The organism is Novibacillus thermophilus, from assembly GCF_002005165.1.
Lineage (GTDB): Bacteria > Bacillota > Bacilli > Thermoactinomycetales > Novibacillaceae > Novibacillus > Novibacillus thermophilus.
On the sequence record NZ_CP019699.1, the window covers coordinates 922256 to 1037598 of the forward strand.

General features: G+C 51.9%; 119 protein-coding genes, 1 other RNA gene, 1 pseudogene and 3 other annotated features (2 of these 124 running past the window's edge). Of the genes and pseudogenes, 112 read left to right on the plus strand and 9 right to left on the minus strand.

Features of this window, described 5'->3' with window-relative positions:
- The 9 genes from ctaD to hemL form a co-directional block, all read left to right on the plus strand.
- Positions 1–982 carry the 3' portion of a cytochrome c oxidase subunit I gene (gene ctaD / locus B0W44_RS04520; protein ID WP_228441641.1) on the plus strand. The gene continues 830 nt to the left of window position 1, outside the view, so the window shows 982 of its 1812 coding nt (coding positions 831–1812); its start codon lies off the left edge, out of view; the stop codon is at positions 980–982.
- Positions 975–1616: a cytochrome (ubi)quinol oxidase subunit III gene (locus B0W44_RS04525; protein ID WP_077718963.1), complete on the plus strand. Its 642-nt coding sequence runs from the start codon at positions 975–977 to the stop codon at positions 1614–1616. The genes ctaD and B0W44_RS04525 overlap by 8 nt, the downstream gene beginning before the upstream one ends.
- 7 nt (positions 1617–1623) lie before the next feature.
- On the plus strand, positions 1624–1920 hold the full coding sequence (locus B0W44_RS04530) for a cytochrome C oxidase subunit IV family protein (RefSeq protein ID WP_077718964.1): 297 nt from the start codon (positions 1624–1626) through the stop codon (positions 1918–1920).
- A gap of 161 nt (positions 1921–2081) precedes the next feature.
- Entirely contained in the window at positions 2082–3419 is a 1338-nt protein-coding gene (hemA, locus tag B0W44_RS04535; RefSeq protein WP_077718965.1) for a glutamyl-tRNA reductase, read from the plus strand.
- Between the two features lie 16 nt (positions 3420–3435).
- Complete coding sequence (locus tag B0W44_RS04540) at positions 3436–4254, plus strand: cytochrome C assembly family protein (RefSeq protein ID WP_077718966.1); 819 nt, start codon at positions 3436–3438, stop codon at positions 4252–4254.
- 52 nt (positions 4255–4306) lie between these two features.
- Positions 4307–5227 (plus strand): hydroxymethylbilane synthase, encoded by a 921-nt coding sequence (hemC, locus tag B0W44_RS04545; RefSeq protein ID WP_077718967.1) that lies wholly within the window; start codon positions 4307–4309, stop codon positions 5225–5227.
- Positions 5228–5229: 2 nt separating this feature from the next.
- The gene (locus B0W44_RS04550; protein WP_169835422.1) at positions 5230–6024 is read left to right on the plus strand and encodes a uroporphyrinogen-III synthase; all 795 of its coding nucleotides are present in this window, start codon (positions 5230–5232) and stop codon (positions 6022–6024) included.
- A 113-nt stretch (positions 6025–6137) separates the two neighbouring features.
- Positions 6138–7103 carry a porphobilinogen synthase gene (gene hemB / locus B0W44_RS04555; protein WP_077718969.1) on the plus strand — a complete coding sequence of 322 codons (966 nt, stop codon included), beginning with the start codon at positions 6138–6140 and terminating at the stop codon, positions 7101–7103.
- A gap of 12 nt (positions 7104–7115) precedes the next feature.
- Complete coding sequence (hemL, locus tag B0W44_RS04560; RefSeq protein WP_077718970.1) at positions 7116–8408, plus strand: glutamate-1-semialdehyde 2,1-aminomutase; 1293 nt, start codon at positions 7116–7118, stop codon at positions 8406–8408.
- 76 nt (positions 8409–8484) lie between these two features.
- On the opposite strand, the gene B0W44_RS04565 is transcribed toward hemL, so the two are convergent.
- The gene (locus B0W44_RS04565; protein WP_077718971.1) at positions 8485–9609 is read right to left on the minus strand and encodes a mandelate racemase/muconate lactonizing enzyme family protein; all 1125 of its coding nucleotides are present in this window, start codon (positions 9607–9609) and stop codon (positions 8485–8487) included.
- A 213-nt stretch (positions 9610–9822) separates the two neighbouring features.
- Between B0W44_RS04565 and B0W44_RS04570 the strand changes: the two genes are divergently transcribed.
- The 55 genes from B0W44_RS04570 to B0W44_RS18870 all read left to right on the plus strand — a co-directional run bounded on the left by B0W44_RS04570 (position 9823) and on the right by B0W44_RS18870 (position 62345).
- Positions 9823–11568 (plus strand): sensor histidine kinase, encoded by a 1746-nt coding sequence (locus B0W44_RS04570; protein WP_077718972.1) that lies wholly within the window; start codon positions 9823–9825, stop codon positions 11566–11568.
- A 15-nt stretch (positions 11569–11583) separates the two neighbouring features.
- On the plus strand, positions 11584–12324 hold the full coding sequence (locus B0W44_RS04575) for a response regulator (RefSeq protein ID WP_077718973.1): 741 nt from the start codon (positions 11584–11586) through the stop codon (positions 12322–12324).
- A 42-nt stretch (positions 12325–12366) separates the two neighbouring features.
- Entirely contained in the window at positions 12367–13683 is a 1317-nt protein-coding gene (locus tag B0W44_RS04580) for a polysaccharide deacetylase family protein (RefSeq protein WP_077718974.1), read from the plus strand.
- Position 13684: 1 nt separating this feature from the next.
- Positions 13685–14914: a DegT/DnrJ/EryC1/StrS family aminotransferase gene (locus B0W44_RS04585; protein WP_077718975.1), complete on the plus strand. Its 1230-nt coding sequence runs from the start codon at positions 13685–13687 to the stop codon at positions 14912–14914.
- Positions 14915–14957: 43 nt separating this feature from the next.
- Positions 14958–15851, plus strand: a complete 894-nt coding sequence (locus B0W44_RS04590) for a Gfo/Idh/MocA family protein (RefSeq protein WP_077721257.1) — start codon at positions 14958–14960, stop codon at positions 15849–15851.
- A 94-nt stretch (positions 15852–15945) separates the two neighbouring features.
- Positions 15946–16743, plus strand: a complete 798-nt coding sequence (locus tag B0W44_RS04595) for a sugar phosphate isomerase/epimerase family protein (RefSeq protein WP_335582655.1) — start codon at positions 15946–15948, stop codon at positions 16741–16743.
- Positions 16743–17702: a Gfo/Idh/MocA family protein gene (locus tag B0W44_RS04600; RefSeq protein ID WP_077718977.1), complete on the plus strand. Its 960-nt coding sequence runs from the start codon at positions 16743–16745 to the stop codon at positions 17700–17702. Before B0W44_RS04595 ends, B0W44_RS04600 begins: the two co-directional genes overlap by 1 nt.
- Before the next feature lie 33 nt (positions 17703–17735).
- Entirely contained in the window at positions 17736–18563 is an 828-nt protein-coding gene (locus B0W44_RS04605) for a sugar phosphate isomerase/epimerase family protein (protein ID WP_077718978.1), read from the plus strand.
- A 47-nt stretch (positions 18564–18610) separates the two neighbouring features.
- Positions 18611–19855 (plus strand): ABC transporter substrate-binding protein, encoded by a 1245-nt coding sequence (locus tag B0W44_RS04610; protein ID WP_077718979.1) that lies wholly within the window; start codon positions 18611–18613, stop codon positions 19853–19855.
- 51 nt (positions 19856–19906) lie between these two features.
- Positions 19907–20845: a carbohydrate ABC transporter permease gene (locus B0W44_RS04615; protein ID WP_418304072.1), complete on the plus strand. Its 939-nt coding sequence runs from the start codon at positions 19907–19909 to the stop codon at positions 20843–20845.
- A gap of 81 nt (positions 20846–20926) precedes the next feature.
- A complete protein-coding gene (locus B0W44_RS04620) occupies positions 20927–21688 on the plus strand; it encodes a carbohydrate ABC transporter permease (protein WP_077721258.1) in 762 nt (253 codons plus the stop codon).
- A gap of 78 nt (positions 21689–21766) precedes the next feature.
- On the plus strand, positions 21767–22786 hold the full coding sequence (locus tag B0W44_RS04625; protein ID WP_228441508.1) for a Gfo/Idh/MocA family protein: 1020 nt from the start codon (positions 21767–21769) through the stop codon (positions 22784–22786).
- Position 22787: 1 nt separating this feature from the next.
- Positions 22788–23771, plus strand: a complete 984-nt coding sequence (locus tag B0W44_RS04630; protein ID WP_077718982.1) for a Gfo/Idh/MocA family protein — start codon at positions 22788–22790, stop codon at positions 23769–23771.
- A 102-nt stretch (positions 23772–23873) separates the two neighbouring features.
- On the plus strand, positions 23874–24890 hold the full coding sequence (locus B0W44_RS04635; RefSeq protein WP_077721259.1) for an NAD-dependent epimerase/dehydratase family protein: 1017 nt from the start codon (positions 23874–23876) through the stop codon (positions 24888–24890).
- Between the two features lie 2 nt (positions 24891–24892).
- The gene (locus B0W44_RS04640; RefSeq protein WP_228441511.1) at positions 24893–25963 is read left to right on the plus strand and encodes a dihydrodipicolinate synthase family protein; all 1071 of its coding nucleotides are present in this window, start codon (positions 24893–24895) and stop codon (positions 25961–25963) included.
- 25 nt (positions 25964–25988) lie between these two features.
- Entirely contained in the window at positions 25989–27332 is a 1344-nt protein-coding gene (locus B0W44_RS04645; RefSeq protein WP_077718984.1) for a helix-turn-helix domain-containing protein, read from the plus strand.
- Between the two features lie 88 nt (positions 27333–27420).
- Positions 27421–28644: a LysM peptidoglycan-binding domain-containing protein gene (locus tag B0W44_RS04650; RefSeq protein ID WP_077718985.1), complete on the plus strand. Its 1224-nt coding sequence runs from the start codon at positions 27421–27423 to the stop codon at positions 28642–28644.
- A 29-nt stretch (positions 28645–28673) separates the two neighbouring features.
- Positions 28674–29702: a phosphotransferase gene (locus B0W44_RS04655; RefSeq protein ID WP_077718986.1), complete on the plus strand. Its 1029-nt coding sequence runs from the start codon at positions 28674–28676 to the stop codon at positions 29700–29702.
- Between the two features lie 190 nt (positions 29703–29892).
- Positions 29893–30096 carry a cytochrome c oxidase subunit II gene (locus tag B0W44_RS04660; protein WP_149026928.1) on the plus strand — a complete coding sequence of 68 codons (204 nt, stop codon included), beginning with the start codon at positions 29893–29895 and terminating at the stop codon, positions 30094–30096.
- Positions 30097–30186: 90 nt separating this feature from the next.
- On the plus strand, positions 30187–31089 hold the full coding sequence (gene cyoE, locus B0W44_RS04665; protein ID WP_228441514.1) for a heme o synthase: 903 nt from the start codon (positions 30187–30189) through the stop codon (positions 31087–31089).
- Positions 31090–31264: 175 nt separating this feature from the next.
- On the plus strand, positions 31265–31435 hold the full coding sequence (locus tag B0W44_RS18020; RefSeq protein ID WP_169835423.1) for a hypothetical protein: 171 nt from the start codon (positions 31265–31267) through the stop codon (positions 31433–31435).
- Positions 31436–31674: 239 nt separating this feature from the next.
- Complete coding sequence (locus B0W44_RS04670; RefSeq protein ID WP_077718989.1) at positions 31675–32217, plus strand: helix-turn-helix domain-containing protein; 543 nt, start codon at positions 31675–31677, stop codon at positions 32215–32217.
- 47 nt (positions 32218–32264) lie between these two features.
- Entirely contained in the window at positions 32265–32537 is a 273-nt protein-coding gene (locus B0W44_RS04675) for a (2Fe-2S)-binding protein (RefSeq protein WP_077718990.1), read from the plus strand.
- Positions 32530–32931 (plus strand): (2Fe-2S)-binding protein, encoded by a 402-nt coding sequence (locus tag B0W44_RS04680; protein ID WP_077718991.1) that lies wholly within the window; start codon positions 32530–32532, stop codon positions 32929–32931. The genes B0W44_RS04675 and B0W44_RS04680 overlap by 8 nt, the downstream gene beginning before the upstream one ends.
- On the plus strand, positions 32924–34147 hold the full coding sequence (locus B0W44_RS04685) for an NAD(P)/FAD-dependent oxidoreductase (protein WP_077718992.1): 1224 nt from the start codon (positions 32924–32926) through the stop codon (positions 34145–34147). The genes B0W44_RS04680 and B0W44_RS04685 overlap by 8 nt, the downstream gene beginning before the upstream one ends.
- Before the next feature lie 72 nt (positions 34148–34219).
- Positions 34220–35395 (plus strand): NAD(P)/FAD-dependent oxidoreductase, encoded by a 1176-nt coding sequence (locus B0W44_RS04690; RefSeq protein WP_077718993.1) that lies wholly within the window; start codon positions 34220–34222, stop codon positions 35393–35395.
- 59 nt (positions 35396–35454) lie between these two features.
- Positions 35455–35681 (plus strand) — a binding site (T-box leader).
- A gap of 55 nt (positions 35682–35736) precedes the next feature.
- Positions 35737–38406 (plus strand): valine--tRNA ligase, encoded by a 2670-nt coding sequence (locus tag B0W44_RS04695; RefSeq protein WP_077718994.1) that lies wholly within the window; start codon positions 35737–35739, stop codon positions 38404–38406.
- Positions 38407–38422: 16 nt separating this feature from the next.
- On the plus strand, positions 38423–39745 hold the full coding sequence (locus B0W44_RS04700; protein WP_077718995.1) for a bifunctional folylpolyglutamate synthase/dihydrofolate synthase: 1323 nt from the start codon (positions 38423–38425) through the stop codon (positions 39743–39745).
- Positions 39742–41130 carry a UDP-N-acetylmuramate--L-alanine ligase gene (gene murC, locus B0W44_RS04705; RefSeq protein WP_077718996.1) on the plus strand — a complete coding sequence of 463 codons (1389 nt, stop codon included), beginning with the start codon at positions 39742–39744 and terminating at the stop codon, positions 41128–41130. Before B0W44_RS04700 ends, murC begins: the two co-directional genes overlap by 4 nt.
- Before the next feature lie 188 nt (positions 41131–41318).
- Positions 41319–42077: a prepilin peptidase gene (locus tag B0W44_RS04710; protein WP_077718997.1), complete on the plus strand. Its 759-nt coding sequence runs from the start codon at positions 41319–41321 to the stop codon at positions 42075–42077.
- Positions 42078–42097: 20 nt separating this feature from the next.
- Complete coding sequence (pilM, locus tag B0W44_RS04715; RefSeq protein WP_077718998.1) at positions 42098–43057, plus strand: type IV pilus biogenesis protein PilM; 960 nt, start codon at positions 42098–42100, stop codon at positions 43055–43057.
- Complete coding sequence (locus tag B0W44_RS04720) at positions 43054–43659, plus strand: hypothetical protein (protein WP_077718999.1); 606 nt, start codon at positions 43054–43056, stop codon at positions 43657–43659. The genes pilM and B0W44_RS04720 overlap by 4 nt, the downstream gene beginning before the upstream one ends.
- Positions 43649–43990 (plus strand): hypothetical protein, encoded by a 342-nt coding sequence (locus B0W44_RS04725; protein WP_077719000.1) that lies wholly within the window; start codon positions 43649–43651, stop codon positions 43988–43990. Before B0W44_RS04720 ends, B0W44_RS04725 begins: the two co-directional genes overlap by 11 nt.
- On the plus strand, positions 43939–44733 hold the full coding sequence (locus B0W44_RS04730) for a hypothetical protein (protein ID WP_149026929.1): 795 nt from the start codon (positions 43939–43941) through the stop codon (positions 44731–44733). Before B0W44_RS04725 ends, B0W44_RS04730 begins: the two co-directional genes overlap by 52 nt.
- Positions 44734–44801: 68 nt before the next feature.
- Positions 44802–45875 carry an SPOR domain-containing protein gene (locus tag B0W44_RS04735; RefSeq protein WP_077719002.1) on the plus strand — a complete coding sequence of 358 codons (1074 nt, stop codon included), beginning with the start codon at positions 44802–44804 and terminating at the stop codon, positions 45873–45875.
- A gap of 136 nt (positions 45876–46011) precedes the next feature.
- Positions 46012–47433, plus strand: coding sequence for an aspartate ammonia-lyase (gene aspA / locus B0W44_RS04740; protein ID WP_077719003.1), 1422 nt, complete (start codon positions 46012–46014; stop codon positions 47431–47433).
- 226 nt (positions 47434–47659) lie between these two features.
- The gene (radC, locus tag B0W44_RS04745) at positions 47660–48331 is read left to right on the plus strand and encodes a RadC family protein (protein WP_077721260.1); all 672 of its coding nucleotides are present in this window, start codon (positions 47660–47662) and stop codon (positions 48329–48331) included.
- 31 nt (positions 48332–48362) lie between these two features.
- Positions 48363–49397, plus strand: a complete 1035-nt coding sequence (locus B0W44_RS04750; RefSeq protein WP_077719004.1) for a rod shape-determining protein — start codon at positions 48363–48365, stop codon at positions 49395–49397.
- Between the two features lie 11 nt (positions 49398–49408).
- Entirely contained in the window at positions 49409–50311 is a 903-nt protein-coding gene (gene mreC / locus B0W44_RS04755) for a rod shape-determining protein MreC (RefSeq protein WP_077719005.1), read from the plus strand.
- Positions 50312–50830 carry a rod shape-determining protein MreD gene (gene mreD / locus B0W44_RS04760; RefSeq protein WP_077719006.1) on the plus strand — a complete coding sequence of 173 codons (519 nt, stop codon included), beginning with the start codon at positions 50312–50314 and terminating at the stop codon, positions 50828–50830.
- A gap of 84 nt (positions 50831–50914) precedes the next feature.
- Entirely contained in the window at positions 50915–51595 is a 681-nt protein-coding gene (gene minC / locus B0W44_RS04765) for a septum site-determining protein MinC (RefSeq protein WP_077719007.1), read from the plus strand.
- Between the two features lie 51 nt (positions 51596–51646).
- Complete coding sequence (minD, locus tag B0W44_RS04770) at positions 51647–52444, plus strand: septum site-determining protein MinD (RefSeq protein ID WP_077719008.1); 798 nt, start codon at positions 51647–51649, stop codon at positions 52442–52444.
- 50 nt (positions 52445–52494) lie between these two features.
- Positions 52495–53268 carry a M23 family metallopeptidase gene (locus B0W44_RS04775; RefSeq protein WP_077719009.1) on the plus strand — a complete coding sequence of 258 codons (774 nt, stop codon included), beginning with the start codon at positions 52495–52497 and terminating at the stop codon, positions 53266–53268.
- Entirely contained in the window at positions 53258–54136 is an 879-nt protein-coding gene (locus B0W44_RS04780) for a M50 family metallopeptidase (protein WP_149026930.1), read from the plus strand. Before B0W44_RS04775 ends, B0W44_RS04780 begins: the two co-directional genes overlap by 11 nt.
- 73 nt (positions 54137–54209) lie before the next feature.
- Positions 54210–54689 carry a flavin reductase family protein gene (locus tag B0W44_RS04785; RefSeq protein WP_077719011.1) on the plus strand — a complete coding sequence of 160 codons (480 nt, stop codon included), beginning with the start codon at positions 54210–54212 and terminating at the stop codon, positions 54687–54689.
- A gap of 114 nt (positions 54690–54803) precedes the next feature.
- Positions 54804–54876: a sequence feature (ribosomal protein L21 leader region), on the plus strand.
- Between the two features lie 16 nt (positions 54877–54892).
- Positions 54893–55204, plus strand: coding sequence for a 50S ribosomal protein L21 (gene rplU, locus B0W44_RS04790; protein WP_077719012.1), 312 nt, complete (start codon positions 54893–54895; stop codon positions 55202–55204).
- A 9-nt stretch (positions 55205–55213) separates the two neighbouring features.
- Positions 55214–55543 carry a ribosomal-processing cysteine protease Prp gene (locus tag B0W44_RS04795; RefSeq protein WP_077719013.1) on the plus strand — a complete coding sequence of 110 codons (330 nt, stop codon included), beginning with the start codon at positions 55214–55216 and terminating at the stop codon, positions 55541–55543.
- A gap of 39 nt (positions 55544–55582) precedes the next feature.
- The gene (gene rpmA, locus B0W44_RS04800) at positions 55583–55873 is read left to right on the plus strand and encodes a 50S ribosomal protein L27 (RefSeq protein WP_077719014.1); all 291 of its coding nucleotides are present in this window, start codon (positions 55583–55585) and stop codon (positions 55871–55873) included.
- A 97-nt stretch (positions 55874–55970) separates the two neighbouring features.
- The gene (locus B0W44_RS04805; RefSeq protein WP_169835424.1) at positions 55971–56687 is read left to right on the plus strand and encodes a Spo0B domain-containing protein; all 717 of its coding nucleotides are present in this window, start codon (positions 55971–55973) and stop codon (positions 56685–56687) included.
- A gap of 42 nt (positions 56688–56729) precedes the next feature.
- Complete coding sequence (gene obgE, locus B0W44_RS04810) at positions 56730–58007, plus strand: GTPase ObgE (protein WP_077721261.1); 1278 nt, start codon at positions 56730–56732, stop codon at positions 58005–58007.
- Positions 58008–58117: 110 nt separating this feature from the next.
- Positions 58118–58828 carry a DsbA family protein gene (locus B0W44_RS04815; protein ID WP_169835425.1) on the plus strand — a complete coding sequence of 237 codons (711 nt, stop codon included), beginning with the start codon at positions 58118–58120 and terminating at the stop codon, positions 58826–58828.
- Between the two features lie 201 nt (positions 58829–59029).
- Positions 59030–60130, plus strand: coding sequence for a tetratricopeptide repeat protein (locus B0W44_RS04820; RefSeq protein WP_077719017.1), 1101 nt, complete (start codon positions 59030–59032; stop codon positions 60128–60130).
- Positions 60131–60208: 78 nt separating this feature from the next.
- Positions 60209–60712, plus strand: a complete 504-nt coding sequence (locus B0W44_RS04825; RefSeq protein WP_149026931.1) for a hypothetical protein — start codon at positions 60209–60211, stop codon at positions 60710–60712.
- 168 nt (positions 60713–60880) lie between these two features.
- The gene (locus B0W44_RS04830) at positions 60881–62215 is read left to right on the plus strand and encodes a tetratricopeptide repeat protein (protein WP_077719019.1); all 1335 of its coding nucleotides are present in this window, start codon (positions 60881–60883) and stop codon (positions 62213–62215) included.
- A 4-nt stretch (positions 62216–62219) separates the two neighbouring features.
- A complete protein-coding gene (locus B0W44_RS18870) occupies positions 62220–62345 on the plus strand; it encodes a hypothetical protein (RefSeq protein ID WP_257788061.1) in 126 nt (41 codons plus the stop codon).
- A gap of 60 nt (positions 62346–62405) precedes the next feature.
- On the opposite strand, the gene B0W44_RS18025 is transcribed toward B0W44_RS18870, so the two are convergent.
- Positions 62406–62573 carry a hypothetical protein gene (locus B0W44_RS18025; RefSeq protein WP_169835426.1) on the minus strand — a complete coding sequence of 56 codons (168 nt, stop codon included), beginning with the start codon at positions 62571–62573 and terminating at the stop codon, positions 62406–62408.
- Between the two features lie 202 nt (positions 62574–62775).
- On the opposite strand from B0W44_RS18025, the gene B0W44_RS04835 reads away from it, so the two are divergent.
- The 17 genes from B0W44_RS04835 (at position 62776) to yajC (ending at position 76232) form a co-directional block, all read left to right on the plus strand.
- A complete protein-coding gene (locus tag B0W44_RS04835) occupies positions 62776–63225 on the plus strand; it encodes an ACT domain-containing protein (RefSeq protein ID WP_228441517.1) in 450 nt (149 codons plus the stop codon).
- 19 nt (positions 63226–63244) lie between these two features.
- Positions 63245–64543 carry a homoserine dehydrogenase gene (locus tag B0W44_RS04840; protein WP_077719021.1) on the plus strand — a complete coding sequence of 433 codons (1299 nt, stop codon included), beginning with the start codon at positions 63245–63247 and terminating at the stop codon, positions 64541–64543.
- A gap of 1 nt (position 64544) precedes the next feature.
- Positions 64545–65615: a threonine synthase gene (gene thrC, locus B0W44_RS04845; protein WP_077719022.1), complete on the plus strand. Its 1071-nt coding sequence runs from the start codon at positions 64545–64547 to the stop codon at positions 65613–65615.
- Positions 65608–66093 carry a GHMP family kinase ATP-binding protein gene (locus B0W44_RS17690; protein ID WP_149026932.1) on the plus strand — a complete coding sequence of 162 codons (486 nt, stop codon included), beginning with the start codon at positions 65608–65610 and terminating at the stop codon, positions 66091–66093. Before thrC ends, B0W44_RS17690 begins: the two co-directional genes overlap by 8 nt.
- Positions 66094–66107: 14 nt before the next feature.
- Positions 66108–66581 (plus strand): homoserine kinase, encoded by a 474-nt coding sequence (locus tag B0W44_RS17695; RefSeq protein ID WP_169835427.1) that lies wholly within the window; start codon positions 66108–66110, stop codon positions 66579–66581.
- Positions 66578–67456 (plus strand): prephenate dehydratase, encoded by an 879-nt coding sequence (gene pheA / locus B0W44_RS04855; protein ID WP_077719023.1) that lies wholly within the window; start codon positions 66578–66580, stop codon positions 67454–67456. The genes B0W44_RS17695 and pheA overlap by 4 nt, the downstream gene beginning before the upstream one ends.
- Positions 67457–67713: 257 nt before the next feature.
- Positions 67714–68616, plus strand: coding sequence for a branched-chain-amino-acid transaminase (gene ilvE / locus B0W44_RS04860; RefSeq protein WP_077719024.1), 903 nt, complete (start codon positions 67714–67716; stop codon positions 68614–68616).
- 113 nt (positions 68617–68729) lie between these two features.
- On the plus strand, positions 68730–69290 hold the full coding sequence (locus tag B0W44_RS19055; protein ID WP_077719025.1) for a LysM peptidoglycan-binding domain-containing protein: 561 nt from the start codon (positions 68730–68732) through the stop codon (positions 69288–69290).
- Between the two features lie 91 nt (positions 69291–69381).
- Positions 69382–70347 (plus strand): protein kinase family protein, encoded by a 966-nt coding sequence (locus tag B0W44_RS04870; RefSeq protein ID WP_169835428.1) that lies wholly within the window; start codon positions 69382–69384, stop codon positions 70345–70347.
- A 95-nt stretch (positions 70348–70442) separates the two neighbouring features.
- A complete protein-coding gene (locus B0W44_RS04875) occupies positions 70443–71192 on the plus strand; it encodes a YebC/PmpR family DNA-binding transcriptional regulator (RefSeq protein ID WP_077719027.1) in 750 nt (249 codons plus the stop codon).
- 14 nt (positions 71193–71206) lie between these two features.
- Positions 71207–71728 carry a crossover junction endodeoxyribonuclease RuvC gene (ruvC, locus tag B0W44_RS04880; RefSeq protein ID WP_077719028.1) on the plus strand — a complete coding sequence of 174 codons (522 nt, stop codon included), beginning with the start codon at positions 71207–71209 and terminating at the stop codon, positions 71726–71728.
- Positions 71725–72345, plus strand: a complete 621-nt coding sequence (ruvA, locus tag B0W44_RS04885) for a Holliday junction branch migration protein RuvA (RefSeq protein WP_077719029.1) — start codon at positions 71725–71727, stop codon at positions 72343–72345. The genes ruvC and ruvA overlap by 4 nt, the downstream gene beginning before the upstream one ends.
- Before the next feature lie 60 nt (positions 72346–72405).
- Positions 72406–73404: a Holliday junction branch migration DNA helicase RuvB gene (gene ruvB, locus B0W44_RS04890; protein ID WP_149027090.1), complete on the plus strand. Its 999-nt coding sequence runs from the start codon at positions 72406–72408 to the stop codon at positions 73402–73404.
- Positions 73401–73619, plus strand: coding sequence for a DUF2905 domain-containing protein (locus B0W44_RS04895; RefSeq protein ID WP_077719031.1), 219 nt, complete (start codon positions 73401–73403; stop codon positions 73617–73619). Before ruvB ends, B0W44_RS04895 begins: the two co-directional genes overlap by 4 nt.
- 72 nt (positions 73620–73691) lie before the next feature.
- A complete protein-coding gene (queA, locus tag B0W44_RS04900) occupies positions 73692–74720 on the plus strand; it encodes a tRNA preQ1(34) S-adenosylmethionine ribosyltransferase-isomerase QueA (protein ID WP_077719032.1) in 1029 nt (342 codons plus the stop codon).
- A gap of 73 nt (positions 74721–74793) precedes the next feature.
- The gene (gene tgt, locus B0W44_RS04905) at positions 74794–75927 is read left to right on the plus strand and encodes a tRNA guanosine(34) transglycosylase Tgt (RefSeq protein WP_077719033.1); all 1134 of its coding nucleotides are present in this window, start codon (positions 74794–74796) and stop codon (positions 75925–75927) included.
- Between the two features lie 29 nt (positions 75928–75956).
- Positions 75957–76232: a preprotein translocase subunit YajC gene (yajC, locus tag B0W44_RS04910; RefSeq protein ID WP_077719034.1), complete on the plus strand. Its 276-nt coding sequence runs from the start codon at positions 75957–75959 to the stop codon at positions 76230–76232.
- A 101-nt stretch (positions 76233–76333) separates the two neighbouring features.
- On the opposite strand, the gene B0W44_RS04915 is transcribed toward yajC, so the two are convergent.
- A complete protein-coding gene (locus B0W44_RS04915; protein ID WP_077719035.1) occupies positions 76334–77167 on the minus strand; it encodes a phosphatase PAP2 family protein in 834 nt (277 codons plus the stop codon).
- A 199-nt stretch (positions 77168–77366) separates the two neighbouring features.
- Positions 77367–77744 (minus strand): TIGR04086 family membrane protein, encoded by a 378-nt coding sequence (locus B0W44_RS04920; protein ID WP_169835429.1) that lies wholly within the window; start codon positions 77742–77744, stop codon positions 77367–77369.
- A gap of 128 nt (positions 77745–77872) precedes the next feature.
- Between B0W44_RS04920 and B0W44_RS04925 the strand changes: the two genes are divergently transcribed.
- Complete coding sequence (locus B0W44_RS04925; RefSeq protein ID WP_077719037.1) at positions 77873–78559, plus strand: DUF421 domain-containing protein; 687 nt, start codon at positions 77873–77875, stop codon at positions 78557–78559.
- A 4-nt stretch (positions 78560–78563) separates the two neighbouring features.
- Here the strand turns inward: B0W44_RS04925 and spoVB are convergent, their stop codons facing one another.
- A complete protein-coding gene (gene spoVB, locus B0W44_RS04930; protein ID WP_228441520.1) occupies positions 78564–80144 on the minus strand; it encodes a stage V sporulation protein B in 1581 nt (526 codons plus the stop codon).
- A 159-nt stretch (positions 80145–80303) separates the two neighbouring features.
- Here spoVB and B0W44_RS04935 point away from each other — a divergent pair, with 159 nt between their 5' ends.
- The 7 genes from B0W44_RS04935 to dtd all read left to right on the plus strand — a co-directional run bounded on the left by B0W44_RS04935 (position 80304) and on the right by dtd (position 88840).
- Positions 80304–80555 carry a post-transcriptional regulator gene (locus B0W44_RS04935; RefSeq protein WP_418304073.1) on the plus strand — a complete coding sequence of 84 codons (252 nt, stop codon included), beginning with the start codon at positions 80304–80306 and terminating at the stop codon, positions 80553–80555.
- Between the two features lie 88 nt (positions 80556–80643).
- Positions 80644–81882 carry a protein translocase subunit SecD gene (gene secD / locus B0W44_RS04940; RefSeq protein ID WP_077719039.1) on the plus strand — a complete coding sequence of 413 codons (1239 nt, stop codon included), beginning with the start codon at positions 80644–80646 and terminating at the stop codon, positions 81880–81882.
- On the plus strand, positions 81872–82786 hold the full coding sequence (gene secF, locus B0W44_RS04945) for a protein translocase subunit SecF (RefSeq protein WP_077719040.1): 915 nt from the start codon (positions 81872–81874) through the stop codon (positions 82784–82786). Before secD ends, secF begins: the two co-directional genes overlap by 11 nt.
- A 117-nt stretch (positions 82787–82903) precedes the next feature.
- Positions 82904–85315: a single-stranded-DNA-specific exonuclease RecJ gene (gene recJ, locus B0W44_RS04950; RefSeq protein ID WP_077719041.1), complete on the plus strand. Its 2412-nt coding sequence runs from the start codon at positions 82904–82906 to the stop codon at positions 85313–85315.
- The gene (locus B0W44_RS04955; protein ID WP_077719042.1) at positions 85254–85766 is read left to right on the plus strand and encodes an adenine phosphoribosyltransferase; all 513 of its coding nucleotides are present in this window, start codon (positions 85254–85256) and stop codon (positions 85764–85766) included. The genes recJ and B0W44_RS04955 overlap by 62 nt, the downstream gene beginning before the upstream one ends.
- Positions 85767–86167: 401 nt before the next feature.
- Positions 86168–88324, plus strand: a complete 2157-nt coding sequence (locus B0W44_RS04960; RefSeq protein ID WP_077719043.1) for a RelA/SpoT family protein — start codon at positions 86168–86170, stop codon at positions 88322–88324.
- A 72-nt stretch (positions 88325–88396) separates the two neighbouring features.
- Positions 88397–88840, plus strand: a complete 444-nt coding sequence (gene dtd, locus B0W44_RS04965; RefSeq protein ID WP_077719044.1) for a D-aminoacyl-tRNA deacylase — start codon at positions 88397–88399, stop codon at positions 88838–88840.
- A 4-nt stretch (positions 88841–88844) separates the two neighbouring features.
- Here dtd and B0W44_RS04970 read toward each other — a convergent pair whose 3' ends face one another.
- Positions 88845–89276 carry a DUF2621 family protein gene (locus tag B0W44_RS04970; RefSeq protein WP_077719045.1) on the minus strand — a complete coding sequence of 144 codons (432 nt, stop codon included), beginning with the start codon at positions 89274–89276 and terminating at the stop codon, positions 88845–88847.
- A 237-nt stretch (positions 89277–89513) separates the two neighbouring features.
- Here B0W44_RS04970 and B0W44_RS04975 point away from each other — a divergent pair, with 237 nt between their 5' ends.
- The 5 genes from B0W44_RS04975 (at position 89514) to B0W44_RS04995 (ending at position 93447) form a co-directional block, all read left to right on the plus strand.
- Positions 89514–89972, plus strand: coding sequence for a hypothetical protein (locus B0W44_RS04975; protein WP_077719046.1), 459 nt, complete (start codon positions 89514–89516; stop codon positions 89970–89972).
- Complete coding sequence (locus B0W44_RS04980; RefSeq protein ID WP_077719047.1) at positions 89969–90673, plus strand: PspA/IM30 family protein; 705 nt, start codon at positions 89969–89971, stop codon at positions 90671–90673. The genes B0W44_RS04975 and B0W44_RS04980 overlap by 4 nt, the downstream gene beginning before the upstream one ends.
- 91 nt (positions 90674–90764) lie before the next feature.
- A complete protein-coding gene (gene liaF / locus B0W44_RS04985) occupies positions 90765–91673 on the plus strand; it encodes a cell wall-active antibiotics response protein LiaF (protein ID WP_077719048.1) in 909 nt (302 codons plus the stop codon).
- Between the two features lie 11 nt (positions 91674–91684).
- A complete protein-coding gene (locus tag B0W44_RS04990) occupies positions 91685–92797 on the plus strand; it encodes a HAMP domain-containing sensor histidine kinase (protein WP_077719049.1) in 1113 nt (370 codons plus the stop codon).
- A gap of 2 nt (positions 92798–92799) precedes the next feature.
- A complete protein-coding gene (locus tag B0W44_RS04995; protein ID WP_077719050.1) occupies positions 92800–93447 on the plus strand; it encodes a response regulator in 648 nt (215 codons plus the stop codon).
- 65 nt (positions 93448–93512) lie between these two features.
- Here the strand turns inward: B0W44_RS04995 and B0W44_RS05000 are convergent, their stop codons facing one another.
- Together B0W44_RS05000 and B0W44_RS05005 are read right to left on the minus strand one after the other, a co-directional pair.
- Positions 93513–94226: an alpha/beta hydrolase gene (locus tag B0W44_RS05000; protein WP_077719051.1), complete on the minus strand. Its 714-nt coding sequence runs from the start codon at positions 94224–94226 to the stop codon at positions 93513–93515.
- A 206-nt stretch (positions 94227–94432) separates the two neighbouring features.
- A complete protein-coding gene (locus B0W44_RS05005; RefSeq protein ID WP_077719052.1) occupies positions 94433–95788 on the minus strand; it encodes an MATE family efflux transporter in 1356 nt (451 codons plus the stop codon).
- Positions 95789–95987: 199 nt separating this feature from the next.
- Positions 95988–96248: a binding site (T-box leader), on the plus strand.
- A 91-nt stretch (positions 96249–96339) separates the two neighbouring features.
- On the opposite strand from B0W44_RS05005, the pseudogene hisS reads away from it, so the two are divergent.
- The 13 genes and pseudogenes from hisS to B0W44_RS05070 all read left to right on the plus strand — a co-directional run bounded on the left by hisS (position 96340) and on the right by B0W44_RS05070 (position 109763).
- Positions 96340–97613 (plus strand): annotated as a pseudogene (hisS, locus tag B0W44_RS05010) (histidine--tRNA ligase).
- Positions 97614–99401 carry an aspartate--tRNA ligase gene (gene aspS, locus B0W44_RS05015; RefSeq protein ID WP_077719053.1) on the plus strand — a complete coding sequence of 596 codons (1788 nt, stop codon included), beginning with the start codon at positions 97614–97616 and terminating at the stop codon, positions 99399–99401.
- A 466-nt stretch (positions 99402–99867) separates the two neighbouring features.
- On the plus strand, positions 99868–100962 hold the full coding sequence (locus tag B0W44_RS05020) for a sensor histidine kinase (RefSeq protein ID WP_077719054.1): 1095 nt from the start codon (positions 99868–99870) through the stop codon (positions 100960–100962).
- Positions 100963–100966: 4 nt separating this feature from the next.
- Positions 100967–101608: a response regulator gene (locus tag B0W44_RS05025; RefSeq protein ID WP_077719055.1), complete on the plus strand. Its 642-nt coding sequence runs from the start codon at positions 100967–100969 to the stop codon at positions 101606–101608.
- A gap of 334 nt (positions 101609–101942) precedes the next feature.
- Complete coding sequence (locus B0W44_RS05030) at positions 101943–102872, plus strand: ABC transporter ATP-binding protein (RefSeq protein ID WP_077719056.1); 930 nt, start codon at positions 101943–101945, stop codon at positions 102870–102872.
- 11 nt (positions 102873–102883) lie between these two features.
- On the plus strand, positions 102884–104125 hold the full coding sequence (locus B0W44_RS05035) for an ABC transporter permease (protein WP_077719057.1): 1242 nt from the start codon (positions 102884–102886) through the stop codon (positions 104123–104125).
- Positions 104122–105207 (plus strand): ABC transporter permease, encoded by a 1086-nt coding sequence (locus B0W44_RS05040; protein WP_077719058.1) that lies wholly within the window; start codon positions 104122–104124, stop codon positions 105205–105207. Before B0W44_RS05035 ends, B0W44_RS05040 begins: the two co-directional genes overlap by 4 nt.
- A gap of 80 nt (positions 105208–105287) precedes the next feature.
- Positions 105288–105467, plus strand: a non-coding RNA gene (gene ssrS / locus B0W44_RS05045) — 6S RNA.
- Positions 105468–105530: 63 nt separating this feature from the next.
- Positions 105531–106109, plus strand: coding sequence for a 5' nucleotidase, NT5C type (locus B0W44_RS05050; protein WP_077719059.1), 579 nt, complete (start codon positions 105531–105533; stop codon positions 106107–106109).
- A gap of 117 nt (positions 106110–106226) precedes the next feature.
- Complete coding sequence (locus B0W44_RS05055) at positions 106227–107555, plus strand: AAA family ATPase (RefSeq protein WP_077719060.1); 1329 nt, start codon at positions 106227–106229, stop codon at positions 107553–107555.
- Positions 107556–107560: 5 nt separating this feature from the next.
- Positions 107561–108265, plus strand: coding sequence for a YczE/YyaS/YitT family protein (locus B0W44_RS05060; RefSeq protein WP_077719061.1), 705 nt, complete (start codon positions 107561–107563; stop codon positions 108263–108265).
- On the plus strand, positions 108198–108617 hold the full coding sequence (gene cymR / locus B0W44_RS05065; protein ID WP_077719062.1) for a cysteine metabolism transcriptional regulator CymR: 420 nt from the start codon (positions 108198–108200) through the stop codon (positions 108615–108617). The genes B0W44_RS05060 and cymR overlap by 68 nt, the downstream gene beginning before the upstream one ends.
- 12 nt (positions 108618–108629) lie before the next feature.
- Entirely contained in the window at positions 108630–109763 is a 1134-nt protein-coding gene (locus B0W44_RS05070) for a cysteine desulfurase family protein (protein WP_077719063.1), read from the plus strand.
- Between the two features lie 103 nt (positions 109764–109866).
- Here B0W44_RS05070 and B0W44_RS05075 read toward each other — a convergent pair whose 3' ends face one another.
- A complete protein-coding gene (locus B0W44_RS05075; protein ID WP_179947367.1) occupies positions 109867–111375 on the minus strand; it encodes a nicotinate phosphoribosyltransferase in 1509 nt (502 codons plus the stop codon).
- Positions 111376–111428: 53 nt separating this feature from the next.
- On the opposite strand from B0W44_RS05075, the gene recD2 reads away from it, so the two are divergent.
- From recD2 to B0W44_RS05100, 5 genes are all read left to right on the plus strand, one after another.
- Entirely contained in the window at positions 111429–113684 is a 2256-nt protein-coding gene (gene recD2, locus B0W44_RS05080) for an SF1B family DNA helicase RecD2 (protein WP_077719065.1), read from the plus strand.
- A 60-nt stretch (positions 113685–113744) separates the two neighbouring features.
- The gene (locus tag B0W44_RS05085) at positions 113745–114260 is read left to right on the plus strand and encodes a PRC-barrel domain-containing protein (protein ID WP_169835430.1); all 516 of its coding nucleotides are present in this window, start codon (positions 113745–113747) and stop codon (positions 114258–114260) included.
- 9 nt (positions 114261–114269) lie between these two features.
- Positions 114270–114467 (plus strand): hypothetical protein, encoded by a 198-nt coding sequence (locus B0W44_RS05090; RefSeq protein ID WP_077719067.1) that lies wholly within the window; start codon positions 114270–114272, stop codon positions 114465–114467.
- Positions 114468–114491: 24 nt separating this feature from the next.
- A complete protein-coding gene (locus B0W44_RS05095) occupies positions 114492–114677 on the plus strand; it encodes a hypothetical protein (protein WP_077719068.1) in 186 nt (61 codons plus the stop codon).
- A gap of 102 nt (positions 114678–114779) precedes the next feature.
- Positions 114780–115343 carry the 5' portion of an AI-2E family transporter gene (locus B0W44_RS05100; RefSeq protein ID WP_077719069.1) on the plus strand. The gene runs 498 nt beyond the window's last position, so only the first 564 of its 1062 coding nucleotides appear in the window; its start codon is at positions 114780–114782; the stop codon falls past the right edge of the window.

The following is a 115343-nucleotide window of genomic DNA, read 5'->3' on the forward strand; positions in this document are numbered from 1 at the left end:
CATGGTCTGGGTGCACCACATGTTTACCGACGGATTAGGGCCGCTCGTAAACGCCATTTTTTCCGTCAGCTCCATGTTGATTGCCATACCGACGGGAATCAAAATATTTAACTGGCTGTTTACGATGTGGGGCGGCAGAATTCAATTTACTACTGCGATGCTGTACGCCGTCGGCTTTATCCCGACCTTTGTCATGGGTGGGGTGACGGGGGTCATGGTGGCCACTGCGCCCGCCGACTATCAGTACCATGACAGCTACTTTGTGGTGGCCCACTTCCATTACGTCTTGATTGGCGGTACTGTATTCGCCATTATGGCCGCTCTGTACTACTGGTATCCGCGCATGTTTAACCGCATGTTGGATGAGCGGCTCGGTAAGTGGAATTTCTGGCTGACGTTTATCGGATTTCACATGATTTTCTTCCCGCAACACTTCCTGGGATTGATGGGCATGCCCCGGCGTGTGTTCACTTACCAGGAGGGAATGGGGCTCGAATTCTGGAACCTTGTCAGTACCATCGGGGCCTTTGTGTTTGCCGTAGGCGTGCTCATCTTGGTGTACAACATCGTGTTGACCGCACGCAAAGGGAAACCTGCGCCTCACGATCCGTGGGACGGCCGTACACTTGAGTGGGCACTGCCGAATCCGACACCTGTCTATAACTTCGCCCAGACTCCGTTGGTGAAAGGGCTCGATTCCTTCTGGTTAGAAAAACAGGCAGGGAAGTCCCAAGTGACGGCAGCCGAACCGATGGGACCGATTCATATGCCGTCCAACTCGTATTTGCCCATCTTACAGAGTGTGGTCTTCATGATCGCTGGCTTGGCAGCAATTTACCGCAGTTTTGGCGTGGCTTTACTGGCGATGGTCGTCTTCACTGGTATCTTCTTAGCCTATATATTGGAAGAGGACGAAGGCTACCACATCGATCCGCGCGATCCGGATTCCGGGAATGAAGGGGGAGAGGAAGCTCATGGCTAACAGCGCGCAACACTCTGAAGCCTCTCCAGCATGGCCGCTGGAGAGGTCGACGCTGCAAAACCGCAACCGAATTTTAGGCTTTTGGTTGTTCCTTTCCAGTGAGTGTATCATCTTTGCGTCTTTGATCGGCACTTACCTCGCGCTCCAAGGTTCGTATGGAGACGGCCCGGGTCCAAAAGAAGCGTTCGACCTCGTGTTCGTCTTCGTCATGACGTTCATTCTGCTCACGAGCAGTTTGACAGGCGTGTTGTCGACAGTAGGGATGCAGCGGGGCAACCTTCGCATGATGCACTTTTGGCTGTTTATGACGATCCTTCTGGGCACGATATTTTTGCTGATGCAGGTGTACGAGTTCGTTCACTACTACAGCATTGGTTTGACCTTCACCAGCAGCGCTTACGGATCTGCGTTTTACGCGCTCGTCGGCTTTCACGGCTTACACGTGGCGTTCGGTTTGTTCTGGTTAACCGCCTTGCAACTTCAATCGCTCAACAATTACGCCTTTACGCGGAAACCCGCCCTCACGAAACAAAATGCGTCTAAGTTGTATATTGCCGGTCTGTACTGGCACTTTATCGACGTCGTCTGGGTCTTGATTTTCACCATTGTCTATTTGATGGGAAAGGTGGTCTAAGAGGCGAATGGAAAAAACGGAAGGACACCATCAACCTGAGGCGAAAAATGTGGTGTGGTTTCACGTGTTCAATTGGGCAATCATGATCGTGATGACCGTTGTCGCGTTTGTCGCGGTTGGGATGGAGCTCATGTCGCCTGGGCCATTAATTAGCTTTATCGTGATACTTGCGGTTGTTCAGGCTTTTTTGCAAGTGTATATTTTCATGCACTTAAAACACGAAAAGGTGTCTACCAGTCTGTTTATATTTTGGGGTGCTGCCCTTGGATTCGTGTGCGTGTTCGGTATATGGTGGATGGTTTAACTTCAATCAACGGTCGAGAGAGGTACTGGAAAGTGTTCCGGTACCTCTTTCTTTATACAATCATAATTCGTTCACATTCTCGCGTATTCCTGACAGCACCGTGTGTTATAATGAGACGTGACGAGTAAAACGTCGGGTCGGTTTAGCTGGGGGTGAACGTGATGCACATTTTGACAATCGGTCTTAACCATAAATCAGCACCTGTATCTGTACGCGAACGATTCGCGATTTCCCCTTCATCGTTACCGCGGGCGTTGAAAACCTTGCGAAATACGAAAAGCATTTTGGAGTGCGCCATTTTGAGCACGTGCAACCGGATGGAGATATACGTCGTTTGTGACCAACTGCACACTGGACGCTACTATGTCAAGACATTTTTAGCCCAGTGGTTCAATATAGACACTGAAGAGTTTGTCGATCATCTGTACATGCTGGATGGCAATGAGGCCGTCGAGCACTTGTTTGAAGTGGCATGCGGCCTCGATTCCATGGTTCTGGGCGAAACCCAGATTTTGGGCCAAGTGCGAGAGGCGATGCAAACGGCCCAAGAAGCCGGTTCAACGGGTACGTTGTTGAACAGATTGTTCAGACAAGCTGTCACGGTTGGCAAGAAAGCGCAAAGCGAGACGGAGATCGGCCAAAATGCCGTATCTGTCAGTTATGCCGCAGTAGAACTCGGCAAAAAGATATTTGATGATTTTACGGGGAAAACGATGCTCATTCTCGGTGCCGGGAAGATGGGTGAACTGACGGCGAAACATTTGCAGTCGAACGGTGCGGACCGCGTCCTCGTCGTCAACCGGTCGAAAGAACGGGGAGAGGCGTTGGCGGAGCGCTTTTCAGGAGAGGCCTACTCCTTTCACCACTTAGAGCAAGCAGTGGAAAAGTCAGATGTCATCATCTCGTCAACGGGTTCAGAAGAGGCCGTGTTAACGAAGGAGCAAGTGGCCAGGGTGATGAAGAAAAGGCGGAACCGCCCGCTGTTTTTAATCGACATTGCCGTACCCCGAGACATCGACGCATCAGTTCACGACATCGAGAATGTGTTTCTGTACGACATTGACGATCTAGAAGGGATAGTGGCGTTTAACAAAGAAGAAAGGGCAAAGGAAGCGGAAAAAGTTCGGGAATTGATTTTAGCTGAAATGGACGAGTTCACTTCCTGGTTGCAAACACTCGGCGTTGTTCCGCTCATCTCGGCCCTGCGGGAGAAAGCGCTCAACGCTCAGGCTGAAGCGATGCAACGCATTGAGCGCAAGATTCCGGATTTAACAGAGCGGGAGCGGAAAATATTGAGTAAACAGACGAAGAGCATCGTGAACCAGTTGCTGCGCGATCCAATTATACAGATTAAGGAGTTGGCAGCGGAGCCGGGAGGTGAAGAGGCGTTAAAACTGTTTGAACGCCTGTTTGCACTGGAAGTAGAGGAAGAAGGCGAAGAAGAAGCGGGACAGGAAACGTACAGTCCGACGGTCGAACGGGTACCGGTCCGCACATGACGAAAGGTGAGGGCGTATGGGGGCGGAGCGTTACATTTACGGTGTGACGATCTATTTGTACGCGTTAAGTGTCTTGTTCTTTTTTTCGGACTTTTTACACGCGAGCAAGCGCAGGAACTGGATCGCAATGAGTCTTCTGATCGGAGTGTGGGCACTGCAGTCTACCTTTTTGTTCATCCGGTTTATGGAGCGCGATTTTGTTCCTGTTTTATCCATGTTTGACACGCTGATGTTTTACGCGTGGGTCATTGTAACGTTTTCAATTATAGTCAATGCCTTGTTCCGCATGCCGCTCTTTGTCTTCATTTCCAACGTCGCCGGGTTCGGGATGGTCGCCGCCAGCTTGTTTGTAACGCGTGACGCTTCAGCGGCCATAAGCCGCCAGCTGGTTTCAGAGTTGCTGTTTCTCCACGTTAGTCTGGCGCTTGTAGCGTACGCATTTTTCTTGTTCTCTTTTTTGTTATCGCTTTTGTATCTCACGCTTAACTACATGCTCAAAAAGAAGCGGTGGAACAAGCTGGTCTTGCGGGCTCCGAGCTTGAGTAGAATCGAGCCGCTAATTTACGGGTCGAGTGTCATCGGAGTACCGCTGTTGTTGTCTTCACTCATCCTAGGGATTATTTGGGCGCATCAACAGGCAGTCGCCGGATTCTGGCTGGACGTTAAAACGTGGACGTCATTTCTGGTCTTCTTCGTCTACGCCTATTACGTGTTTCGCCGAACTGTGTCTAATTGGAGCGGAAAGCCACTGGCCTTGTCGAATGCGATCGCCTTTTCAACGGTCATTCTAAATACGTTTATATCAAATTTTGGAATCTCGTTTCACCGTTGGTGAAGTCTTCGAGGATAGTATTAAGAATTTACAAAACAGCACTGGAGGCACATACATGAGGACAATTCGGATCGGGACGAGACAAAGTGCACTGGCCCTCACCCAGACGAAGTGGGTGATCAGGAAGCTGAAGGAACAGTTCCCCGAACTAACGGTGGAAACGAAGCCGATCGTGACGAAAGGGGATCGCATTGTAGAGGTCACGCTGTCAAAAATAGGCGGTAAAGGGCTTTTCGTGAAAGAAATTGAACAAGCTCTTCTGAATGGAGAAATTGATGTCGCTGTACACAGCATGAAGGACCTGCCGGGAGAAATGGCTGAGGGTTTGGCGTTAGCGGCTGTGACAAAGCGGGAAGACCCGCGGGACTGTTTGATATCCCGCGACGGTCAAACGCTCCGCGAATTGCCTGAGGGAGCCGTCGTCGGCACGAGCAGTCTCAGGCGGCAGGCGCAAGTACTGGCGTTTCGCCCAGACCTTAAGGTGAAACCCGTTCGTGGCAATATCGACACCCGGTTGCGAAAGATGCGCGAAGGGGCGTTCGATGCCATAGTGTTGGCTGGTGCAGGTCTGCGTCGCATGGGGTGGCAGCATCTCATTACAGAGTACTTGGGAACGGATGTGATGCTGCCGGCTGTCGGTCAAGGGGCTTTAGGAATTCAATGCCGACAGGACGATGACGAATTGTTTGCGTTACTCCAGACATTGAACGACTCTGTAACTTCCCGAGCCGTGACAGGAGAGAGGGCTTTTTTACACCGTCTGAACGGGAACTGTCAAGTCCCCATTGGAGCGTACGCAACCGTTGAGGGGGATAGCGTTTCGTTGACGGGATTGGTCGCTGATCCAAACGCTGAACAGGTGTATCGGCAGTCTTCAGTCGGAGATAATCCAGAACGTCTGGGCGTCCATTTGGCAGAACGCGTTTCGGAAATGGGAGCGGCGCGTATATTGGAGGCCCTTCGGAAGGAGGCTTAACATTGGGTGAAGACGACGCACGGCCCCTCTCGGGAAAGCGTGTACTCGTGACACGCGCCCAAGCGCAAAACAAGGATTTGTGCGAACGTATCAAGCAAATAGGTGGCGAACCGTATGAGTTTCCGACGATACGCATCTCACCGCCCGCCAGTTACCGAGAGCTGGATGAAGCCATCCGTCAGTTAAGCCGTTACACGTGGGTTATTTTTACGAGTGTCAACGGCGTGGACCACTTTTTCCGTCGCTTGAGTGTCGTGACCGGGGAAGACGCCCGCCAGTTAGTGCATACGTCCATTGCGGCAATTGGACCGAAAACGGCGAAAGCACTAACTGAAAAAGGATTGAAAGTCGATGTATTGCCCGGGGAATACCGGGCGGAAGCTCTGTTGTCAGAGTTGAAACAGCACGTCACAAAAGTAGACAAAATCTTATTACCCCGTGCCAGTGTTGCCCGCAACGTCCTTCCCGACGGCCTCCGTGCCATCGGTTGTGACGTGACAGTAGTTGACGCCTACCAAACGGAACCGGAGACAGAGAAAGCGTCAGAAGTCGTGAAACTGCTAGCGGAGCGGCAGATCGACATCATTACGTTTACAAGCCCTTCAACGGTGCGGCATTTTGTGTTGGCGCTGGATCAAACGGGAGAGCCGTGGCGAGACTGGATCACGGAAGCGCAGATAGTGTGCATCGGACCGATTACGGAGAGCGCGCTCAACGAACTGGGATTGGGATCGGCCGCAGTTGCTGCCGATTACACGGTTGAAGGGCTTGTGGAGGCGATCGAAACGTTAACCTGAAATCTAGCCGACGCCGTGGCTGAGCATTGTCGCTGTTCGTCAGAATCACCCTTTTGTGAAACGGGCGTATTTGGCACTTTCCCGACACTGTCATATTGATGAGGAGGAGAAGAATGGAGCGATTTGTACGTCACCGCCGGTTGCGGCGCAACGGGACGATCCGGCGTATGGTGCGAGAAACGGTTTTACAGACGGACGACCTCATTCTGCCCTTGTTTGTAGCAGAAGGAGAAGGCATCAAACGGGAAGTGCCGTCGATGCCGGGGGTTTACCAGTTGTCCCTCGATCATCTCGCGGAAGAACTTCACGAAATCAAACAGTTGGGAATCCCGTCGGTCATGTTTTTCGGCATTCCAGCGCATAAAGACGATGTGGGCAGTGAGGCGTACCGGGAGGACGGCATTGTCCAACAGGCAATTCGGTTGGCCAAGGAAACGGAACCGGAATTGTACGTCATGGCGGACACGTGCCTGTGTGAGTATACCGACCACGGCCACTGTGGTGTCATCCGGGATCACGATGTGGACAACGATGAATCGTTGAAGTTGCTCGTGAAAACCGCTGTCTCACAAGCGAAGGCCGGAGCGGACATGATCGCCCCTTCAAACATGATGGACGGATTTGTCGCTGCCATTCGCGAAGGATTGGATGAAGCCGGGTTCGAACACATTCCCATACTGTCCTACGCAGTCAAGTACGCTTCCGCTTTTTACGGCCCTTTTCGCGATGCAGCGGACTCCGCTCCCCAGTTTGGCGACCGGAAGACGTATCAAATGGACCCAGCCAACGCCCGGGAGGCCTTGCGGGAGGCCCGGTCGGACGTGGAGCAGGGAGCCGATCTTTTAATGGTGAAACCGGCGCTCAACTACATGGATATTATTCGCCAAGTTCGTGACGCGTTCGACCTCCCAATTGTAGCTTACAATGTGAGCGGTGAGTACGCGATGGTGAAAGCCGCTGCTCTCAACGGTTGGATCGACGAACAGCAGGTCGTGCTGGAACTTTTGACAGGACTGAAGCGGGCAGGAGCGGACATGATGTTGACGTACCACGCTAAAGATGTAGCCAAATGGTTGTAAGAGGTGATAAGTGTGTCTCTCGATTTTCCCCAATCTGCAGCTAATTTTGAAAAAGCTCAAAAAGTCATGCCAGGTGGTGTGAACAGTCCGGTGCGGGCCTACAAGGCAGTCGACATGACACCGATTGCCATCGAACGGGGTACAGGTTCCCGCGTATACGACATCGACGGTCACGAATATATTGATTACGTGTTGTCCTACGGTCCCCTCATCCTCGGGCACGCCCCTGAACCGGTCGTCGAGGCACTCAAAGCGGCAACCGAAAAAGGGACCAGTTTCGGGGCACCGACTGAACTGGAAACGAAGATGGCTGAACTCGTGACTAGTATCGTCCCTTCTTTAGAGACCGTGCGAATGGTGAACTCTGGGACCGAGGCGACGATGAGTGCGTTGCGCTTGGCGCGAGGGTACACCGGCCGAAGCAAAATATTGAAATTTGCAGGTTGTTACCACGGCCATGCCGACAGTCTATTGATTAAAGCCGGTTCAGGTGTGGCGACCCTCGGCCTCCCCGACAGCCCCGGCGTGCCTAAAAGTACTGCGGAACATACCGTGACGGTTCCTTACAACGACTTGGACAGTGTCCGGATCGCCTTTGAAAAATTCGGCGATGACATTGCGGCAGTCATTGTCGAACCTGTAGCGGGCAACATGGGGACAGTCCCGCCTCTTCCTGGATTTCTGGAAGGGTTGCGGGAAGTGACGACGGAGTTCGGGGCCTTGCTCATTTTCGACGAAGTGATGACGGGATTCCGCGTCAGTTACGGAGGAGCCCAAAGCTATTATCGTGTCACTCCCGACATTACAACCCTTGGCAAAGTGATCGGCGGCGGATTGCCGGTCGGGGCGTACGGCGGGAAGCGCGACATAGTGGAACAGGTAGCCCCTTCCGGTCCTATCTACCAGGCGGGAACACTGTCGGGGAATCCGCTGGCGATGACGGCCGGTTACACCACCTTGCGGGAATTGGGGAAACCGGGTGTGTATGACGATTTAATCAGCAAAACGAAGCGGTTGGCGGAAGGGTTTCGCGAAGCGGCGGAAGATGTGGGCGTCCCGTGTCAGGTCAATCAAGTCGGGACGATGCTGACGTGCTTCTTTACAGATGGGCCGGTGACGAATTACGAGGAAGCGTCCCAAGTGGACAAAAAACGCTTTGCCGCGTACTTCCGCCGCATGATTGAACAGGGAATTATGATTGCTCCGTCTCCGTTTGAGACGATGTTCATGTCTACGGCGCACACGGACTCCGACATTGAACAAACGGTTGCAGCCCATCGAAAGGCGTTAGAAAGTTTAAGGTAAGTCTCCGATGAAGGGAAAGGGGTTGTCCAGGTAGTCAGTGAAAGCTGATAGTCTGTGACAACCTCTTTTTTGACGTTTACAGTTGGGCACGATATTTCACAATTTTCTCTTCGTCAATTGTGCAACCGATTCCGACATCATTGGGAAAGTGGATACATCCGTCACGAATTGTGGTGCCGGAGTGAACCGCATCGTCAGCCAGAAAAAGAGGACCGTTCAAATCAACAGGGGTCGTAATGTTGAGGGCTCCGAATAAGTAGGCGCTGGCGGTGAGGCCGATGGTCGATTCAGTCAACCCGCCGCCGAGTAAATCCAGACCAGCTTCCCGGGCGATTAGACCACAAAGGCGGGCGTAATACAGGCCCCTCATTTTGGACGTTTTGATGACGATCGTATCTGCTGCTTCTGTACGGACGGCATTCACGACGTCCCGGGGGGACCACACACTTTCATCAAGGGCGATAGGGACGCCAGCTCGGGCTCTCAACCTTGCGTGGCCGAACAAATCGCCTGCAGGGAGGGGTTGCTCGAACACATCGACCCCGACAGCTTCCATGTTTTTTGCCAACTGAATCGCTTGACTCAGCGTGTAAGCCTGGTTGGCGTCCACTCGGAAAAAGAGATCAGGGGCCGCTTCTTTGACGGCTCTAATGACATCAATGTCCCTTTTTGGGGTTAACCCTACTTTGACATCTAACCCTTTGTAACCTTCTGCTTTCGCCTTTGACGCTAACTGAGCGGCTTCTTCTGGGTCGCTTGTACTAATTAAGTAAGACAGTTTAACAGGACCGGGGATAGCCTCTTGCCAGACTCCGGGCAACGGTTTGTTTTCGCTTCTGGCTGCTAGGTCGTGTAAAGCGAGATCAATGGCCGACTTGGCAATGGGCTGACCGATCGTCGTTCCGGATGCGATTTCTAGGTTCATCCTTTGGTGTAACGTTTTAAAACAGAGCGGACTTTTTCCTATGAGGGCAGGGCCTAAATACTTGCGGATCGTACTCGTAACACTCTCCAGTGTTTCATAGCTCCACCTGCGACTCGGTCGGGCCTCTCCCCACCCGACTGTTCCGTCATCTGCTGTTATTTTGACATAAACGTGAGTCGCACCGCTCTCTTTACTTCCAACCGAACCGCCGGAAATGGAAAAATTGCGCTTCATCGGGAAGATGAGCGGAAACACATCTATCCTTTGAATTTTCATCGTTGACCTCCAAATAAATCAACAGCTTTTATAATTCATATTACATTAGCTCTGTTGACGATTAAATGGCGATAAATCTGATCCACGACATATGCGGTTTCACGAAGCGGTGCGACAGGTGACAAAGAACACATTGCATTTTTTCGAAAAAACTTCTTTCAGAGGTGAAAATTGTTTTAAAATGAGTTTGTAGAGAACACATTTTTATGAAAAATGCTGAAGGCAGGAGTGTTTGTCGTGTTAAAGCTCCTTTCTCGGTTCAATACGATCAAGAATAAAATTTTGTTTAGCTATGTCCTTCTATTAATCATTCCTTTGTCTTTAGTTGCAATGGTGAATTATATTAAAAGCGCTAACATTTTAGAAGAAAAGGCGGTTGAACAGTTTGACACCGTATCTCAACTGGCCAATCAGCAGTTCGATCAATTTTTTATAGATATCGATAATCTTTCTAAAAACATTTTTCAAAGTTCTGTCGTTCAGAGACACTTGACGCAGCCTTTTGTTCCCTCAAATGAATATTATCGAGGCGAAGTTGAAATATCCGCTTTTCTAAAAAGGATTTGCGACCTAAAGCCGGATATTTCGAGCATCGTGATTTACGGGTCCAACAACCGGAATTACTACTATCACCCGAAAAGGCGCTGGAATTCGTCTTACGACGGTACTCAAGAGCAGTGGTATCAAGAGGCGGTAGCCAAGGACGGGGCGTGGGTGTTAAGCGGACCGAGAGAGGACAGACAGCTGTATAACAAATTTGATAAAAGACCTGAGCAGGTGGTGACGTTCAGCCGCGTCATTAAAAATTTGAAAACGCTGGACCCTATCGGGGTCCTTGCCATCAACGTCGAAATTGAAACCCTTGAACATTTAACGGGAGTGGATACTGGCGAGAACAACCTGGTCATTTTAGATAAAGAAGGAAAGCCTGTTGTGGCGAGTGAAGAGTTAAGCAAATGGGAGAACAGAGATGAGTTGTTGCAAGTGAGTACAGTGTCACCCGTGACGGGTTGGACCTCGACTTATTTTGCCGATAAAACCGAGCTGGTTAAAAAATCTAAACACATTCGCAACTTTATGATAGGCTTGACGGTTTTGCTCCTTGTCATGGCGCTTTTTCTGGCGAATTACATCTCTTCGGGAATTGTGAAACCGCTGTCCCGTTTAAAGTTAAAAATGAAAGATGTCGAAAAAGGAAACTTTAACAGCTGGCAAGCTGTACCTGTGAGTCAAAGGGATGAAGTGGGGGAGTTGACGCAAGGGTTTAATCACATGGTCGAACAGATCGAGGCGTTAGTAAACGAAATTCAAGAGCGTGAGCGGCAAAAAAGGGAGACAGAGTTAAGTGCGTTACAGGCGAGAATCAATCCCCATTTCATGTACAATACGTTGAACGGCATGCGGTGGATGGCCCTCATGGAGGGGAATCAACGCTTGGCGGAGTTGATCAGTTCGTTTGTCTACCTTTTAAAATTTAGCGCTAAAAACCAAGACAATTTGATTACGCTAGAACACGAGACCCGTCTGCTGAAGTACTACGTAGATTTGATGAAAATGCGGCATGAGCCGTTTGAATTTCGGATACGGATGGGCGAATGCATGAACGACCACAAGGTCGTGCCGTTTCTGTTGCAACCGATCGTAGAAAATGCCATTTTTCACGGTATCGCTCCGTTGAAGAGAAAAGGGAACATCGATGTCGATTTATACGTTCAGGACGGGATGAACGTCGCCGTCGTCCGCGATGACGGTGTCGGGATGGAGCAGAAACAAACTGAATCATTGCTGTCGGACGAGCAGAAAGACGGGCACGGCGAGCATTTTAACAAAATCGGTTTAAAAAATGTGTGTGACCGGTTGCGGTTGCAATTCGGTTCACCTGCTTCTTTAGATGTGACGAGCAAACCGGGCTGTGGTACAGAAGTTCGCGTCATCTGGCCAATTACTGTGAGAAAGTAGGAGGGGGATTACGAAGTGAACGTGTTGCTAGTGGAAGATGAGTTACTCGTGCGTTCTGGGATGAAGTCAATTGTCGACTGGGAATCGAACGGTTTTAAGTTGGTTGCCGATGTTTCACACGGAAAGGAAGCGTTAGCCGTTCTCGAGCAAGAGCACGTCGATATTGTCATAACAGATATCCGGATGCCGGTCATGGACGGGCTAGAACTGATTGAAACTATACGGGAAAAGGGAATCCCTTGTGAAATTGTTGTGTTAAGCAGTTACGACGACTTCCAATACGTGCGCCAAGCGATGAAATTCGGGGTTCGGGACTACATACACAAACCGATGTTGACCCCGGACGAAATGATTGAAACGTTAAAAAAGGTAGCAGACGAACTGATCAAACAGCAATCCCTTGAACAGTACCGCCAGCTCATCGTAGATGCAGCAGACGAGAGTCGCCAACTCGTATTAAAAAAAGTGGCACAAAAGGCGCTCCGTGGGCCGGTGGCGTTAGACCCTAAACTAGCGGAAATGTTAGATGGACATTATGTTGTAGACGGAACCTTTTTCCTTGGTTTGCTCTGCACTTGCGATCACCAGCGGATATGGGAGGGCCTGCAACCACTGAATGCGGAAGACGCTGTGAATCAATCGCTCCGCGCTGTCTGGAATGAAAAGACCCGCGATGAGATCTTGTTTTTTAGGCAAGTTGACAACTGGGTATTTTTTTACCGGTTGAACAATGTGATCGGTTCAACCGTTTTATAAACTACGCGGAGCAGCACTTTAAATTGGAGAGGAGAGGGGGAAATGCGACTGACGCCGGAAGGCCCGGCGCTTCAGCCCGTTTGGTATGAAGCCCCTTTTGAAAAAGGGTGGATCGACATTTGTGCGGTCGATGTGTTTAAAACGATGGTCTTCCTTCAGCAAGGTGATCAGCCTGTGCGTCACGACGGGGCCCCTGCGCCTGACGGCACCGCTCCCCTCGACGACGGTATTTTAAAAGCGGAAGACACGTTGCAGCAAGATTGGGAGTGGGATCGAAGGTTTACACCTTCTGGCGGTGCATACTTTGCGTTTCCTTACAGCGATCTGTGGCGGGAGGCGGTCGTGCGCTGCCTTGTAAAGTGGGCTTTGCGGCAGGGATATACTATTCCGGTTATAGGATACTGGCCTGCTGGTGTTAAGGCTGTTGCACACCTATCACACGACAGCGATTTAAACATCGATGCGTCAGCAGAGACGACGCTGGATCTGTTGAAACCGTTTGCGGTGAACTCTACCTGGTGCATGATGGAACCCGGATACAGCCCACATATTTATGAGCGAGTAAAAGAAGCCGGTCACGAACTGGCGCTTCATTACAATGCGCTGGAAGAGCAAAACGGAAAATGGGATAGAAGGGAATTCAGGCGCCAGTATCACTGGTTAAAAGAGGTGGCCGCATTAGATGGCGTAACGAGCAATAAAAATCACTACACTCGTTTTGAAGGGTGGGGAGAGCTATTCGCTTGGTGTGAAGAATGCGGCATCGAAGTGGACCAGACGAGGGGGCCGAGCAAAGGAGGGGACCGGGGGTTCGTCTTCGCTACGTGTCACCCGTACAAGCCGATCGCATGGCACGACGAAGAAAACCGCATTTACGACTTGTTGGAAATCGGATTTTTGACACAAGACCTCGACCTTTCAGATTACTGGGGGAAAAGTGACATTGTGTTTCCTTTACTTGATCAAGTGGAAAGGGTGGAAGGCGTCGCCCACTTTCTGTTTCACCAGGTGCACATTCACAACAGCGAGTCTGTGCGGAAAGCGCTAAAAACGCTGTTGGCGGAAGCAATTCAGCGTGGAATGCCTTGGTGGACGTCCCAGCAAATAAACCGGTGGGAAAGGGCGCGCCGCTCTGTTCGCATCGAAAAGGGGTCCATTTCAGCGGTCGAAGCTGAACTAGACGTTACTAGCGACACCGGGTTAAAAAGAGGCGTCATTCACATACCTTTAGAAGAGCGAGCGGAATACGGACAGGTGACGAGACGGTGGGGGGTTCCTTGTCTCAGCATCGTCACTGACATCGCACCTGGGACGACGTCTTTAAAAATGGAATTAAACCAAGGAGAGGGAGCCCGATAAAATGACAAAAACGACCGATCCTGCGTTAGCACTGCACGGGGGACCGAAAGTCAAGACAGAGCCGTTTTCCACAGGGAAGCGCTTTGGGCTGGAAGAAGCTAAACATCTGCTTGAAGCGTTGGAGCAGAATACACTTTTTTATCATTCTGGTGAAAAGGTTAAAACTTTTCTCGAAGAATTTAATCGCCTCTACGGTGTGCAATACAGTGTCGCGACCTCTTCCGGCACGGCAGCGATTCACGTCGCATTACTCGCTTGCGGGGTAAGTGTCGGAGACGAAGTGATCACGTCCCCGATCACCGATATGGGGACGATTGTGGGGATTTTGTATCAAAACGCCGTACCGGTTTTTGCCGATTTGGACCCGTATACGTACACTATGGACCCAAAATCGGTGAGGGAACGCATTACACCCCGTACTAAAGCAATCCTCTCGGTTCATCTGGCGGGCAACCCTTGCTCCATGGACGAGATTATGGCCATCGCCCGGGAACACAATGTAAAAGTCGTAGAAGACTGTGCACAAAGTTACTTATCTTATTACAAAGGAAGACTGGTCGGCACCATCGGGGACTACGGCTGTTTCAGCACGAATGACTTTAAGCACATCTCCACTGGCGACGGAGGAATCGTCACTGTCAATTCGGGTGAAGAAGATGACTACCACCGCGTTCACGCGTTTGCTGACAAAAACTATAGACGGTTTGGAGACAGCGTCAATCGGGATGTCGAGATGTTAGCGCCGAACTACCGCATGACGGAGTTACAAGGCGCGGTCGGTATCGCTCAATTGAAAAAACTGCCCTGGATTTGTAAAACGAGACAGGTGTACGGTGACCGCATTACGGAGGGGATTTCAGGTCTTACGGGTGTCTTCCCCCACAAAGTGACGGAAGGTGGCACGTGTTCCTACTGGTTTTACATGTTCCGGGTCATGTGCGACCGCGATCGGTTTTCAGACGCTTTGAATGCGGAAGGCATTCCGAGCTCTGCCGGTTACATCCCGCAAGTGGTGTACCGGTACAGTCTTTTTCAAAACCGCCAGGCGTACGAAAGGAGTCGCTTTCCCTTTGATTTAAGTAATGTTCGGTACGATTCCAACCTGTGCCCAAACGCCGAAGCCATTTTACAGACGGCTATCCGAATTCCGGTCAGCGAATTTTACTCCGAACGGGACATAGACGACATCATCCAAGCTGTACGTAAGGTCGCAAACCATTTGACTGCATAAGGTAGACGACAGTTGAGGAGGGTGTGCTTTTGTGGGACATGAGATGAAAATAGGCATGATCGGTTTGGATACGTCGCACGCACCGGCTTTTACCGAGTTGCTAAACGATCCCGGCCACCAATATCACGTTCCCGGGGGAAAGGTGATTGCCGCTTTCCCCGGAGGGTCACCGGATTTTGAATTGAGCTACTCCCGCGTTGACACGTATGCGAATCAACTTCGGGAACATTACGGTGTCACGATCGTCGATTCTCCCGAAGCGGTGGCAAAACAGTGCGACGCCATTTTGTTAGAATCTGTCGACGGGCGCGTTCACGTGGAACAGTTTAAGCGCATTGCACCTTATTGCAAACCAACGTTTATTGACAAACCGTTTGCCGTTTCTAGCGCTGATGCCGAAATGATCTTACGAGAAGCAGAGAAATACCGAGTCCCTGTGATGAGCTGCTCGGCGCTCAGGTATGCCGAAGGGTTTAGGGGGGCCCTCGATGACGAAGAGAGCGGTCCTGTTATTGGCGTAGACGCTTACGGCCCGATGGAGCTCCAACCGACCCAACCGGGGTTGTTTTGGTATGGCATTCACACAGTGGAAATGCTTTTTGCCGCCCTGGGAAGAGGGTGCCGACACGTGAGAGCGGAAGCGAACGATGACTTCGATGTCGTCGTCGGAGTCTGGTCAGACGGACGCTTGGGAACCGTGCGAGGAAACCGTCAAGGGAATCGAACGTTTGGCGCACTTCTTCATCGGAACGAGAGGACGCACTTCGTAGACGTGTACGCAGATGAAAAACCTTACTACGCCAGTTTGTTGGAGCATATAATGACAATGTTCAAGACGGGAGAAGCCCCCATACATCCAGAAGAAACTTTGGAAATCGTTCGTTTCATCGAAGCAGCGAATGAAAGTCGCAACAGTGGAAAGACGGTCCGCTTATAAACGCATGGCTTGTGTGCCTCAATTTTTACGATGAAGGGATGTTGATCACTTGCTTAAGGGAATCAACCAGTGGTGCTTTCCACAGGGCACTTCTTTGGAAGAAGTTTTTGAACACTCCAGTTCTGCCGGTTTCGACGTCGTTGAATTAAATCTCAACCCTGTCGGCGGAGTCGGGCTCACGATGGACACAACGGTGAAAGAAGCGGAGGCGATCGGGAAACTCGCTCTGAAATACGGTTTAAACCTCCAAAGTTTGTCGACAGGGTTGTTGTGGGAATCGCCCCTTTCAGATCCAGATCCTAATGTCCGGGAACAAGGGAGAAAAGTCGTGTTAAAGCAACTGGAATTGGCAGAAATACTCGGCATTGATACAGTTTTGGTCGTGCCAGGCGTTGTGAACGCAAACACGCCTTATGAGGTGTGTTACAAAAACAGTCAGGAAGAGATTCACAAACTGATTACAACAGCGGAACAGCGAAACGTCGTCATCGGGATCGAAAACGTGTGGAATAAATTTTTGCTTTCTCCTCTCGAGATGGCCGCGTACGTCGATCAGTTTGAGTCGGACTGTGTAGGCGTGTACTTCGACGTCGGAAATGTCCTCCCATTCGGTTATCCAGAACAGTGGATCCGCCTTTTAGGAGAGCGAATTCGAAAGGTACACGTGAAGGATTTCTGTACGAAGGTAGGGAACATAGACGGTTTTGTCCCTCTATTGGCCGGAGATGTCAATTGGAAAGCAGTGTATGCGGCGTTATGTGAGGTCGGTTACGATGGCGCACTTACCGCTGAGCTCAGTCCATACAAACAGGCGCCGTTTCAGCTCATTTACGACACGTCTCGGCATTTGGACATGATCATGAGACGTGCAAGTATAAGGGAGGAGCGGTAATCTTGCGAGTCGGGATGGTTGGAGCTGGCGGGATCGCCAGCACCCACTTGCACCATTTGAATCTCAACGAGCAAGTGGAACTCGTCGCCGTTTGCGACATAAATGAAGACGTATTGAGTGCGAAAGCGACAGAGTACGGTGCCGCACCGTACCGTGACGTGGAAAAAATGCTGGATAAGGAAAAATTAGATGTCCTGTTCGTCTGCGTACCTCCTTTTGCCCACGGCACCATCGAAGAAGAAGCGGCAGCGCGGGGGATTCATCTTTTTGTGGAGAAACCGGTCGGCTTGGACATGAACACTGTAAAGCAAAAAGCGAAGGCGATTGAAGCATCCGGTGTTTTGGCAGGTACCGGCTATTGTCTGCGGTACCTCGATACCGTTCAGAGATTGAAGGAATACATAATAGACAAAACGGTCGCCATGGTTCGCGGTTACTATTTAACAATGTTTGTTTCGACGCCGTGGTGGCGGGACATGTCCAAATCGGGCGGGCAGCTCGTCGAACAGGCGACACACATTGTCGACCTCATGCGCTACTTCGCAGGGGATGTGGAGAAGGTATCTGCGGACATGGCCCTGTGTGCCATGCACGATGTCGAAGGACTGAACATCCCCGATGTAGGGTCAGTGAACGTAGTGTTTACATCCGGTGCAATTGGACATATGGCGACGTCCTTCACCCAACCGGACCACCGTTCGGGTGTGGAAATTTTGGGACGGGACTTCCGCGCCGTGATAGATGGGACTACCCTCTCAATCGCAGAAGGGGACTGCACGACAACGTACAGAAGCAGTGTCGATTTTTACAAAGAACAGGACGATGCGTTTATCGAAGCCGTTAAAACGGGTAATCCGAGTTTAATACTGGCACCGTTCAAAGAAGCAGTGAAGACATTGCAAATAACTTTGGCTGCAAACGAATCCGCGAAAAGCGGGAGCAGTGTCTGGTTAAGATGACTCGCCAGCGAAAAAAGTTCGGGAGGGTTCACCTTGAAATTAGCCCTTAGCATGTGGAGTGTGCACCGCACGGTACAAGAAAGAGATTGGACTGTCATCGACTTTTTATCCTACTGTCGGGACGAAGGTGTCGAAGAAGTAGAATTGCTGGACGTCTTTTGGCATGACGTCGAGAGGGAGTTGCCGAGGGTGATTCAGTACGCCTCTGATTGCGGGATACGCATCGCGAGCTACGCAGTTGGAAACGATCTCGTGCAATTCGACAGAGGCGAGCGAAAGAAGGAGTTGAAAAAAGTACTAGACGGCATAAACATCGCTAGAAGGCTAGGTGTGCACATCGTTCGCGTCTTTGCCGGCGACGTAAAAAAAGGTTTGTCGTATGAGGAGGGCAGAGGGTGGATTATAGACGGATTGAAAAAAGCGACAAAAGTGGCTGAAGAACAAAACATAATGCTCTGTTTAGAAAACCACGGCCATTTTGCCGGAAAGAGCGAACAAGTGAAAGACATCGTCGAACAGGTCAATAGTAACGCGTTCCGTTTGACGTACGATGTCGGGAACTTTTTACTGGTGGATGAAAACCCTTTAGAAGCGCTTGACGCTTTACTGCCGTATGTAGAGCACGTACACGTAAAAGATTTTAAATTGCAAACCGGCGGGCGTTTCCGATCCTTGACCGGGAAAGTGTATGAGGGCGTCTCGGTCCATGAAGGCGATGTCAACGTGCCGGTTGTGCTAGAGCGGCTGAAGAACTGCGGGTACAAAGGGGCTATTGTGTTGGAATACGAAGGAGCTGGGAGCGAACTGGAGGGGATACAGAGGGGGTATCGCAACTTTGAAAAAATAGTCAGTCGACGATAGGTGAAAAGATAGTTTGTCTCACTCTCTGAAATGGAGGGAGAGTTTTGATGCGTAAACCGTTCATACTCCTTTTGATTTTAATCTCCTTACTCGTCGGGTGTGGCAGTGGACAAACGGACGGGGCAGTGGAGTTAGATGTAGCCTTGTGGGACCCTGATGTGAGTGAAGCAGTGGCAAAGTCAGTTCAGGCGTTTGAGGAGAAACACCCTGACGTCAATGTGAACGTCACCTACACGCCGTACAATGACTACTTCACGAGACTGCGCACGAGCTTGGCAGGCAAGAAAGGGCCTGACGTGTTTTGGATGAACGGGCCAAACTTTTATCAATATGCCTCTTTAGGGTTAATAAAAAATCTGCAACCTTTAATTGAACGCGACAATCTGGATACGAGTGTCTACACGCCTGCACTCAAAGAATTGTATGCTTACGACCAGAAATTGTATGGACTTCCATATTTTCAAGACGTCATCGGCTTGTTCTTCAACAAAAAACTGTTTGATGAGGCGGGCATTCCATACCCCGACGAAACTTGGACGTGGGAGACTGTTGAAGAGGTGGGGAGGAAGCTGACCGATAACAAGAACGGCATCTACGGGTACATCGCCCCGTATTCGAATCAGCAAGGATATTACAATTACATCCACCAAGCAGGCGGTTACGTCATCAATGAGGACAAAACTCTGTCAGGCTTTGATGCTCCAGAGGCGAAGTCTGCGTTCAAATGGATGAAAAGGATGATGGACGAAGGAATATCTCCAACGGCTAAAACGCAGATTGAATCAGGGATTAACCAAATATTCGGTTCAGGAAAAGCGGCAATGCTGCCACAGATTTCCGTGAACGCCCCCGTTTTGTATGACATGCTGGGAGAGGATTTAGGGGTCGCCCCTTTGCCAAAAGGGAAAGAGCGAGCAACGATCATTCACGGGCTCAGCTGGGTGATGAACAGCAATACAAAAAGTGAAAAGCTCGCATGGGAGCTGTTGAAAACATTGTCAAACGAACAGTCTGAACAGTGGCTGGCTGAAACAGGGTTTAGCATCCCGGCTTACAAAGGGACAGAGGAAGCTTGGATTAAATCCATTCCTTCTGTCGATTTGCAGGTGTTTATCGACAGTCTTGAATTCGGGGTCCCTTACCCCGTGTCTGAAAATACGACAAAATGGCAGGATGTTGAAAACGAAGAAATACAAAAAATGCTTTTAGGCCAAACGTCGATCGATGAAGCGACAGAGGCCGTGGCCGAGAAGATGAACGAAATTTTAGCTGATCAGAGTAAAGGGCCTTGACAAAACTGAATCGCTTGTAACCGTCTTACGGTTAGGAAGGGAGGGTGACAGGTGAAGCAACCAGTCTTTTCAACCACAGTACGCCAAAGGAAGCCTGTTGGGCATAGATCGAAGGCCAAAAGGAAAGAAGCGATGTGGGCTTATTTGTTCATAGCGCCTTTAGTGTGTGGGCTGGGCATTTTTTATATGGCGCCTGCCGTAACATCCTTTTATCTGTCCTTGACCGAGTGGGACGGATTGACCACTCCCCATTTCATCGGTGTGCAAAATTTCATTGACTTGATGCAAGACGGGACATTTTTGCGGTCCGTGTGGAATACGGTCCTTTTTACACTAGGAGCTGTACCTTGTTCCATTGCGCTGGCCACAGTCATCGCGGTGCTGCTGAACCAGAAGATTAAAGGAGCGGTCTTTTACCGCACGTTGTTTTTTATACCGGCCATTACGATGCCGATCGCAGTTGGGATGGTCTGGAAGTGGCTGTACAACTCGGACTTCGGTATGATCAACGTGGTCCTCGGTTTTTTGCGGCTCCCTCAACCTGAATGGATTTTTGACGAAAGAGTCGCACTCCTTTCCGTCATTGTCGTGCAAATCTGGATGACGGTAGGATACAATATTGTCATTTTACTTGCAGGCCTCCAAAGTATTTCTACTTCTTACTACGAAGCTGCCACACTGGATGGAGCAACTGATTTTCACAAGTTCTTGCATGTTACGCTGCCCTTGTTGACACCCAGTTTATTCTTCGTTTTAGTCACGTCGTTGATCAGCTCGTTGCAAGTGTTCGATTTGATCTTTGTCATGATCGGGGATAACTTTGCGCTGCTCGAGCCAACCCGGACAGTCGTGTACGGGGTGTGGGAGAGCGGATTTAAATACTTTGAGATGGGGTATGCTTCCGCACAAGCCTTAATTTTGTTCACCGTGATTCTCGTGCTCACCCTTTTTCAGTTCTATTTTCAGAAAAAGTGGGTTCATTATCAGTGATGGGAGAAAGGAGGGCAAGTGGTGTATCCGTCGACTAAAAAAGTTGCCATCCACTTGGTGCTCATAGTGGGATCGCTCGTCATGGTCGCCCCTTTTTTGTGGATGTTGTTCACGTCTTTCAAATCGTTTGCCGAATCGATGCAAGTGCCGCCGACGATTTTACCGAAAGTGTGGAGACTGGATAATTACGTCGAGGTCTTCGAGAAAGTCAACTTTTTGACCTATTACCTGAACACGATCTCGGTCACAGTGGGCCGAACAGTCGGTCAGCTCATCCTTTGTTCTTTAGCGGCTTTTGCTTTTGCAAGAATGTCGTTTCCGGGGAAAAATGTCATTTTCATCGCTTTGCTCTCAGTTTTGATGGTCCCTTCTCAAGTCGTGATGATCCCAAGCTTTGTCATTGTCAGGGAGTTGGGGTGGTTTGACACACTTTACGCGTTAATTGTACCGGGTATTTTCAGCGCATTTGGGACTTTTTTGCTGCGCCAATTTTTCATGTCGATCCCGAGAGAATTGGATGAAGCGGCTAAAATTGACGGATGTTCTTACTTTGGAATTTACTGGAGAGTTGTGCTCCCCTTGTCGAAGCCGGCGTTAGTCGCTCTCGCGATTTTTACAATTTTAAATGCGTGGAACGATTTTCTTTGGCCCCTCGTCGTTACAAGCTCGGATTCGATGAGGGTACTGTCGATCGGAATAGCGTCGTTCCAAGGGGAGTATGCGACGGAGTACCCGTTGCTGATGGCCGGGGCTTTGATGGCTTCCTTGCCGTTGATTCTCATTTTTATCTTTTTACAGCGGTACTTTATTGAAGGGATTACAATGACCGGGATGAAAGGGTGATGTCAAGAGAACGTCTTTAAATGCCTAAAAGAGAATGTGAGAAGGAAATGAGTGCGAAAAGACTTATAATTGAGGAGAATGAAGACTATGTTAAATGTGGCTGTTATCGGATTAGGAACGATGGGGAACGTGCACGTTGAGGCGTGGTCCCGTATTTCCGACGTTAATGTAGCTGCTGTGTCGGCACTGGACCGAGAAAAAACTGAAGCTGTGGCCTCTCGGTATGGTGCAAAACCGTATTCTCAACTGGAAGCACTCTTGGAACAGCCAGATATCGACCTCGTCGACATTTGTTTGCCGACTTATCTTCATAAACAGTTTGTGACCAAAGCAGCGGAAGCGGGCAAGCACATCATTTGTGAAAAGCCTCTCGGGCTGGACGTGAAGGAAGCTCGAGACATGATAGACATTTGCGAGCAAAACGGCGTTGAACTGTACGCGGCGCAAGTCGTCCGCTTTTTTCCCGAATATGTGAATGCCCGTGTACAGGTGAAAAAGGGCAAGATCGGAAACCCGGGGATCGTGCGCTTGTCGCGCGGAGGCCCATTTCCGCGGGCGTGGGAAAATTGGTATGCCGACGAAAAGAAGAGTGGCGGGCTCATTCTCGATATGATGATTCACGATTTCGATTGGCTCAGGTGGACATTCGGAGAAGTGGAGCGAGTCATGGCCCGTCGCGTTGTGCGTTCAGAGGGGACAAATCCGCTGCAGTACGTACTCGTGACACTGAGAACAGAAGACGGAGTGATAGCACACGTGGAAGGGACGTGGGCCCACCCTTCGTTTCGCACCTCGTTTGAAATTGCCGGGGACAAGGGGATGATCGTGCACGACAGCCGAGACAGCGCTCCCCTCTCCCTTCAGTTGCGCGCACATGAGGATAAAGGGGTGGATCCAGGTGTTGCAGTGCCGGAAAGCCCTCTTCACAAAGACCCCTACCAAAGGCAGTTAGAACATTTCTCGAGATGCCTTATGACCGGTGCCCGCCCAATCGTGACGGCGCATGACGCATTGAAAGCCGTTGAGATTTCACAGGCTGCGCTAAAATCTGCATCCTCCGGAAAACCGGTAGAAATTGTAAAATACGAGGTGAATTGACGTGAACATTGGCATGATCAGCTTTGCTCACATGCACGCGAACAGTTATGCGAAACATTTACACCGTCATCCTGAATCAGAGTTAACAGCGATTTGGGACGATGATCCTTCCAGGGGACAGCGAGCTTCAGACGCATTTGGCGCGCGTTACTACGACGACCTCGACCAGTTCTTACATTCTGATGTCGACGCCGTTTTGGTTTGTTCGGAGAACGCCAAGCACCGGGATCACGTCGTGAAAGCCTCTCAGGCAGGCAAACACGTCTTGTGTGAAAAGCCGATAGCGACAGAAATACGCGATGCGGAAGAGATGATCGACTCCTGCAGGGAGCACGGCGTTATTCTCCAAATCGCTTATCCCGTTCGCTTTGCTCCGTCTGTAGAGAGAGTGCGAGACATGGTTCAAAACGGTGAGTTAGGGGACATTTTAGCCATTAACGGAACGAACCACGGGCAGATGCCTGGAGGTTGGTTTGTTCAGAAGGAGATGTCCGGGGGAGGCGCAGCCACGGATCACATCGTTCACGTTATGGACCTTGTACGTTGGATGTTGAACGATGAAGTTAAAAGTGTGTATGCGGAAATGGATACGCGCTTTTACGACATCGATGTGGAAGATTGCGGGATTGTCTCGCTGGAGATGGAGTCTGGAACGATCGTCACCATTGACCCGAGCTGGTCACGGCCGAAGACGTTCCCGATGTGGGGAGACGTCAAAATGGAAATGATCGGGACAAAAGGAACGCTTTCAGTAGACGTGTTCAAGCAGTCTGTTCTTTATTTCAATGACCGAGATGGCAAGGTGCAACAGCTGCCATGGGCAGAAGATATGGACAGACGCTTGATAGACGACTTCTTGGACTGTATTAAACACAACCGAGCCCCTTCCATCACTGGAGAAGACGGGCTGCGCACATTAGAGGTCGTCAAAGCGGCGTATGAGTCCCATGAGTCAAAAAAAGTCGTGCAGCTGACGAGACGCTAAAAACTATCTATTTGAATTAAAGACAATTAATAGACTTGTCTGTAAAGGGAACGAACCGATAGAATATGAGGACACCATGATCGAAAGGAAGTTAACCGTTAAATGAGAACAGTCCGTGAATTGGAAAAGGTCTTGGCAGAGCCGTCAGATTCTTTGATGCGCGATATGGCAGCATTGGACGGTGATATTCTTATCCTCGGCGTCGGTGGCAAAATGGGCCCTAGTCTTGCACGGTTGGCGCGAAACGCTATTCAGCAGGCTGAGGTAGATAAAGAAGTGATAGGCGTTTCCCGCTTTTCATCCGGTAGATTGCGCGAAGAGCTTGAGGCAGACGGCATTAAGACAATGGCGGTCGATTTACTTGAAGAAGAGCAGTTGAAATCGCTTCCGGAAGTGAAAAACGTCATCTTTATGGCTGGCAACAAGTTTGGGACGACGGGAAACGAACACTTTAGTTGGGCCATGAACACCTACTTGCCAGGGCGGGTGGCTGAAAAATTTAGGAAATCCCGCATCGTCGCTTTTTCCACTGGAAATGTGTATCCGCTCACACCCCTTGCGCTAGGGGGAGCATCGGAAGATTACCCGCCGAACCCCGTTGGGGAGTACGCCCAGTCATGTTTGGGGCGGGAACGCGTTTTGGAGTACTTTTCACACAAGTACGGGACACCCGTCGTCCTTTTCCGGTTGAATTATGCCATTGACATGAGGTACGGAGTTCTTCTAGAAATTGCAAAAGCCGTTAAAGAACAGGAACCTATAGATCTCGCGATGGGGCATGTAAACGTCATTTGGCAAGGGGACGCAAACGAAATGGCGATTCGCGCATTCACGTGTTGTTCCAGTCCGCCACGCGTTTTAAACGTGACGGGACCGGAAACAGTGTCCGTTCGCTGGTTAGCTGAACGATTCGGAGAATTGTTCGACGTTACTCCACGATTTGTAAATGAAGAACAGGACACGGCCCTGTTAAGCAATGCATCCCGGTCGCACCAGTTGTTCGGATACCCGAGAGTCTCTCTGTTGCAGATGGTGGAGTGGACCGCTCAATGGGTAGAAGCAAACGGCTTGACCATAGACAAACCGACCCATTTTCAAGAGAGACAGGGGGCGTTTTAGCCGTGGCTGACCAAAAAACGTTACCCCCTTCCGTAAAAAGGGCGTTGCACGATGGCGTTGTCATTCCGGCACACCCCCTCGCCCTTACCGCTGCCCGAACGTTGGACGAGCGGAGGCAAAAAGCCCTCACGCGGTATTACATCGCTTCCGGAGCTGGCGGTATTGCCATAGGAGTGCATACGACCCAGTTCGAAATTCGAGACAAAGACGTCAATTTGTTTGAACCCGTACTGCGGTTAGCCGCTGAAACTGTGGAAGAGGCCGTGCTGGACCGACCGTTTGTCAAAGTTGCGGGCGTTTGTGGTCCGACAGCGCAAGCTGTATCAGAGGCACAGATCGCCGCTGATCTCGGCTACGATCTGGGGCTCGTCAGCTTAGGCGGATTAAGTGACTGGACAGATCGAGAACTGATTCAGCACGTTGAAAAAGTAGCCGACATTCTGCCTGTTTTTGGTTTTTACTTACAGCCTTCCGTTGGCGGTCGGAGGCTGAGTTACGACTTTTGGCGTGAACTTGCAGAAATGCCAAACGTCATGGCGATTAAGATCGCACCGTTTAACCGATACCAAACGTTAGATGTTGTGAGGGCCGTATGCCATTCGAGTCGCAGTGACGAGATCGCGCTGTACACAGGAAATGACGACAACATTGTGGCGGATCTCCTGACAACGTACCGTTTTTGCGTAGAAGGGAAAGTAGTCGAAAAGCGTATAGTCGGCGGTTTACTCGGTCACTGGGCGGTATGGACGAAAAAAGCAGTCGAACTACTGGAGGAAATCAAAACAGTTCGTGCCAAAAGGGAAACAGTACCAGCTGATCTCTTGACAAAAGGAGTGGAAATAACGGATGCCAATGCCGCTTTTTTTGACCCGTCCAACGATTTTGCAGGGTGCATCCCAGGGATACATGAGGTGTTGCGAAGGCAGGGCCTCCTAGAGGGAAGGTGGTGTCTAAACCCGAATGAAGAGCTGTCAGAGGGACAAAAAGAAGAGATTGACCGGGTTTACCGGGATTACCCCTATTTAAATGACGATGACTGGGTGATGGCACACCTTCAGGAGTGGTTGAAGTAGTCACTCATACGGAGGGGCGTTTGTCATGACGCGAAAAATGGGAATCGCCATCGGAGTGATCGGCCATGACGTTCTCGTACAAAAAATGGTTTCGGCGTTAAAGTTGTTCCCTAACTTTTATCCGATGGTGCGTGTGTACGAGAATGAACACGAAGTGCCGCCATTAGTTGAATCGCTAAAAGACGATGTAGAGGTGTTGTGTTTTTCAGGGTATCGCCCCTATAGGAGAGCAATGGACTGTTTGAATTTGCACATTCCAGCACATTATGTCCCACTGTCTGGGGCGGGGTTGTACAGTGCGTTATTCCGCTTACAAAAAAGGTCGAGTTTAGACAAACTGTCCATTGATTCCCTTTCAGAGGCAATCGTGAAGCAAGCGTTGCGCGAATTGGGGGAAGGCGATTCCGAACTGATTGGCTTTCCGGAATTACCTTCTAACACGTTGGAAGAAATTTTGCGTTTTCATCAAGAGCAATTTTTGGAAAAAAGGTGTACCGGTGTGTTAACCGGGGAGAAAGCAGTTGCAGATCGTCTGTCAGCTGCTGACGTACCGAACGAGTGGGTGATGCCGACGCAGCAGGATATTGTGGTGTCACTGGAACGGGCTCTTCTCTCCACGGAGTCGAGGCGGATGAAAGAGTCACAAATTGTCGTCGGGCTCATTCAAATTAACGATTTTAACCAGTTGGTCGAAAACACCTCTTCAGAACACGAAGTGCAAAAAATGAAACTCGACATTCACAGAGTGTTTCTCGATTACGTGAAGTCTCTGGAAGGGCATTTAACCAACCTCGGCGGAGGAGAGTATCTCTTCTTTACCACCCGTGGTATTTTTGAACGGGAGACGAGAGGGTATAAATATATTCCCCTGCTACAAGAAAGTGAAAAGTCGTTGGGCCTGTCCTTGCGTATTGGGATCGGGTTCGGCAGGTCGGCTAACGAGGCCGGTACGCACGCCAGGTTGGCCCTTCGCCAATCGAAGGAAGCCGGTGGCAATGTTTGTTACATCGTCAGAGAGGATAAATGCGTCATCGGACCGGTGGAAATGAAGCCCCCGCTTGTGTACGACTTATCCGTAACAGATAAAGAGCTGCTTTCAAAAGCGGAAAAGGCGGGGATGACGGCCACATACATGAGTAAACTGCTGGCTCAAGTGAACGCGCACGGCAAGGTGGAATATACAGCACAAGAACTGGCTCCTATTCTGGGTGTTACCGTTCGAAGCACACATCGGATCCTGTTGCAGTGGCTTGATGCGGGCGTGGTTGAGATCGTCGGGGTTGAGAAAGTCGCGACGAAAGGGAGGCCGCGGCAAATTTACCGCCTTTCTTTTCTTAACCGAAAGCATGCCGAAAGTGATGAGCGCTGACAGTTGCTACGATGCCAATTCAAGGTTCTAATCTCCCTTAAGAGCTCATATCTTGTAACGATTGATTGCTTTCTTGGGGGGATGAGCATTGACGGGCGACGAGCAATCCCAATTGCGGTTTGATATTTCTGAGAAAATAGCTTTTCAGAAGGGGCAACCGGGGATCGACACATTGCTGTCCCTGGATTTGACCCCGGAAGTTCGGATCGAAGACCTCGGAGCCAACGTGAAAATTGAAGGCGTCATCCGGTTGAGTGGAACGTATCTCGGCGAGTCTGAACGGTCTGAACCGTCAGCAGATGTGAGGGACTGGGACGAACAACTGGAAGCAGAAGAAATTGAGTATATTATCCCGCTGGAAATTACGCTGCCGTCAGAACGCATTGGGCAGCTTGAAGACATTACGGCCGAGATTCAGTCGTTTGACTACGACGTGTTGTCCTCACACGAATTAGGAATTGAAGCGGTTTTAGTCATTGACGGATTACAACTCGGAAGCAGCGCGGGACATACGATTGCCAGTTTCGGTAAAGAAGAGGAAGAGTCAGAAACCGCGTCCGAGGGAGGGGCCCATGACAAAGACGGTGAAGCCCGAGACGCAAAAGACGTGCCAGAAGCCCCTTTCGGACTGAGACCCCAGCCCCTTGAGCAGCACGGTCATGCATCAGGTGAAGATGTTGCACCAAAGGAGCAAAGTGACGGTGTAGAAAACGACGACCTCCGCGAACAGGAGGGTAAAGCCGAGGAAGCAGCCGATGGGGACAGTGCAGGGTCCGCATCTGAACCAGTCGTTGAAAGGAAAGAAGACCGTGAGCAGTTGACGGACAAAAGGGGCGACACTGAAGGAGAGGTGCCGCACCACGAAACTAAAATCCATTTTCGCAAAAAAGAAGAAGAAGACCATACACCTGATGCCGTTCCGCTCAACGAGTTGTTGCACGAATCACCCGACGCCCTTTCCCGGGATGTTGGAAATATGTCCGGAGGGGAAGGTGCACAAGAAACCAAAGGGACTGCCGAGACTGTCGAGGAATCGGGTGAAGCGACCGCTGCGGAGGAAACAGGTGACCTTCCTGGAGAACAAACAGACGATGAGAAGAAGTACGTCGGCATCGAGTGGATGAAGGAGAAGTTGGGCGGAGGAGAAGACCGCTTCCACCGCCTCAAAATTGTAATCGTACAAAAAGATGATACGTTGGAAGCTATTGCAGACCGCTACAATCTGTCGTCAGTAGAGCTCTTGCAAGTGAACAAATTGCAGACCGGGCAACTTGAAGAAGGGCAAATGATTTACATTCCCGTGCACGACTGACAGCGTGAAAGAGAAGGGGGCGAATAACCGTGGGTAGCGGTCCGCAGCCAGGTCAAGTGTTAGACCAGGCGCTCCGGATGTACGCATGGCATCTCCGGAAAGTCACAAAAGTACGTGGTGCGTTTCGAGTTCAGACTGAGGCGGACACATTTGCCCTGAAACCGGTCCGCGTGAAACGGCAGCGCTTATCCTTTTTGCAGAAGGTGAACACACACTTAGACGACCACAATTACACCCATGTTCTGCCGTGGCTGAAGGCGAAGAACGGTGAACGCTATTATGCCGACGAAACGGTGGCGTTCTATGCCACCCCGTGGTTCGGCGCAGAGTGGACGCCCAATGCTTCTCTCTCCGAAAAACGCATAATACAGTCGTTGGCCGATTTGCACCGGTTGACGGAAAACGCCGGCTTTGGAACAGGTGGTGCGGAACCCCAGTTTAAAGAAACCGTTAGACGATGGAACGATCAAAAAGAGCAGGTGGAGCATTATGCGGAGAAAGCGAGAAAGCGTACGTACCCTTCGCCGTTTGACACTGCTTTCTTGAATCACGTCGACGAGCTGGTGCACGCCGCATCGTTTGCCCTAAACGGATTAAAGAGATTGTCAGAATATGATGCGCGAAAACCGTTTCGCCGCGTGTTTTGTCACCGGCGCATCCACCGCCACAATCTGTTGGTCCTCGGGGACGACTGGAAGTGGATTGACTTTGATCACGGCGGATGGGACGTTCCCATGAAGGATTTGGCCCTTTTCTTTCAACGCTTTCCGCCAAAGGGCGAAACTCCGCCAGAGATCCTCGAGAGCTGGTTAAAGGCTTATGAGGCGACGCTTCCACTCAGCCCGCGCGAGAAGCAATGGTTCTGTATCTTTATCGCGTATCCGGACCGGGTCATCAAATGGCTGAACCGCTATTACGGTCACGACGGTTCTGTCAACGAGCTGTTTTACGTCCAAGAGCTGGAGCAGGAAATTCGCTGTTTTCAGCAGCTCAAACAGTTCGCGAAGCATGTTTGGCCGAAAAAACGGGAGAAAAGACAAAAGGTGTCCACGCCGTAAGCGCCCGCTCCAACTTCTGGAGCGGGCGCTTAACGTATAGAGAGTGTCATCTAATTGTCAGATTTCACCTTCCAGTCCGTCGTATCCGGACGTTATACTTAAAATTACCAGAGTTGCGGGTTTGTGTTTTCCGTGGACTTTTATTATGATGACAGTAGTGTTTCACGAAACATTATGGTCGGAGGCTGTTATGATAGCGTTTATTGTCCTTCTCGTGCTGACGAGTTCTGTTTTTTTATTTCTGTGGGTCTTGCACTTGACGTCGTTATGGCGCAAGCCGAGTGGAAAACGTGATGTGACGGCCGTCATTTGGACGGTTATACCGGGAGTTATACTGATCGGGCTGGGTATCATCGGTCCGTTTATCGTCCGCAATTTGCAAAACTTATCATAAATATTTTCTGCAGAAGGTGACGAATTTGGAACGGGACATGAGCTACAACTCGACGTCGGAATCGGCAGTGGAGCAGGAACAGGCCCCCCGGTGACAGAACCGTTGCACTGGCGCGACTTCATCACTGTCACAAAAACAGGTATCGTGAAATCGAATGTGCTCAGTGCAGCGGCCGCCTTTTGGTTGGCGGTACAGACAGTCGGCAGATCTGGAACCGACTTCTCAGGGCTATCCGGGTTTTTACTTTTTTTGTACACGTGTGTCGGAACAGCGCTCATCATAGCTTCGGGGTGTGTATTAAACAATTATTTAGACCGCGACTTGGACAAAAAGATGGAACGGACAAAACATCGTCCGTCGGTTCAACGCTTTGATTCCAGATTGTTGCTCGGTTACGGGATTGTGCTCGGGATTGCCGGTACACTGCTGTTGGTGACACTCGTCAATTTAATAACGGCTGTTTTAGGTCTCTTGGGCATCTTTTTCTACGTCATCGTCTACACCTTGTGGATGAAGCGGACGACCTCACTCAACACGGTTGTCGGCGGGCTATCTGGCGCCATTCCGCCGATGATGGGTTGGTGCGCGGTGACAGGCGGCTTGGATGCAGGCGCGGGCCTCCTGTTCGTCATCATGTTTTTGTGGCAACCGCCTCACTTTTTGGCATTGGCCATGCTTCGCTCGGAGGAGTACCGCGTTGCCGGCTTTAAGATGCTTACGTCCGAAAGCGGTGCGAAGGAAACTAAGTGGCAAATGTTGCTTTGGACGACGGCACTAGTTCCCGCCTCCCTACTCCTCTACTTACTGCCGTCCCTCGGTGACCTCTACTTAACCGTGATGACGATTTTGGGCGGCTTTTACGTCGCGTACGCGTTGCAAGGTGTGTACGGCAACGCCCCAAACGAGAAACAGTGGGCAGGCAAGATGTTTGGCTATTCACTCATTTACTTGGTCGTCATGTACGCGGTCATATTTGTTGACGCTGCTCTTTAGGACAGGTGTTTCGAACAAGCCTCTGAAGGTGTTGAATCCCTGGGATAGATAGATTCGGAACTGAATGCCCCCTTGAGTGGGGCTTTTTTTGTAACGTGTTTTACCAATACGAAATGAAACGGTGAAAAGCGGGATACACTACTGATACAACACGATTTGAAAGGCAGGGATGTCGATGGTTAAACCGCATCAAGAGCGGAAGCACAGAGGGACGAAGCGGAAGTGGCCGAAAATCGAAGACACAGAGTTCGGAAAAGAACGGCTAGTGTCTCAAGCTGTGCAACGCTCGTACAATCAAAGCGGTCTGGAAGACGAGCCTCTTTCGGAAGAAGATGAAACGCAGTAAACTTGAAAAACTTGAGCTTCGTTTGCGGGTTTGCGTCAAAGCGTAAAGCCCGCTTTTTTTACGAAAAAAAGGATTGTCCATGTCCCATTATTTTATTATAATAAAACTAAACAGGAATATTTTTAAAAAAATTAATAAAAAAGGGAAGGGAATTGACCGCTGAGGGGATTGTTTTCAGAAAATGAAGCATTGCAAACGACTGGGATCTCATTTGCTGAAGCTTTTCCAAAGGAAAGATCATGATGATGTTTAGCGGTACGAGAATTCGCGAACTGCGGAAGAGAAAAAAAATGTCGTTAACGGAGTTAGCGCAGAAGTCAGGGTTAAGTGCGGCGACAATCAGTCAGATTGAACGCGACAACGTCGATCCGACGCTGACCACGCTGTACAAAATCTGTAAGGCACTGGACATTACCCTTGTTTCCTTGATTTCTAATAACGGGACGCCTGAGAGAGTGGTAAGAAGAAATGACAGAAAAACGATGTTTCTGCCTAATTCTAAAGTAAAATACCAGCTGTTGACGCCGGGTGTGAAGGACAACCTGGAAATGCTCTTGATTGAACTCGAACCGAAACAGGAAGACCGTCAAGTGATCACACACACGGGAGAGGAGTGCGGGTTTGTCCTGCGGGGAAAGATGGTCGTCGTGTTAGACGATGAAGAATACGAACTGGAGGAAGGAGACAGTATTTATTTTGACAGTTCCATTCCCCACCGATTTATAAATCGCGGAGAAGAGAAGTGCGTGTCTATTTGGGCGATGACACCGCCTACCTTTTAACAGGGCTAGATTGTCATAATTGGACAGAAAGAAAGGGGACAGGCGCGATGGATAAACTGATGATTTGTCGATGTGAAGAAGTGACTCTTGCGGACATTCAAACAGCCGCCAGTCAGTACAAATGTTCAGCCCGGGAAATCAAACTGCGGACGAGGGCCGGAATGGGGTACTGCGGCGGACGGACTTGTCGATCGGCCGTTGACGCCATTCTGGAAGAAGTGACGGGAGAAAAGCCGGGGCACGATATTCCGCTGAAAGTGCAGCCTCCCGTGAGACCAGTCTCTCTATCCGTTTTGAGGAGTAGGTCGAGCGATGAGTAAGAATCGAATTGTAAACCACCCTATCCTGGGAAAACTGAAAGAAAGAAGAGTCGTCACTTTTACGTTTGACGGAAAGACGTATGAAGGTTATGAAGGGGAGACGATAGCTGCGGCTCTGTTGGCAAACGGTGTCCGGACGTTGCGGGTGCATGAGGAAAGTGGGACTCCGCGCGGTATTTATTGCAATATCGGGCACTGTTTTGAGTGCCGTGTGCGAGTCAATCAGTCGAACGGCGTACGTGCATGCCTAACGGAACTGGAGGACGGCATGGTCATCGAAAGCGGGAAGAGACAACCGGCGCCCTTGATATCAACGAAAAAAACAGGTGACTTGCCCCGAACTTACGCCGAATTCAAGAAAGAATACGGGGATGAGGGGGATCCGCATGTATGACGTCGTCATCATCGGAGCTGGCCCTGCCGGGCTGTCGGCCGCCATTGCGTGCCGCGAATGGAACATGGACGTTCTCGTGATCGATGAATTTCCTAAACCGGGCGGAAGGCTCCTCGGTCAACTTCACCAGGAGCCGAATGGCGAGTGGTGGAACGGAATCGAAGAGGCGAACACTCTCCTGGAAAGGACGAAATCCCTCAACACCGACATCCGGTGCGGTGTTTCAGCCTATCACATAGAGAAGCAAGACGGTGGTTTTGCGGTCCATACGTCTAGCGGCATTTTCAATGCGAAAACCCTTCTCATTGCGACAGGTGCAGCAGAAAAACCGACTCCAATCCCGGGCTGGACACTTCCGGGGGTCATGTCGATCGGTGCGGCGCAGGTGATGACGAACGTCCACCGTGTTCGTGTGGGACAAAGGGGGATCGTCGTCGGAGTCAACGTTTTGTCGGCGGCCATCGCACGTGAGCTGCAACTGGCCGGAATCGAACTCCTCGGCATGGTGCTTCCTGCTATAAATCCTGTGACATCCCGTCATGGCCATCCCAAAAAAGTCATGGAAGGCTTAGTACGCATCGCGCACTTGGCGCCTTCTCCCTTGATACGTTTGGGCAGCAAATGGGCAAAAGCGACTTGGGCGCAGAACTTGGCTGTCACACTGTATCCTAAGGGCGGAGTGAAATTGTGGGGAATGCCGGTCCACATTCGAAAAGCTGCCACTGAAATAAACGGCAAAACAGAAGTAGAATCGGTGACGATATGCGACATTTCCCCTGATGGAGAACGTGTGCCGGGAAGCGAGAAAACCGTCGACGTTGATTTTGTCTGTATTGCTGGCGGGCTTTACCCTCTCGCAGAGCTGGCAGCCGTCATCGGGTGTCCATTCCAGTACATCGAAGAACTCGGCGGCCACGTCCCCGTGCACAACGAAAAAATGGAGACGCCGGTAGCGGGGATGTATGTGGCAGGAAACATTACAGGGATCGAAAGTGCAAAAGTGGCCAGGGCACAGGGCACTGTGGCAGGTCTTTCCATCGTCAGGCGACTGTTGGGAAATGTTGCGGACTTAGGTTCTAAATTGGATGAAGCTGTACAAAATGTAAAAGACATTCGCGGACAAGCCACGATCCAATTCCATCCCGGGATTGATGAAGGGCGTGCCAAAATGAATAAAGCATTTCTACATTATGCAAACCGTAACGCAGATGTTTAAATCCGGGAAGCTAGACGCTGGAAGCACGGGCGCCGACATAAACGACGAAACGAAAGAGGGAGGGAATAAAAGATGACACGGGAAAGGCAGGCGGAAGTGGCCGTAATCGGAGGTGGCATCATCGGATGCGCCATTGCTTACTATGTTTCAAAATCCGGTATGGATTGCATGTTAATCGAAAAACACGATGTTGCCAGCGGAACATCCTCCCACTGTGACGGGAACGTGACGATCGTAGACAAAGATCCGGGATTTGACAGCCAAATGTCCTTAGTCAGCCAAAATCTAATGGTGGATCTGGCTAAAGAGCTTGACATGCCATTTGAATACCGTGCACTCGGCAGCATACTTGTGTGTGAAAATGACGCCGAAATGGAGGCTGCAGAGGAATGGGTCGACATCCAGAAAAAAGCCGGGTTGAAATTTAACCTGCTCGATCGCTCAGACATCCGTCAAGAATCGCCGTACTTTGCCGACGACATTCCGGGCGGATTGGAATGTGAGACGGACTCGCTGATCAATCCCTATTTGTTTTGCTACGCTTTGATTGACAAAGCCACACAATACGGCTTGAAAGTGCACACGTTTGCAGAAGTGACGTCCATATCCAAGAAAGAAGACTTTTGGATCGAAACGACAAAAGGCCCTTTTACGGCAAAGAAGGTCGTCAACGCGGCCGGGGTTTGGGCTCCGTTCATCGGCAAAATGCTCGATGTGGAGATTCCCATCGTGCCGCGGAAGGGACACATCATGGTCGGTGCGAGACAAAAGCCGGTCATGATGCGAAACGTGATGGAATTTGGCTACTTGATGAATAAATTTCAGCGCGAACGTATCGCCGATCCCGAAACGCTGGAACACGGAGTGGCCCTGGTGCTGGAACCGACGGAGAACCAGAACTTTTTGCTAGGGAGCAGTCGGCAATTTGTCGGTTTTGATGGAAGTGTAGACATGCGTGTTGTGAAGACAATGGCAAAAAGGGCTTTGCGGTTTTTCCCCAAAATGGACGATTTCAACATCATCCGGACGTATACCGGCTTCAGGCCGTGGACGAAAGACCATTTGCCCATCGTATCGGCCGTCGAAAAAGTGCCCGGATTTTACATTGCAGCGGGACATGAGGGTGACGGCATCAGTTTAGCTGTCGTGACTGGAAAGATAATCGAAGCATTAATTGGTGAACAGGATACGGTGATTCCCGTCGACCGGTTGAGGTACGATCGTTTTTATGAGACGGCACGGGCATAATTGATTTGACTTTTGTTTTTGGCGTCAGTATGATAGTAACATACATTGGAACGATGGTGAGACAAGCTTTGAAGGGGAGGAGTACACAGCGAAAGCTTTAAGAGAGGTTGGCGCGTGGGCTGAGACGCCGACTAAGCGGACACTGTGGAACGTCGTCCCGGAGCTGCCAACCTGAACGCCGCGGCGAGTAAGGTTGGCCGGTCGCAGGCCGTTATCCGATCGAGGGCACAAGTGTGCGACTTGTGAACGAAAGGTGGTACCGCGGAAACAGTCTTCCGTCCTTTATGGGATGGGAGACTTTATTTTTTGGGTGATCATGAGTATCGAAAAGGAGGATTCCGATGTCTGGAAAACAGGCGGAACGAATCGAGCGTACAAATTTGCCGAAAACGTACGACCCGAAAGTGACAGAAGACAAATGGTACAGTTACTGGTTAGAAAACGGGTTGTTTAAAGCGAAGGGAAAGAGCGAGAAAGGAAAGTTTTCCATCGTCATTCCTCCGCCGAACGTGACCGGCATGCTGCACATCGGCCACGCTCTGGACTTTACGCTGCAGGACATCTTGATCCGCTTTAAGCGCATGCAGGGGTACGACACCCTGTGGCTGCCGGGAACAGACCATGCCGGCATCGCCACACAGGCAAAGGTCGAAGCGAAGTTAAAGGAAGAAGGCTTTTCCCGTCACGACCTCGGTCGGGAAAAGTTCCTGGAGAAAACGTGGGAGTGGAAAGATCATTACGCCCGGATTATACGTGATCAGTGGCGGAAAATGGGCTTGTCCCTCGACTACTCCCGGGAGCGGTTCACGATGGACGAAGGACTGTCAAAAGCGGTGCGGGAGGTTTTCGTCCGTCTGTACGAAAAAGGGTTCATTTACCGCGGCCAGTACATCATCAACTGGGACCCCGAGACGCGCACGGCACTGTCTGACATTGAAGTCGAATACAAGGAAGTGACCGGCGCCCTCTACCACATGAAATACCCGCTCAAAGACGGCAGCGGGCACATTACTGTCGCCACAACCCGTCCGGAAACGATGTTAGGCGATACGGGGGTCGCCGTCCACCCTGAAGACGAGCGGTATCGCGACCTCGTCGGCAAGACTGTCGTTCTTCCGGTCGTCGGCCGGGAAATCCCGATTGTCGCCGATGACTACGTCGACCCGTCATTCGGCAGCGGTGCAGTCAAAATTACCCCGGCCCACGACCCGAACGATTTTGAAATCGGGAAACGTCACGGCTTGCCCCAAGTGCTCGTCATGGACGAATCGGGAACGATGAATGAAAATGCCGGACCGTACAAGGGGATGGACCGCTTCCAGTGCCGCAAACAGATCGTATCTGATCTGCAGGAAGAAGGCGTGTTGTTCCGCATCGAAGAGCACGTCCACTCGGTCGGGCACAGTCAGCGCTCTGGTGCTGTCGTTGAGCCGTATTTGTCCACGCAGTGGTTTGTGAAAATGCAGCCGTTGGCTGAACTCGCAGTCAAAAAACAGAAAAGCGGAGAAGGGGTCCGCTTTGTACCAGAGCGCTTTGAGAAAATCTACTTGCACTGGATCGAAAATGTACGCGACTGGTGCATTTCCCGCCAGCTCTGGTGGGGGCACCGCATTCCGGCGTGGTATTGTGACTCGTGCGGGGAGACGACCGTCTCCCGGGAAGATGTCACCCGCTGCGCTCACTGCGGCAGCGAACAGATTCAACAGGACGAGGACGTATTGGACACGTGGTTCAGTTCGGCCTTGTGGCCGTTCTCGACGATGGGGTGGCCGGAGGAGACGTCAGACTTGAAGCGCTACTTTCCGACAGACGTGCTCGTCACCGGGTACGACATTATCTACTTTTGGGTGGCGCGTATGATTTTTACCTCACTGGAGTTTACAGGTGACATTCCGTTTCGCGATGTCCTCATTCACGGCCTCGTGCGCGACGCAGAAGGGCGCAAGATGTCCAAGTCCCTCGGAAACGGCGTGGACCCGCTGGACGTCATCGACCGTTACGGCGCAGACGCCATGCGCTACATGCTCTCCACGGGCATTACTCCCGGGCAAGACTTGCGTTTTCACTGGGAGCGGGTAGAGATGGCCCGCAACTTCGCGAACAAGATTTGGAATGCGTCCCGCTTCACCTTGATGAACATAGAAGGCTTTTCGGCAGACGACGTTGATTTGTCCGGTCCGCTCAGTACAGCAGACAAGTGGATGTTGCACCGCCTTACGGAGACGGCACGGGAAGTGACGCGCCAGCTCGACCGGTACGAATTCGGGGAAGCCGGGCGCACCCTTTACACGTTTATATGGGATGAGTTTTGCGACTGGTACATTGAATTGGCAAAGCTCCCGCTGTACGGGGATGACCGGGACGCGAAGCGCACGACCCAGTCTGTTTTGACGTATGTGTTAGATCGCACTTTGCGCCTGTTGCACCCGTTTATGCCGTTTATAACGGAAGAGATTTGGCAACACTTGCCAACTAAAGGGATCAGTATTTCCGTGTCACAGTGGCCGGATGTCGACACCGGCTACCGATTCCCTGAAGCGGCGGAACAGATGGCGTTCATCATGGACATCATTCGCCATGTACGCAACATACGCGCCGAGGCTAACGTTCCTGCCAACAAGTCGGTGGAGCTCATCGTTCGCCCGGACGAGGCGCACGCGGCCGTTGTAAAACGCCACCAGTCGTACATCGAGCGGTTGGCGAAAACGGACAAACTGACGATTCAACAAGATGTCGAACGGCCGGAAAAAGCCATGACGGCTGTCGTGTCCGGGGCGGAACTGTTTCTCCCCCTCGCGGGCTTGATCGATGTCGATAAAGAGCTGGAACGGCTGCACAGCGAACTTGAGACACTGAATCGGGAAGTTGAGCGCGTGGAGAAAAAACTCGCCAACGAGGGGTTTGTCTCGAAAGCGCCGAAACACATCGTTGAGGCGGAGCGGCAAAAAGGCGCCGACTACCGTGAGAAGCGGGAGAAAGTTCTAAAGCGCATTGCCGAACTGTCAGGGTAAAGGGTCGGTCGTCAGTATGGAGAATCCATCAGTCCAAGCAGCTCTCGCCTGGTTAAAACGATTCGACCGGTTCCACATCCGCCCCGGCCTCGAACGGATGGAAGCGATGCTGGAAGCTCTCGGGCATCCAGAACGTGGGCTCTCTTTTCTGCACATTGCAGGAACGAATGGAAAAGGGTCCACCGGCGCTTTTTTGGCAGGAATGCTGCGGGAACTCGGGTTTTCCGTCGGCGTTTTTTCCTCGCCGGCCATTATGCATGAACTCGACCGCATTCAGTATAATGGAAGTAGGATCGGAGACGCGGAATTCGTCGCTTGCGCTGAACGACTGAAAAGAGCAGTCAGTGCACGACAAGACAGACCGACTGAATTTGAAGTCATCACCGCGTTAGCCCTCGTTTACTTTGAAAGGGTTCGTCCCGATTGGGTCATTTGGGAGGCTGGTTTAGGTGGGAGGTGGGACGCGACGAATGTCGTCGAACCCCACGTCGCCGTTGTGACGAATGTCGGGCATGACCATCTGGATGTGTTAGGAAACACCCTTTCAACAATCGCAGCAGAAAAAGCCGGGATTGTTAAAGCCGGTCACCCCGTCGTCACGGGGGCAGAAGGAGTGGCCGAGTCAGTTGTTAAAAAGCGCGCTGGACAACTGGATTGCCCGTATTACCAACTGGATTCCTGCGTTCGTACGGTCGCTCATGTCAAAAGAGAAGAAGGCTCTTCTTTTACCTATACGGGCTTGGAACGTACGCTGCACGATCTCACCATCACCCTCCCGGGAGAGCACCAAATCCGAAATGCGGCGTTGGCCCTTTTGGTGTTGGAAGTGTTGTCCCGACAGGGGTGCGTGACGTTAGATGACACCGCCATAAGACGTGGACTTCGCCGCACGAAATGGCCTGGAAGAATGGAATTAATTTCAAAGCATCCCCGCATTTTGCTCGATGCTGCTCACAATCCCGAGGCAGCGGCACGGCTCAAAGAGGCGTTGCCAGCGTATTTTACGTACCGCCGGTTGTGTGTGATTGCTGGGATTTTTGCGGATAAAGACGTGATGTCCGTTTTGAAGCCTTTTGGAGAACTGGCAGACTGCTTCATTTTAACGTCCGGCGACCATCCCCGCTACATGCCGGCTGATGCGTTGGCGAACGTGCTGGCGAACGAGTGCAGTTGTACCGTCAAGGCCGTGCCGACAGCGGAAGAAGCCGTACAAGAGGCGGTGAAGATGTGTGGAACGGATGATTTAATACTAGTGGCGGGGAGCCACGATTTGATGAGCACCGTGAGAAAGTACATCGTGTCGGATTTGAAAGCAAAGGTTGGTGATGATGGACGGTGAACACTCCAGAACACGTTCATTTTGTCGGGATCGGCGGCTACGGGATGAGTGCCATCGCCCGCGTCATGCTAGACATGGGATATAAGGTCAGCGGTTCTGACGTGGCACAAAAAGAGTTGACGGACCAACTGTCCGAGCGGGGAGCCACCGTTTACATCGGACATGAGGCAAACAACGTGAACGGAGCCGATCTCGTCGTATACTCAACTGGCGTCCCGGAAGACAATGTCGAACTGAAAGCCGCCGAAGACAAAAGAATCCCCCTGTTGCACCGCTCGCAAATGTTGGCGAGGCTGTTAAACGAACGCAAAGGGATCGCCGTATCAGGTGCACACGGCAAAACGACGACATCTTCGATGATCGCACAAGTGATGGAAGAGTGCGGTGTTGACCCGACATACGTCATAGGCGGCGAAGTGGTTGGGTTAGGGGGAAACGCCAAAGCGGGAAACAGTGAATACGTCGTGGCGGAAGCGGACGAAAGCGACGGTAGTTTTTTGGAGTACTTTCCGTATTTGGCCGTTGTGACCAACGTGGAGGCAGACCACCTGGAAAACTACGACGGTTCATTTGACAACTTAAAAGAAGCTTACAAACAGTTTTTAAGTCAAGTGCGCCCGGGAGGGGCGGCGGTCGTGTGCGGCGATGACCCGTACATTCAGGAACTGTTGCCCGGAATGCGTTCTGAAGTCGTCACGTACGGATTGGAGCGGGACAGAGATTTCGCGGCGACAGATATTCAAAACGCCAACGGAAGAACGGTTTTTACCGTTTGGGAAAAGGGAGGGCGTCAAGGGAACGTGACGTTGTCTTTCCCCGGGCGGCACAACGTGTACAACGCGCTGGCGACGATTGCCGTATGCCGTCACATCGGCCTTCCGTTTCAGGACATTGCCAAAGCTTTGCCCCATTTTAGCGGGACAAAGCGGCGGTTTCAGCTCGTCGGGGAAGTGGACGGCATCACCGTGATCGATGACTACGCCCACCACCCGACGGAAATTGAGACCACGATCGAAGCGGCGAACGCTTTAAACAAGCGGATCATCGCTGTCTTTCAGCCGCAGCGGTACTCGCGTACATATTTTTTGCTTGACGCGTTCAGCCGTGCTTTTGGCAGGGCAGATGAAGTGGTGATGACCGACATTTATTCCCCCGTTGGCGAAGCTCGAATCGAGGGTGTCAGCTCAGAGCGGCTCACACAGCTCATTCGGGAGAACAGCAACCCGAATGTCATCTTTTGCAAAACGAATGAAGATGTTCACCACTACTTGATGGAGCGTGTGAAACCGGGTGACCTCGTGCTGACGATGGGGGCGGGAGACATCTGGACGGTGGCCCACAAACTGGTTCAGACCCTTCACGCACGGTCTCTCAACCAACCTTAAATACAACATTGTGGCAACATGGCGGAGCACCACCAGCTCCGCCGCATTTTTTAGTCCAAACGCCTCTGTTAAACGGTGTTGTGTTCAGCTAGAATAGTGGTAAAGGAGAAATGGGACAACCCTACAGGAAGTCATTTTCCCTGTGCAATGTCTCACACGGCAAGTAAGAGTTCATTTGGAGAGACAACATGGATGCGTTTTCTTACGTTTTGTTTGGTTTGTTCGGACTTATCGTGGGAAGCTTTCTCAATGTCGTCGCATTGAGGGTGCCGGCAGGAGAGTCAGTTCTCATGCCACGGTCCCGATGTCCCGAGTGTAAAGAGACGCTCACCCCGCTTCAGTTAGTGCCGGTCGCTAGTTACTTGATTCTCCGCGGACGCTGCCGCTACTGCGGGACAAGCCTTCCCCTTTACTACCCGCTGACGGAAGCAGGGACAGCTGTCCTGTTCGTGCTGGCTTACGGGCGGTGGGGATGGTCCCTTGAATTGTTGGTCGCCTTGCCGCTGTTGTCAATTCTCGTCGTCATTACACATACCGATTTACGGCTGAAGCTCATTCCAGACAAAGTGACGATTCCCGGCATGGTCTACTTTTGTCTGTTGAGGTTGTTTGTCCGCTCCGACCCGTGGTGGGAATACGCATTAGGTTTTGTCGTCGCCGGCGGTCTGCTGATGCTTATCGCTGTTTTAAGTCGCGGCGGCATGGGGGGCGGCGACATCAAACTGATGGCTATGGCCGGGCTTGCCATCGGGTGGAAGTATGCACTCTTCGCCTTTATGATGGCCACGTTACTCGGCGGACTAGTCGGAATGGGGCTGCTCCTTTTAAAAAGAGCCGGGAGAAGAGACGCCATTGCTTTCGGTCCTTTTCTCGCCATCGGCATTGCAGCGTCCTATATGTGGGGAGACGTTTTATGGCATTGGTACTGGAATGAGGGCTTAATTTAAGGTAAAGGAGTCAAGGAGACGTGTGGCGTTCACGTTCCTTTTTAGGACTGGAACTGAAAGATGACGTGTTCAAAATAGTCGAATTAATGAAGAGCGGCCGCGGAGTCCGTTTGGAGCGTCTTGTATATGAACGGATTCCGAACGGTTTCATTTCGGAAGGTGTTGTTCTGGAACCGAAGCGAGTGAACGAGCTGCTCGGCGCAGCGGTCGCAGGTGAAGATTTTCAGACGCGCAAGGTACACATCTCTATAGACAGCCCCCACTTTCAGCTGATGACAAAAACATATCCCGCCATGAAAAAGAGACACTTGCGGCGGGTGATTGCATCAGACATCGCGGAAAAAATGGAGCTTTCGATTGAAGATCCGTGGTACGAAGTCATCAGTTTAGAGAAACCGGACAACCAGGATGAACACAGTGAATGGAAAGTCCTAATCGTCGTGACATCTGAAGCATTTGTCCGATCGTACGTTCAGTTGGTCCGTTCCAGCGGTCTTAAGCCGGTCGGAGTGGATTTGTCTCCTCTAGCCGTTCACCGCTGGCTCACATACAGTCGTCCTGCCGACGAGCTGGCAGAGAAGGTGCTCATTGTGAACTTGTCGTCCCGCGGTGCCCATGTGAGCGTCATCAAGGGGAATATTCTCACCGCATCACATTACGTCCCGCTTCCGGCTCTGTCTTTTTCATCAGGAACGGCGGACGTGAAAGCGGGCGTTCGCCAGTACGCGTCGCACCTTATGCGAAGCGTCGTGTCGACTGTTGGCAGGGATGATGCGATCGGCGAGTGGACGTTGACAGGCGAAGGCGTGCCCCTTGCCGACGTTCGGGATCGGTTACGCGAGGAAATGAACGTGCGGATCAGTGTCATTTCTGGTGAAGTTCCCGTCAGCGACTCGCTTCTTTACCGACCCATCGCCCAGTTAAAGCCCGGGCTCTGTTTGCCGATGGGACTGGCTTTGAAAGGACTGATACGTTCGTGAACATAAACTTAATGCCGCGGGAACCGCTTTTTGACCGGTTTTATCACGTGTGGCTCGCGTTGACGATTCTAAGCATCATCGCCTTTGCCGTTCTCTGTTACTACGTGTACGCGCTGGAAACGGAGACGGTTCAAGCGTTGCAGGAGCAAAATAGTGAAATGACCCGGACAAAAGAAGAGCTGTCTCAAGAATTGGCGGCATACCGGGAGCGGGAAGCGTTTTGGCAAGAGAACGAACCGTACTACGTCTACCGAGACGCTGTGGAGGCGCAAGGGGCAGTGTCACACGCGTGGGATGAGATCTTGTCCGCGATGGAAGAGGCGTTGCCTTCAGGCGGGCAACTGATTCAGGTAGAGGTCACCGAGCGTGTGGCACAAGGCCTTGCAGTCGTCCATTCGGTAGACGGCGCCGCGTCGTTTGTGCAGCGCATGCACGATGTGCTGCTCGTCGAAGATGTGGCACTGGAAGCAGTCAATGCTCCAGAGGAGTTTGCTCCGCTGCACGTTGAAGGAGAGCAGGCCAGCGTCATTCGGTTTCGCTTGACCGCGGCTAAACCAGAACAGTCTGATGCGGAAGACAGGAGACCAGAGGATGAAGCGTAAGTGGAAATGGGCTGAAATCAAAGCCAGAGTCAAGTGGAAGTCCCCCGCCGCGATGCTCACGTTGCTCTTTGCCGGTCTTGGCGTGGTCCTTCTCGTTTCAGGCCCCCACATTTGGGAACAGTGGCGACTGATTGAACAGCTCAAAGAGGAGCAGTCGGCACTGGAGATGTACATTGCCGACGGCCAAAAACGGTTGGACGAAGAAGAGCCACATCCGATGGAACCGCTGGATGAACACACATTAATCCGGTTGCAGGAGCAACTCCCCTCGAGGAAGATGTGCCGCGGTTCACCGCACAGCTGTCGGAGGCTGCCCGTCAGGCGGGTATGACGTTAAACGGCTTACATGTCGCCCGGAGCGAGGAACTGTTAAACAAAAAGGTGGCCCATCCAGGTTTACTTCCTGAAGGAGATGAGGATGCGAAGGAACCAGTGAGAGAGCAAGAGGAGGCACAAAAAGACGAGGCGCATGAGAAGGATAACGAAGCGAGCGAGGGAGAGAGGTCTGAGCTGTTACAGTTTAGCGCTGACTCATTTTCGAAGGAAGTGGATGCAACCGCCCGCACGGAAACAGGGGTAGAGCGTCTGTGGGCCGACGTCTATTTAGAAGGGTCTTATACCCATTTAGCCGACTTTTTTTCACGGCTGAAGCAGCAACCGCGGTTAACGGAAGTCGTCGCCTGGCGGTACGTGCTTCCCCGCGACGGTGTTCCCAGCAATATTCGGGTTCGGTTGAACGTCCTGTACTACGTGGACGACCGATTGACGGATTTGCCTTCCTTGCCGGAACTGGACATTCCGGAAGGCAGCGGTCAGCCGATTCGTGTCCTCCCCGAAGAGCCGCAAACGGAAGAGAAAGAAGACCACGAGTCCCGCAAAGGCGAGGACGGTCCGTTTTTCGTCCCTTACCCCTTTGTCCCGAATGAAGACGGCACCGGATTTGTCCCGTACCCGTGGGAGCCAGGAGAGGAATTCCCGGCGCTAGAACCGCCGCCGGATGACGGACTGCCGGCAGACATCGACGTGACAGAGGAGAAGGGAGCTCTGCCGGATTTTGCGCCAGGTGACAATTAAGTACAAGCAGTTCTAACGTCCCTGTCCGTGCATACACTGATACAAAGGTGGACAGGGAGTCGATTGAAGTGGATACACCGCGTGTTCATGTACGGGGAAAAAAAGATGCGTCAAAGGGGAAAGGACGTTCGGACACCCTCCACTGGGCTAGCCGAAGACAAAAGCCGCTCCCTTTAGAACGAGAGCCAATTCCCGAACGGGAACATAAACCAGAGGATTATTGGACGCCTTACTTACAGAAGCGAGGGCGCCCAATCAAGAAAAAAAAGCGCAGACCAAAACGGCGGGCGTCCTCTGCCAACGCCACAGCGCCCGTTAAAGACAACAAACAGTCGCTTTTAAAATTGATCGTCTCAGGAGGAAGTGCTGTTTTGGTCGGCACTCTGATGGGGCTCATCATTTTAAATGTGTTCGTGGAAGGGAGCGGATCGGATTTGCCCAATTCGATTGACACTCATACAGAAGGATCTGCACAGACAAGCGAAAGTACGGACGACGATGCGGCCGGAAGCGGCAGCGTGTTCCTTCCGGAAGTAAACCCAGTCTGGGTGCAAGGTGGAGTATACTCCAGCCAGGAAGGGGCGGACGAGCTGGCTGAGGCGCAACGCGAAAACGGTTTGGCTGCTGTTGTTCTGCCGATGGACGGGCAGTACCGGGTGTTTTTTGGTGTCGGTCTGTCAGAGGACGATGCGTCAGACATTGCGACGCAGTTGGAAGATGAGGGGTTGGACGTGTACTTGAAGGACGACTTATCCGTCCCGTCCGTCTCGCTCAGCGGAGTTTCCGCCCAACAAAGCCAGATGTTAAAACAGTTGGCAGAGGCCGGACAAAAGGCGGTGAACCGTTTGGCCGCGTTATCCACAGCGGGGGTGGGCGGCCAGGACATCAGCGGCAATTTAAGGCGTGACATGGAATCCATCGAGCGGTCACATCGGACGTTTCTTACTGCGTTCGGTAAAGTGGAGACAGCGTTACCTGACGAACAACGACAGGCGGTGCAGGTGATGGATCAATCTTTGGCACAAGCGGTGGAAGCAATTCAGCAGTATGATCGGGAGTCTTCTCTCCCGTATTTGTGGCAAGTTCAAGAAGGGATCATGCACTATTTGATGGCGTACCGGCAGTTGAGCGGCGTCGATTGACGAATTCACCATGCGACTTTCATAGAAAGTGGACAACTTTCGGACACTATGACAGTGCCCGGAAGTTTTTTATTTGCCTAACACACGGCGGAGTGGGATAATAGTTTTGCGATTTCAAGTAAAGGGGACATTCTACATGAAATACCGTAGGGAACGTGATCTTTTGGGGGAAAAACAAGTACCGGAAGATGCCTACTACGGCATTCAGACAGTGCGGGCGGTGGAAAACTTCCCGATCACGGGGTCCCCGCCGCACCCGGAACTCATTCGTGCGTTAGCGGTCGTGAAAAAAGCCGCTGCCCGGGCCAACGCCCGTGTCGGCACACTGCCGCAAGACATAGCGGACGCCATCATACAGGCGGCGGACGAAATTATACAAGGAAAAATGATGGAACAATTCGTGGTCGACGCCATTCAGGGCGGTGCCGGGACATCGATCAACATGAATGTGAATGAAGTGATTGCGAACCGGGCTATCGAACTCCTAGGCGGAGAGAAAGGCGACTACACGAAAGTGAGCCCGAACTCCCACGTTAACATGGCGCAGTCGACGAATGACGCTTTGCCGACGGCCATCCATATCGCAGTGCTCCGCTTAGCCGACGGATTGTGCCAGTCGCTGCAGAAGCTTCTTGAGGCGCTTCGGCAAAAAGAGAAGGAAATGGACGATGTGATTAAAATGGGGCGTACCCACTTACAAGATGCCGTTCCCATTCGCCTCGGACAAGAATTCGGGGCGTACGCGCGGGTGATCCAACGGGATTTGGCTCGCGTCCAAGAGTCTGTGAAGCACTTGTACGCTGTCAACATGGGAGCGACAGCTGTCGGAACCGGTTTGAACGCGTTGCCCGAATACATGGAGTACGTCACGCAATTTTTGGCAGAGGAGACAGGACTCCCTCTCAAGCAGACCGAACACCTGGTAGACGCCACACAGAACACAGACCGCTATACACAAGTGTCGGCCTCGTTAAAGATTTTGGCGATTAATCTGTCCAAGATAGCCAATGATTTGCGGCTGTTGTCTTCTGGGCCCCTCACGGGGTTAAATGAAATCAACCTCCCGGCGCGGCAGCCCGGGTCCTCCATTATGCCGGGCAAAGTCAACCCGGTGATCGCTGAAGTGGTCAACCAAATCTCTTTTCAAGTGATCGGGAACGACCATACGATTTCGCTCGCGTCGGAAGCAGGCCAGCTGGAACTAAATGTGATGGGGCCTGTACTCGTGTTCAACTTGCTCCAGTCCCTGACAATATTGCGCAACGGCATTCGCGTGTTTACCCATTACGCCATTGAAGGGATTACCGCCAATGTCGAACGATGTCGTGAGATGGTGGAAAACAGCGTCGGCATTATTACCGCCATCAACCCCCACGTCGGGTATGAAACAGCGTCGCACATCGCGAAGCTGGCGCTGTCCACCGGACAGTCGGTTCGAGAAATTTGTTTGGAATACGGTTATTTGACGGAAGAAGAATTGGATACGATCTTGGATGCGAAAGAAATGACCGAACCGGGAATTTCGGGTGAAAAATTGTTGTTCCGCGACCGCAAGTAATCTTGTCACGTCCTGTCTGCTCTGTTAAACTGAACGTTAGGCAATTAAGGCAAAAAATGTGTCTGTTTTTGACGAAGAAGAGAATTTAAAAACCGTTATCGTATGGGGAACACGATTCGGACGGAAAGACTCTCCGTGGGCAAACGGCCTTGATGTTTTCCGTCGGCGCGAGATTGGGAACGTGAGGGGGCACTGACGGTTGGCTGATCGTGAAACGAAGGGCGTCATGATTCGGGACGTTCCGCCAGACGAACGCCCGCGTGAACGTCTGATGCAGTACGGGGCAGCGGCGCTCTCTAACGCGGAGTTGCTAGCCATCCTACTGCGGACTGGAACGTCGTCTTTGTCAGCTGTTCATTTGGCGGAACGGATCTTGGCGCACACAGGCGGTCTAAAAGGACTGACGGACAGCACCATTGAGTCGTTAGTCGAACTGAAAGGCGTCGGTCCCGCAAAGGCGATTCAAATACTGGCCGGTGTCGAATTGGGGCGCCGCATCTCGCGGAGTTTGCCGGAAGAGCGTTTCACGGTGCGGTCACCGCAAGATGCCGCAGACTTGATGATGGACGAGCTGCAGCATTTGGCGCAGGAACATTTTGTATGCCTGTTTTTAAATACGAAAAATCAGGTCATCGGTAAAGACACCATCTTTATAGGCAGTTTGAACGCCTCCATCGTCCACCCTCGGGAAGTCTTTCGCAGGGCGATCCAACGTGCCAGTGCCGCTGTCATCTGTTTGCACAACCATCCGAGTGGTGACCCGTCCCCGAGCGCGGAAGACCGGAATGTGACGAAGCGATTGCAAGAAGCGGGAAAGCTGCTAGGAATTGACGTGTTGGATCACATTATTATCGGCGAACAGTCCTTTTACAGCATGAAAGAAAACGGACTGATGTAACATACGAGCAGATGAAGGGAGTAAACGTGAGATGTTTGGAGGATTTAGCCGGGACTTAGGGATCGACCTGGGAACTGCGAATACCCTTGTCTACGTCAAAGGAAAAGGGATTGTCGTGCGTGAGCCGTCAGTCGTCGCCATTGACACGGATTCAGGGAACATCAAAGCCGTGGGCGACGAAGCTAAAAAAATGATCGGGCGCACGCCCGGAAACATTGTCGCCGTCCGCCCGATGAAAGACGGGGTCATTGCAGATTACGACACGACGTGGACGATGATTAAATACTTTATCCGGCAGGCACAACGGCAGCGGCCGTTATTCAACCGCCTTCCGAATGTGATGGTTTGTGTTCCATCCGGTATTACCGGTGTTGAAAAACGGGCCGTCGAAGATGCGACCAAACAAGCGGGGGCCAGGAGTGCCCTCACCATCGAAGAGCCGTTTGCAGCCGCCATTGGAGCGGATTTGCCCGTGTGGGAACCGACTGGGAGCATGGTGGTGGACATTGGCGGGGGAACGACGGAAGTGGCCATCATTTCCCTCGGGGGAATTGTGACGAGCAAGTCGACTCGCGTGGCCGGCGACGACATGGACGATGCGATTATTCAACACATTAAAAGGACGTACAACCTCATGATCGGTGAACGGACCGCCGAGACGTTGAAAATTGAGATCGGTTCGGCAATGGCGCCGGAAAACGAAGAAGTGATGGACATTCGCGGTCGCGATTTAGTCACGGGGTTGCCAAAGACGATTCAAATATCGTCATCCGAAATCGCGGAAGCTTTGTCAGACACTGTCAATTCTATCATTGAGGCAGTCAAAATTTCTTTGGAAAAAACACCTCCGGAATTGGCAGCGGACATTATGGATCGAGGGATCGTACTCACAGGTGGAGGTGCTTTATTGCGGAACTTGGACACGCTGTTAAGCCACGAAACCGGCATGCCTGTACTCGTCGCAGAAAACGCTTTGGACAGTGTGGCACTCGGAACGGGGCGTGCACTCGAAAACATCCATTTGTTTAAATCACGTGGGTTGTCGTTGCGATCATCGCGGAAATAGGTGCTGTATTGATGTGGTTTCGGCTGTTCGGAAATCGGAGACTGTTAATTTTGTTGACTTCCCTCGTTCTGCTGATCATCGTCATGAGCATCACAGGGGGGGAACGGGAACAGTTATCTTGGCCAGAAAAGGTGTTCAAAAGCTCAGTGGCCAAAGTGCAGGCTCTGTTTTACAAGCCTGCCGGAATTGTAGCGGGATTTTTTGAGGACATTTCGCGAATCCGCTCTTTGCACGAGGAAAATACGATGCTCCGGCAAAAATTAGAAGACTACTTGAGATTGCAAAATGAGGTAGCCGAATTAAAGAAAAAGCAGAGCGAATTGGAAAAACTGGTTGATTACACTGAAGAGTGGAAAGAGGATTACGTCGTTGCTCAGGTCGTGGCCAGAAGCCCCGACCGTTTCAACGATGTCCTTGTGATCGACCGTGGTAGAGAGGATGGTATTCGCCCGAACATGCCGGTCATTACACCTGAAGGATTAATCGGCCGGATCGAAAGTGTGACCGACTCCATGGCCAACGTACAGCTCTTGACGAGTTCCCGCTCGGAGGGGATGCTGAATGCGCCGGCTATAGCGGCAGAGGTGAGGGAACGGGATGCATTTGGCATCATTGAAGGGTATGACCACGAGAAAGAAGCCCTCATACTGTCGATGATTGATTCAGATGTGGAGTTGAAAGAAGGGGATACGGTCGTCACCTATCACCAGTCCGAAATATATCCGCCGAACTTGCTCATCGGGACTGTGGAGGAAGTAGGAGCGGGTATTTACGGCTTGGACAAAATGGCCTTTGTGAAACCGACTGCGAGCTTTCACCGCCTGCAGTATGTCATGGTCGTACAGGACTCGGAAAAAATTGAAGTGCAAGAGCACTTAGACGAAACCGATCGGGATGAAAACGGAGGGGATTAGATGATGCAGCGCCTGTTGTTCATCTTGTTCCTTCTCTTTCTTTTTATGTTGGAAGGAACGGTCATGCAATTTTTGGTCCCTGATGTGTGGGGTGCCAATTGGACGGTTGTCCCTGCGTTTTCACTTGTGATGGTGGTCCTCATTTCATTTTACTTTCCCGGTCATCAAGGCATTGCGTACGGAAGTATCCTCGGTTTGATGCACGATCTCACCTTTGGGCACGTGATCGGCGCGTACTTGTTCAGTTTCACTTTGGCTGCGTACTTTACCGAGCAAATGGCCAAACAGTACCGCCGACACAGTGTGCTGGTCGTCGTCGCCACCTTGGTGGCACTCACCATGCAGCTGTTCGTCATTTACGGTTTGTACAGCCTGTTTGACATCACACAGATGGGATGGAATTGGATGGTGTACAGACTGTTGGTCCCCTCTCTCCTGTTTAATGTGCTGTTTACCATCGTGTTGTTGCGCCCGTTAAAGCGGTGGTTGGCCAAAATGGGGGCGAGTGTGGAAGAGTAGTGTAAGCAGTGAAATCCTCGTGAAAAAAGCAGGAATTGAGGAGATCGTGCCGAATTGCTTTTACATAAGGATGGAGTGACGTTCATGGAACGTGTGCAACACGCCGTCGTTTCCATCAAGGGAACGAAGGACGGGCTCGTGTTTTTCTTGGATGATCAGGTCGACTTTACTGAATTATTAGAAGCGTTAGAACGAAAATTGACGGACAAACAGGCCCGGCTGTTGAACGGGCCGGACATTTCGGTGCACATTCAGTTGGGGAAGCGAAGAGTCTCTGCTGCCGAAAAACAGGCGTTGCGGGCGATGTTGGCGAAGCGGCCGAATTTGATCATCACCTCTTTTGAATCGAGCGTTGACGTCGACGGTTGCACTGACGAACCGCTAAACTGTATGGAGAACGTATCGACGACTGTCCGCGCCGGACAAGTGTTGGAAGCGAAAGGCAGCTTGCTTTTGCTAGGGGATGTGAACCCTGGCGGGACCGTCCGATCCGGCGGTCACATTTTCGTCCTCGGTTCGCTGAGGGGGGTGGCCCACGCGGGCATACGTGGAAACAAGCGAGCGATCATCGCAGCGTCCCACATGTCTCCGACACAGCTTCGCATTGCCGACGCAATTAACCGGTCTCCGGATGGGACGGGGGATCACGGCTCGTTGATGGAATTTGCCTATTTGTCCGGAAAGCAGATCGCCATCGAACGGATGAACCGCTTATACCGCGTTCGTCCCGAACTGCAAGACAGAACGAACTGGCAACGCGTTTAACTAGGCGTATAGAATGTGGCACGCGTCTGTCCGTCACGAGGAGGGGGCGTTTTGGGAACCGCATTTGTGATCACATCAGGTAAAGGCGGTGTTGGAAAAACGACGACTTCGGCTAATGTCGGCACTGCCCTTGCCCTGTCTGGAAAAAAAGTATGTTTAGTAGACGCCGACATAGGGTTGAGAAATTTGGACGTCATGATGGGGCTAGAAAACCGCATTGTCTTTGATTTAGTAGATGTGGCCGAAGAAAAGTGTCAGATGGAACAAGCTCTCGTCAAAGACAAACGGTTCGAAGACCGCCTGTATTTGCTTCCTGCTTCACAAACGAAAGAGAAGTCGGCTGTCACCGCAGAGCAGTTTGCGGCCATGGTGCACAGCTTGAAAGCGGATTTTGACTACGTCGTCATCGACTGTCCTGCCGGCATTGAGCAAGGTTTTCGCAACGCGGTGGCAGGTGTAGACGAAGCGATCGTCGTCACGACTCCCGAAAACACGGCCGTGCGCGACGCAGATCGCGTGATCGGGCTGTTGGAGAAAGAAGGCCTTGACATGCCGAAGCTGATTATTAACCGCATCCGACCGCAGATGGTTAAAGAAGGTGACATGTTAGAAATAGACGAGATTGTGCAAGTGCTGGCCATTGATTTGCTCGGTGTGATTCCTGACGACGAACGCGTCATTAAAGGGTCGAACAAAGGAGAGCCGACGGTGATGGACCCCGACTCCCGTGCCGGGATCGCCTATCGCAATGTCGGGAGACGCATTTTGGGAGACGCTGTTCCTCTCATGCCGCTCTACGAAAAGGGCGGGTGGTTGGCGCGGGTGAAAAAATGGTTCGGGGTTACGTAAGCTCGTTCATATTTGGTCGTCCTTTCTCATACTTTGTACAAACCGTCTAAATGAGAGAGGATGAGCTGAACGTGAAGCAGGTTGACCGTCGCATTAAGAAAAGGCGTGACGAACGCATTCGTTCCCTCCAAAGCACCCACTCGCCGTGGCCTGCCGTCCCCCGCAGCTTATCCAGTGCGGAAGCTCGCAGTACGACGTCCCTTCGACCGGTGTCTTCGCGAGAACGCCGGCGTAAAAAGCGCGGCAAGTTGGGCGTACAAGTACTGATCGCGTTCTTACTGCTCACGTTTACGTACGTCGTTTTTCAATCCGAGTCCCCAACGGCGAAGCATGTACAAGCCTTTATAACTGAAGTCATGCAGCGCGATTACAACTTTCAGGGGGTGGCTCAGTGGATTGAAGCCCATCTAGGGAGCATGCCTGCCATCATTCCGACGTTTTCCAGAAATGATGCCACCCGGGAGAAAGGATTGCAGCCGACTGCGTGGGCTCTACCGGTTCAAGGTGAAGTCGTGGAACGTTACGGAGAAGGTCATCCGTATGTGACTTTCTCCACCTTGAACGGACAAGTGTCGGCGAGCGCCGAAGGACTGGTCGCTTTTGTCGGGGAGAGAGAGGGGTGGGGGACTTGTATCATCGTTCAACACGCCGGTGACATGGAAACGTGGTACGGTCCTTTGTCAGATGTCGCAGTGGAGCAGTCCGATTGGGTCCAAGGGGGCCAATTACTCGGGCAAGCGACCGCGTTAGAAGGAACGGTTCAGTTTGGCATGAAACGTGGAGGACACTTTGTCGACCCGCAAGACGTGATGCATGTTGATTGATTGGCCGTTTCGGTCTGTACGCTTTCGGGTCCACCCCTGCTTCTGGCTGGTCGTTGTGCCGACCGTTTGGAGTGGATACTTTCTAGAAGTTGTCACGTTGTTCGGTTTAATCCTCATACACGAATTAGGACACGTCAGTGTGGCACGCCATTTTGGGTGGCGCATGACGGAAATTGAATTGCTCCCTTTTGGGGGCGTGGCGAAAACAGATGAGTGGGGGACGGTCCCAGCGAAGGAAGAAATGCTGGTGGCCATTGCGGGACCGGCCTTCAATGGCATTGTGGTCGTTTTTGGAGCTGGGTGCTATCTGTTCGGTTGGTGGGATACAGAGTGGGCTCAGTTTTTTGTAACAGCCAATATGTGGTTGGCAGGGTTTAACTTGTTACCGATTATTCCGTTGGACGGCGGCCGCATTTTACAGGCTTTTTTGAGTTATCGCTTTCCTTTTCGGACGTGCATCACTTCTTCACATTTGATTAGTTTCACACTGTCCTTTGGAATGTTAGCGGTGAGCGTGATTCCATTCGCGTACGGAGGACCTCCGCTGTTCAATGTGGGGGTCATTGCCTGTTTTTTAATGATGTCCAACGCCTTCATGTGGTACCAGAAACACTATCAGTTCATGCGGTTTTTAATCCAACGGCAGGTTGACGACGTGCCGAAAGAAAGGCCGGTGTTTCCTTTGCTCGTCTCACATTGTGATACCGTTCAGTCGACTATTCGCCGCTGGAAAAAAGAAGCTTATCACGTCATGGTCGTCCGGGACGACAGCGGGAAAGTGCTTCGAGTGTTGCCGGAAGAGCGGTTACTGGACTATTTTTTAGCGACTCCTTCTCCCCGAGCGACGATAGGCGATCTCCTTGACTGAACAGGGCAACCGTTTTAAGCTTATGGTAGTCTCAAGGGGCCACAGCATACTTCAACACGTTCGGAGGATCGTAATGAAGACATCTTTCAGTTCGCTTGACTTCAGGCAGACGATGGGGAAGTTCGCCACCGGGGTGACGGTTGTGACGACACCTGATGGAGAAGGGGTGCACGGCATGACGGCCAATGCGTTCATGTCTGTTTCACTGGAGCCCCCACTCGTCCTCGTTTCAGTGTCTAAACGGGCCAATACCCATCGGAACATTAAAAAAGCTAACTGTTTTGGCGTTAATATACTACGTGACGATCAACGGGACCTTTCGGACCACTTCGCAGGAAGGCGGAATGCCGATTTAGAGCAGAAGATGCAATACTACTGGCATCACGACATACCGCTGTTGTCGGATTGTCTTGCGAACATCGCCTGCCGCTTGTGGGCGAGTTACGACGGTGGCGACCACACGCTGTACGTCGGAGAAGTCTTCGCCCTCAAACACAACGAGGCGAATCCGTTAATTTTCTTTGAGGGAAGTTATCGTACTTTAGAACAGTAGTATGTGTCACTGCGTTGGGACTGATCGACGTGCGCTAGCTTGAGAAGGCCATTGAAAGGTGAACGTGTGCACTTTTGCCTTGACCGGTGCATTTTGATTGTGATATTCTTTATGAGTATGCTTTAACCGCTCGGCGTCGGTTTTTTTTAAGCTTTAGCACCGAACGCTGGCGAGTCTGAGTGTAGAGGAGGTGCATCGACGAGATGTACGCTATTTTTGAAACAGGCGGCAAACAGTACAAAGTACAAGAGGGTGACACCCTTTTTGTGGAAAAGCTGCCGGCCTCTGAAGGGGAGACTGTGCAGTTTGACAAAGTGCTGTTGGTCAAAGACGGCGATGAGGTCAAAGTGGGCACTCCCGTCGTAGATGGAGCGAGTGTTCAGGCAACCGTCGATGAACATGGTCGAGGGAAAAAATTGACGGTATTCAAGTATAAACCGAAGAAGAACTACCACCGTAAACAGGGTCACCGTCAACCTTACACGAAGATCAAAATCGAAAAAATCGAGGCATAAAGGCCGACCATGGTTACCGTACAGGTTACACGCGATACAATTGGTCAGTGGATACGGCAAGTGTCTATATCCGGTCACGCCCTATACGACGATTACGGGAAAGACATTGTATGCGCCGCTGTATCGTCGGTCTCGATTAACATATTAAACGCAATCGAAACCCTCTTAGACGTTTCTCTGGAGATGGAAGAGGGTGAGGACAGCATCGTGGCACGCGTTCCCGACATGGAGGAGCCCAATCGCGCTGAACACGTTCAACTGTTAATGGAAACACTTGTGTATTCCCTGAACGCGATCGCAAAGGAGTACCCTTCCTTCGTTTCGGTGAGGGAGTCGTGAGACGACGCGACGACTTAGATGTGGAAAGGAGTGAGCACCGTGTTGAAGTTGAATTTGCAGTTTTTTGCCCAGAAAAAGGGTGTCGGATCCACGAAGAACGGACGCGACAGCATTTCCAAACGTTTAGGGGTTAAACGGGGTGATGGCCAGTTCGTATCCGCAGGCAGTATTATCGTGCGCCAGCGTGGAACGAAAATTTACCCCGGCGTGAATGTCGGTAAAGGCGGTGATGACACGCTGTTCGCGAAAGCGGAAGGTGTTGTCAAATTCGAAAGCTTTGGCCGCAACCGCAAAAGGGTGAGTGTATACCCGCGAAGCGTGGAAGCATAACGATCAAGACGACCCCGGTGCCTGCCGGGGTTTTTTTGTGAGATCAGTTCCTGTACAATAAAGACGGAGAAGACTTGAGTAGACGGGAATGGTGGCGATGGCAGAAAAGCTTAAAAAAGCTTTTCGTGCGTTTATTCCATACGTCCCGGCAGTCGTGTGTTTTGTGGCATCACTGTTCGGGGAAAAGGTGACGGCCGCTTTTCTTGTGACGACAGGCGTCGTATGCCTGACAGCGGTGGTTTGTGTACAGCAGCGCCGCGAGACACGCGATCAAGACGATTGGATCGCATGTCTTAACGTGAAGCGGCATGACTGGCTGAATCATATACAAGTGATAAAGGGATACTTGACTTTAAAGAAACATGACCGTTTACAGCCGTACTTAGAGCACATAATGTCGGAAATTGAGCAAGAGAGTAAGATCTGTCACCTCGGATACTCTCCTTTGTCTCGCTACTTACTCACACGCCAGTTGCTCAACGACAGCATTCTCCACGTACATATTGTCGAGGGTCTCAAAATCGCAAACGACGGGCAAGGGGAAAGACTGATGAAGACGATACAGGAAGTCGAATCCTTTGTGCGCAACGTATACGCGAAAATTCCTGAGCCGCAAGCAAAAATTGAGATGACACTGGCTCCGTTCGAGGGAGGCATCATGCTCTATATCGATTTTCCTGACCACTTCCGGCTCAGGAGAGCTTTAAGAGAAGCCGACTGGACTGGATTGCGCAACAAAGTGTCATCCCGTAACGGGGAAGTCTTCTTCCACAAAGGAGACCTTGCGGCGGCATGCAGTGTGCGCATCGTTTGACGTGACGCGTTGGAGAAGGCGATGAAAGTAGGTGAACTCTGGATGTTTGTCGATAAAGTAAAAGTATACGTAAAGGGAGGAGACGGGGGAAACGGAATAGTCGCGTTCCGTCGGGAAAAGTATGTCCCGAACGGCGGACCGGCGGGGGGTGACGGCGGCAGGGGCGGAGACGTCATCTTCGTCGTGGACGAAGGATTGAACACACTGATGGATTTGCGCTACCAACGTCACTATAAAGCTTCGCGGGGCGAACACGGGAGGAGCAAATCCCAGCACGGCAGAAACGCCGATCCGTTAAAAGTGAGAGTTCCCCCGGGAACAGTGTTGATCGACGACGAGACAGGTGACGTCATTGCCGATTTGACGGAGCACGGGGAAGAGGCTGTCGTTGCTAGAGGCGGACGAGGCGGGCGAGGGAATACCCGCTTCGCTACTGCGTCCAATCCAGCTCCGAGTATTTCAGAAAACGGAGAACCGGGGGAAGAGCGGTGGATCGTGTGTGAACTCAAAGTGTTGGCAGACGTTGGCCTGGTAGGATACCCGAGTGTCGGAAAGTCAACCCTTTTGTCGGTCGTATCCGCTGCAAAGCCGAAAGTCGCCGCTTACCACTTCACGACCTTGAGCCCTAATCTCGGCGTCGTTGACGTAGGCGACGGCCGCAGTTTTGTCATGGCCGACCTGCCGGGGCTCATTGAAGGCGCCCATCAGGGGGTCGGTTTAGGCCATCAATTTTTACAGCATATCGAACGCACCCGCTTGATCGTGCACGTGGTGGACATGGCCGGTTCCGAAGGGAGAAATCCGTTTCTCGACTGGCAAAAAATAAACGAAGAACTGAAACTTTACCAACACAACTTGTCCGACCGCCCGCAAGTGGTAGCTGCGAACAAAATGGATTTGCCTGGAGCTCAAGAGAACCTGCACGCGTTTAAGGAAAAAGTGGGAGACGCTGTCCCCGTCTACCCGATTTCGGCCGTTACCCGGAAAGGGGTTCAGGAACTGATGTATCAAGTGGCAGATCGGCTGGACCGCCTGCCGAAACGGTCGCTTAGTCAAAAAGGCCGTACAACGGAAGGCAAAGTTTTTCGCGTGCCAGAGGAGGAAGCGTTTCGCGTGCGGCGAGACAATGATGCGTATGTTGTAGAAGGGCCGCGGTTGGAAAAGTTAGTTAAAATGACGAATTTTGGCCACCGTGATTCGATTGAGCGCTTTGCCCGCACGATGAAGCGAATGGGAGTGGATGCTGCACTGAGGGAGAAGGGTGCACGAGACGGTGATACGGTCCGAATCGGCGATTTCGAATTTGAATTTGTCGAATAGAGGCTAGGTTTCCATGTTGCTTAGCGGCACTGGCACAAGTCGTGAAAAAGTTAGACTCCCCTCTCCATGTGCCGATGCCATCAGAGTAACCGAGTTGGAGGGAATGACTGTTGGCGCAAAAAAAGAAGTCAAATTACACTTTGGAAATCGTATTTGGCGGCTTGGTACTCGTCATCTTACTCGCGATCTTTGTCCCGTCGATCCTGGGCGGGTCGGATTCAGACGAATCGTCCCCGTCCATAGACGGGCCGAAGGAAGGGGTAGAGGTTCCGGTTGAAGAGCACGATCCTGTGCTGGGAGACGATGATGCACCCGTGACCGTTGTCGAATTTGTCGATTACCAGTGTCCATCGTGTAAAGTGAGCGCGGAACAAACCCTTCCCAAAATAAAAGAGAATTACGTCGAAAGCGGTGAAGTTCGCTACGTGTTGAAAGACTTCCCGCTGTCGTCTCACCCGAACGCTGTCCCGGCTGCCGTTGCCGTCCGCGCGGCGGGGGAACAGGGAATGTACTGGGAGATGCACGACCTCGTTTTTGAAAACCAAAGTGAATGGGCGGAGTTAAGTGACGATGAACTGAACGACAAGTTTCTGTCCTACGCGGAAGAGCTAGGGTTAGACACAGAACAGTTTGCAGAGGACATCGAAAAGGATCAGTTAACAGATCGCGTGATGGCCGGAAGAAAATTGGGGGAAGATTTAGGTGTTCGGTACACGCCGACAATGTTTGTGAACGGCAAGGTGTACGAGGATCCTGTAGGCCCAGATGAACTCGAGGACATTATAGAAGAAGCGAAACGAACAGCGGACAGTTTGAAATAACTTAAAATAAAAAGCAGTCAAGGGATAGACCGAGGAAACGTCTCTAATCCTCGGTCTATTATTTTTAGCGACGTTATTTTATAATTTTTTTGATTGGACTAAACTTTAGGAATATAGTACCATTGGGACAGCTTGCCACCTAAGTTAAACTAGAAATGAGTCATAACGTGTATAAATTTTAAGATAGGGGCGGTATTAGTCGTGATACGTGCGATTCCATTGGAGGGTGTGGTACATCAGTCGTATTTGAGGCGCTTGTGTGAAGAGATTGACAGAAATTTACGCGAGAACACGGATACGGGTGTATTCACTTTTTTGTACCGTTATTTTCAGACGTTATTGCAGCAGAGGCGGTTAGAGGAGCTTGAAGTGTTGATTGAAGCATTAGAATCGCATACGTTTACCGTTCATACCAACAGGGTACACGCATTCGTCAATTACGTGAAAGCGTATTTGCGAAAGTCACAAGGAAATTTAAAAGAATCTGCTCATTGGTTCAGGGAGACATTAGTGAAACACGACGAACTTCAGCAAATCGGGATGGAGAATGTTGAGGTGGACTGCTACAAAGAACTGGGAAATTTAGAGTTTCACCAAAAGCTGTACAAATGTGCAATAGATAAATATCAGTCTGCCATTAATCGTCTTCAGTTAAACGAAGACAGCCGTTATATGCTGGCGATCGTGATGTACAACATGGCGCTTTGCCAATATAAACTAAAAAATTATCACCAAACACTCGAATATTTAAACAAGGTCATTCCCCTAGCAAAAGATACGAGTAATTCTTACTTACTTTTGGACACTCTAATTTTGAAATCGGCTCTGCTGTCCGAACATTTCAGACATTACGCTGAGGCGAATAAAATACTTGATCAGGCTTACGAAATTGCCCAGCGAAATCAACATTCGTCTGTCATGAACATCATTTGGAACAACTGGGGACATAACTTTTTTCACCTTAAACAGTATGTACTCGCGGAACAGGCCTTACAGCATTCCATCAGGCTTAGCCACGAATCTAACGATCTGGAAGCCGAACTGCATTCCGGCTTGTTGTTAGCCGAAATATGGGTCGCTCAAGGAAGAGAAGCGGAGGCAAAACAACTTCTTAAGCGCGCCGTGGAAAATGCGTCCCATAATCGCCAGTACACGAAGGAGCTTCTCGACTGCCTAGAGCTGTTGGGACAATTGGAGACAGACGAGTCGCTGCGCCTCAAATACCTTGAAGATGCATACCAACTGGCCCTTAAATTAAAAAAACATCAAAAATCGACAAAGATTAAAAAAAATTTAACATAAATTAATAGAAAATAGAAGGAATTTGGATATTTTTGTCGAAACAGTAAAATACACTATCTTGAAAAGGAGTTGTTCCAGTTGGTAGTCACTCGGTCAAAATGGATGTTGTGGTTGGCAGGTATCGTGGTGTTGACGGCGGCACTGGTCGGTCTTCAAGCAAAGTATGGATCGGTGGGCTCTGAAACGGCGAAGATCATGGTTCCGGGTCCCCATGGAATTGAAAAGCCGAAAATATTGGTTCCGGGTCCCCATGGAATTGAAACGGCGAAGATCATGGTTCCGGGTCCCCACGGGATTGAAACGGCGAAGATCATGGTTCCGGGTCCCCATGGAATTGAAACGGCGAAGATCATGGTTCCGGGTCCCCACGGGATTGAAACGGCGAAGATCATGGTTCCGGGTCCCCACGGGATTGAAAAGCCGAAAATATTGGTTCCGGGTCCCCATGGAATTGAAAAGCCGAAAATATTGGTTCCGGGTCCCCACGGGATTGAAACGGCGAAGATCATGGTTCCGGGTCCCCACGGGATTGAAAAGCCGAAAATATTGGTTCCAGGTCCTCACGGGATTGAAAAGGCTTAACCGCTAGTCTGTTTTCTTGCGGATGATAACCTTAAAAAGAACTTTATTTTTACTAGTGATTGCGATAAAATTAAGAATAAGACAAGGAATATACAGGAAAAGGAAAAATTGTATCTTGTTGAGAATCGTGCTGGGGGACACTAACTGGAAATAGGAGGCCGTAACAAAATGTCGCTAGAGCAGATAGAGCTGGGGAACATCATCCGCAAGAAACGCAAATCGCTCGGTTTGACGCTGAACGATTTAGCGGGAGACAACATATCGGTTCCGACGATTAGTAACATAGAGCGCGGGGTCGTACACAATGTCAGTCAAGAGAAAATTGACTATTTGTTGGACAAGTTAGGTTTAGACGAGCAGGCCATTGAGCAAATGAAACAGTCTGATGTGGAAGAGCGGGAAGCGATCGAGTTTGAACTGTCCGTTATTCGTAACTTGATTGAAACCCGCGTGTTTGACATCGCCCGCGAACGGATTTTAGCCTTGGAAAAGCAGGATGTTATTCACCATCACGAGGGTTTGTCGGCGCAGTTACAACTGGCAAAAGGACATTTGTACCGCCGGCAAGATCAGTGGGATCGTGCGGCCCGCGCCTTTCGCAGAGTCATCCAAATGTCCAGAGAAGCGCAGTTAGATTCAAAAATGAATTTGGAAGCCGAGGCTTACTGTTATTTGGCCCAATGTGCGCTATATCACGATGAATATGAAAAGGCTTTAAGTTATGCCGATAAGGCGCTGAGCGCATTAAATAGAGAAGGGGATAAACCTTACCTGGAAGGCCGCATTTACTACGACAAAAGTGTCTTCCACTATTACCTGGAGGCGTACGCGCCCGCTTACGAATGCGTTCAAAAGGCGCGGGAAACCAGCCTAAAGGCGAAAGATATGCGTTTAGTCGCGTTGTCCTACAACTTAGAAGGGAATATTCTGAAGAAGCAAAAAATGTACAACCGAGCGACTTCCCTTTTTAAAAAGGCCGTAGACATTTGCACAACACACTTTCCCGACAGGGAACTCGCTAGTTTGCTCTTTCTGAATATGGGTGACAATTACTACAATATGAAAAATTACAAAGAAGCGTTGCGGAACTTTGAAGTCGCTCTTGACCTCGTGAAGGCCACCAAAGATAAAGGGATGCTAGGATTAGTCTACAGCTCCTTTGCCGAGGTGTACTTTGACCAGGGCGAGTATGAAAAAGCGGAGCATTTTGTAGACCAAGCGTTACCTTTGATCAAAAACAGGAATAACACCAAAACGATTTTGGAATATTTGCAATTTTTGTTGGTCAAAGCCAAACTCGAACTCCGTAAAGGAGACATTGATGCGTTTCTCTCCGTGTGCGAGGAAGGGATCCGCTTGGCACAAAAGAGCAAGAAATTTGACAAACAAAAGGAATTTCACTTTATTTTAGCTGAATATTACGATACAATTGGCAATAAAGAAAAATTTATACAGGAAACTGGTAACATGTACTTTGTCGAAAAGATGCGACAGGGAGGATGATGTCATGTTGAAAAAGTTAATTGTTTCCGCTGTGGTCGTTGCCCTTTTGACGTTACCGGTTACTGCCTTTGCGGCTGAAAGAGTGGTCGGCCACAGTTTTGCTCCTGGTCCAACTGTGAGTACTGAATAATTGGCGTTCCAGTGAAACGTCACTTTCCTAAACCGTTTGCCTGCTCGGCGAACGGTTTTTTTATACTAAATAGTGTTTGTGCCTTTCAGTGTCGGACAGTTTCTCTTTGTACAGGTCCAACAGCCGCAAATAGTCCCGGTAGACGAGCTGTTCAAAAAACATGAGGCGCCGTTCCATTTCCTCTAAACGCTTTTGCATGCGGATCAAATCGCTTTTGACATAAGACATCAAAGGTTTCTCCCCTTACATAGTAAAAAATGCCAGAGCTTAATTGCATTGTATGGCGTTGAGGGTCAATTTGCTTGTATTAACGGCCATTGATCAAAAAATGGTTCTCCGTGCAATTTAAAAAAAGACTTGCCAGGCAGCGTCAACAGGGCTTATAATGTCCACAGTGCAAAAACAACTGTCCCTTTCAGGAGGACGGAAAATGCCGGATGAAACATTTTTTTTAGTGCGTTCAGACATTTTGCCCGAGACGATGATGAAAGTAGTAGAAGCGAAGGAACTGCTCGAGACGAGACAAGTGGAGACGGTCGGTGAAGCCGTGAAACGCGTTGGGTTGAGCCGGAGCGCTTTCTACAAGTACAAGGACGGTATCCACCCTTTTAATGCCATGACGAAAGAAAAAATTGTAACAGTGTCCATGAATTTGGAACACCGGTCGGGGGTGTTGTCGAAAGTGCTCAGCTATGTGGCGCGCGTCGGCGGAAATGTGCTGACCATCAACCAGACGATTCCGTTGCAAGGACTAGCCAATGTGGCCATGTCAGTGGATACCGTGCAGATGGAACAGGGAATGACGCAGTTTCTAGAAGGGTTGCAGGAAGTGGACGGTGTAAGAAAGGCATTTGTCGTCGGAAGAAGTGAAACGTTGTAACGCGATAGGAGTGAGAGAGATGGACAAACAAACTGTTAAAGTTGGCTTAATGGGCCTTGGGACAGTGGGAACGGGTGTCGTGCGCCTGATTGAAGGCCACCAGGAAGATTTGAGGAAACAGACTGGCTGCAACATTGTCATCGAGAAAATACTCGTTCAGGACAAGGGGAAAGAACGCAACGTGTCTGTACCCCCTGAAAAGCTGACGGACAATCCGCGCGACATACTGCACCACAAGGACATCGACGTTGTCATCGAAGTCATAGGGGGGATTGAAGCAGCGCGGACGTATGTGACAGAGGCGCTTTTAAACGAGAAACACGTGGTGACGGCCAATAAGGATTTAATGGCGCTGCACGGGGTTGAGCTGTTGCACGTGGCGGAAGAACAAGGTTGTGATTTGTTATACGAGGCGAGTGTCGCCGGCGGCATTCCCATCATTCGCACACTTGTGGAAGGGTTCGCCTCGGATCGGATTACGAAAGTCGTCGGGATTGTGAACGGAACGACGAATTACATTTTAAGCAAAATGAGTCAGGAAGGCGCTACGTTTGCAGCGGTATTGAAAGAAGCCCAGCAACTCGGATATGCTGAAGCAGATCCGACAGCCGACGTCGCAGGCCTGGATGCTGCGCGCAAAATGGCGATTTTGGGGACGCTCGCCTTCCGCATGAACGTGTCGCTGGAAGATGTGGACGTTGCAGGCATATCAAGTGTGACACCGGAGGATATCGAGTACGCCAAACAGCTCGGTTACGAAATGAAGCTCGTCGGGATTGCAGAAGACGATGACGGCACGATTGACATCAGTGTGCAGCCGACGATGATCCCGCAAGAGCATCCGTTGGCTTCTGTGAACGGCGTCTTTAATGCCGTGTATGTATACGGGGAGGCCGTGGGAGAAACGATGTTTTACGGACCGGGTGCGGGGGAACTGCCGACTGCGACTGCTGTCGTGTCTGACCTCGTCAACGTCGTCAAAAACATGCGGTTAGGAGTAAACGGTCGGGGAACGGTAGCCCCGTACCGCGAGAAACGGGTAAAAACGGCGGAACAGCGCTATGCCAAATATTTTTTGCGCCTCCATGTTGCGGATCGCGCCGGAGTGTTGGCTAAAATTACACAGTTGTTTGCTGCCCATGACATCAGTTTGGAAAAAGTTCTGCAAGTGCCACACAACGGAGGACACGAAGCGGAGATCGTGATCGTGACACACAGTGCCAGTAAAGACGGATTTGAGCGCGTAGTAGAACAGATGCAGCAACTGGATGTCGTTCACGATGTTAAAAGCAGTTACAGAGTAGAAGGAAGTGATTAATGTGTGGCAAGGTTTGCTGAGGCATTACCGCTCTTATTTACCGCTGACAGATGACACACCGCTCATCACATTGCTGGAGGGAAATACGCCGCTCATTTACGCGGAGCGCCTGTCCGACATGTTGGAGGCAGAAGTGTACTTTAAATTCGAAGGGTTGAATCCGACAGGTTCCTTTAAAGACCGTGGCATGGTCATGGCAGTAGCGAAGGCAATGGAAGAAGGCAGCCGTACGATTATGTGTGCGTCCACGGGGAACACGTCGGCTTCCGCTGCAGCTTATGCAGCCCGTGCAGGCCTCCGCTGTATCGTATTGATTCCGAACAAAAAGATTGCGGTCGGCAAACTGGCGCAGGCCGTCATTTACGGGGCAGAGGTGATTGCCATCGACGGAAATTTTGATCAAGCGCTGAAGTTTGTGCGCGAGATCACGTCATCTTATCCCATCACCCTTGTCAATTCGGTCAATCCCTATCGAATTGAGGGACAGAAGACAGCGGCGTTTGAGGTGTGTGACGCTTTAGGAGAAGCTCCGGACATTTTGGCGATTCCTGTCGGCAATGCGGGAAATATTGCGGCCTACTGGAAAGGGTTTAAAGAGTACCGGGAACGGGGAAAGACGGACACGTTGCCGAAAATGTGGGGGTTTGAAGCGGAGGGAGCAGCCGCTATTACCAAAGGACAGGTTATCGAACATCCGGAAACGGTGGCGACTGCGATTCGCATCGGCAATCCAGCGAGCTGGGAGAAAGCAGCGGCGGCTGCGACGGAATCCGCGGGTTTCATCGGCATGGTGTCCGATGAGGACATATTGGAGGCGTACCGGTTCATGGCGGCTGAGGAAGGAGTATTCGCAGAACCGGCTTCTGCCGCATCGGTGGCTGGCGTGCTCAAGCAACACAGGGAAGGCAAATTGCAACCGGGAGATCGCGTCGTTTGCGTGATAACGGGAAACGGTCTGAAAGATCCAGATACGGCCATTGACGCCGTGAGTGTGACACCGAAGGTCGTTTCGGGGAATTTGTCTGAAGTGCTGCAAGCAATTGGTGTGGAAAGAGGGGACGTCGATGCGTGAACGAGTTGAAGTCGTCGCGCCAGCCAGTACGGCGAATTTAGGCCCCGGTTTTGATTCGATCGGGATGGCGTTGAACCTGTTTACGACTGTGCGCGTCGAACTGGCAGAAGAAACGCGTCTATTTTTCCACAGTGACTCGCTGGCCGGTTTGCCGACTGGCGATGATAATTTACTGTTGCAAGTGATGCAAAAATGTTTCGCCGAGCAGGGAAAAGAGCTGCCGCCCCTCCACGTGCACGTGTGGAGCGACATACCGTTGACGCGCGGACTGGGGAGTAGTGCCGCAGCGTTGGCTGCCGGCTTGGTGGCGTCGAATGCGCTTTTGGGCGAAGTGTACAGCTCGGAGGATTTAGTGCAGTTAGGGACTGCGTGGGAAGGTCACCCGGACAATATCGGCGCCAGCCTGTTAGGAGGGGTGGTCATTGGGTCGTGGGACGGTCAACACGCCTCAGTCGTGCGTGTAGAGTCCCCCCACTAGATGTTGTCGTGGCGGTGCCCCAGTTCGAACTGCCGACGAAACGCGCCCGCAGCGCTTTGCCGGAGAAGATCCCGTTTAAAGACGCCGTTCTCTCGAGCAGTAAAGCAAATGTGCTCACGGCCGCACTCATCACAGGACGCTGGGATTTACTCGACGCAGCGATGTGCGATTTACTGCACCAACCGTATCGCGCCCAGTTTATACCGGGGATGACTGACATTCTCAATACAGCGCGGGATCACGGCGCGTTAGGAATCGCTTTAAGTGGGGCCGGTCCGACCCTGTTGGCCTTTACGCGTGAAAAAACAAAACTGACGCGCTATTTGAAGGACGCTTTCACCCGTTACGGTGTTCCGGTGAGCATTCTCCACCTGAAACCGTGGGATACAGGGGCTGTGGTCCGATTGACAGAACCTCGACAAACGTGTACAGTGTTGAGAAAACGAGATAACCGCCCGATCACAACATCTGAAGGAGCTTCTTCATGAAACGAAAGGCAGCTTATTTAGGACCGAAAGGCACGTTTACGCAAGAGGCTGCACAATATTTGTTACCTGCCAGCCAATATGAGTTTATTCCGTTTAAGACCATTCCGGATTGCATCAATGCCGTCGACAATAAATCCGTCGATCTCGGCGTCGTGCCGGTTGAAAACACGATAGAAGGGTCCGTGAACCTCACCCTCGACTGGCTCGTGCACCAAGTGGACATCCCGATAACAGGAGAACTTGTATACCCGATCTCGCAACACTTGCTCGTACATCAGTCGCAACGGGATCTTCCGCTTAAAGCGTTCGAAAAAATTTTGTCACACCCCCAAGCGGTCGCCCAGTGTCAGTTGTTTTTGCGCGAAAACTTGCCGCAAGCAGAGATTGAGTATGCCAACAGTACGGCTGAAGCAGCTCAGGTGATCAGTGAGCATCCGACAAAACCGTGGATTGCCATCGGAAACAAGTTGGCAAAAGATATTTATGAATTGAGTTTGCGCGCCGAATCAATTGAAGACAACGGAAACAACTTTACGCGTTTTATTGTCATCGGGCAAGAGTTGAAAAATGGAAGCCGAGATGTCCCCTATAAAACGAGTGTGCTCGTCACACTCCCGGAAGATTTTCCCGGAGCCCTTCATCAGGTGTTAGCCGTGTTCGCCTGGAGGAAAATTAACTTGACGCGCATCGAATCGCGTCCAACGAAAAAAGGACTAGGGAGCTATCACTTCTTCATCGATATTGCCATGGACGCCGAGAACGTTTTAATGCAAGGGGCTTTAGCAGAAATAGAGGCGCTGGGCTGTGGCATTCGTCTACTCGGATCTTATCCGTGTTTTGCCTACACCCAAAAGGCAAACTCTGTCACCCGTTGACAATCGGGATATGCACTCGTATAATTAACATTAAATTGATTGTATACGGATTAGGTAAACTGTCAGGAGGGTGCCTAGGGTTCCGTTTTGGTTAAACAAAAGTCTGGTCCGAGCGGCACCGACATCGGATTCCGATGTACACCGTGAGGATAAAAACCTCCAGCGGCAGGTTCTGACGCCAGAATCTGAGTCGGAGGGATTTTTTTTATTGTACTATTTGACAGAACATTACGACGGATTAATCGGAGGTGCTAAATGTGGAAGAGCGGTGGGTTTACATGGACGGGGAGTTTGTTAAAAAGGAAGAGGCACGTATCTCGGTATTTGATCACGGATTTTTGTATGGAGACGGAATCTTCGAAGGCATTCGCGTATACAACGGCAATATCTTTCGCTTAAGAGAGCACTTGGTGCGGTTATACGAATCGGCGAAGTCTATCTTGCTCGAAATCCCCCACACACTGGAAGAGATGGAAAAGCTCGTCGTCGAGGCCGTGCGCAAAAATAAACTGCGCGACGCCTACATTCGACTAGTCGTGTCCCGCGGGGTCGGCGACTTAGGACTGGACCCGACGAAATGCCATAAACCGAGTGTCGTGATCATCGTGGATCAAGTCACACTGTATGCGAAAGAGCTGTATGAAAACGGTCTGGAAATTGTAACCGTCCCGACACGGAGAAACGTCCCCGACGCATTGAATCCTAAAATTAAATCACTCAACTACTTAAATAATGTGTTGGTCAAAATAGAAGCGAACCGCGCCGGGGTAGGGGAAGCGTTAATGGTGAACGCTGACGGCTATGTGGCGGAATGTTCAGGGGACAACATTTTTACAGTCAAGCGAGGCGTCGTCTACACACCTCCCACCTACTTAGGGGCTTTGGAAGGTATTACGCGCCAGGCGATCATCGATATTTGTGACCGAGTCGGCTATACGGTGAAAGAAGAGCCGTTTACTCGCCATGACGTGTACGTTTCGGACGAAGTGTTTTTAACGGGGACGGCTGCCGAGGTGATCGCAGTGGTGAACGTGGATGGCCGAACAATTGGCAGTGGAAAACCGGGTCCAGTCACGCAGCACCTCTTGTCCGAATTTCGGAAATTAGTCGAGGTCGAAGGCGTGAAGGCGTTCGAGTCGATGACCCGGTCGGTGGGTTAGTCGTCCCTTTTTTCTACAACCGCAACGCACTCGGGAGACTCCCGAGTTTTTTTGTGAGCAAATCGCCTAATCCCTGCATAGAATGGTAGTGACACTGTGTAGGGAGTGATGAGATGAGAATTCACATCGTTCGTCCCGGGGATACGTTGTGGAAACTGTCCCAGAGATATAACGTACCTTTGCAGAAGTTGTTAGACGCCAATCCGCAAATCCAGGATCCGAACCAATTGAAGGTGGGAGAAAAAGTCCGCATCCCGACCGGCGGGATTCCGGTGAAACCTCCGTCGAAACCAGAGAAGCCCATGCCGCCGGGTAGGCCAGACAGGGGGGAATATCCGAGCTCTGAAAGGGGATGGGAAAGCGGAGGACATCGAGAGAGGTGGCCGACCATGCCGAGTACGCCCGGGACTCCTTACGGCGGAATGTACGGATGCTGGCCTTACGCCCCTTGGATGGGACCTCCTGGAATCCCCCACTATGCACCGGGGGCGTGTTTTCCGGAACCGTATTCCTGGATGGGATGCCAACAGCCCATGACGACCTATCCGATGCACGGGCCGTATTCGGCTCCCGGTGTAGGGATGTACGATCCGAGATATGATCAGCCGCCGTACGGAGCATCGCCGTACGTACAGGACGGCGTTGATTCCGATGAAAGCAGCAGTTCCGTCTGATACACCCCTGGTCGTCATTTCGCTTTTAAGTTCCCTGTCTGAGGCAGGGACTTTTTGTGCTTTGCACATTTTTGCGCTTTGCCCCATACCTATGTTACCAAACGTAATACGATTGGGCGGGGACACGATGCGCGTCGATTTAAAGGCTATAGAACCATTTTTAAATGAGCCTGTCGTCCAGACAGGACTGAAAAACGGTTTTTTACTCTTGAAGACACCGAGTGCCAGGTGGCTGGCCAAGCCCGTTGACCATACTGCAAAAATGTTTTGGTGGCAGCGGGCCGATCGGCTTATCCGGAAAAAGGGATTTCGGTCCATGCCGGATTTCTTTGTTTGGCAGGACAGATGGTTGGTGATGCGTTACATTCCCGGGAGAACGGCACGATACAGAAATGTGTGGGATCTGCGTCAAAGCGCCGTGTTGTTGGCGCGCTTTCACCGGAAGGCAATAGCAGTGGAGACGCCTCCCGACTTTGATGTCAGGCGTACACTCGCTGACCGCCTCGTCAACCGGTTTGAACAGTATGAGAAAGTGTGTCGCCAGCTGTCAGCTTTTCCCCAGTTTGCATTTGCTAGCGAAGATTTTCGTCGACACGGAGAACGGGCGTTAAACCGAATTGACAGGACAGCGCTCAGAAGAGTCGTCTCTTCTGGCGTAGAGGAGGGGACGGTGGCCCATCGTGATCTGGCCAGCCACAACATATTAATTGGGGTAACAGGAAAACCGTGGTTGATTGATTTTGAGACTGCTGATCTCGATGCCCAACTGGGCGATTTGTGGCAACTGGCGAGCCGAGCCCTTGTGGAATGGCATTGGAATCCACACGTATTCGCCTTCATTTTGCGCACATACGAAGCGATTCGCCCCCTTTCGACAGATGAGAAGCGGCTACTGTCACAGTTGTTCTTGTTTCCGAACGATTTCTACCGGGAAGCATTAGGGTTAATTAAGCACAGGCAGGGGTTTGACGAGCAGAAAGTCATCCCGTACTTACAGATGCTGGTCCGCGACGAAAGAAAGTGGAACGCGTTCCTGTCGTGGCTCGGAGTTGCCTAGTACTGACGCAACCGGTTATGATAAGATGGTAAAGAAATGGCCGAAAGAGACAGAGACCTTCGCCATTCAACACGCGATTTGAGGAGGAACTCGTCATGGCCGGACATTCTAAGTGGAAAAACATCCAACACCGTAAAAATCGGCAGGACGTCGCACGGGGTAAAATATTTACGAAACTGTCGCGGGAAATTTACGTCGCCGCCCGTCAGGGCGGAGGTGATCCCGATACGAACCAGCGGTTGAGATTGGCCATCCAAAAGGCAAAGTCGGCCAACATGCCGAATGACAATATTGAACGCACACTTAAAAAAGCACTGGGCGAGACGGAAGGTGACCATTACGAGGAAATCACTTACGAAGGTTACGGTCCTGCCGGGGTCGCCGTATTGGTAGAAGTACTCACGGACAACCGAAACCGGGCGGCGGCAGACATACGCCACATCTTTTCTAAGCAGGGAGGCAATTTAGGGGAAGCTGGCTGTGTCGCTTGGATGTTTGAGCGCAAGGGCGTGCTCACAGTTGACCGAGAAAAGACCGATTTGGACGAAGACAGTGTGATGATGAGCGCCTTAGATGCAGGCGCAGAAGATTTTGAATCCTCCAGTGACTCTTTTGACATTACGACGTCAGTGGAAGACTTTGAAACTGTCAAGGAAGCGTTGGAGAACGAGGGGGTGTCGTTCACTGCGGCCGACATTACGATGGTGCCGCAAAACACGGTCCCGTTGGCCGGGGAGGACGCCAAGCGCATGCTCAAGTTAATGGAAGCCTTAGAAGACAACGACGATGTGCAAAATGTGTACGCCAACTTCGATATCGACGATTCGCAGTTGGAAAACTATTAAGGAGAGAGTGGCCTTTGCGCATTATGGGAATCGATCCGGGGATTGCCATTGTCGGCTTTGGCATCGTGGATCACGAGGGGAGCCGGTTAAAAGCGGTACATTACGGCAGTATACAGACTAAAGCAGAACTGTCGACACCGCAACGGTTAAAGCACATATACGACCAGTGTACGGAATTGATACACACGTACAAACCGACCGTTGTCGCAGTGGAAAAACTGTTTTTCAACCGGAACGTGACAACGGCTTTTACTGTTGGACAAGCCCGAGGCGTCATCGTGCTCGCGGCGGCGGAGGCCGGTGTGGAGATGACCGAGTACACACCGCTCCAAGTAAAACAAGCGGTTGTCGGTTACGGCCAAGCGGAAAAACACCAGATCCAGCAAATGGTCAAAATGCTACTCGCACTTCCGGAAACTCCAAAACCTGACGATGTCGCCGATGCCCTCGGCGTCGCCATTTGCGAGGCCCATTCGTCAAAATTGGCGCGGCAGGTGCATTCCGCCGACGGGCGAAACGGGGGGCGAGTCACGTGATCGACTTCATTGACGGCGAAATTGTGTACATCACTCCCGCTGCTGTGGTGGTGAAAGCTGGAGGGATTGGGTATCGCGTAATCAGTGCCAATCCTTATGCGTTTGGCAGCGAAGGGGAAAAGGCGCGCATTTTCACCTATCAATACATACGCGAAGATGTAATGGCACTGTACGGGTTCAAAACGAAACAAGAGCGCGAATTGTTCTGTCAGCTGTTGGACGTTTCAGGGATCGGTCCCAAAGGCGCCCTGGCCATCATCGGATCCGGTCAGCCGGCGGAAGTCGTCCAAGCTATCTATGAGGAAAACATCCGGTTTCTGACGCGTTTGCCCGGCATCGGAAAAAAGACAGCCCAGCGGATCATTTTAGATTTAAAAGATAAGTTGGAATTGGACGTCTGGTTAAAGGACGCGATTGATACGGGCCGTCCAATCGAGCCCCAATGGGCGGCAAAAGGAGACCCAGGGCCGGCAGGTGAAGCGATTGAAGCCCTCATCCACCTCGGATATAATGAGAAAGAGGCAAAACGCGCTGTGGCAGAGGCTCTACAGGCTTCCAGTGCACAAGACGTGCCGGTGGACGTACTGATTAGGAAGGCATTGAAGACATTTTTGTAATTCGACATGTGGGGACAGGTGTCGTTTTCAAAGTTACGACCTCAGATTGAGGTGACAATGTTGAAAGAGCGAATGATTACGACGCAGTTGACAACAGAAGACGAACAGGTAGAGGCGAGTCTTCGCCCGCGGTATTTGAACGAGTACATCGGACAATCTCACACGAAGGAAACATTACACATTTTTATCGAGGCGGCGAAACAGCGGAAGGAAGCGTTGGACCACGTGCTGCTGTACGGACCGCCCGGCCTGGGAAAAACGACGTTGTCCGCCATTATTGCCAACGAACTGGGTGTCAATCTGCAGACGACATCCGGACCGGCCATCGAGCGGCCTGGCGATTTGGCAGCCATTTTGACCAACTTGCAACAGGGGGATGTGCTGTTCATTGATGAAATACACCGCTTGCACCGGAGTGTGGAAGAGGTGTTGTATCCGGCGATGGAAGACTTCGCCCTGGACATCGTGATCGGCAAAGGTCCGAGTGCCCGATCGGTCCGTCTCGACTTGCCGCCGTTTACGCTTGTCGGCGCCACGACACGGGCGGGTGCTCTCTCTTCTCCGCTTCGTGATCGGTTTGGCGTCGTCTGTCGGCTGGACTACTACTCGGTTGACGACCTGACAAAAATCGTTTACCGCTCGGCGGAAATTTTGGGTGTTGAAATTCACGGAAACGGCGCTGAAGAAATTGCCCTCCGATCCCGCGGAACCCCCCGGGTCGTCATCCGTCTCTTAAAACGCGTGCGTGACTACGTACAAGTAAAAGGGGACGGGATTATAACGGAGGAGATGGCCAAGGAAGCGTTAGAAATTCTCCAAGTGGACAAACTAGGGCTAGACCAGGTCGATCATAAACTGCTCATGTCCATCATGGAGAAATTTCAAGGAGGCCCTGTCGGACTGGACACCATTGCCGCGATGATTGGGGAAGAGTCGCAAACGGTCGAAGATGTGTACGAGCCGTATTTGTTACAGATCGGGTTCTTGCAAAGGACGCCCCGCGGTCGCGTCGTGACTGCCAACTGTTACAAACACTTCGGATTGGAGATGCCGTCATGAACGAAATTACGAAACTGTTAATAGGAGCCGGAGTGTTGCTCATCATGGTCGGGTTGCTCTGGCAGGTCGGCGGAAAGTTTTTAAATCTCGGCCGTCTGCCAGGGGACATTGTAGTGGAGAAGGAGAACTTCCGCTTCTACTTTCCGATTGTCACCTGTATCGTCATCAGCGTCGTGCTCTCCCTTATTTTAGGGTTGTTCCGCTTTTTCCGCTGATTGAAAAAAAGACGTCTCCGCGTTTGGGGATGTGGTATTTTTGCACGTAGAGAGAAAGGATGCTTTGATGGAGTGGACGTCTCACAATTTGATTTTGATCTTCCTGAACGGCTGATTGCCCAAACGCCACTCGCCGAACGGTCTGAGTCTCGCCTCCTCGTTCTCAGACGGGAGGACGGCTCCATCCGACACAGGCGTTTTCAGGACATTGTGGAATTTCTCCAGCCGGGTGATGTCCTCGTCCTAAATGACAGCAAAGTCATTCCAGCCCGCTTAATCGGGAGCAAAGCGGACACAGGGGCCAAAATAGAGCTGTTGCTTTTAAAACAGTTGCAGGGTGACCGGTGGGAGACGCTGGTGAAACCGGCTAAGCGGATCAAGGCGGGGACAAAAGTCGTCTTCGGCCAGGGAGAATTGGTGGCAGTGGCCGAAGAAGAGGGAGAAGCCCCGGGAGGGCGCATCTTTCGCTTAGAATATGATGGTGTGCTGATGGAGTTGCTCAATCGTTTGGGACAAATGCCGCTCCCACCGTACATCAAGAAACAACTGGACGACCCGGACCGATATCAGACCGTGTACGCGCGCCACCCTGGCTCAGCGGCAGCGCCTACGGCTGGGCTCCATTTTACGCCAGAGCTGTTGAACCGAATCGAACAAAGAGGCGTGAACATCGCCGCGATTACGTTACACGTCGGATTAGGCACTTTTCGCCCAGTCACGGCCGATCGAGTAGAGGATCACCGCATGCACGCCGAGTATTACGACGTGAGCCGCGAGGCGGCTGAAGCGGTCAACAAGGCGAAAGCGAACGGAAGGCGGGTGGTGGCCGTCGGCACGACGTCTTGTCGGACGTTGGAGTCGATTGCCGACGACGAGGGTACGGTTTATGCAAGAAGCGGATGGACGGACATCTTTATCTACCCCGGTTACACCTTTCGTGCTGTTGACGCCCTCATCACCAACTTTCACCTCCCAAAATCCACGTTGGTCATGCTCGTCAGCGCCTTTGCCGGGCGAGAGCTGACGATGAAAAGCTACCGGGAAGCAGTTCGGGAGGAGTACCGTTTTTTCAGTTTCGGCGACGCGATGCTCATCATTTAACTCCCGTCTTGTCCGGTTTTATTCACGCGCTTTATAAGGTATAATGGGTAAAGTTAGGTAGGAGGCAGTGTGTTTGGCCATACGATACGAGTTACTGAAGACGTGTCACCAGACCGGGGCCCGCTTGGGGCGCTTACATACACCTCACGGCATTGTGGAGACACCTGCGTTTATGCCGGTCGGCACACTCGCAACGGTTAAAGCGATGAGCCCGGAAGAACTGGAAGAAATGGACGCTCAGATCATTTTGAGCAATACGTACCACCTGTTTTTGCGTCCGGGCCATGAAGTCGTCGCGGCAGCAGGCGGACTGCACCGCTTTATGCACTGGAACCGCCCCATTTTGACGGACAGCGGCGGCTTTCAAGTGTTCAGTCTCAGCAAGTTGCGTCACATTACGGAAGACGGGGTCACCTTTCGTTCCCACATCAGCGGTGAACCGCTGTTCATCGGGCCGGAAAAAGCGATGGAGATACAAAACGCCCTCGGCAGTGACATCATCATGGCGTTTGACGAGTGTGCACCGTACCCGGCTGAACGGGAGTACGTCGAAACGTCCCTTGAACGGACAACCCGTTGGGCGGAACGATGCCTGAAGGCCCACAAGCGTCCGGACGAACAAGCGCTGTTCGGGATCGTCCAAGGTGGCGTGTACCGGGATTTGCGCGAACGGAGTGCGAGAAGTCTGACAGCCCTCGACTTTCCCGGCTATGCCATCGGAGGGTTGTCCGTCGGAGAGCCGAAAGAGATCATGTACGATGTCTTGGAATATACGGTTCCCCTTCTGCCAGATACGAAACCTCGTTACTTGATGGGAGTCGGTTCACCTGATGCCCTTGTAGAAGGAGCCGTACGTGGCATCGACATGTTTGACTGTGTCCTTCCGACACGTATTGCCCGCAACGGGACGACGATGACGAGCCGGGGGCGGCTCGTCGTCCGGAACGCGAAGTACGCGCGGGATTTCAGTCCGTTGGACCCGGCGTGTGACTGTTACACGTGCCGCAACTACACGAGAGCCTACATCCGTCACTTAATCAAGTCAGACGAGATTTTGGGATTGCGGTTAACGACTTACCACAACTTGTACTTCTTGTTGCGGCTCATGGAAAACGTACGCCAAGCGATACGGGAAGACCGGTTACGGAACTTTCGGGATGAGTTTTTTGCCCAATATTACGGGCAAAATTCACATAAACCTTTTTAGCTGATGTTTAAAAGGAGGGACTGTACATAATGGAACCAAACTTATTGACTAGTTTGTTGCCGCTCATTTTGATATTTGCCATCTTTTATTTTTTGCTGATCCGTCCGCAGCAAAAACGGCAAAAAGAACGCAACGCCATGCTGCAAGCGTTGAAAAAAGGTGACAAAGTGATCACGATCGGCGGCATTCACGGCACGATTGTCGATCTCACCGAAGAGAGAGTGACGCTCAAAGTGTCGGACACGACGAAAATGGTGTTTGAGCGTAACGCCGTCAACGCCGTCAAAGGTGAAGACAGTGAATAATCACACTGTTTGAAGACAAAGGAGGCGCCTCGAGCGGGGCGCCTTTTTGCTGCACGGAGAACTGCCGAAAGGAGGGGGACGTACGAACTTTACCGGTTTTACTAGAGGCGGGAAGGTGGTTTGTCGTGCACCCAGAATGCTTTAATGTGACTTCCGACTGAGGTTAAGGTGAGATGTCTGGCCAATTTGACAGAGATGAGGGCGAGGAGTGTACCGGCAACGGCGTCTAAAAACCAGTGAATGCCGAGGTAGAAGATGGAAAACACGATAATCCCCGCACATACCGACACGATTTGGCCGAATAGGCGGCTTTTGGAACGGACGGCGATGAGCGCCAACGTCACAGACATGGACGTGTGCAAACTGGGAAAGCAGTTGTCCAAACCGGACATGGCGCGGTATTCCTGCTCAAATGACGGATAAATGTGAGGAATCAAAAATTCCACATCGGGATGGTACACCCACGTTTCGTACACCGGAACGAACAAGAAAAAGGGGATGGCGATAAAGTAATTCAGCATGATGGCGTACAAGAGCGTGTACAGCGCGTGACAATCGCGCTGTTGAAAATAGACGAAGAGGGAGGAGACGAGCAGACTCGTGAACACGATAATGTAAAAAAATGTTAAAACTGCCGTGACAAGGGGTGACTCAAAGGAGTGCTGAATGAAGGGGATGAACGCTCCCTCCAGCCGGTAAACGTAAGGTGTAAAATCGAGTGGCCAATGCAGCACTTGTTCAAGCTTTAGCTCCAATTTGTTCAGCAGCAACACGGCTAAAGCGGCCAAAACGTGAAAGAGCAGGAGGCGATCGTGTCTGAGTGCCGAAAGAAAGCGGAACAAGGTGTTGAGCGGATTGTGATGTGTCGCCCACAAAACGATGAGAAAAGTCACGGCGATGGTCGTCAGTGTGATGGTCGTCATCGATTGAAACATGCTGGCCCTCTTTCCAACAAAGCAATAATCCCCATTCCATTATAGCGGAAATGGACGTGATCCGTAAAAAAAGAGCTGACAAACCACAAGATTTTTGGCCTTCTTTTGTCAGCTCGCAAATGCAGACGCTTTCAGAAGTCTCAGAGAGCCGCCCCCGTTCCCCATACGTGTATGTGGCCTGTCCCCGCAACGGGGAACACTACGCCGACGTTCGCATGCTCACCCCCAACATTCCTCCCAGTGCGGCAATTGCAATAGCCCCGGCGAAGTGCAAGAGATTGAACCAGTCGAACGAAGTGTCAAAGGCGAGGATGCCGATGAGAAACACGATGACGGCGTAAAGACCGCCGGTTACGGCACCGAAATACCACCCTTTGCGACCGCTCTTGCGGCCGGCGATCCATCCGCCGACGAAAAGTGCCAAACTGTTGATCGTGTAACTGAAGTAGTTAAAGTGTTGCTCTTGGACATCGGTGTAATTGAGAATAAATGCTGTAATCAGCGCGCCGATGACGACGAGTAGCCAAACGGTGAGGAGTCCGGCGAGTAACGGGGAGCGCAGGAGAAATCTGTCCATGGACACCACCTCCATCAATTTGGTACATCCTATGAGCCTGTTCACCCGTTTAGCACTCGAATTTGAAGCATATTTAAAACGGCAGTGCGGACACTAAACTGTGGAACTTGAGAGAAGGACGGATAGGCATGGAACTGATGACGATCACGTTGCGGACCATTTTTATTTATTTTTTTGTTTTGTTGATTATGCGCCTCATGGGAAAACGGGAAATAGGGAAACTTTCGGTCTTTGACCTCGTCGTGTCATTCATGATCGCGGAGTTGGCTGCAATCTCCATCGAAGATACGAACGTCACCTTTCTAAGAGGCATGGTCCCTGTCATCGTTCTGATGCTCTTGCAAGTTTCCATGTCATTTTTGTCGTTAAAAAGTAGCAAAATACGCAAAGTGATTGAGGGAACCCCCAGTTATTTAATTAAAAACGGCGAGATCCAAGAACAAGAGATGGCGAAACACCGCTACAACATAGCCGATTTACTGCTTCAGCTGCGCGAAAAAAACGTAGAGAAAGTGACCGACGTGGAACATGCGATTTTGGAGACGTCCGGAAAACTGAGCGTCATTCTGAAAGAAGGTAAACAACCCGTGACGAAAGAGGAGGCAGGGGTGGAATTGAGAGGTCAGCATCACCTGCCCGTTCCGCTCATCATCGACGGCAAAGTGCAAGACAAACGGTTGGAAGAAATCGGACAGACGCGCTTCTGGCTGAAAAACGAGGTCCAAAAACAGGGGTATAAAGATTTTAAAGACATTTTTTTCGCCTTGTACGATGTTTCAAACGGAGAACTGCACATTGACCGGAAGCAGTCGTGAACGGTTAATAGCGCTTTGGAAGCAGGAGAGCGAGGTATTTCCCGACAACTGGAATGTGTATGACGTCATCTTGAACGAGGAGACGCAAAAACAACACACATCCACAGTAGACGCCTCCGCTAATGAGCAGGGTCAAGGGGACCGTCCACCATATGCTGTTGCCTTCAAACCAGACGGCCATCGAGAAGTAACAGATCCACCCGGTGATCAGCATCGCGAGGAGAACTTTGGCAATTTCCCGAATATCGAAGGTGAAACTGACGAGGCGGGTGATCGAAACCATGTGGAGCAGGGTGACAATGACAATTCCCGTATTCATGGCGATCACGACACCGTCGATCCCGAGGGCCGGTTGCGAGCCGAGGATAAAGATGAGTCCGGATTTGACGACCGAGCCGATGATCGAGTTGCGCATCGCATCCTTTGCCCGGTCCAGGCCTTGCAGTACGGCGGCGAAAGGCCCTTGTAAGTACCACAGCAACGTAAAGGGGGCCATCAACTGCATGAGGCGTCCGGCTTCGGCATTGCCGTATATGAGCACACACAGCGGCTCCGCCATCACGGTCATCACAGCGGCTGCAGGTGCTCCGACGATAAGCGAAAGGCGAAAAGACTGCTTGAGCCTCCAGTACACGGCCCTGTCGTTGTTCACCGCAGCCGCTTCCGATATGGCAGGGACGAGGGAGACAGAAAGGGCGTGAGTGAGAAAGCTGGGAAAGTACACCAGGGGGATGACCATTCCAGCTAATTGGCCGTACAGTGACGTGGCCACACCAGTGGCGATCCCGGCTAGGGCCAGGCTTTGCGCCACGAGAATCGGCTCAAAGGCGTACGTCACGTGACCGACGAGGCGGCTTGCCGTGACCGGCATCGAGATGCGAAACAGTCCTCGCACCGTTTGAGCGAGAGGCAAATTTCGGACGAAAGCGGGCGGATGGCGAAAGAGGGGGCGGGATGGATCTTTTTTAAAATGGTAAAGCATGAGGCAAAGCCCTGCGAACTCGCCGACCACCATCCCAATCATTCCCCCGGCCGCTGCAAATTCCACACCGTACGGCATGAGCAGTGAGGCGAAAAACAGAACAGTGAAAATGCGGACGACTTGCTCGATGACGCTGGCGGCGGAAGAGGGGAACATGTTTTGCCTTCCTTGAAAATACCCGCGAAAGATGTGCGCTGCGGCCACGATGGGGATGGTCGGGGCTATCCCCATCAAGGCGTAAATAGCGCGCTGATCGGTCAAGGCGTAGCGGGCGATGAGGGGAGCGCTCACGACCATGAACGTCACTAAAACGAAGCTCGTAATCAGCACAATGCCCATCGATACGAGCAAGATCGAACGAATGCGACTTTCGTCGTGCAAGGCTTCCGCTTCGGACACGTGCTTGGAGATGGCCACGTTCAACCCTAGTGTGGCGAGAGTGATGACTAACGTCAAAATCGGGAACGCCATTTGGAACAAACCAATGCCCTCGTCGCCGATTAAGCGGGTCAAAGAGATCCGGTAGATAAATCCGAGCACCTTGTTAATCAGTCCGGAGACGACGAGTATGAGTGTCCCTTGCATAAACGTCTGCTTGCTCACAGATGAGGCCCTTCCTTCCTGAACGCACGTCGGTAATACAAGCCTATGCAGCCGTGGGACAGGTTGATGACTGAATTTTTCCGTGACGGAAAGGAGGAGTTTTTTTGGGTTGCGTCGAATGTCTATACTTGACAACGTGTGTGAAGGCAGGGAAATTTCGTGCACAAAGAGAGATGGTCGTTAAAGGAGATGGGACCGGAGATTGAGCAGTTGTGTGCCGACAAGGCGGACGAGTTCGCGCTGTACGGGTATGAGCATGTGACGAGCCGGGAGATTTGGCTGTGTGTGTCTGAATCATACAAAGAGACACTGCCTCCCCTTCACCGCTTGGTAAACGACATTCTATCGCTGAAAGTGACGACGTTCATGAACTGGATGACCGCCAATGCGTATAAAGGAATCGACCTGTAACAGGTCGATTTTTCGTGCCGACAAAATTGACATGCCTGATCCGACTTGCGATAATGGGCATGTTGGATAGAGGAGGGAACGGCTGCAGATGATCAGATGGAGCAGGATTTTGGTGTTTGTCATCCTGGTGGCGGCCGTATTCGCCACGATCGCCTGGACGGCAGAAGATGTCGTCAACAACATTACACTCGGGCTAGATTTACAAGGCGGCTTTGAAGTGCTGTACGAAGCGAAACCGTTAAACGAGGGACAGCAGATTACCCAGGAAACGTTGGCGGCAGCCGCGGCTGCCGTTCGGCAACGGATCGACGTGCTAGGGGTTGAGGAGCCGAACGTGGCCATCGAAGGGGAAAACCGCATTCGCGTACAGCTAGCCGGTGTAGAAGACCAAGACGAAGCGCGGCGCATTTTGGGGACGCCGGCACACTTGACGTTTCGCCTCAACCACGAAGAAGTGTTGTTAACAGGGGAAGACCTAAAGGAGAACGGAGCGAGCGTACAATTCGATCCAGACACGAACGAGCCGGTTGTCGCTTTGAAGTTGAAAGACGCAGAGAAATTCGCCGCCATTACCCGCGATCACATGGGGGAGATTTTAGCGATTTACTTGGACGAAGAGGTGGTGAGCGCCCCCAGCATCAACGCCGTCATTCCGAACGGTGAAGCTGTGATTCAAGGGAATATGTCGGTAGACGAGGCCCAGGAACTGGCGGATTTGCTGAACGCCGGGGCTCTTCCGGTCAATCTGGAAGAGATTCAGTCGTTTTCCATCGCGGCCAGTCTCGGAGAGTTATCTTTAATTCAAAGTTTAAAAGCAGGTGTGTACGGGTCGCTCATCGTCCTGCTGTTCATGATCGGCTACTACCGGGTGCCCGGCATGATTGCCGCCATATCGCTCGTAGCGTACGCGTATCTCGTCTTGTTGACGTTCTCCTTACTCAACGTCACGCTGACGCTGGCGGGAATCGCGGCGTTTATTCTGGGCATCGGAATGGCCGTTGATGCGAACATCCTGATGTACGAGCGGATCAAGGAAGAAATTCGCAGCGGGAAGACGATCCCGTCTTCGGTGAAAGCGGGTTCTCGGCGCTCGTTCCTCACGATATTCGACGCAAACATTACGACGGTTGTGGCGGCGGCAGTGCTGTTCTACTTCGGGACGGCCAACATTAAAGGTTTTGCCGTCTCCCTCATCGTCAGCATCCTCGTCAGTTTCTTGACAGCGGTAGCCGGCTCGCGGTTGCTGATGAATCTACTGCTGAAATCCCGCGTCTTGAAGAACCCGAGTTGGTTCGGGGTGAAAGGGGAGGAAATCGGTGAACTATAAATTCGATTTTGTCGGCAAACGAAAACTGTTTTTTCTCGTTTCCGGCGTGTTCCTGTTGGCTGGAATCCTTTCGCTCCTCATCGCGGGGTTGAATTTAGGCATCGACTTCGTCAGCGGCACCCGGTTGGACATTCAGATCGATGAACCGTTCACAGTGGAACAAGCGCGGGACATACTGGAACAGCAAGGCATTGAGGACGCCCAGATTCGCGTCGGCGGTAATGACGACAATTTTGCCATTGTGAACGTCCCCATGACGTTAAATAACGAGCAAGTGATTGACATTCGCGAAGCGTTTCAAGCGGAGTACGGCGAACAGGTAGACTTGCAAGAGCAGGTCGTCTCTCCCGTCATCGGGCGGGAACTGGCCCGGAACGCCGTCATTGCGCTCCTTTTAGCGTCCCTAGGCATCATTATTTACGTCGCGGTGCGTTTTGAATACCGCTTTGCGGTAGCGGCCATACTCACCCTCTTCCACGACGCGTTGTTTACCGTCGGGATGTTTTCCATTTTACAAATCGAAGTGGACCTTACGTTTATTGCGGCCGTTCTGACGATTGTCGGTTATTCGGTCAACGACACGATCGTCATCTTTGACCGCATCCGCGAACACTTGAAGGTTGCCAAAATTAAAGAGTTCCAAGACTTGAAAGACGTCGTGAACGTGAGCATTCAGGAAACGTTAGTGCGCTCCATCAACACTGGGATCACAGTCCTCTTTACGGCGGCAGTCCTGTTTCTGTTCGGCGGTGAGACGATCGCCCACTTTTCACTGGCCCTTTTGTTCGGTTTGACCATCGGCATGTACTCTTCCATTTTTATCGCCAGCCCACTGTGGGCGACGTGGAAGTGGGCATCGGTTCAACGGGAGAAAAAACGCGCCGCTGCGGCAGGAAACTCTTGAAAAGCGTTAAAGTGGTCAACCTCGGGATTTTCCCGAGGTTTTTTAACGGTGCCGGAAGTTGCCCTGGTTTTAGGAACTTCGCTATAATAATGTCGTTGGGAGAGAGGGAGTTTATACGTGTACCACCCTAAAACGAGATGGATACAGTCGCAAATAGACGAACAGCGCGTAGAGGAACTGGTGCGGGAAGCGGGCATTCACCCGATGATTGCGCGCATTTTAGTGCTGCGCGGCTTGAACAGTCAAGAACAAGTGGCCCGCTTTCTCCGTGTGTCCACCGATGACTTTCACGATCCCTACCACTTGCATGGGATGGGGAAAGCGGTGACACGCATTCGCCGAGCGCTGGAAGACAAGGAGAAGATTTGGATATACGGCGATTACGACGCCGACGGTGTCAGCAGTACGAGTGTCATGATCGAGACGTTCCGCCTTCTCGGACAGGAGGTCGATTACTACATACCGAATCGCTTTACAGAAGGATACGGCCTGAACCGACAGGCCGTGGAATTAGCGGCAAAACGCGGAGTGTCCCTCATCATCACGGTCGATACTGGCATTACGGCGGTAGAGGAGACGGAACTGGCCCGAACCCTCGGCGTGGACTTGATCATCACCGACCACCACGAACCGCCGCCCGTTTTGCCTGATGCCCTGGCAGTCGTCAATCCGAAGCAACCGGACTGCCATTACCCGCACGACACGTTAGCGGGTGTAGGCGTTGCGTTTAAGCTGGCCCACGCGTTACTCGGACGCCTGCCACATGAACTGTTACAGCTCGCGGCACTCGGAACGATTGCCGATCTCGTCCCGCTCGTCGGGGAAAACCGCATCATCGCCGCGCTCGGCTTGAAACAGATGAACGAACGTCGACACGTGGGGCTGAATGCGTTGTTAGACGTGGCCGGGCTTGCCGATCGCCAAGTGACGGCCGGTCACATCGGATTTGCCATCGGCCCGCGCATAAATGCCAGTGGCCGCCTGGACACCGCCAACCCGGCCGTCGAACTCCTCACCAGCCGCGATCCCGAACGTGCGCGCACGTTGGCCCAGCAGCTAGACAAACTGAATCTCGAACGGCAAAAACTGGTCGACGCGATTACTGCTGAAGCCATTTCTGCAGTCATGGCCGATGAAGGGGAGCACCGCTACGCTGTCGTCGTCGCCAGTGCCGGATGGAACGTCGGGGTGCTCGGTATTGTCGCCTCGCGGTTGGTGGAACGGTTTTACCGTCCGGCTGTCGTCCTCAGTGTCGACGCAGCGACCGGTGAAGCGAAGGGCTCGGCCAGGAGCATTGACGGTTTTAATCTGTATAGAGCGCTGTCTGAATTGAAACAGTGGCTGATCCATTTCGGCGGCCATGAGATGGCGGCCGGCTTGACCGTCGCAGCCCGCGATGTGGCACAATTCCGCAAAGAGCTGAACGCCATCGCTTCCACCTGGCTAACAGATGACGATTACATTCCGGCTACACGTGTCGATGTAACGTGCTCTGTCGAAGACGTGAAGATGGATTGGGTGGAACAGCTGCCTTTGCTGGAGCCTTTCGGGGTCGGAAACAGGACGCCGCTGTTCCGCGTGACAGGCGGGAAACTGCAGGAGTTGCGACAAATCGGGAGAGACCGCCATCACTTGAAACTCTCATTGGCAAAGGGAGCGGCCAAACTGTCCGCGGTCGCCTTCCAGATGGGAGAAGCAGCGGGAGAGATTGCGCCTGGCGTAAACTTGGAGGCCGTCGGCGAACTGCAGACGAACGAATGGAATGGAAATCGGACAGTACAATTGCTCGTGAAAGACCTCTCGGTTCCCCACTTGCAAGTGTTTGACTGGCGCGGCAAAACCGTGAGCGATGAGATGTGGCGGCGTTTGGAACAGCGTGAAGTGTTGTTCGTCTGTTTCGACGAACAAAACGTGAGCTGGTTGCACCGACACGTTTCGCCAGAGGCAGCGTCTGTCCAGTGTGTTCAAGGCGTTGACCGCGTCGCCGTTAAATCCGGTGTCCGCCACCTCATTTTTGTCGACTTTCCTTTCGATGTGGCGTGTTACCACCATCTCATCCAATCTGTTCCGGACTTGGAGCGGGTCTACTTCTTGGGACATGCGGACGAAGCAGCGTACATGGTCCCCAAGCGTCACGAGTTCAAACGCCTGTACGCTCTTTTACACCGATACAAAAAGGTGCAAAACGAACACGCGTTGATCCAGCCGTCTCGCTTGTCGCCGAGGGCTGTCTCGTTCATGCTCGAGGTGTTTCACGAGCTCGGTTTTATTGAGCGTTCCGGCGATGAGATCCGCTTGAAACCGAATCCGGTGAGACGGGCGTTAGAAACCTCTACAGCTTTTCAAAACCGAAAAAAGCGGGAGGCCGTGTATCAAAAATTTTACTATGCCACATCCCGCGAGTTGTGGGAAGACATTGTGAAGGTGAGACACGGGGAACCGAATTCCTTTTCAGGAGGAGACACACATGAACTTAAAAGAAAAGATTCGCATCATCGAGAACTTTCCTCAACCGGGGGTGCGTTTTAAAGACATTACGACCTTGCTCAAGGACGGGGAGGCCTACCAAGAAGCCATTAACCGCATGGTGGAACGTTTGCGACACATGGAGATCGACCTTATTGCGGGGCCTGAAGCGCGGGGCTTTGTCGTCGGGGCTCCTCTCGCTTACGCTCTTGGGATCGGGTTTGTCCCCGTCCGCAAATCGGGTAAGCTCCCAGCTGACGTCGTGGAAACGACGTACAATTTAGAATACGGAGAGAGCGCCCTCGCCATTCACCGGGACGCCATTCAGCCGGGGCAGCGCGTTCTCGTGGCGGACGACTTGCTGGCCACGGGAGGGACGATTTCCGCTGCGATCGATTTGGTCAAACAACTGGGCGGAGAAGTCGTCGGGACGGCGTTTTTCATCGAGTTGACGTATCTGAACGGACGGGATAAGCTGCCCGATTGCCCCGTGTTTACATTGGTACAGTATTAATGCCCAATGTCCCCAACGCGTCCTGTTAAATGGTGCCGTTGCCGGTCGCGGTTGCTGATGTAGAATCGTCTCCCTTGTGTCGGGCAAGTTGTTGTCAAACATACTTCTTATCGGGAAGCCGGCCAAAAATAGTTGACCGTATGACTGTTCGCGCGTGTTACGCACCCCTGATAACGACACCGGAGGAACATTTCTCTCGAATTGGAAAGCTGCTTGACTTTCCCCAGCGAATATAGTTTTCGCCCCGTTGCAAGCTGTACATTCATGCGATTAAAGGCGTGTCAACGGCGTTCAGACAGGGTGCCGCCGTCTGCCGTTTGTCTTAGATATCCCTTTACTTTCCGCGGGTTATCCGTAATAATAAACGTTATAACCCTATGTGCAGCATCAGGTGACGTGACATGGTAACGATCGAACGCTTGTTGGAACGAGCAGACGGATATCTGTCTGAGAGCGATTTGTCCAAAATCGAAGAGGCCTACCACTTTGCCAAACGCGCTCACAGTGGACAAATGCGCAAATCGGGCGAGCCGTACATTTACCATCCCCTTGCCGTGGCCGACATCTTAATCGAACTGGAACTTGACGTGACGACGATAATGGCGGCCATCTTGCACGACGTCGTGGAAGACACCGATGTCACCCTGCAAGAAATCGAAGAGACGTTCGGGGAAACGGTAGCGCGACTAGTGGACGGGGTGACCAAGCTAGGCCGCATCAAATACAAATCGAGGGAAGAACAGCAAGCGGAAAACCACCGCAAGATGATCGTCGCCATGGCAGAGGACGTGCGCGTCATTTTGATCAAGTTGGCCGACAGGCTGCACAACATGCGGACGTTAAAACATTTGCCCGAGGAGAAACAGCGGCGGATTGCCAATGAAACGTTGGAAATCTTCTCACCGCTGGCCCATCGCCTCGGGATTTCTGCGATTAAATGGGAATTGGAAGACATTGCATTGCGCTACAACAACCCGCACCAGTACTACCGCATCGTCAACCTGATGAAGAAAAAACGGGCAGAGCGGGAAAAGTACTTGGACGCCGTCATCGACCATTTGCGCAAACGGCTCGAGGACATGGACATTGAGGCGGACATATCGGGCCGGCCTAAGCACATTTACAGCATTTATCGCAAAATGACGCTGCAAAACAAGCAGTTCAACGAAATATACGATCTCCTGGCCGTTCGCGTCATCGTCGACAGCATTAAGGACTGTTACGCTGTCCTCGGCATTATTCACACGTTGTGGAAGCCGATGCCCGGGCGGTTTAAAGATTACATCGCCATGCCGAAGCCGAACATGTACCAGTCGTTGCACACGACGGTCATCGGTCCGAATGGAGAACCGCTGGAAGTGCAAATTCGCACGTGGGAGATGCACCGCACCGCCGAATACGGGGTGGCGGCGCACTGGCTGTACAAAGAAGGCAAGCAAAAACAGCCGCTGTCGTTCGAAGATCGATTGAGCTGGTTCCGGCAAATTTTGGAGTGGCAGCAGGATGCCACTGATGCCCAAGAATTTATGGAATCGCTGAAGATGGACCTCTTTTCCGATGCGGTGTTCGTATTTACCCCGAAAGGCGATGTGATCGAACTTCCCGCCAACTCCGTGCCCCTCGACTTCGCGTACCGCATTCACACAGAAGTCGGAAACCGTTGTATCGGGGCGAAAGTGAACGGGAAAATTGTCCCCCTCGACCACAAATTGAAGACGGGTGACATTGTGGAGATCCTCACGTCCAAACACAGTTACGGCCCCAGCCAGGATTGGCTGAAAATTGCCCAGTCGTCAAACGCGCGCAGTAAAATCCGCAACTGGTTTAAAAAAGAACGGCGGGAAGAAAATGTGTTAAAGGGACAAGAGGCCGTAGAGCGGGAAATCAAGAAACAAGGATACGATGTGGAAAGCGTCTTGACGGAAGAAGGCATCCATGAGGTCGCCCGCAAGTTTAACTTTAGCGGAGAAGAAGACATGATGGCCGCCGTCGGGTACGGGGGCATTACAGCGGCGCAAATCGTGACGCGCCTGACGGAAAAATTCCGCAAAGATGAACCGTCAGTCAAAGCGCTGCCTGATGTGAAGGACGCTCCTAAACAGGAGAAGACAAAGCTGGCCCAAGGGGTGCGCGTGAAAGGCGTCGACAATTTGTTAGTCCGCTTCTCCCGTTGCTGCAACCCTGTCCCCGGTGACGAGATTGTCGGCTTTGTCACGCGAGGGCGGGGGGTCTCCATCCACCGCACCAATTGCCCGAACATCCAGAAAGAGGAAGAAGAGCGCCTCATCGATGTGGAATGGGAAGGGACACCCGACCAGTCATTTAATGTCGATTTAGAAATTACGGGGATGGACCGACGCGGATTTGTCAACGAAGTGTTACAAGTCATCACGGAGACGAAGACGAACATGACGGCTGTTTCCGGCCGGGTCAAGAAAAACCGCTTGGCTGTCATCGACGTCTCCATTTCCGTACGCAATTTGGAACACCTGCATTTCATCGTTGAACGGTTAAAACGGCTTGACGATATATACAGCGTGCAGCGGATCATGCAGTAACCGTCGCTGCAATCTATGCGATTCATTTTAAAACGGGACGACCAATGAATTTTTAACTTAAGGAGGCTTTTGATGCGAGTTGTCGTACAACGCACCGGACCGGCGCAAGTGACAGTTGGTGAAGAAGTGATCGGCAAAATTTCACACGGCCTCGTCTGTCTGGTGGGCTTTACAGACGGTGACGGGGAAGAGGACGTATCTTACGTGGCGGACAAAATTGTAAACTTGCGCATTTTCAGCGACGACGCAGGGAAAATGAACCGGTCGCTGCTCGAAGTCGGCGGCGAAATTCTCAGCATTTCCCAGTTCACCGTTTACGGGGATTGTCGGAAAGGACGGCGCCCCAGCTTTACAAAGGCGGCACGGCCGGAGAAGGCAGAAGTGCTTTACGACACTTTTAACGACAAACTGCGCGCTTACGGTGTGACGGTCGAGACGGGCCGTTTCGGAGCAGATATGAAAGTCTCCCTCGTCAACGACGGCCCGGTGACGTTCATTGTCGAGAACAAAACGTGACGGACTATTTCTTCAACAAAGACTGATAGGGCGCAAGGTCAATTTGTTTTCGTTTTAAATACTTTACGAGGTAGCGGTGATCCCGTTTGGGCGTCGCTTCGATGTAACCCCGGATGATGATGTCACGGGACATTTCACTGGCCTTTTCTCGAAGGGCAATCTCTCCGATTTTAGCCGCGATCGTGTGCCGGGCGGTATCTCGAAATGCCTTTGGCACTGGGCGAACGAGGTCGTCTAACAGCTCTTTCGTCTCGTCCGTCCACAAATGTTGTGTTTTCTCCACGTAGTAGTCTTGCCAGTCAAGGGTGGACTTGCCGTCTTGCTTCGGCATGCTTTTTAAAAATTTGCGGAACATGAAGTATCCGCCGATGGACATGAACACGACCATAAAGATCATCCACAACACGATGAAAACCCCAAAAGAGGTTGACATTATCCTTCACCTCATCTGTTCTTTCCCTTCTTCATTATAACACCATCCCGTTGGCATGAGGCATGGAAATGCCCGGACATTCGAGTAGGGCTTGTGACGAAGGAGACATTGCACATGATAGTGCAGTGTCTCCTTTTTTCTCCGTCTAAAGTCTGAGATCAAAATCAACCTGCGGCCAGTTAAGGGAACGAGGTGTGGCGTTTAAGATAAAGACAAGAACAGAGCAAAAGGAGGTTGAGTATGGCTGAGCGTTCCGGGTCCTACACACTGGGCATCGTGCTCGTCATAGTCGGTGGATTGATGCTGTTGGGACAACTCGGCATCAACGTCGGCTGGATTATCGCCCTCGTCATCGCCGGATACCTTGTGTACAAAGGATGGGGGTTGTACAAACACGCTGAAAGCAGCGGCAAGCGGGGATTAGGGATTTGCCTGATCGTCGTTGGGTTACTCTGGATGACAGGCTTGCTGCCGATCATTATCGGTTTAGTCGTGGCGGCCATCGTCATGTATTTCGGTTGGAACTTACTGAAGAGCAAACCGCAGGCAACCGTTGCGACAGACCCTCCTCTCTACGACGATAGCCGTGAATTGCGGCATCGAGATCCGATGGCAAAAAGTGATCGGCGAACCGACCACTTAGATGAATGGGAACGAGAAGTGAAAAACCGCTTAAACGCGAAGGAGGAAACAGAATGAGCATCTTCAAGCGAGTGCGTGACATTACGGTAGCGAGTATCAATGAGATTTTAGATAAGGTAGAAGATCCGGTGGCGATGCTGAATCAGTACTTGCGCGACATGGAAAGTGAAATACAGAAAGCGGAAGTGGCCGTCGCTCGCCAGGACGCGTTGGAGAAAAAGTGGAAAGGGTTAGTGGAAGAGATGGAGGACCGGGCGAAAAAGCGTGACCGTCAGGCCAGGTTGGCAGTCGACGTAGGAGACGACCGGGTCGCCAGACAGGCACTGGCTGACAAAGAGTACTGCCAGGTGAAAATCGGAGAATACCAGGCCCAGTATGAAACAGCTAAAGAGCAAAAGCGATCACTCAGCGAACAGTTGCAAGAGTTAAAAGACAAATATTACGAATTGCGGAGTAAAAAGTACGCCCTCGTCGCCCGGGCCAATGTCGCCAGTGCCAAAAAACAGATGAACGTCGCCATTTCCTCTATTGACACTGACAGTGCGGCGAGGGGGTTTGCGCGAATCGAGGAGCGGGTGATGATGATGGAGACCGACGCCGCTGCCAGTGAACGTATGAAATCTCACTACTCAGGCGATTGGCCTGACGAGAAACGGGCGTGGAGCGATCAGGTGGAAGAGGAATTGGCCAAGTTGAAAGCCGCGAGACAAACGGCAGCGGATAAGGCAGAAACTGAAGGGACCTCTTCGTTGAGCTGACATTCACGCTTGTGGTATAGTGGAGCTAGCCATAGCTTGGCGAACCGGGCTATGGCTGTTTTTCCTTTTGAAGTTGGAGGAGGCACCATCCGTGAACCATTCCCGCGTATCGACATATGTGCTGGGCGCCATTCTCATTGTGATCGGGTTCGGTATTTTATTTAATAATCTCAATCTATTCTACTTTGATGTCGGCAGTTTAATCGTTCCGGCGGTTTTGACATTGATCGGGGTTAAACTGCTCGATCGCGGCAAGCGGACGGCGGGCGGGGTTGTGCTCGGAATCGGAGTTCTCATGTTGCTCGGAGCGTTCGGGATCAACGTCGGGAATTTGATCGGGTTGGCTTTTTCAGTGGCGGTCATCTATTTTGGCTACCGCATGATCCGTTCCAAAAAGAAAGAATTGGCTGTGCCGCCGGTGTTTGAACGAGGGGACGTAAATGGTGCTTCCCGCGAAGGGCGTGGCACGTCCAATGGAATGCGGCAAGAACCGCATCGGGAAGAAGGCGAAGCTGCTGAAGGTTTCACGGAAGATGAAATGTCCCGCGACAGAGAAATGCCCGATGGCGAGAAGAATACGTCGTACCGGGCGGAACAGGAAGCGTCCGGTCGATCCTACCGGAACGAGGCGCCGAAGGTGAAACATTCCCTCATCGGCAACCTATACTTGTCCGCGCCCCGCTGGGAGTTGACGGACATGAACATCTGGCACGGATTTGGCGACGTCAAAATTGACCTCTCCCGCGCCCTCATTCACGAGACAGAAACAGTTGTCATCATTAACGGGTGGATTGGGGACATTGACATTTATGTGCCGTACGATCTGGAAATTGCGTTGACTGCTCATGTCAACATCGGCGATGTGGACATTTTCGGCAATAAAGAAGGCGGGATTAACCGAAATGTGTCTATCGAGACGCCTCACTACCGCAGTGCCTCCAAACGTGTGCGCTTCGTCGTAAGCTTACTCATCGGCGACGTTGACGTGATGTATGTGTAGGAGGTTCCCGGATGCTGCAAAAGAAACTAACCAACATTCAATGGCAATTTGTACGGCAGTCGCTGTGGGTGAGTGTCACGGTGGTCACATTGGGGGCCGCTCTCGTCTTTTCCCTCTGGAGTTACACGGTCGGTCTGGAACCGTTGCAAACCTGGTTGAAGCATCGTTGGGAGTGGCGTATTCCAGCCTTCCCCGGCTGGGGGTTTGTCGTGATCATGATGGCCGTCCTTTGGTTGACAGCTGGTGCCATCGGAGTGGCAACGGGGTATGTATTCGGCAACTTGTTTAAAAAACGGCTGGAAATTTTGCTGCAGTCGACGATGATGTTGGAGCGCGGTGATCTGACAACCCGCATTCCCAATTTAGGGGACGACGAGATCGGCGAACTCGGCAACCGATTAAATGACATGACTGCACGCTTCCAGAAGCAGGTCGCTTCCTTGCAACGGCTGTCGACGCACAATGCGGAATTGACCGAACAGGTGAAACAGGCGGCAATACTTGAGGAGCGACACCGCCTCGCCCGGGAGTTGCACGACGCTGTCAGCCAGCAGTTGTTCGCCATTTCCATGTCTATGGCCGCCTTGAAACGCATGCTCACGCATCGTCCCGAAAAAGCTGAACAACAGGTGGAACTGGTGGAAGAGATGGCGGCGGCCGCACAATCGGAAATGCGGGCGCTGCTGCTTCATTTGCGTCCGGCACACCTCGAAGGGAAAAGTTTGAAACACGGCGTGGAAGAACTGTTGCGGGAACTTCAAGACAAGCATGCGTTGGACTTTAAGTGGTCCATCGGGGATTTGCCTGATTTGCCGAAAGGGATTGAAGACCACCTGTTCCGCATTTTGCAGGAGGCCCTGTCCAATGCGCTGCGCCATTCGAAAGCTGAGCAAGTGGAGGTTACACTGTCTGTGATTCGCCAAAACGTGCGACTGAAAGTGACGGACAACGGGGTCGGGTTTACAGCCGATGACGAACAGAAGACGTCTTCTTACGGCATGGCCCTCATGCGGGAACGGGTGGCAGAAATTGGAGGCGTGCTCAGCGTGTCCTCTGCACCTGGTCAAGGGACGATGATCGAGGTGACGGTACCGCTGGTGACAAAAGGAAGGGATGGGATGTAACGATGGAAGATGTCATCAAAGTGCTGCTCGTAGATGATCACGAGATGGTGCGGATGGGACTGGCGGCGTTTTTGTCCACGGAGAAAGGGATCGAAGTTGTCGGCGAGGCGTCCAACGGGCAAGAAGGTGTGGAGCTGGCGGAAAAGACGAAACCCGATGTCATTTTGATGGATCTGGTCATGGAGGGCATGGACGGAATTGAGGCGACGAAAGAAGTGCTAAAAGTCCATCCAGACGGCAAAGTGATCGTACTGACCAGTTTCCACGACGACGAAAAAGTGTACCCGGCTGTGGAGGCTGGAGCCTTCAGTTACTTGCTCAAAACGGCGAGGGCGTCCGAAATTGCACAAGCCGTCCGCCAGGCTTACCGCGGCCAGTCTGTATTTGAAGCCCAAGTGGCAGGGAAACTGATGTCACGGTATCGGGGAGACAGCCACAGACACAAACTGCCCCACGAACAGTGCACGGAGCGGGAGCTGGAAGTGTTGCGCCTCATCGGAGAGGGGCGCTCGAACCAGGAAATTGCCGATGAGCTGTACATCGGAATCAAAACGGTGAAAACCCACGTCAGCAACATTTTGAGCAAGCTCGGGGTAGAAGATCGCACGCAAGCGGCTATTTACGCCCACCGCCACGGACTGTGTCGGTAGGGGTCTTTCCACGTCCTGTTGAACGCGTCACAGGAAGCTACACATCCACTTGAATGGTTCCCCTCTTAGTCTATTGAGTACGTCTGTTCCAGCCACTGGCGAATGTCTTTCTTTGCTACATCCGGAAGGTCGGAGTGCGTGCAATCTAACAGTTTCACAGTACGAGGCCCTTGTGCCATCTCAGCCAGTTTTTTCACTTCTTGTGCGGGAATGATATAGTCTTTCGTCCCCCCGATGACGAGGGAGGGCACGGTTACGTTTTTCATGTGCGGCAACAACTCGCTCTTAATCCGGGTTAAAAAGTCTTTTCCATCCAGATCCTCTACGTAAAGGGCGCCCCATTCAAGTGTGCTGGTCACGATTTTGTCTTCAAAGCGGGCAGCAGGATTGGCTCCCATCCCAAGGGCGACGAGGCCGATTGCTTCATCCATCTCCGTGGCGGCTCCCACTGCCGCCGCAGCGCCCATACTGTGTCCCAACAGGACGATGTTGTCCCGCTTGGTACAGCGTCTGGCGAGTTTCAGTGATTCGATCAGTTGCACAGGGTGATCGAGTGAGCCTCGGCTTCCCCCCATCTTGTGTCCGGGAAAATCGACGTTGACGACTTCGTAACCAAAGTAACACAAGTAAGAGGCGAGACCGTCTAAATGGTGTTTGGAAACACTGAACCCGTGTCCCATTAAAACGGTCAAGCCTCGGTCTCTACTCGCATCCGGCGTGTAGACGAGGGAATTGATCGTGAAGTGAGCATTGGACTGTTCGACACGTTGAATGTGCATGGCAGATCCTTTCTTCTTTAAATCTGCTTTTATTGTAACACAAGGGAGAAAGAATCATCATGAACGCCCTCAGCTGTCTTCCATTCAACATGCGGTGTGTCGGCTCTCCGCGAACACAGTTGGAAGTTGTCGGACATTGGTCATCGGCAGGTGTGCTCGCCGGAAATGGAGTGTGGCTTGGTTTTCACCGATGCTTTCCTGAAAAACTACAACTGGGAGGGCTCTTCTTCATCAAAAATTTTTACGTCCCGCCATTTTCCGAAGAAGTAGTACAGTGTGGCCACGATGCTGCTCATGACGAAACTGACTCCGATGCCGATGGCGATGCCGTCCGGGCCCAACCACCCGGAAAAGAGGGTGACGAGGGGAAAACGCAGCACCCAGAACGAGATGAAGTTCAGCGCAAGAACTTGGAACATGGCTCCACTCGCGCGGACGACACCGTTTAACACAAAATTAATTCCGAGGAAAGGGTAGAAAAAGGCAACAGCTTTAAGGTAGTCGGCTCCGAAAGAGACGGTTGCCTCGTCGTCGACAAACAAGTGAATGAGTATCCCTGAAACAAAAAAAACAAAAGTGCTAATGGCCACTGAAACGCCTAAAATGAGTCCCACCCCGTTTTTGGCCACATCGGCGACCCGCTTCCATTTGTCCGCGCCGATGTTTTGGCCGGCCATGCTCGTCACCGCCGATCCTAACGCCATCGGGGCGATCATGATCAAGCTGCCGATGCGTTCGGCTGCACCAAATCCGGCCAGCACGTCTTCCCCAAACCGAGCGACGACACCGACGATGGCCATGTTGCCGCCCGAGATGACCGTCATTTGCAACCCGGACGGAATGCCCAACCGGAACAACACTTTTAAATAGCGCCACTGGGGCAAGTGCGGCACGGTGTAAGGAACACCGGCTTTTTGGATGGAGTAAGACAACCCGTAGCCGAATGCCAATCCTTGGGCGAGCACTGTCGCCAACGCCGCTCCGACAATGTCTAACCGAAAGCCTGCGATTAGGACGGGATCCAATACCGAATTGAGGAGGACGGCCAGGGCGACAAACCGAATCGGGGTTTTGCTGTCGCCGAGAGCTCTCAACACGGTACTGACGAAGTTGTACCCGAATAAGAACGGGATACCTACGAAATTGAGGCGCAAATAGGTGAGGGCTAACGGATGTACATTGTCGGGAGCTCCTAAGAAGTGTAACAGCGGTCCCGCCAGCACATAGCCGGCGATGCCGAGTGCAACGGACAAAATCCCGAGAACGAAGGCGAATGCGTTGAGCGATTCCTTTAAACCGTCCTCATCTCCCGCTCCTCTGTGCTGGGACAAGACGGTGAGCGTCGCGCCGTTAATGCCGATCATTAAAGACAGCACTGTGAAGATGACCGGACCTGCGAGAGCTACGGCGGCAAGAGCCTGGGCACCGAGTAGATTCCCCACCCAGAGACTGTCGATAAATTGGTAAGACGTCTGCAAGACATTCGTCAGCAAGAGGGGAATGGAAAACAGCACCATCTTTTTGGGGATGCTCCCCGTTGTAAAATCAAAGGCCTTTGCCATTGAGTTCACCTCATGAGAAGTTGTACGCCGGTCTCATCCGCACATAGATCTATTATAACGTTCCCCATTCGCTTTGTATGCGAAATTTTCCACCGCAGGAAAGAGGATGTCGCATTTCCGAAACAAAGACTCAAGGAAAGACGGGATATTGACAAACGGGGCGACCTTCTTGTAGAATATGGGACAATTAAAGAGCGAAAACGTTCCTGTGACGGGAAGGAGTAGCTGTGTTCCACCTAGACAGAGAAAGGGTGCCGTCGGCTGGAAGCCCCTGCTAAAGTGCCACAGTGAAGACATCCCCGAGGACTGTTGCTGAACGCCAGGTGTGTGAGCCTGTCAGTAGGCAACGGCGTGGGACCGCACGTTATCCGGTGTAAAGAGGGAGGCGCCAAGACGTCTCCAAGCAGGGTGGCACCACGGGTGGATGAAACTAGCGTTTAACCAATCTCTCGTCCCTGACAGACGGTCAGTGGCGGGAGATTTTCATTTTTAAAGGTGACGTGACCATTCTGTCAACTGTGTTTGACGGTTAGTAAAGGAGGAAGCGAACAGTGAAGTACAAGGCGCCGCGCGGTACGGCGGATATCCTTCCAGGGGAAGTGGAAAAGTGGCAGTTTCTCGAATCCAAAATGAGGGACGTGTGCCGGGTATTCAACTACCGGGAAGTGAGGACGCCCATGTTCGAACATATCGAACTGTTCCAACGGGGTGTTGGCGAGACGACGGACATCGTCGAAAAGGAGATGTACGCGTTTCAAGACCGGGGTGGCCGGGAGATCGCCTTGAGACCGGAAATGACGGCGGCTGCGGTGCGTGCTTTCGTAGAGCACAAATTTGACAAACAGCCGCAGCCGACAAAATGGTACTACATCGGGCCCATGTTTCGGTACGAGCGGCCGCAGGCGGGGAGGGAACGCCAGTTTACCCAGTTCGGAGTGGAGCTGTTCGGCACACACGACCCGGCCGCTGATGCCGAAGTGATTTCCCTCGCCCTGGAGACAGCCCGGGCAGTAGGGTTGACACAATTGAAGACAGAAATTAACAGTATCGGCTGTTCGGCGTGCCGTCCGCTTTACCGCGAGAAACTGATCGCCTATTTTACGCCGCACAAGGACCAGCTGTGTAAGGACTGCCAATCCCGCCTGGAGCGCAATCCGCTCCGCATCCTCGACTGCAAGCGGGAAAGCTGTCAAGCGGTTGCCCAAGATGCGCCGTCCATTTTGGATGTGTTGTGCGACAACTGTGACCCCCACTTTCAGGCCGTACGCCAGTTGCTTGAAGCGACGGGCATTGACTACGTCGTCAACGACCGACTGGTGCGGGGACTTGACTATTACACCCAAACGGCCTTTGAAATCAAAAGTGACACCCTCGGGCCCAGTCGACAATTTTTGCCGGGGGGAGGTACAACGACCTTGTGCGGGAGATCGGTGGAGCCGATTTACCTGGAATCGGGTTTGCCAGCGGTATCGAGCGGATCCTCTTGGCACTGGAGAAGGAAGGCGTCCAACTGCCGGTGGATGACGGCATCGACTGTTTCATCGTCGCACTCGGCGAACAGGCCAAAGTGAAAGCGAGCGGACTGGTGCACAGCCTGCGGCGAGCGGGCTGCTCCGCCGACCGCGATTATATGAACCGGAAGGTCAAAGGACAAATGAAAGCAGCGGACCGACTGAAAGCCCGTTTTGCCGTCGTAATCGGCGACGACGAGTTGGCGCGTTCCGCGGTGCAGGTGAAGGACTTGTCCAGCGGAGAGCAAGAAGAAGTCGACATGAATCAGCTCGTCGACTACATTCGTTCTAGGATCAGGCAGGAGGGAGTTTAAATGGCGTATTTACACAGAACACACTGTTGCGGGGAACTTCGCACGGAACAGGTCGGTGAGCGGGTGCGGTTAAACGGGTGGGTGCACAACCGCAGAGACTTGGGAGGGGTCATCTTCCTCGATGTGCGCGACCGATCCGGGATTGTCCAAGTTGTGTGCAACCCGGAATTCTCCGAAGAAGCAGCCGACCTGGCCGACAAGCTTAGAAATGAGTACGTCGTCGCCATCGAAGGGGAGGTGGTGGAGCGCGATCCGGATACGGTCAACCCGAACCTCCCGACGGGAAAGATCGAAGTGCGGGCGACGACAATCCAACTGTTGAGCCGCGCGAAGACACCGCCGTTTTCCATCAACCAGCCGAATGCGGATGTAGATGAAACGGTGCGTCTAAAGTACCGTTACCTCGACTTAAGGCGCGACGCTATGCAACGCACGTTTAAAATTCGGCACAAAGCGACTCAAGTGATCCGCCGCTTTCTCGACGCCCATGGCTATTTGGAACTGGAAACGCCCATGTTGACGCGGAGCACGCCGGAAGGAGCGCGGGATTACCTCGTGCCGAGTCGAATCCACGAAGGGGCGTTTTACGCGCTGCCCCAGTCGCCGCAACTGTTCAAGCAGCTGCTGATGGTGTCGGGGTTCGAACGGTATTACCAAATAGTACGTTGTTTTCGCGACGAGGATTTGCGCGCCGACCGGCAGCCGGAGTTCACCCAGCTGGATATCGAAACGTCCTTTCTTCCGCCGGAGGCGCTGCAGTCTGAGATGGAAGAGATGATATCTGACATTTTCCGCGAGACGATAGGGTATCATGTGCCCACGCCTTTCCCGCGGTTGACGTACCAAGAGGCGATGGACCGCTACGGTACCGACAAACCGGACTTGCGGTTCGGGTTGGAACTGTGTGACGTGACTCATATTGTGAAAGACAGCCAGTTTAAAGTGTTTGCCGGCGCCGTGCAGTCGGGCGGACAGGTGAAGGGGATAAACGCCAAAGGGTGTGCCGATTTCAGCCGGAAAGACATCGACGTTTTGACCGACTACTTAAAGCCTTACGGCGCCAAAGGGCTCGCCTGGATCGCCGTGAAAGACAGCGGGATGACAGGTCCGATCGTCAAGTTTTTCTCAGAAGAAGAGCGGCGCCGGCTGGCGGATGCGTTGGAGGCGGAGACGGGAGATCTCTTACTGTTTGTCGCAGACCAGGCGGACGTCGTCGCCGAATCACTGGGTCAGCTCAGGCTCAAACTCGCCCGTGACCTCGACCTCATTCCAGAAGATACGTACGCTTTCGCCTGGATCACGGATTTTCCGCTCTTTACGTACGATGAGGAAGAAGGGCGTTACCAGGCGGTGCACCATCCGTTTACGCTGCCAGTTGAAGAAGACATCGAGAAACTGACGACTGACCCCGCCAGTGTGCGGGCACAGGCTTACGACATGGTGTGCAACGGTTACGAGATCGGCGGCGGCAGCATGCGCATCTACCAGCGCGACGTGCAGGAAAAAATGTTCGCGGCCCTCGGGTTTACAGAGGAAGAGGCGAAAAGGCGATTCGGGTTTTTGTTAGAAGCGTTCGAGTACGGTACACCGCCCCACGGCGGCATCGCCTTCGGCCTGGACCGGATCGTGATGTTGCTGGCGAAGCGCCACAATTTGCGGGACGTGATCGCCTTTCCGAAGACCCAGAGTGCCAGCTGTCTCATGACGGAGGCCCCGGGGCCGGTGGACGACAAACAGCTCGAAGAACTGCACATTTCGGTCGTGCCTTCGACTCCGTTCGACGACTGACACAAAAAGACCAGGTGTACGCTGGTCTTCTTTTTAAAGGTACCCCCTCTCTGGGATGTACATCGTGTGACGTTGTGCAGGAGGGACATGCCTTAAGACAACTTCAGAAAAGGTAGCCGTTCGAGGTCACTGCCTTTGAAGCGGATGCTTCACTCTGCTGTTTCGGCGGGGATCTCGTATGTTCAGGGATGCTGTTTTCCATTGTCTTAAGCCATGCCCTTCACCTGCAACGCATGACGCTACATGTGCTGGTACCATACGTGTGGCAAGATGTATTTTCAGAGTAGAAAGCAAGAGGGACGTTATCGCAACAACATCGCGTCCGATCGCGATAGGGAAAGTCAGCAACTATGGGCGAATCAGGTAGATCTAACAGAAGTGGAGAAGTGGCGGTCGTCAAATAGGATTTTGACCAAGCATTTGGAAACGACGTATCTGTTGATGCGACGGGATAGGATGAGGAAGCATGTCGGTGCGCTATGCGGTGACGATTCTGGTCGTATGGCTGCTGTCAGCAGAACACCCCCCTCTGTTGCACGACCCGGTCTTCTGGGGAGTAACGGGCGTACTGTTTTTAGGGGTGACATCTGAACACCTTTGGTGGCGTCCGTTTTGGCTGTATTTTCTGTTAACGGCAGTTGTTTGCGCCTTTGCCACGTACGCGGAACCGATGTTGATCGTGTGGCTCTTGCCGCTAAGTTTTATTTTTTTCTACAGCCGGAACGAGCAGGCCAGCGGAAGGGGAATTGCGGCCTTAGGGCTCATCTCCAGTCTCGGAGTCGTCGTAAGTCACGACGTGTGGACGATGCGCCTGTTCGTGTGTGCTTATCTGATCTTTACAGTATGGTGTCTTTTCCACTATTACCGATCACAACACCTACTTCGTGAGAAAGACAGAGGAATCGACGAATTGGCGTATGAGTACAGAAAACTGAAACGACAACTCTCGCTGGAAGAAGAAGCGTTGAAGCAGGCGGAACGGGTGCGAATTGCCCGCAACGTGCACGATTCCGTCGGACATCGGCTCACCGGCCTCATTATGCAACTGCAAATGTTGGAAATGCAGGCGGACCACAATGCGTCCCAAATAGCGCAAGCGAAAGAAACGGCACGGTCCGCACTGCAGGACATGCGGCAAGCGGTACAGTCTTTGGAAAGCGATGAGAAAAAAGGCGTACAGATGATCATCCAGCTCATCCGCAAACTGGAAGCCGAAACCCACGTCCGCGTGTCGTTTACGACGAAAAACGGGGCACTGTCGGTGCCGCTGACCGATGAACAGAGCGTGGCCCTTTACCGCTTCGTTCAGGAAGGTTTAACGAATGCAATGCGACACGTCTATGCGAAAAAAGCTGCTGTCACCTTTGAAGTGGCAGGAGGACAGACGTACATTGTAACGATGACCAATCCTGTACAAGAAAAAATTCAAGTCGTGGAGGGATTTGGGCTGACTCAGCTCAGACAACGCTTTGAACATCTGGGCGGGACGTTTTGCGCGCGGTGTTCCGCCCGCACATTTCGGCTAGAGGGAACGTTTCCGCTGAAAAGGAAAGAGGTGTGAACAGATGAAGACGATATTGCTGGCTGAGGACCAGCAAATTGTGCGGCAGGGGTTGAAAATGATGATCGAACACAACGGACCGTATCGCGTCTTGGAAGCGAAGAACGGAGAAGAGGCTGTGCAGCGCTATGACCAAGAACGCGTCGACCTCGTTCTGATGGATGTGCGGATGCCGGTGATGACAGGTCTAGAGGCGACCAAACGCATACGTGAGAAACATCCTGACAGCCGCATCGTCATGTTGACGACATTCGCTGACGAAGCGTACGCTTTGGAAGCGCTGCAGTCCGGCGCCCTCGGCTACTTGTTAAAAGACGTCGATGTAGATCGCCTGATGGCCTCGATTCAGGGCGCCCTTGTCGGTGACATGGTGCTGGACGGACAAGTGGCGGCAAAAGTGGTCCCGAAACTTCTACAGCGAACACCGCACCCTAAAACGTCAAAGCCGCCCCATAACTTAACCGAACGGGAACAAGTCATTTTACGCCTTGTCGGTGAAGGAAAAAGTAATACTGAAATCGCCCGCGAGCTCTATTTGACAGTCGGCACCGTGAAAAACTACGTGAGTCACTTGCTCTCCAAACTGGGCTTGCGCGACCGGACACAGTTGGCCATCTATGCGTTAAAACACGACTTGACGGAGTGATGGAGACGAGATGTGAATTAAACATCGAGCAGAAAAAATGATGGGCCCCAGTGTCATCCGGTACCCTCATGTGAATCATGGCGTTCTGCCAAACTACACGCAGTGAGCGTCATTCGCAGTAAAGCGATTGCCGACAACATCCTTGTACGAGCACGGCGTTATGACGGCACACGAAAGAGACATCGCGTCTTTCTTGAGATTGAAAACGGATTCATAGGTGAACTCAAGAGAACATGACTTCCGTCATGACGCCCCGTGCAAATTGTGACCGGGGTGAATAGTCGTGAAGTTTGTTTTTTTGTATGCTGAAGGGGAGTTGCAGGGAGGGTAGAGTATGCTTGAAATGAACGATGTGACGAAGCGGTACGGGCAACACGTGGCTGTTCGGGATTTGAATCTCTATCTAGACAAAGGGGAATCAGTCGGGTTGCTCGGACCAAATGGCGCCGGGAAATCGACGACGATAGACATGTTGTCATCACTGGCGAAACCGACCAGTGGTGTCGTGCGCTTTAAAGGCCGCCCTGTTTCCGAGGTTTTGCACGCATTTCGCATGCGTATCGGCGTCGTCCCCCAGGAGATCGCCCTGTTCCCCCAACTCACGGCCGAAGAGAATCTGTTATTTTTCGGAAAAATTTATCGTCTCGACAAGAGGGAACTGAACAAGCGGGTAAACGAACTGTTAGAACTCGTCGGACTTAAGGAGAAGCGAAAAGACAAAGTGCGGACGTTCTCCGGAGGAATGAAACGGCGCTTGAACACGGCGGCCGCCCTCGTGCACAAGCCTGAGTTTCTGTTAATGGATGAGCCGACCGTCGGCATCGATCCGCAGTCGCGTCGGCACATTCTCGATCTAGTAAAAGATTTGCAAGCGAGCGGCGGCATGACGATCTTGTACACGAGTCACTACATGGAAGAAGTTGAGTATCTCTGCGACCGCGTGTACGTGATGGACCGGGGAAGCGTCATTGCTTCCGGAACGATCGATGAGATCAAGCGGATTTTAGACCGGGGTCACATTTATGAGCTGAAGCTTGCCGCTCACCACCATCAATTGGAGCAAAAATTGCGGGAAGATCCGCGCATCGAGAGTGTGGCGGCCACGGAGGACGGATACCGCGTAACCGCTTCTTGCGCTAATCTGTTCGAGCCCCTTTTGGAACTGGCGACACGAAGCGGTGCCCGTGTTTTGGGCATTCAAGTGCAGACACCGACCCTTGAGGATGTGTTTTTGCATTTAACCGGCCGTACGTTACGGGATTAGGGGGAATCACTTTGGGACCGTACTTCAAAAAAGACTTGCTGCAGTTAAGCGATGACCGGGTTGCCCTGGCGTTGATGTTGCTGATGCCCCTTGTGCTCATCGCCATACTCGGATTTTCTCTCCAACACAGTTTTCATAGCGTGCCGGACGATATACGGATTGCCGTCGTGGATCGCGATTCACAAGAAGCGGCTCTTACAAAACTGGAAGAGCGCCTCAGCGAAGAGATGCCGAAGGAGAAAGTTGAAGAACTGTTGGCCGTCGCACCGGACATTTCCGCTCCAGACCTCCTCATTGAGCACGTGTTGCAAGACGATTCATTGCAAGATTCGATTGAAATCGAGTTTGTCTCTGACGTGGAAGCTGCCCGGGACAACGACGCGTACGCGGCCGTGATCGAGATTCCGAGAGGATACCGCCTGTACATGTGGGAACACATGTTTCTCGGCACTTCCGATCATTCTGTGGCCCTGTCACTGTTTACCAACAGTGAAGAGGCTGTACGGTCCACGATCGTAGAGTCGCTCGTGGATCACTTTTTCTATGAAATGCGGGTACAGACCGTTCTGAACCGAGCCGATGCCGCGAACTTGCGTCAAGCTTTAACTCCGGAGAGTCACATTGTGCCACGTGGAGGCGAACCGGTGACGTCGTTCCAATACTATACGGCTGGCATGAGTGTCATGTTCGTCCTCTTCACAGCCGGCATCGTGGCGAACTACGCTTTCACAGAGAAGAAGACTCACGTCTTTGCTCGCATGTTGCTGGCCAATACGCCGCGGTGGAAATATTTGACGAGCAGAGGGCTCACGACCGTTTGGATTGTTTTTCTGCAATTGTTGCTGCTCTTCGTCGTGACATCGCTCGTCTTCAACATCGAATGGGGCAACCTGGCCGCGGTACTCCTCCTTTCCATCGCGCTGAGCGTCGCCGTTGGCGGAATAGGGACCCTGTTGACGTCCGTCAATTTCATGTTAAATTCAAGTACCGTATCCAATGTGTTTCAAATTTTTTTCACGTCGATCATGGCCTTTGTGGGCGGAAGCATGGTCCCGGTGCGAGAACTGTCGCCTCTCCTGGGAGAGATCGGTCATTTTACACCCAACGGCAAGGCTCTATCGGGTTATGTACAAATTTTTCGGGGAGACAGTTTAGCCGAAATCACCGACTCCCTCGCATTTTTGTGTTGTTTCGGATTCGCCTGCTTTTTGATTGCGGCAATTTTGTTTCCGCGGAAGGGGGCGTTGTCGTGAAGGCGCTTGTATGGCAGTATGGAAAAGAGCTGATGCGGCATCCGTGGGAAGTGTTGATGATGCTCGGTTTAACTGTTTTGTTTGCTTTTGTCATAAGTGGCGGATCGGATTCCGCACAGTCGCAAAACGATGTACGGGTCTATTCCACGAGTTTATCTGATGAGGCGTTACACGGTATTGTGGACCGATTGAACAGTGAGAAACCGACAGTACAGTTCAGCATCGTCACGGAAGAAGAAGCGATGGAGCTGATGAACCGCGAAGTGGTTGAAGGTGTCGTCAACTTGGGGGAGTCTTCTTACGAGATTGTCGTACAGCGGGAGGGGACGATGCTCGTCCCCCTTGTGCAGCCACTGTTGGATCAATTTTATACGACGGAGCGGCTGACGGACGTGGTCGGAGATCCCGTTCGTGAAAAGATGAGTCAACTTGCGGAAGCCTTTACAGTTGAAAAAGAAACGATGCAGCGCGGCAGCCAGTTCGACCCATCTCTTCACTTCCTGTTTGGGTTTACCCTGTATTTCTCCATCTTTACCACCGCCTTTTCCGTGAGCAGCATCCTGCAAATGAAAGAAGAGGGGATTTGGAACCGCCTGATTCTCTCGCCGACGACAAAAACGAGTATGTACATCGGGAACATCATCACCTCGTTTCTCCTCGGATACGCGCAGATTGCCGTTGTGTTGCTGCTTTTCAAGTTTGTCTTTAGGTATTCGTTCTACGGCGGATTCTGGAAACTGTTCATCGTCGTCATACCGTTTTTGTTCGCGGTGATGGCGATCGGTGTTTTTTTGAGCGGCATTGTGAAGAATTCTCGTCAGCTGGGAGCAGTCATTCCGCTGTTTGCCACAAGTGCGGCGATGTTGGGTGGAGCTTTTTGGCCCCTGGATGTCGTCGAATCGGAATGGATGCTAAAGTTGTCTTACGCAAGCCCTATGATGTACGGGATAGACATGATGAAGGGGGCGACGGTGTACAACTGGCCGTGGAAAGATTTTTTGTGGCCGGCGGCAGTACTTTTCTTCATGGGCGCTGCGGTCATCGGAGTCGGACTCAACCTGATGGAGAAAAAAGCGTCTTGAAATGTCAAAACCACCCATGGTAAAAAGATTGGCTTGCGCAAGGCCCCTCGCACGTGGTAACATAGAGACACAATAAGCGAAGAGCCCTGCGATGTGCGTGTTTACTCGCAAGTTTTGAGCCAACACCTTAACCCAGGGAGTCCGGACGTCGCAGCCGGGAGTGGAAGCCTCGCTGGAGTGGACCCATGAACGGTTGCGCAGGACACCCACCTGCCTTGAGCAGGTTCAAAACGGAGGAGTCACGGCATAACGGGGCTCTTCTTTTTTGATTTTTTAGGTTATAATAGGCGTGAACGCGTTACTCGTCTGGAGGCTTCTCACACATGCTGAACATCGGCGTCGACATCGACGGAACGATTAAATACACGCAACGCGCAGCGGTCCAAATATTTAACAAAGAATTGAAGCGCAATGTGAACGCAGAAGACGTTCGCACGTTTCATTTGGATGAACCGTACGGATTGGACAAAAGAGAAGGGAGGCGTCTGTGGCGAAAGCTCGAACCTCAAATATACTCCATCGGCTTACCGCGTGAAAACGCGGCTTCCGTATTGTCCCGTCTTTCGGATGAAGGACATGTTGTTTATTTTGTGACAGCGCGTCCCGGGATGTCGCACATTCGCGACGTGACGGAGTCGTGGCTTAAGAAACACGACTTTCCTTTTTACGGCGACAATCTGTACATGAACGCACAGGACAAAGCAAAAGTCGCAAAAAAGTTGGGAATCGACGTGTTTTTTGAAGATGCTCCTGATCACCTTGACCGCTTGTTGGCTGCCGACATTCTGACAGTTGTGGTGGATGCTGTCTACAATCGGGATTACGATCCCAACGTTCCCCGCATCCGGGATTGGGAGGAAGTGCCGCAGTTGGTCACGGCTCTGGAAAAGCGGCAAAAATAGTGAAAAACGTTGCCTTAACGCTCAGCATTCCTATATAATAAAAGCATCACGGATGCCCACGACGGTCGAAGCGCCTTCGTGGGTCCGTTATTTTTTGTTGGAGAAGGGGGAAGCGGGATGGATTTGTTTTCGTACGCTGGGGACAAAGAACAGGACGTTTCCGCTCCATTGGCAGCCAGAATGCGTCCGCGCACGTTGGAACAGTTCGTTGGACAGAGTCACATCGTCGGGCCCGGTAAGATGTTAAGACGTGCCATCGAAGCAGACCGCATCTCTTCTTTAATTTTCTACGGGCCTCCTGGAACGGGTAAAACAACATTGGCGCGAATTATCGCTGAAACGACTCAGTCGCACTTTACGGATTTGAATGCCGTCACGTCAGGTGTTGGCGACATTCGCGAAGTCGTGAAAGAAGCGAAAGAAAGGCGCGGCATGTATGGACAGCGGACGACGTTGTTTATCGATGAAATTCACCGTTTCAACAAATCGCAGCAGGACGCCCTGCTTCCCTACGTTGAGGACGGGACGATTATTCTCATCGGAGCGACGACGGAAAACCCGTTTTTCGAAGTGAACGCAGCTTTGCTCTCCCGTTCGCAAATTTTTGAGTTACACCCGTTAACAGAGGACGAACTGCAAGGTGTGATGGATCGGGCCTTGCAAGACAAAACGTACGGGTTGGGGGAATTAAATGTCCAGATTGAACCGGATGCTAGAGAACACTTGATTCACTATGCAGACGGGGATGCGAGGCGGCTGTTGAATGCGTTGGAATTAGCTGTGACGACAACGCCGCCCGAAACGTCGGGTGTCATCCACATCGACCTGGACACGGCAGTTGAGAGTATTCAGCGGAGAGCTGTCCGTTATGACAAAACTGGCGACAACCATTACGATACGATTTCAGCTTTTATTAAATCCATCCGCGGATCAGATCCGGACGCGGCACTGTACTGGCTGGCGAGGATGATAGACGCCGGCGAAGACGGGCGGTTTATTGCCAGACGACTGGTCATTGCGGCAGCGGAAGATATCGGGAATGCCGATCCCCAGGCGTTGCAAGTGGCCGTGAGCGCTTATCAAGCGTATGAGCTGGTCGGAATGCCGGAGGGGCGCATTCCCCTCGCGCAAGCCACGACGTACCTCGCCTCTGTTCCTAAAAGTAATGCAGCCTACAACGGCATTAATGAGGCGCTGGCCGATATTCGCCGAGACGGGCACAAACCGGTTCCCGCCCACTTGCGCGACGCCAGTTACAAAGGGGCAGAGAAACTGGGACACGGAAAAGGGTACCTTTATCCCCATCATTACCCGGGAAATGTGGTCCGTCAATCGTACTTGCCGGAAGGCGTGGACAAAACGTACTACAAGCCGGTGAACCACGGTGTAGAAAAAAAGTTAAAACAGTATTTAGAACGCGTCGCTGAACTGACAGAGAGGGAGTAGATGAGATGCCGTATGTGGAGAGGAAAAGGGAACTTCTCCTGCGCTATGCCGTGTTTTTCACTGGCATGACCATTTTAGCGCTCGGTATTGTGTTTAGTATACAGGCACATTTGGGGGTTAGCCCGTGGGATGTGCTGCATATCGGTTTGTCGTACACCACGCCTTTGACTGTCGGTGGAGCGAACATCGCTGCCGGGATCACGATCGTGCTTTTAACGGTCGTACTGGAACGGAGGCGGCCGACGGTCGGGTGTTTGATCAACATGGTGTACATTGGCCTTTGCATCGATTTTTTCTTTTTTCTCGGCTGGGTCCCCGTTTTTGAGCAAGTGTGGGCCCAAAGCTTGATGTTGTGTATCGGCATTGGTATGATGGGCTTTGGATCCGGCATGTATGTTGCCGCCAGGTGCGGTGCCGGCCCGCGGGACGGGCTGACTCTGGCACTCGGCAAGAAACTGGGTTGGTCCGTACGCAAAGTGAGGACGGCACTGGAATTGACGGCGCTCTTAATAGGATGGTGGTTGGGCGGCCCCGTGTTCTTCGGAACGTTAGTTGCATCGTTGGCCATTGGACCGGTCATGCAGTGGTCGATGCAGCTGTGGGAAAAGTGGATTGAACGCATGTTAGGAAGAGGTGTTGCCGTTGAAAATCTCGACAAAGGGACGTTACGGCTTAACGATCATGATGGATTTGGCCGACAAGTACGGTAAGGGGCCAACGTCATTGAAAAGTATTGCCGAACGACACAATTTGTCTGAGCACTATTTAGAGCAACTGGTCGGGCCGCTCAGAAATGCCGGCCTCGTGAAAAGTGTGCGCGGCGCGTACGGCGGGTATAAATTGAGTAAATCGCCAGATGAAATTACGGCAGGCGACGTGATTCGCGTTTTGGAAGGGCCGATTAGCCCGGTGGAATTTACAGAGGAAGAAGATCCAGCGAAACGCCACCTTTGGATTCGGATACGCGACAGCATTAACGAGGTGTTGGATTCGACGACATTGTTGGACTTGATAACGTTTGAGGAAAACGGCAACAATGATTACTACATGTTTTATTTGTAGAAGGTGAAGGGAATGGCGGTCTACCTGGACCATGCAGCGACGACCCCCGTGCACCCTGACGTGCGCGAGGCGATGCTGCCTTTTTTGGGCAGCGAATTTGGGAATCCATCCAGTATCCACCGCTTTGGTCGCGACGTCCGGTCAGCTATTGACGAAGCGCGTGACGCTGTTGCGACAGGGTTGAACACAGAAGCGAAACGCATCGTGTTTACGAGCGGCGGGACAGAAGCAGACAATCTGGCAGTTATCGGCGCGGCTGTGGCCAATCGGGACAAAGGCCAACACGTCATTACGACAGCGGTGGAACACCATGCTGTACTGGAAGCGTGTCATTATTTAGAAGAAATCGGATTTAACCTGACGTACGTCCCGGTTGACGAAACAGGGCTCGTCCATGTCCAGACCATTCAAGAGGCGATAACGGATGAAACGACGCTGATCAGTGTGATGTTTGGCAACAATGAGGTAGGCACCGTCCAACCGATCGCCGAAATCGGCCGTTTAGCCAGGGAACACGGCATCATTCTTCACACCGACGCCGTGCAAGCTTTTGGTGTCGTCCCCATCGATGTGTCCGCGCTCCCCGTTGACCTGCTCTCGGTATCGGCCCACAAAATAAACGGGCCGAAAGGGGTCGGGGCACTGTACGTGCGACAAGACGTCCCGTTTACCCCCCGCTTGTTCGGTGGGTCCCAGGAGAGAAAGCGCCGCCCGGGCACTGAAAACGTCCCTGGAATTGTCGGGTTCGGCAAAGCTGTGGAGATTGTGCAAAACGAGTTGGGGGACAAGAGCAAAACGCTTTTCAAATTGCGGCAGGCCATGGTGGACGTGTGGGAAGCGAGCGGCATCGAATTTGTCATCAACGGAAATACGCATGCGTGTTTGCCTCACATTTTGAACGTGAGTTTCATCGGCGTCGATACGGAATCAATGTTGATGAACCTCGATTTGGAAGGTGTCGCCTGTTCCAGCGGATCAGCGTGTACAGCTGGTTCTCTGGAAGTGTCGCACGTCCTGAAAGCGATGCAGTTGCCTGAAGACGTGACGGCTTCTGCGGTGCGGTTCAGCTTTGGTCTCGGGAATACGGTGGAAGAGGTGCAGTCGGCGGCAGAGACAGCGGTGAAGATCGCCAAGAGGTTACGGTAGCGCAGAAGGGCTCCGCTGCCGTGTCGCCTACTTTCACACTCCGCCATCCGTGTGGCTAAAAGCCTTTTCGCGTCCGGCTACTGCCTCACTTGGGCTAGTACCGTCAGCTCAAGTTTTTCTCCTCCTTGCGGATTTTTTCCGCTATCGTGTACAGCATGTCTTGCTTCGTCTGCCACACTTTTTCTGTCAAGTCTACAGGGTATTCTTGTGGATTGAGGTTGCGCAAGTACTCTTCCCAAAATTGGCCCAGCTGTTTGCGGTGGTATTCCCGTACTTCTTCTAAGTTCGGGCGTTTGTACACGAGTTTTCCCCCGCGGAAAATAGGCTGTAGCAACTCTTCCAAATAGTAGTTTTCTACAATTTTTTTGCGGTATGTGTGTACTGGGTGGAACAAAACTAAAGGCTTTTCCGTGTCAATCGTTTCCTCGACACACGCAATTAAATCTGCGTGAGCTTTTTGGGTTTTGCGGTCTATGACGCGGTAGACGGTTTTTCGTCCTGGGGTTGTCACTTTTTGTGGGTTGGACGATATTTTGATCGTCGGACGCCATTCTTCACCGTCTTCAATGGCCACCATTTTGTAGACGGCACCGAGAGCCGGTTGGTCGTATGCGGTGATGAGACGGGTGCCGACACCCCACGCGTCAATGGCCGCTCCCTGTGATTTCAAGTGCAAAATGGTGTGCTCGTCCAAATCGCTCGATGCAAAAATTTTCGTCTCCGTAAGACCGGCTTCGTCCAACATTTTGCGTGCCACTTTAGACAGGTAAGCGAGATCGCCGCTGTCAATGCGTATCCCTTGCAGCGTTTTGCCTCGTTTCTTTAATTCTTTGCCAATCTGAATGGCGTGGGGCAACCCGCTTTTAATGGTGTTGTACGTATCGACTAGCAAAATCGTCTGATCTGGCAATGCTTCGGCAAAAGCGCGAAAGGACGTCAGTTCATCGTCGAAATGTTGGACCCATGCGTGGGAATGTGTTCCTTTACAGGGGATTCCGAACAGTTGCCCCGCTTTTACGTTGGACGTCGCGTCGAAACCGGCCAAATAGGCGGCTCGTGTTCCCCAGATGGCGGCTTCCGGCTCTTGCGCCCGGCGGGAGCCGAACTCGAGTAAAATGTCGTCCGGCGCGATGTGGCGGATACGGGCTGCCTTTGTGGCGATGAGCGTCTGGTAGTTGATCATGTTCAGCAACGCCGTTTCGATCAACTGTACTTCAAAAATGGGGCCTTCCACCCGCATCAACGGTTCGTTAGGAAAGGCGAGCGTCCCTTCCGGCATTGCGTACACGTCACTCGTAAAACGCCACTCTTTCAGTGCTCGTAAAAATGCTTCATCGTACTGTTCTTCTTCTTCCCGCAAAAAGCGGATGTCATCTTCCGTGAACCGCAAGTTGGATAAGTACAAAATCGCTTGTTCCAAACCGGCGACGACAGCGAATCCGTTCTCAAAAGGCAGTTCACGAAAGTATAAATCAAACACACACTTTTTGAGGTGTGTCCCATTTTTCCAATGGGCGTACATCATGTTCAACTGGTATTTGTCGGTGTGTAAGGCGAGGGATTCCACCCCTTCAGCTCCTCTCGAGAAAAAAATGTAGCCATGCGCGGACATTTTTTATACGATAGAATTGACGACATTCACGTTCATGAAGTAGGTGTCACATTTTGTATCAACAACGATTATCCCTGTCCGATGAATGTTTTGTCAAGGGGACGGTAGAGCGCGTCATCTACTATAATCGGGAAAGCGGGTACGGAGTCTGCCTGTTTCGTGTGAGTGAAAGTTCTGAACCCGTTGAGACGGAGGAAGTGACCGTCGTCGGCCTCATGGCTTCTCCACAGGAAGGGCTCACCTACACGTGCCGCGGTGAATGGGAGAGCCATCCTCGATACGGTGAGCAGTTCCGCGTCAAACGCATGGAACAGGACATGCCTCGGTCGCGGGAAGCCGTGATCAAATATTTGTCCAGTGACCTCTTTCCGGGGATCGGTCCAAAAACGGCGACGAAGATCGTGTCTGAACTGGGGGACGACGCGCTTAAAAAAATCGTGGACAATCCCGAATTGCTGCAGGGCATTCCTGGCGTATCCGAAGAAAAGGCTGAGATGATCTCTGACACTGTACGGCAACACACGGACTTTGAACAGGTGATGCTGCTTCTGTACGAATACGGAATCGGATCATCCCTCGCTTTAAAAATATACAATACGTACAAACACGACACGTTGGCGGTCTTGAAACAAAATCCGTACCAGCTCATTTACGATATAGAGGGGATCGGATTTGCCCGGGCCGACGCCATCGGACGCGAGACAGGCATTCCGAAGGATGCCCCGGAACGCAAGAAAGCAGCCGTGTTGTACGTTTTGTCGCAAGCGGCAAATGGAGACGGCCACGTCTGCTTAAAAATGGACGAGCTGTGTGAACACGTGTCTAAGTTGTTGGGAGCGGACTTTGACAGTGATGAGTGGCATGAAAGGCTGCGAACCTTTATTTACGAACTGGATGAGGAAGAGAAGGTTGTGCTCGACAGCGATGAAGAGATGGTGTACCTTCCGAGTTTGTACTATTCCGAACAGGGGTTGGCCAAGAAACTGAACTGGTTGCTCATGCAGGATAAAGCCGAGTACCCGATAGATGTCGTGTACCGAGTGATTGGCGAGCTGGAAGAAGCGTTTGGCGTACAGTTTGCCGATGAACAGCGGGATGCCCTAGTCACCGCTGCTTGTGAACCGGTCATGATTTTGACAGGCGGGCCGGGGACAGGGAAGACGACCGTAATACGGGCAATTTGCCATTTGCTCTCCCGATTGGAGGAGTTCTCCTTAGACGAGGCTGATTACCGCGGCAGTGACAAACCGTATCCCGTGCGCTTAGTTGCGCCGACCGGACGTGCAGCAAAGCGCATGTCTGAAGCGACAAGTTTGCCTGCGATGACGATCCACCGCCTGCTCGGCTGGCGGGGAGATTTTTTTGAACACGACGCGGACCACCCCATTTCCGGACGATTACTCATTGTTGACGAAGCGTCGATGATGGATATGTGGCTGGCGTATCAGCTCGTGCGGACAGTCCCTGAAGGGATGAAGGTCATTTTCGTCGGAGACGCTGACCAGCTTCCATCTGTCGGGCCGGGACAAGTCCTTCATCACATGATCGAAAGTGGTAGAATTCCGTATGTGGATTTGCGGTACATTTTTCGCCAAGCGGAAGGATCGTCTATCGTGTCGCTGGCACACGAGATGAAGCGGGGATCATTACCCGACAACATCCTGGAGCCTACAGACGATCGCCGTTTTTTCCCGTGTGACAAGGATCACGTTGCTCCGGTTGCCGTGAAGTTGGTGCAGCAGGCGATGAAGCGCGGATATTCCATTTTCGACGTTCAAGTGCTGGCCCCGATTTACAGGGGGCCTGCCGGTATCGACCTTCTCAACCGCGAACTGCAACAGGCCATCAATCCCAGAAGAGAAGGAAAACGGGAGCTCACTTGGGGGGACAGTGTTTTTCGCCTCGGCGACAAGGTGCTCCAATTGAGCAACCACCCGGAACATCCCGTTTACAACGGAGACATCGGAAAAGTGATCGCCCTCGACGAAAACGTGACGGACGGCATTTGTCTGTGGGTGCGCTTCGATCAAACAGAAGTGGGCTACACCCGCAGTCAGTTGAACCAGTTGAGCCTTGCTTACTGTATCTCCATCCATAAAGCGCAAGGCTCCGAATTCCCTATCGTCGTTTTACCCGTTGTTCAGGCGTACCGCCGCATGTTAAAGCGAAACCTCGTTTACACGGCCGTGACGAGGGCAAAGGCGTACCTCATGCTGTGCGGAGAAGTGTCGGCACTGTCCGACGGTGTGCGCAAAGAAGGAGGATTTAACCGCCGCAGTTTACTTAAAGATCGCCTGCAGAGGGAATAACGACCATTATACGTGGCGCGTTTTTGTCCCATACTATGCGTGCGGGAGGAGGCGTCCCTTTTGCGCAGTTCACAGGATGTGTTGGGTTTGCCGATTGTAGCCGTCAGCTCTGGGAAACAACTCGGAATTGTGCGGGATCTGCTTTTCGACGATCGGCAGCGGTTGTTCGGGCTGTTGGTGGAATCTAAAAGTTGGATCAAGCGCAGGCGCTACATTCCGAGAGAGCACATTGTGTCGTTCGGCCCAGATGCGGTGACAGTGGACAGCGAGGACGCCGTAGAAACGCTGGAAGAAACGTATGACGAAGTCGTCGGGGTGTGTTCAGGAAAGCACAAGTTGAAAGGACTCCCGGTGTTAACGGTGACCGGTTCAGAGTTAGGTCGCCTCGAGAACGTTTATTTCTTGGAAGAAATGGGCACACTAATAGGGTACGAATTGACGGACGGTTTTTTGACCGACTTAAAAGAAGGTCGAAAAACCCTTCATCCGGCCGAACGTTTGACGTGGGGGGACGATGCGCTCATCGTTCCCGGCGATGTGACACCGGAGTCCACCCCCGTTTCGGATAGAAAGTGAGGGAATGCGATGATTCGCTGTCCAAACTGCCAATCCCACGATTTGGGTAAAGTTGGGACGAACCAATATTACTGCTGGAGCTGTTTTATTGAGCTGACGGTGGAAAACGATGAAATATCCGCCGTTTATCAAGTGGAAGAGGACGGCAGCCTCAGTTCGCTGGACGATCTTTTCCTAAAAGGCGCGGATAACCCTATGACTTTGTAGGGCAGCTGAAAGGGGGCCGATTCGTTGAACGGTCGTCGTATGTTGTGGACAACGTTAATCGGAGCAGCGATCACCGTGATCGCCCGTGCGAAGCGGCACAGACAAGCGCCGCTCGCCCGATTGTTTCGCGGCGCGGGCCGTGGAAACAAGATGCTGTGGATGCGCTACACACAACCTGTGATGCACATGGTTCGCCGCATGGCTCGATAAGGGGCACGGAAAACTCTCGCACCCCCTCCGGAATGTCCGGAGGGGGTTTATGCGTAAGGGAGTAAGTTTGGACATATACTGGGGATGAAGGGAGGCGGAAGGATGAAACGAATCAGCGAGCGCACGCTGCTGTTCGCAGCCCTCCTCAGTTTGTTAATCTTGGCAAACCTGTTTTTGTTGACCGAATTAAGTCCCCTGATTTCAAAAGTGTTGGTGTTTTTAAAAGCCGTTTTCTTTCCTTTCTTTGTGGCCATGATCATCTCATATGTCCTCAATCCTGTCGTCACGTTGTTGAGCAGCCGCATGGTGCCGAGATCTGTGGCCGTTTTCTTGATCTACGCGACGTTTCTCGTCACGACCTTCGTCATTTTGATGAACATTATCCCGCTGCTCGGCAAACAGATTCAGGAACTGACCGAACACGTTCCAGAGTGGAACTACCGCGTTCAAATGTGGATGCACAGTGTGGCAGACGGCAAAAGCGCACTGCCAGACAGTGTGCGAGAAGGCATCGACAAATCTTTAGACCGATTGGAAGAAGCGCTGTCTGACGGAATCGAGCGGTTGTTTGTCGGCTTAAAGGGAACGATCGGCCATGTCTTTATGTGGTTTCTGATTCCGTTTGTCGCTTTTTACATGTTAAAAGACTTCAAAGCTATTGAGCGT

Coding starts and splice junctions, on each gene's coding strand:
- B0W44_RS04700 (WP_077718995.1), top strand. CDS start 38,423: ATGGAGAATCCATCAGTCCAAGCAGCTCTCGCCTGGTTAAAACGATTC.
- mreD (WP_077719006.1), top strand. CDS start 50,312: ATGATGCAGCGCCTGTTGTTCATCTTGTTCCTTCTCTTTCTTTTTATG.
- B0W44_RS05075 (WP_179947367.1), bottom strand. CDS start 111,375: ATGTCCGCGCATGGCTACATTTTTTTCTCGAGAGGAGCTGAAGGGGTG.
- B0W44_RS04635 (WP_077721259.1), top strand. CDS start 23,874: ATGAGAACAGTCCGTGAATTGGAAAAGGTCTTGGCAGAGCCGTCAGAT.
- B0W44_RS04590 (WP_077721257.1), top strand. CDS start 14,958: ATGAAAATAGGCATGATCGGTTTGGATACGTCGCACGCACCGGCTTTT.
- B0W44_RS19055 (WP_077719025.1), top strand. CDS start 68,730: ATGAGAATTCACATCGTTCGTCCCGGGGATACGTTGTGGAAACTGTCC.
- B0W44_RS04580 (WP_077718974.1), top strand. CDS start 12,367: ATGCGACTGACGCCGGAAGGCCCGGCGCTTCAGCCCGTTTGGTATGAA.
- B0W44_RS05000 (WP_077719051.1), bottom strand. CDS start 94,226: ATGCACATTCAACGTGTCGAACAGTCCAATGCTCACTTCACGATCAAT.
- B0W44_RS04695 (WP_077718994.1), top strand. CDS start 35,737: ATGTCTGGAAAACAGGCGGAACGAATCGAGCGTACAAATTTGCCGAAA.
- B0W44_RS04750 (WP_077719004.1), top strand. CDS start 48,363: ATGTTTGGAGGATTTAGCCGGGACTTAGGGATCGACCTGGGAACTGCG.
- B0W44_RS18025 (WP_169835426.1), bottom strand. CDS start 62,573: ATGTCTTATGTCAAAAGCGATTTGATCCGCATGCAAAAGCGTTTAGAG.
- B0W44_RS05070 (WP_077719063.1), top strand. CDS start 108,630: ATGGCGGTCTACCTGGACCATGCAGCGACGACCCCCGTGCACCCTGAC.
- B0W44_RS04625 (WP_228441508.1), top strand. CDS start 21,767: ATGAAGACTATGTTAAATGTGGCTGTTATCGGATTAGGAACGATGGGG.
- B0W44_RS04670 (WP_077718989.1), top strand. CDS start 31,675: ATGATGATGTTTAGCGGTACGAGAATTCGCGAACTGCGGAAGAGAAAA.
- B0W44_RS04835 (WP_228441517.1), top strand. CDS start 62,776: ATGCCGGATGAAACATTTTTTTTAGTGCGTTCAGACATTTTGCCCGAG.
- B0W44_RS05025 (WP_077719055.1), top strand. CDS start 100,967: ATGAAGACGATATTGCTGGCTGAGGACCAGCAAATTGTGCGGCAGGGG.
- dtd (WP_077719044.1), top strand. CDS start 88,397: ATGCGAGTTGTCGTACAACGCACCGGACCGGCGCAAGTGACAGTTGGT.
- B0W44_RS05020 (WP_077719054.1), top strand. CDS start 99,868: ATGTCGGTGCGCTATGCGGTGACGATTCTGGTCGTATGGCTGCTGTCA.
- B0W44_RS04570 (WP_077718972.1), top strand. CDS start 9,823: ATGCTGAAGGCAGGAGTGTTTGTCGTGTTAAAGCTCCTTTCTCGGTTC.
- B0W44_RS04540 (WP_077718966.1), top strand. CDS start 3,436: ATGGGGGCGGAGCGTTACATTTACGGTGTGACGATCTATTTGTACGCG.
- hemC (WP_077718967.1), top strand. CDS start 4,307: ATGAGGACAATTCGGATCGGGACGAGACAAAGTGCACTGGCCCTCACC.
- B0W44_RS05055 (WP_077719060.1), top strand. CDS start 106,227: ATGGATTTGTTTTCGTACGCTGGGGACAAAGAACAGGACGTTTCCGCT.
- B0W44_RS04620 (WP_077721258.1), top strand. CDS start 20,927: ATGGTCGCCCCTTTTTTGTGGATGTTGTTCACGTCTTTCAAATCGTTT.
- B0W44_RS04645 (WP_077718984.1), top strand. CDS start 25,989: ATGACGCGAAAAATGGGAATCGCCATCGGAGTGATCGGCCATGACGTT.
- B0W44_RS05030 (WP_077719056.1), top strand. CDS start 101,943: ATGCTTGAAATGAACGATGTGACGAAGCGGTACGGGCAACACGTGGCT.
- B0W44_RS04995 (WP_077719050.1), top strand. CDS start 92,800: ATGGAAGATGTCATCAAAGTGCTGCTCGTAGATGATCACGAGATGGTG.
- B0W44_RS05060 (WP_077719061.1), top strand. CDS start 107,561: ATGCCGTATGTGGAGAGGAAAAGGGAACTTCTCCTGCGCTATGCCGTG.
- B0W44_RS05050 (WP_077719059.1), top strand. CDS start 105,531: ATGCTGAACATCGGCGTCGACATCGACGGAACGATTAAATACACGCAA.
- hemA (WP_077718965.1), top strand. CDS start 2,082: ATGCACATTTTGACAATCGGTCTTAACCATAAATCAGCACCTGTATCT.
- secD (WP_077719039.1), top strand. CDS start 80,644: ATGATCAGATGGAGCAGGATTTTGGTGTTTGTCATCCTGGTGGCGGCC.
- B0W44_RS05090 (WP_077719067.1), top strand. CDS start 114,270: ATGATTCGCTGTCCAAACTGCCAATCCCACGATTTGGGTAAAGTTGGG.
- B0W44_RS04710 (WP_077718997.1), top strand. CDS start 41,319: ATGGATGCGTTTTCTTACGTTTTGTTTGGTTTGTTCGGACTTATCGTG.
- yajC (WP_077719034.1), top strand. CDS start 75,957: ATGGAACCAAACTTATTGACTAGTTTGTTGCCGCTCATTTTGATATTT.
- mreC (WP_077719005.1), top strand. CDS start 49,409: ATGTGGTTTCGGCTGTTCGGAAATCGGAGACTGTTAATTTTGTTGACT.
- B0W44_RS04785 (WP_077719011.1), top strand. CDS start 54,210: ATGAAGACATCTTTCAGTTCGCTTGACTTCAGGCAGACGATGGGGAAG.
- B0W44_RS04680 (WP_077718991.1), top strand. CDS start 32,530: ATGAGTAAGAATCGAATTGTAAACCACCCTATCCTGGGAAAACTGAAA.
- hemB (WP_077718969.1), top strand. CDS start 6,138: ATGGAGCGATTTGTACGTCACCGCCGGTTGCGGCGCAACGGGACGATC.
- B0W44_RS04805 (WP_169835424.1), top strand. CDS start 55,971: ATGGCAGAAAAGCTTAAAAAAGCTTTTCGTGCGTTTATTCCATACGTC.
- B0W44_RS18870 (WP_257788061.1), top strand. CDS start 62,220: ATGTTGAAAAAGTTAATTGTTTCCGCTGTGGTCGTTGCCCTTTTGACG.
- B0W44_RS04960 (WP_077719043.1), top strand. CDS start 86,168: ATGGTAACGATCGAACGCTTGTTGGAACGAGCAGACGGATATCTGTCT.
- B0W44_RS18020 (WP_169835423.1), top strand. CDS start 31,265: ATGGTTAAACCGCATCAAGAGCGGAAGCACAGAGGGACGAAGCGGAAG.
- B0W44_RS04925 (WP_077719037.1), top strand. CDS start 77,873: ATGGAACTGATGACGATCACGTTGCGGACCATTTTTATTTATTTTTTT.
- B0W44_RS04690 (WP_077718993.1), top strand. CDS start 34,220: ATGACACGGGAAAGGCAGGCGGAAGTGGCCGTAATCGGAGGTGGCATC.
- radC (WP_077721260.1), top strand. CDS start 47,660: ATGATTCGGGACGTTCCGCCAGACGAACGCCCGCGTGAACGTCTGATG.
- B0W44_RS04780 (WP_149026930.1), top strand. CDS start 53,258: ATGTTGATTGATTGGCCGTTTCGGTCTGTACGCTTTCGGGTCCACCCC.
- B0W44_RS04830 (WP_077719019.1), top strand. CDS start 60,881: ATGTCGCTAGAGCAGATAGAGCTGGGGAACATCATCCGCAAGAAACGC.
- B0W44_RS04875 (WP_077719027.1), top strand. CDS start 70,443: ATGGCCGGACATTCTAAGTGGAAAAACATCCAACACCGTAAAAATCGG.
- B0W44_RS04565 (WP_077718971.1), bottom strand. CDS start 9,609: ATGAAAATTCAAAGGATAGATGTGTTTCCGCTCATCTTCCCGATGAAG.
- minC (WP_077719007.1), top strand. CDS start 50,915: ATGGAACGTGTGCAACACGCCGTCGTTTCCATCAAGGGAACGAAGGAC.
- B0W44_RS04980 (WP_077719047.1), top strand. CDS start 89,969: ATGAGCATCTTCAAGCGAGTGCGTGACATTACGGTAGCGAGTATCAAT.
- B0W44_RS04870 (WP_169835428.1), top strand. CDS start 69,382: ATGTTACCAAACGTAATACGATTGGGCGGGGACACGATGCGCGTCGAT.
- B0W44_RS04955 (WP_077719042.1), top strand. CDS start 85,254: ATGAACTTAAAAGAAAAGATTCGCATCATCGAGAACTTTCCTCAACCG.
- B0W44_RS04975 (WP_077719046.1), top strand. CDS start 89,514: ATGGCTGAGCGTTCCGGGTCCTACACACTGGGCATCGTGCTCGTCATA.
- rplU (WP_077719012.1), top strand. CDS start 54,893: ATGTACGCTATTTTTGAAACAGGCGGCAAACAGTACAAAGTACAAGAG.
- B0W44_RS04660 (WP_149026928.1), top strand. CDS start 29,893: ATGATAGCGTTTATTGTCCTTCTCGTGCTGACGAGTTCTGTTTTTTTA.
- pheA (WP_077719023.1), top strand. CDS start 66,578: ATGAAACGAAAGGCAGCTTATTTAGGACCGAAAGGCACGTTTACGCAA.
- B0W44_RS04920 (WP_169835429.1), bottom strand. CDS start 77,744: ATGGACAGATTTCTCCTGCGCTCCCCGTTACTCGCCGGACTCCTCACC.
- B0W44_RS04585 (WP_077718975.1), top strand. CDS start 13,685: ATGACAAAAACGACCGATCCTGCGTTAGCACTGCACGGGGGACCGAAA.
- B0W44_RS04775 (WP_077719009.1), top strand. CDS start 52,495: ATGAGAGAGGATGAGCTGAACGTGAAGCAGGTTGACCGTCGCATTAAG.
- B0W44_RS04530 (WP_077718964.1), top strand. CDS start 1,624: ATGGAAAAAACGGAAGGACACCATCAACCTGAGGCGAAAAATGTGGTG.
- B0W44_RS04795 (WP_077719013.1), top strand. CDS start 55,214: ATGGTTACCGTACAGGTTACACGCGATACAATTGGTCAGTGGATACGG.
- obgE (WP_077721261.1), top strand. CDS start 56,730: ATGTTTGTCGATAAAGTAAAAGTATACGTAAAGGGAGGAGACGGGGGA.
- B0W44_RS04525 (WP_077718963.1), top strand. CDS start 975: ATGGCTAACAGCGCGCAACACTCTGAAGCCTCTCCAGCATGGCCGCTG.
- B0W44_RS04990 (WP_077719049.1), top strand. CDS start 91,685: ATGCTGCAAAAGAAACTAACCAACATTCAATGGCAATTTGTACGGCAG.
- B0W44_RS04915 (WP_077719035.1), bottom strand. CDS start 77,167: ATGTTTCAATCGATGACGACCATCACACTGACGACCATCGCCGTGACT.
- B0W44_RS17690 (WP_149026932.1), top strand. CDS start 65,608: ATGCGTGAACGAGTTGAAGTCGTCGCGCCAGCCAGTACGGCGAATTTA.
- B0W44_RS04725 (WP_077719000.1), top strand. CDS start 43,649: ATGAAGCGTAAGTGGAAATGGGCTGAAATCAAAGCCAGAGTCAAGTGG.
- B0W44_RS05005 (WP_077719052.1), bottom strand. CDS start 95,788: ATGGCAAAGGCCTTTGATTTTACAACGGGGAGCATCCCCAAAAAGATG.
- B0W44_RS04675 (WP_077718990.1), top strand. CDS start 32,265: ATGGATAAACTGATGATTTGTCGATGTGAAGAAGTGACTCTTGCGGAC.
- aspS (WP_077719053.1), top strand. CDS start 97,614: ATGGCGTATTTACACAGAACACACTGTTGCGGGGAACTTCGCACGGAA.
- B0W44_RS04685 (WP_077718992.1), top strand. CDS start 32,924: ATGTATGACGTCGTCATCATCGGAGCTGGCCCTGCCGGGCTGTCGGCC.
- B0W44_RS04610 (WP_077718979.1), top strand. CDS start 18,611: ATGCGTAAACCGTTCATACTCCTTTTGATTTTAATCTCCTTACTCGTC.
- B0W44_RS04840 (WP_077719021.1), top strand. CDS start 63,245: ATGGACAAACAAACTGTTAAAGTTGGCTTAATGGGCCTTGGGACAGTG.
- B0W44_RS04895 (WP_077719031.1), top strand. CDS start 73,401: ATGAACGAAATTACGAAACTGTTAATAGGAGCCGGAGTGTTGCTCATC.
- aspA (WP_077719003.1), top strand. CDS start 46,012: ATGAAATACCGTAGGGAACGTGATCTTTTGGGGGAAAAACAAGTACCG.